The sequence below is a fragment of the Vibrio lamellibrachiae genome, from assembly GCF_050337265.1.
GTDB lineage: Bacteria > Pseudomonadota > Gammaproteobacteria > Enterobacterales > Vibrionaceae > Vibrio > Vibrio kyushuensis.
This window is the reverse complement of sequence record NZ_JAKJSU010000004.1, coordinates 980412-1095754: the sequence shown is the minus strand read 5'-3', so window position 1 is coordinate 1095754 and position 115343 is coordinate 980412. Positions and strand designations below refer to the sequence as shown.

General features: G+C 42.5%; 104 protein-coding genes and 3 tRNA genes (2 of these 107 cut by a window edge). 43 read left to right on the top strand and 64 right to left on the bottom strand.

What is annotated here, in order from left to right; translation table 11 throughout:
- Positions 1-511: the 3' end of a 23S rRNA (cytidine(2498)-2'-O)-methyltransferase RlmM gene (gene rlmM, locus L4C54_RS05145; RefSeq protein ID WP_428807316.1), read on the top strand. Its footprint begins 581 nt before the window's first position; 511 of the gene's 1092 nt are visible here — the last part of the coding sequence; its start codon lies beyond the left edge, outside the window; the stop codon is at positions 509-511.
- Between the two features lie 169 nt (positions 512-680).
- Here rlmM and xni read toward each other — a convergent pair whose 3' ends face one another.
- The 5 genes from xni to queF all read right to left on the bottom strand — a co-directional run bounded on the left by xni (position 681) and on the right by queF (position 7987).
- Complete coding sequence (gene xni / locus L4C54_RS05140) at positions 681-1451, bottom strand: flap endonuclease Xni (RefSeq protein WP_428807315.1); 771 nt, start codon at positions 1449-1451, stop codon at positions 681-683.
- 86 nt (positions 1452-1537) lie between these two features.
- A complete protein-coding gene (gene ppnN, locus L4C54_RS05135) occupies positions 1538-2914 on the bottom strand; it encodes a nucleotide 5'-monophosphate nucleosidase PpnN (protein WP_428807314.1) in 1377 nt (458 codons plus the stop codon).
- A gap of 264 nt (positions 2915-3178) precedes the next feature.
- On the bottom strand, positions 3179-4744 hold the full coding sequence (locus L4C54_RS05130) for a GGDEF domain-containing protein (protein WP_428803566.1): 1566 nt from the start codon (positions 4742-4744) through the stop codon (positions 3179-3181).
- A 116-nt stretch (positions 4745-4860) separates the two neighbouring features.
- A complete protein-coding gene (locus L4C54_RS05125; protein ID WP_428803565.1) occupies positions 4861-7119 on the bottom strand; it encodes a tetratricopeptide repeat protein in 2259 nt (752 codons plus the stop codon).
- 22 nt (positions 7120-7141) lie between these two features.
- A complete protein-coding gene (gene queF, locus L4C54_RS05120; RefSeq protein WP_428803564.1) occupies positions 7142-7987 on the bottom strand; it encodes an NADPH-dependent 7-cyano-7-deazaguanine reductase QueF in 846 nt (281 codons plus the stop codon).
- A 113-nt stretch (positions 7988-8100) separates the two neighbouring features.
- Here queF and syd point away from each other — a divergent pair, with 113 nt between their 5' ends.
- Entirely contained in the window at positions 8101-8646 is a 546-nt protein-coding gene (gene syd, locus L4C54_RS05115; protein ID WP_428807313.1) for a SecY-interacting protein, read from the top strand.
- 21 nt (positions 8647-8667) lie between these two features.
- Positions 8668-9456 carry a Zn-ribbon-containing protein gene (locus L4C54_RS05110; protein WP_428803562.1) on the top strand — a complete coding sequence of 263 codons (789 nt, stop codon included), beginning with the start codon at positions 8668-8670 and terminating at the stop codon, positions 9454-9456.
- Between the two features lie 160 nt (positions 9457-9616).
- Here the strand turns inward: L4C54_RS05110 and L4C54_RS05105 are convergent, their stop codons facing one another.
- The 3 genes from L4C54_RS05105 to metN all read right to left on the bottom strand — a co-directional run bounded on the left by L4C54_RS05105 (position 9617) and on the right by metN (position 12257).
- Complete coding sequence (locus tag L4C54_RS05105) at positions 9617-10426, bottom strand: MetQ/NlpA family lipoprotein (RefSeq protein WP_428803561.1); 810 nt, start codon at positions 10424-10426, stop codon at positions 9617-9619.
- A gap of 129 nt (positions 10427-10555) precedes the next feature.
- Complete coding sequence (locus tag L4C54_RS05100) at positions 10556-11233, bottom strand: methionine ABC transporter permease (protein ID WP_428803560.1); 678 nt, start codon at positions 11231-11233, stop codon at positions 10556-10558.
- Positions 11223-12257, bottom strand: a complete 1035-nt coding sequence (gene metN, locus L4C54_RS05095) for a methionine ABC transporter ATP-binding protein MetN (protein WP_428807312.1) — start codon at positions 12255-12257, stop codon at positions 11223-11225. Before metN ends, L4C54_RS05100 begins: the two co-directional genes overlap by 11 nt.
- A gap of 214 nt (positions 12258-12471) precedes the next feature.
- Between metN and gmhB the strand changes: the two genes are divergently transcribed.
- The 5 genes from gmhB to treC all read left to right on the top strand — a co-directional run bounded on the left by gmhB (position 12472) and on the right by treC (position 17926).
- Positions 12472-13023 carry a D-glycero-beta-D-manno-heptose 1,7-bisphosphate 7-phosphatase gene (gmhB, locus tag L4C54_RS05090; protein ID WP_428807311.1) on the top strand — a complete coding sequence of 184 codons (552 nt, stop codon included), beginning with the start codon at positions 12472-12474 and terminating at the stop codon, positions 13021-13023.
- An 84-nt stretch (positions 13024-13107) separates the two neighbouring features.
- Complete coding sequence (locus tag L4C54_RS05085) at positions 13108-13455, top strand: MliC family protein (protein WP_428803557.1); 348 nt, start codon at positions 13108-13110, stop codon at positions 13453-13455.
- A gap of 137 nt (positions 13456-13592) precedes the next feature.
- Positions 13593-14540, top strand: a complete 948-nt coding sequence (gene treR / locus L4C54_RS05080) for a trehalose operon repressor TreR (RefSeq protein ID WP_428807310.1) — start codon at positions 13593-13595, stop codon at positions 14538-14540.
- 178 nt (positions 14541-14718) lie between these two features.
- A complete protein-coding gene (gene treB, locus L4C54_RS05075) occupies positions 14719-16143 on the top strand; it encodes a PTS trehalose transporter subunit IIBC (RefSeq protein WP_428807309.1) in 1425 nt (474 codons plus the stop codon).
- A gap of 97 nt (positions 16144-16240) precedes the next feature.
- On the top strand, positions 16241-17926 hold the full coding sequence (gene treC, locus L4C54_RS05070) for an alpha,alpha-phosphotrehalase (RefSeq protein ID WP_428807308.1): 1686 nt from the start codon (positions 16241-16243) through the stop codon (positions 17924-17926).
- A gap of 205 nt (positions 17927-18131) precedes the next feature.
- Here the strand turns inward: treC and L4C54_RS05065 are convergent.
- A tRNA-Tyr gene (locus tag L4C54_RS05065) sits at positions 18132-18216 on the bottom strand.
- Between the two features lie 94 nt (positions 18217-18310).
- A tRNA-Tyr gene (locus tag L4C54_RS05060) sits at positions 18311-18395 on the bottom strand.
- A gap of 290 nt (positions 18396-18685) precedes the next feature.
- Here L4C54_RS05060 and L4C54_RS05055 point away from each other — a divergent pair.
- Both L4C54_RS05055 and L4C54_RS05050 read left to right on the top strand, forming a co-directional pair.
- Positions 18686-19744 carry an efflux RND transporter periplasmic adaptor subunit gene (locus tag L4C54_RS05055; protein ID WP_428807307.1) on the top strand — a complete coding sequence of 353 codons (1059 nt, stop codon included), beginning with the start codon at positions 18686-18688 and terminating at the stop codon, positions 19742-19744.
- A complete protein-coding gene (locus tag L4C54_RS05050) occupies positions 19744-22854 on the top strand; it encodes a multidrug efflux RND transporter permease subunit (RefSeq protein WP_428807306.1) in 3111 nt (1036 codons plus the stop codon). The genes L4C54_RS05055 and L4C54_RS05050 overlap by 1 nt, the downstream gene beginning before the upstream one ends.
- Before the next feature lie 95 nt (positions 22855-22949).
- Here L4C54_RS05050 and L4C54_RS05045 read toward each other — a convergent pair whose 3' ends face one another.
- The gene (locus L4C54_RS05045) at positions 22950-23549 is read right to left on the bottom strand and encodes a YitT family protein (protein WP_428807305.1); all 600 of its coding nucleotides are present in this window, start codon (positions 23547-23549) and stop codon (positions 22950-22952) included.
- 348 nt (positions 23550-23897) lie between these two features.
- Here L4C54_RS05045 and glyA point away from each other — a divergent pair, with 348 nt between their 5' ends.
- Positions 23898-25148 (top strand): serine hydroxymethyltransferase, encoded by a 1251-nt coding sequence (gene glyA / locus L4C54_RS05040; RefSeq protein WP_428807304.1) that lies wholly within the window; start codon positions 23898-23900, stop codon positions 25146-25148.
- Positions 25149-25366: 218 nt separating this feature from the next.
- Here glyA and L4C54_RS05035 read toward each other — a convergent pair whose 3' ends face one another.
- The 13 genes from L4C54_RS05035 to leuS all read right to left on the bottom strand — a co-directional run bounded on the left by L4C54_RS05035 (position 25367) and on the right by leuS (position 38641).
- Positions 25367-25693, bottom strand: coding sequence for a hypothetical protein (locus tag L4C54_RS05035; protein ID WP_428803743.1), 327 nt, complete (start codon positions 25691-25693; stop codon positions 25367-25369).
- A gap of 205 nt (positions 25694-25898) precedes the next feature.
- Positions 25899-26864: a lipoyl synthase gene (gene lipA, locus L4C54_RS05030; RefSeq protein WP_428803744.1), complete on the bottom strand. Its 966-nt coding sequence runs from the start codon at positions 26862-26864 to the stop codon at positions 25899-25901.
- A gap of 6 nt (positions 26865-26870) precedes the next feature.
- Complete coding sequence (gene lipB / locus L4C54_RS05025; protein ID WP_428803745.1) at positions 26871-27524, bottom strand: lipoyl(octanoyl) transferase LipB; 654 nt, start codon at positions 27522-27524, stop codon at positions 26871-26873.
- Positions 27525-27699: 175 nt separating this feature from the next.
- Positions 27700-27978, bottom strand: coding sequence for a DUF493 family protein YbeD (ybeD, locus tag L4C54_RS05020; protein WP_428803815.1), 279 nt, complete (start codon positions 27976-27978; stop codon positions 27700-27702).
- A gap of 151 nt (positions 27979-28129) precedes the next feature.
- Positions 28130-29308 carry a serine hydrolase gene (locus L4C54_RS05015; RefSeq protein ID WP_428807303.1) on the bottom strand — a complete coding sequence of 393 codons (1179 nt, stop codon included), beginning with the start codon at positions 29306-29308 and terminating at the stop codon, positions 28130-28132.
- 95 nt (positions 29309-29403) lie between these two features.
- The gene (locus L4C54_RS05010) at positions 29404-30189 is read right to left on the bottom strand and encodes a septal ring lytic transglycosylase RlpA family protein (RefSeq protein WP_428807404.1); all 786 of its coding nucleotides are present in this window, start codon (positions 30187-30189) and stop codon (positions 29404-29406) included.
- Between the two features lie 18 nt (positions 30190-30207).
- Positions 30208-31329, bottom strand: a complete 1122-nt coding sequence (rodA, locus tag L4C54_RS05005; protein ID WP_428807302.1) for a rod shape-determining protein RodA — start codon at positions 31327-31329, stop codon at positions 30208-30210.
- Positions 31329-33215 (bottom strand): penicillin-binding protein 2, encoded by a 1887-nt coding sequence (mrdA, locus tag L4C54_RS05000; RefSeq protein ID WP_428807301.1) that lies wholly within the window; start codon positions 33213-33215, stop codon positions 31329-31331. The genes rodA and mrdA overlap by 1 nt, the downstream gene beginning before the upstream one ends.
- 112 nt (positions 33216-33327) lie before the next feature.
- Positions 33328-33798, bottom strand: coding sequence for a 23S rRNA (pseudouridine(1915)-N(3))-methyltransferase RlmH (gene rlmH, locus L4C54_RS04995; RefSeq protein ID WP_428807300.1), 471 nt, complete (start codon positions 33796-33798; stop codon positions 33328-33330).
- 3 nt (positions 33799-33801) lie between these two features.
- Positions 33802-34119 carry a ribosome silencing factor gene (gene rsfS / locus L4C54_RS04990; RefSeq protein ID WP_428807299.1) on the bottom strand — a complete coding sequence of 106 codons (318 nt, stop codon included), beginning with the start codon at positions 34117-34119 and terminating at the stop codon, positions 33802-33804.
- Positions 34120-34177: 58 nt separating this feature from the next.
- Positions 34178-35203: a DNA polymerase III subunit delta gene (gene holA / locus L4C54_RS04985; RefSeq protein WP_428807298.1), complete on the bottom strand. Its 1026-nt coding sequence runs from the start codon at positions 35201-35203 to the stop codon at positions 34178-34180.
- A 9-nt stretch (positions 35204-35212) separates the two neighbouring features.
- Complete coding sequence (locus L4C54_RS04980) at positions 35213-35908, bottom strand: LPS-assembly lipoprotein LptE (RefSeq protein WP_428807297.1); 696 nt, start codon at positions 35906-35908, stop codon at positions 35213-35215.
- A gap of 156 nt (positions 35909-36064) precedes the next feature.
- On the bottom strand, positions 36065-38641 hold the full coding sequence (leuS, locus tag L4C54_RS04975) for a leucine--tRNA ligase (protein WP_428807296.1): 2577 nt from the start codon (positions 38639-38641) through the stop codon (positions 36065-36067).
- A gap of 120 nt (positions 38642-38761) precedes the next feature.
- On the opposite strand from leuS, the gene L4C54_RS04970 reads away from it, so the two are divergent.
- The gene (locus L4C54_RS04970) at positions 38762-39232 is read left to right on the top strand and encodes a zinc ribbon-containing protein (protein ID WP_428803753.1); all 471 of its coding nucleotides are present in this window, start codon (positions 38762-38764) and stop codon (positions 39230-39232) included.
- 127 nt (positions 39233-39359) lie between these two features.
- On the opposite strand, the gene lnt is transcribed toward L4C54_RS04970, so the two are convergent.
- The 5 genes from lnt to miaB all read right to left on the bottom strand — a co-directional run bounded on the left by lnt (position 39360) and on the right by miaB (position 45027).
- Complete coding sequence (gene lnt / locus L4C54_RS04965; protein ID WP_428807295.1) at positions 39360-40895, bottom strand: apolipoprotein N-acyltransferase; 1536 nt, start codon at positions 40893-40895, stop codon at positions 39360-39362.
- A gap of 44 nt (positions 40896-40939) precedes the next feature.
- Entirely contained in the window at positions 40940-41839 is a 900-nt protein-coding gene (gene corC, locus L4C54_RS04960) for a CNNM family magnesium/cobalt transport protein CorC (protein ID WP_428807294.1), read from the bottom strand.
- 122 nt (positions 41840-41961) lie between these two features.
- Positions 41962-42426 (bottom strand): rRNA maturation RNase YbeY, encoded by a 465-nt coding sequence (gene ybeY / locus L4C54_RS04955; protein ID WP_428807293.1) that lies wholly within the window; start codon positions 42424-42426, stop codon positions 41962-41964.
- Complete coding sequence (locus tag L4C54_RS04950) at positions 42423-43535, bottom strand: PhoH family protein (RefSeq protein ID WP_428807292.1); 1113 nt, start codon at positions 43533-43535, stop codon at positions 42423-42425. Before L4C54_RS04950 ends, ybeY begins: the two co-directional genes overlap by 4 nt.
- Positions 43536-43602: 67 nt before the next feature.
- Complete coding sequence (gene miaB / locus L4C54_RS04945) at positions 43603-45027, bottom strand: tRNA (N6-isopentenyl adenosine(37)-C2)-methylthiotransferase MiaB (RefSeq protein ID WP_428803758.1); 1425 nt, start codon at positions 45025-45027, stop codon at positions 43603-43605.
- 278 nt (positions 45028-45305) lie between these two features.
- Between miaB and L4C54_RS04940 the strand changes: the two genes are divergently transcribed.
- Positions 45306-46457: a 2-octaprenyl-3-methyl-6-methoxy-1,4-benzoquinol hydroxylase gene (locus tag L4C54_RS04940; RefSeq protein WP_428807291.1), complete on the top strand. Its 1152-nt coding sequence runs from the start codon at positions 45306-45308 to the stop codon at positions 46455-46457.
- An 88-nt stretch (positions 46458-46545) separates the two neighbouring features.
- Here L4C54_RS04940 and crr read toward each other — a convergent pair whose 3' ends face one another.
- The 5 genes from crr to cysZ form a co-directional block, all read right to left on the bottom strand.
- The gene (crr, locus tag L4C54_RS04935) at positions 46546-47055 is read right to left on the bottom strand and encodes a PTS glucose transporter subunit IIA (protein WP_017034689.1); all 510 of its coding nucleotides are present in this window, start codon (positions 47053-47055) and stop codon (positions 46546-46548) included.
- A 123-nt stretch (positions 47056-47178) separates the two neighbouring features.
- Positions 47179-48903, bottom strand: a complete 1725-nt coding sequence (gene ptsI, locus L4C54_RS04930) for a phosphoenolpyruvate-protein phosphotransferase PtsI (RefSeq protein ID WP_428803760.1) — start codon at positions 48901-48903, stop codon at positions 47179-47181.
- 138 nt (positions 48904-49041) lie between these two features.
- Positions 49042-49299 carry an HPr family phosphocarrier protein gene (locus L4C54_RS04925; RefSeq protein ID WP_428803761.1) on the bottom strand — a complete coding sequence of 86 codons (258 nt, stop codon included), beginning with the start codon at positions 49297-49299 and terminating at the stop codon, positions 49042-49044.
- A gap of 300 nt (positions 49300-49599) precedes the next feature.
- Positions 49600-50568 (bottom strand): cysteine synthase A, encoded by a 969-nt coding sequence (cysK, locus tag L4C54_RS04920; RefSeq protein WP_428807290.1) that lies wholly within the window; start codon positions 50566-50568, stop codon positions 49600-49602.
- Positions 50569-50725: 157 nt separating this feature from the next.
- A complete protein-coding gene (cysZ, locus tag L4C54_RS04915; protein ID WP_428807289.1) occupies positions 50726-51472 on the bottom strand; it encodes a sulfate transporter CysZ in 747 nt (248 codons plus the stop codon).
- Between the two features lie 225 nt (positions 51473-51697).
- Between cysZ and zipA the strand changes: the two genes are divergently transcribed.
- The 4 genes from zipA (at position 51698) to L4C54_RS04895 (ending at position 57243) form a co-directional block, all read left to right on the top strand.
- Positions 51698-52630: a cell division protein ZipA gene (gene zipA, locus L4C54_RS04910; RefSeq protein ID WP_428807288.1), complete on the top strand. Its 933-nt coding sequence runs from the start codon at positions 51698-51700 to the stop codon at positions 52628-52630.
- Between the two features lie 194 nt (positions 52631-52824).
- Positions 52825-54837 (top strand): NAD-dependent DNA ligase LigA, encoded by a 2013-nt coding sequence (gene ligA, locus L4C54_RS04905; protein ID WP_428807287.1) that lies wholly within the window; start codon positions 52825-52827, stop codon positions 54835-54837.
- Positions 54838-55356: 519 nt separating this feature from the next.
- On the top strand, positions 55357-56397 hold the full coding sequence (locus L4C54_RS04900; RefSeq protein ID WP_428807286.1) for a porin: 1041 nt from the start codon (positions 55357-55359) through the stop codon (positions 56395-56397).
- Between the two features lie 195 nt (positions 56398-56592).
- Positions 56593-57243: a YccT family protein gene (locus tag L4C54_RS04895; RefSeq protein ID WP_428807285.1), complete on the top strand. Its 651-nt coding sequence runs from the start codon at positions 56593-56595 to the stop codon at positions 57241-57243.
- 57 nt (positions 57244-57300) lie between these two features.
- On the opposite strand, the gene L4C54_RS04890 is transcribed toward L4C54_RS04895, so the two are convergent.
- From L4C54_RS04890 to L4C54_RS04870, 5 genes are all read right to left on the bottom strand, one after another.
- On the bottom strand, positions 57301-57753 hold the full coding sequence (locus L4C54_RS04890) for an NfeD family protein (protein ID WP_428807284.1): 453 nt from the start codon (positions 57751-57753) through the stop codon (positions 57301-57303).
- Positions 57754-57761: 8 nt separating this feature from the next.
- Entirely contained in the window at positions 57762-58685 is a 924-nt protein-coding gene (locus L4C54_RS04885) for an SPFH domain-containing protein (RefSeq protein WP_428803769.1), read from the bottom strand.
- A gap of 161 nt (positions 58686-58846) precedes the next feature.
- Positions 58847-59701, bottom strand: a complete 855-nt coding sequence (locus tag L4C54_RS04880; RefSeq protein ID WP_428807283.1) for a tetratricopeptide repeat protein — start codon at positions 59699-59701, stop codon at positions 58847-58849.
- Positions 59702-60030: 329 nt separating this feature from the next.
- Positions 60031-60858 carry an SDR family oxidoreductase gene (locus L4C54_RS04875; RefSeq protein ID WP_428807282.1) on the bottom strand — a complete coding sequence of 276 codons (828 nt, stop codon included), beginning with the start codon at positions 60856-60858 and terminating at the stop codon, positions 60031-60033.
- Positions 60859-60900: 42 nt separating this feature from the next.
- On the bottom strand, positions 60901-61815 hold the full coding sequence (locus L4C54_RS04870; protein ID WP_428807281.1) for a TIGR01777 family oxidoreductase: 915 nt from the start codon (positions 61813-61815) through the stop codon (positions 60901-60903).
- 187 nt (positions 61816-62002) lie between these two features.
- Between L4C54_RS04870 and L4C54_RS04865 the strand changes: the two genes are divergently transcribed.
- From L4C54_RS04865 to yfcE, 5 genes are read left to right on the top strand one after another with little or no spacing between them, the layout of a single operon-like run.
- A complete protein-coding gene (locus L4C54_RS04865; protein ID WP_428807280.1) occupies positions 62003-62737 on the top strand; it encodes a DUF1538 family protein in 735 nt (244 codons plus the stop codon).
- Positions 62734-63528: a DUF1538 domain-containing protein gene (locus tag L4C54_RS04860; protein ID WP_428807279.1), complete on the top strand. Its 795-nt coding sequence runs from the start codon at positions 62734-62736 to the stop codon at positions 63526-63528. The genes L4C54_RS04865 and L4C54_RS04860 overlap by 4 nt, the downstream gene beginning before the upstream one ends.
- Positions 63518-63868 (top strand): P-II family nitrogen regulator, encoded by a 351-nt coding sequence (locus L4C54_RS04855; RefSeq protein ID WP_428803775.1) that lies wholly within the window; start codon positions 63518-63520, stop codon positions 63866-63868. Before L4C54_RS04860 ends, L4C54_RS04855 begins: the two co-directional genes overlap by 11 nt.
- Complete coding sequence (locus L4C54_RS04850; RefSeq protein ID WP_428803776.1) at positions 63865-64287, top strand: CBS domain-containing protein; 423 nt, start codon at positions 63865-63867, stop codon at positions 64285-64287. Before L4C54_RS04855 ends, L4C54_RS04850 begins: the two co-directional genes overlap by 4 nt.
- 33 nt (positions 64288-64320) lie before the next feature.
- A complete protein-coding gene (yfcE, locus tag L4C54_RS04845) occupies positions 64321-64872 on the top strand; it encodes a phosphodiesterase (RefSeq protein ID WP_428807278.1) in 552 nt (183 codons plus the stop codon).
- Between the two features lie 79 nt (positions 64873-64951).
- On the opposite strand, the gene L4C54_RS04840 is transcribed toward yfcE, so the two are convergent.
- The 3 genes from L4C54_RS04840 to L4C54_RS04830 all read right to left on the bottom strand — a co-directional run bounded on the left by L4C54_RS04840 (position 64952) and on the right by L4C54_RS04830 (position 67167).
- The gene (locus L4C54_RS04840; RefSeq protein WP_428807277.1) at positions 64952-65707 is read right to left on the bottom strand and encodes a sulfite exporter TauE/SafE family protein; all 756 of its coding nucleotides are present in this window, start codon (positions 65705-65707) and stop codon (positions 64952-64954) included.
- 81 nt (positions 65708-65788) lie between these two features.
- Positions 65789-66301 (bottom strand): regulatory protein ToxS, encoded by a 513-nt coding sequence (locus L4C54_RS04835; protein WP_428803817.1) that lies wholly within the window; start codon positions 66299-66301, stop codon positions 65789-65791.
- Positions 66302-66312: 11 nt separating this feature from the next.
- Positions 66313-67167 carry a winged helix-turn-helix domain-containing protein gene (locus L4C54_RS04830; protein WP_428807276.1) on the bottom strand — a complete coding sequence of 285 codons (855 nt, stop codon included), beginning with the start codon at positions 67165-67167 and terminating at the stop codon, positions 66313-66315.
- A 252-nt stretch (positions 67168-67419) separates the two neighbouring features.
- Here L4C54_RS04830 and htpG point away from each other — a divergent pair, with 252 nt between their 5' ends.
- The 4 genes from htpG to rfaH all read left to right on the top strand — a co-directional run bounded on the left by htpG (position 67420) and on the right by rfaH (position 72045).
- Complete coding sequence (gene htpG / locus L4C54_RS04825; RefSeq protein ID WP_428807275.1) at positions 67420-69324, top strand: molecular chaperone HtpG; 1905 nt, start codon at positions 67420-67422, stop codon at positions 69322-69324.
- Positions 69325-69676: 352 nt separating this feature from the next.
- Positions 69677-70321: an adenylate kinase gene (gene adk, locus L4C54_RS04820; RefSeq protein ID WP_428807274.1), complete on the top strand. Its 645-nt coding sequence runs from the start codon at positions 69677-69679 to the stop codon at positions 70319-70321.
- Between the two features lie 98 nt (positions 70322-70419).
- The gene (gene hemH / locus L4C54_RS04815; RefSeq protein WP_428807273.1) at positions 70420-71382 is read left to right on the top strand and encodes a ferrochelatase; all 963 of its coding nucleotides are present in this window, start codon (positions 70420-70422) and stop codon (positions 71380-71382) included.
- Between the two features lie 165 nt (positions 71383-71547).
- Positions 71548-72045, top strand: a complete 498-nt coding sequence (gene rfaH, locus L4C54_RS04810) for a transcription/translation regulatory transformer protein RfaH (protein ID WP_428807403.1) — start codon at positions 71548-71550, stop codon at positions 72043-72045.
- Positions 72046-72137: 92 nt separating this feature from the next.
- Here rfaH and asnB read toward each other — a convergent pair whose 3' ends face one another.
- The 4 genes from asnB to nagA form a co-directional block, all read right to left on the bottom strand.
- A complete protein-coding gene (gene asnB / locus L4C54_RS04805; protein ID WP_428807272.1) occupies positions 72138-73802 on the bottom strand; it encodes an asparagine synthase B in 1665 nt (554 codons plus the stop codon).
- Positions 73803-74014: 212 nt separating this feature from the next.
- Positions 74015-75622, bottom strand: coding sequence for a cation:proton antiporter domain-containing protein (locus tag L4C54_RS04800; protein ID WP_428807271.1), 1608 nt, complete (start codon positions 75620-75622; stop codon positions 74015-74017).
- Between the two features lie 97 nt (positions 75623-75719).
- Complete coding sequence (nagC, locus tag L4C54_RS04795; RefSeq protein WP_428803785.1) at positions 75720-76934, bottom strand: DNA-binding transcriptional regulator NagC; 1215 nt, start codon at positions 76932-76934, stop codon at positions 75720-75722.
- A 2-nt stretch (positions 76935-76936) separates the two neighbouring features.
- Entirely contained in the window at positions 76937-78073 is a 1137-nt protein-coding gene (gene nagA / locus L4C54_RS04790; RefSeq protein WP_428807270.1) for an N-acetylglucosamine-6-phosphate deacetylase, read from the bottom strand.
- 480 nt (positions 78074-78553) lie between these two features.
- Between nagA and nagE the strand changes: the two genes are divergently transcribed.
- Complete coding sequence (gene nagE, locus L4C54_RS04785; RefSeq protein WP_428807269.1) at positions 78554-80098, top strand: N-acetylglucosamine-specific PTS transporter subunit IIBC; 1545 nt, start codon at positions 78554-78556, stop codon at positions 80096-80098.
- Positions 80099-80330: 232 nt separating this feature from the next.
- Positions 80331-81989, top strand: a complete 1659-nt coding sequence (glnS, locus tag L4C54_RS04780; RefSeq protein WP_428807268.1) for a glutamine--tRNA ligase — start codon at positions 80331-80333, stop codon at positions 81987-81989.
- A gap of 73 nt (positions 81990-82062) precedes the next feature.
- On the opposite strand, the gene fcrX is transcribed toward glnS, so the two are convergent.
- Positions 82063-82509: a ferric iron uptake transcriptional regulator FcrX gene (gene fcrX, locus L4C54_RS04775; RefSeq protein WP_428803789.1), complete on the bottom strand. Its 447-nt coding sequence runs from the start codon at positions 82507-82509 to the stop codon at positions 82063-82065.
- 202 nt (positions 82510-82711) lie between these two features.
- Here fcrX and L4C54_RS04770 point away from each other — a divergent pair, with 202 nt between their 5' ends.
- Positions 82712-83194, top strand: coding sequence for a DUF4442 domain-containing protein (locus tag L4C54_RS04770; protein ID WP_428807267.1), 483 nt, complete (start codon positions 82712-82714; stop codon positions 83192-83194).
- Positions 83195-83273: 79 nt separating this feature from the next.
- Here the strand turns inward: L4C54_RS04770 and fldA are convergent, their stop codons facing one another.
- The 3 genes from fldA to L4C54_RS04755 all read right to left on the bottom strand — a co-directional run bounded on the left by fldA (position 83274) and on the right by L4C54_RS04755 (position 84946).
- Complete coding sequence (gene fldA / locus L4C54_RS04765) at positions 83274-83807, bottom strand: flavodoxin FldA (RefSeq protein WP_428803790.1); 534 nt, start codon at positions 83805-83807, stop codon at positions 83274-83276.
- A 51-nt stretch (positions 83808-83858) separates the two neighbouring features.
- Complete coding sequence (locus tag L4C54_RS04760; RefSeq protein WP_248007286.1) at positions 83859-84080, bottom strand: DUF2788 domain-containing protein; 222 nt, start codon at positions 84078-84080, stop codon at positions 83859-83861.
- Positions 84081-84184: 104 nt separating this feature from the next.
- A complete protein-coding gene (locus L4C54_RS04755; protein ID WP_428807266.1) occupies positions 84185-84946 on the bottom strand; it encodes an alpha/beta fold hydrolase in 762 nt (253 codons plus the stop codon).
- A gap of 93 nt (positions 84947-85039) precedes the next feature.
- Here L4C54_RS04755 and seqA point away from each other — a divergent pair, with 93 nt between their 5' ends.
- Positions 85040-85582 (top strand): replication initiation negative regulator SeqA, encoded by a 543-nt coding sequence (seqA, locus tag L4C54_RS04750; protein WP_428803793.1) that lies wholly within the window; start codon positions 85040-85042, stop codon positions 85580-85582.
- Between the two features lie 94 nt (positions 85583-85676).
- Positions 85677-87323 carry a phosphoglucomutase (alpha-D-glucose-1,6-bisphosphate-dependent) gene (gene pgm / locus L4C54_RS04745; RefSeq protein ID WP_428807265.1) on the top strand — a complete coding sequence of 549 codons (1647 nt, stop codon included), beginning with the start codon at positions 85677-85679 and terminating at the stop codon, positions 87321-87323.
- A gap of 80 nt (positions 87324-87403) precedes the next feature.
- Here the strand turns inward: pgm and L4C54_RS04740 are convergent, their stop codons facing one another.
- Positions 87404-88174, bottom strand: coding sequence for a DUF1853 family protein (locus L4C54_RS04740; RefSeq protein WP_428807264.1), 771 nt, complete (start codon positions 88172-88174; stop codon positions 87404-87406).
- A gap of 92 nt (positions 88175-88266) precedes the next feature.
- Here L4C54_RS04740 and L4C54_RS04735 point away from each other — a divergent pair, with 92 nt between their 5' ends.
- Positions 88267-89025, top strand: a complete 759-nt coding sequence (locus L4C54_RS04735; RefSeq protein ID WP_428807263.1) for a Nif3-like dinuclear metal center hexameric protein — start codon at positions 88267-88269, stop codon at positions 89023-89025.
- Positions 89026-89126: 101 nt separating this feature from the next.
- On the opposite strand, the gene L4C54_RS04730 is transcribed toward L4C54_RS04735, so the two are convergent.
- Positions 89127-90416: a citrate synthase gene (locus tag L4C54_RS04730; protein ID WP_428803797.1), complete on the bottom strand. Its 1290-nt coding sequence runs from the start codon at positions 90414-90416 to the stop codon at positions 89127-89129.
- A gap of 392 nt (positions 90417-90808) precedes the next feature.
- Between L4C54_RS04730 and sdhC the strand changes: the two genes are divergently transcribed.
- The 8 genes from sdhC (at position 90809) to sucD (ending at position 100436) form a co-directional block, all read left to right on the top strand.
- Entirely contained in the window at positions 90809-91201 is a 393-nt protein-coding gene (gene sdhC, locus L4C54_RS04725; RefSeq protein ID WP_428803798.1) for a succinate dehydrogenase cytochrome b556 subunit, read from the top strand.
- A complete protein-coding gene (sdhD, locus tag L4C54_RS04720; protein WP_428807262.1) occupies positions 91195-91542 on the top strand; it encodes a succinate dehydrogenase, hydrophobic membrane anchor protein in 348 nt (115 codons plus the stop codon). Before sdhC ends, sdhD begins: the two co-directional genes overlap by 7 nt.
- Positions 91543-93309 carry a succinate dehydrogenase flavoprotein subunit gene (sdhA, locus tag L4C54_RS04715; protein ID WP_428807261.1) on the top strand — a complete coding sequence of 589 codons (1767 nt, stop codon included), beginning with the start codon at positions 91543-91545 and terminating at the stop codon, positions 93307-93309. It abuts the gene before it with no gap.
- Between the two features lie 15 nt (positions 93310-93324).
- Positions 93325-94038, top strand: a complete 714-nt coding sequence (locus tag L4C54_RS04710; RefSeq protein ID WP_428803801.1) for a succinate dehydrogenase iron-sulfur subunit — start codon at positions 93325-93327, stop codon at positions 94036-94038.
- An 88-nt stretch (positions 94039-94126) separates the two neighbouring features.
- Positions 94127-96952, top strand: coding sequence for a 2-oxoglutarate dehydrogenase E1 component (gene sucA / locus L4C54_RS04705; RefSeq protein WP_428807260.1), 2826 nt, complete (start codon positions 94127-94129; stop codon positions 96950-96952).
- Positions 96953-96980: 28 nt separating this feature from the next.
- A complete protein-coding gene (gene odhB / locus L4C54_RS04700; protein WP_428803803.1) occupies positions 96981-98189 on the top strand; it encodes a 2-oxoglutarate dehydrogenase complex dihydrolipoyllysine-residue succinyltransferase in 1209 nt (402 codons plus the stop codon).
- Positions 98190-98397: 208 nt separating this feature from the next.
- Positions 98398-99564, top strand: a complete 1167-nt coding sequence (gene sucC / locus L4C54_RS04695) for an ADP-forming succinate--CoA ligase subunit beta (RefSeq protein ID WP_428803804.1) — start codon at positions 98398-98400, stop codon at positions 99562-99564.
- On the top strand, positions 99564-100436 hold the full coding sequence (gene sucD, locus L4C54_RS04690) for a succinate--CoA ligase subunit alpha (RefSeq protein ID WP_428803805.1): 873 nt from the start codon (positions 99564-99566) through the stop codon (positions 100434-100436). Before sucC ends, sucD begins: the two co-directional genes overlap by 1 nt.
- Before the next feature lie 80 nt (positions 100437-100516).
- Here sucD and L4C54_RS04685 read toward each other — a convergent pair whose 3' ends face one another.
- Both L4C54_RS04685 and rnt read right to left on the bottom strand, forming a co-directional pair.
- The gene (locus tag L4C54_RS04685) at positions 100517-101842 is read right to left on the bottom strand and encodes a Na+/H+ antiporter family protein (RefSeq protein ID WP_428803806.1); all 1326 of its coding nucleotides are present in this window, start codon (positions 101840-101842) and stop codon (positions 100517-100519) included.
- 27 nt (positions 101843-101869) lie between these two features.
- Positions 101870-102517 carry a ribonuclease T gene (gene rnt / locus L4C54_RS04680; protein WP_428803807.1) on the bottom strand — a complete coding sequence of 216 codons (648 nt, stop codon included), beginning with the start codon at positions 102515-102517 and terminating at the stop codon, positions 101870-101872.
- A 184-nt stretch (positions 102518-102701) separates the two neighbouring features.
- On the opposite strand from rnt, the gene motY reads away from it, so the two are divergent.
- Positions 102702-103586: a flagellar protein MotY gene (gene motY / locus L4C54_RS04675; protein ID WP_428803808.1), complete on the top strand. Its 885-nt coding sequence runs from the start codon at positions 102702-102704 to the stop codon at positions 103584-103586.
- A gap of 16 nt (positions 103587-103602) precedes the next feature.
- On the opposite strand, the gene L4C54_RS04670 is transcribed toward motY, so the two are convergent.
- The 10 genes from L4C54_RS04670 to L4C54_RS04625 all read right to left on the bottom strand — a co-directional run bounded on the left by L4C54_RS04670 (position 103603) and on the right by L4C54_RS04625 (position 111703).
- A complete protein-coding gene (locus tag L4C54_RS04670; protein ID WP_428803809.1) occupies positions 103603-104040 on the bottom strand; it encodes a DUF2753 family protein in 438 nt (145 codons plus the stop codon).
- A gap of 101 nt (positions 104041-104141) precedes the next feature.
- Positions 104142-104558 carry a lactoylglutathione lyase gene (gloA, locus tag L4C54_RS04665; protein ID WP_428803810.1) on the bottom strand — a complete coding sequence of 139 codons (417 nt, stop codon included), beginning with the start codon at positions 104556-104558 and terminating at the stop codon, positions 104142-104144.
- 9 nt (positions 104559-104567) lie between these two features.
- Positions 104568-105209, bottom strand: a complete 642-nt coding sequence (gene nth / locus L4C54_RS04660; RefSeq protein WP_428803811.1) for an endonuclease III — start codon at positions 105207-105209, stop codon at positions 104568-104570.
- Positions 105210-105249: 40 nt separating this feature from the next.
- Positions 105250-105939 carry an electron transport complex subunit E gene (locus L4C54_RS04655; protein WP_428807259.1) on the bottom strand — a complete coding sequence of 230 codons (690 nt, stop codon included), beginning with the start codon at positions 105937-105939 and terminating at the stop codon, positions 105250-105252.
- A complete protein-coding gene (rsxG, locus tag L4C54_RS04650) occupies positions 105932-106567 on the bottom strand; it encodes an electron transport complex subunit RsxG (protein WP_428807258.1) in 636 nt (211 codons plus the stop codon). The genes L4C54_RS04655 and rsxG overlap by 8 nt, the downstream gene beginning before the upstream one ends.
- Before the next feature lie 8 nt (positions 106568-106575).
- Positions 106576-107622 carry an electron transport complex subunit RsxD gene (gene rsxD / locus L4C54_RS04645; protein ID WP_428807257.1) on the bottom strand — a complete coding sequence of 349 codons (1047 nt, stop codon included), beginning with the start codon at positions 107620-107622 and terminating at the stop codon, positions 106576-106578.
- Positions 107622-110192, bottom strand: a complete 2571-nt coding sequence (gene rsxC / locus L4C54_RS04640; protein ID WP_428807402.1) for an electron transport complex subunit RsxC — start codon at positions 110190-110192, stop codon at positions 107622-107624. Before rsxC ends, rsxD begins: the two co-directional genes overlap by 1 nt.
- 2 nt (positions 110193-110194) lie before the next feature.
- The gene (gene rsxB / locus L4C54_RS04635; protein ID WP_428807256.1) at positions 110195-110791 is read right to left on the bottom strand and encodes an electron transport complex subunit RsxB; all 597 of its coding nucleotides are present in this window, start codon (positions 110789-110791) and stop codon (positions 110195-110197) included.
- Positions 110791-111372, bottom strand: coding sequence for an electron transport complex subunit RsxA (gene rsxA, locus L4C54_RS04630; RefSeq protein WP_428801291.1), 582 nt, complete (start codon positions 111370-111372; stop codon positions 110791-110793). Before rsxA ends, rsxB begins: the two co-directional genes overlap by 1 nt.
- 255 nt (positions 111373-111627) lie before the next feature.
- Positions 111628-111703 (bottom strand) — tRNA-Asn (locus L4C54_RS04625).
- Positions 111704-112272: 569 nt separating this feature from the next.
- Between L4C54_RS04625 and uvrB the strand changes: the two genes are divergently transcribed.
- Together uvrB and luxO are read left to right on the top strand one after the other, a co-directional pair.
- Positions 112273-114303 (top strand): excinuclease ABC subunit UvrB, encoded by a 2031-nt coding sequence (gene uvrB, locus L4C54_RS04620; RefSeq protein WP_428807255.1) that lies wholly within the window; start codon positions 112273-112275, stop codon positions 114301-114303.
- Positions 114304-114604: 301 nt separating this feature from the next.
- Positions 114605-115343, top strand: partial view of a quorum-sensing sigma-54 dependent transcriptional regulator LuxO gene (gene luxO / locus L4C54_RS04615; protein WP_428801293.1) — the 5' portion only. 650 nt of this gene lie beyond the right edge of the window; 739 of the gene's 1389 nt are visible here — the first part of the coding sequence; the start codon lies at positions 114605-114607; its stop codon lies off the right edge, out of view.

Here is a 115343-nt window from a genome sequence, read left to right as displayed (position 1 = left end):
AGAAGAAGCGTTTCATGTTTTCATTCCTCGTGATGAGTGGGATGAGCGTTTAGCATCGGGTATGTGGGGCGTTGACTTAGGTGCTTGTCCGGGCGGTTGGACGTATCAGTTAGTGAAACGTTCGATGTTTGTTCATGCGGTTGATAACGGAATGATGGCAAACAGCCTAATGGAAACCGGTCAGGTTAAGCACCATCAAGAAGATGGGTTTAAGTTTGAACCGGATCGTAAGAACGTCACTTGGCTTATTTGCGATATGATTGAGAAGCCATCTCGCGTTGCTCAGTTGATGGGTGAGTGGATCATCAGTGGTTGGGCTAAAGAGGCAATCTTTAACCTTAAGCTGCCGATGAAAGGCCGATATGATGAGGTTCTTCAAGATATCGAAAACTTGAAGCAGTTCTTAGAAGAGAACAATGTGAAGTTTAAGCTGCAAGCGAAGCACTTGTATCATGACCGTGAAGAGATCACTGTTCATGTTCAGTGTTTATCGAATATCTCAGCGCACTAAGCACACCTGATATATTGAAATCCCACGTATGTTCGCTGATGGCGAGGATAGTGGGATTTTTTGTATCTATTGACCGGTCTGAATAGCGATTATCGAGCGTAGGTACCGACTAGTACTGTCATGACTTGCGAGTAAAGTTCCCAACGAGTAAGGCTACCGGCCAACAAAGTTACTGACCAGTAAAGCGTAAATCTTGTAAATTAAACCCCAGCTCTATATCTGTTTTAAGCGCACAAACAATCTTACACGTGCGCGCCGATTCAATGTGTTCATCAAACTTCTTACGATATTTAGGAACAAGATCATCGGCAGTGAAGGCACTTTCAATATCTGGATATAAATTAAGAATCTCCTTGGCAGCCTTAGGTCCAACCCCCGGAATTCCGGGTACTTGACTCGAGCTTATGCCAGTTAACCCCCAATAATCTGAAAGCTGACTTGGTTTCACACCAAACTCTTGTTCAATGAATGGTGCATCTAACCAACGGTGTTGGAAGTAATCTCTAATTTGTAGGGTAGGAGAAAGCAGTTGGCAGTAACCTTTATCTGTCGAGATGATCGTGACCTTTTCACCGTGTTTTGCGACTTTTACCGCTAATGTAGCCACTAAGTCATCGGCTTCGTCACCGTCAGAGAGCAGTGAATCAATCCCTAAATCCCACCAAGCTTGTTGAATTTTATCCAAACCATGCATTAGCGGTTCAGGCATGGGTTTGCGATTTTCTTTGTATTTAGGTAGGACTTCCGCTCGCCAACCTCGATCTTGCAGGTGATGATCAAAGACTGCAATAATGTGAGTGGGCTCAGACTCTTTAATGATGCGTTTTAGCGTTCGGCTGGTGGTTTCTATCGTTCTTGTGATATCCGCAGGATCAGGCTGAGCAGAGTGGACGCGACGAATGAGATTGAGCGCATCGATGATCACAAGGTGTATAGACATAACATTCCAATAAATAAGGGCTTATTCAGCCCTTATTGTAATGAATCAGTTATAGATTACTACCGTTGGAGAGGCAGTCGTTACGACTATCGGTCGTTGCTTTCCGTTGTGGCTATTTGATAGCACGGAACGTAATCACTACCACCGGGCAATTTCATGCGATTTTGATCGACGAAATCGTTCAGTAGTTTATCCATCTTTTCCATCAGAGCTGCATCACCGTTAATCGTAAAGGGGCCATGTTGTTCAATTTCATGGATTCCTTCTGCTTTAACATTACCCGCGACAATGCCAGAGAAGGCCTGTCTAAGCGAAGCTGCCAAGTTTTCAGCTGGTTGCTCAAGGTGTAGGTCCAAATCAGCCATACTCTCATGAGTTGGCTCAAATGGAAGCTGAAACTCAGGCCCAATTTTTAACGACCAATTGAAGCTATAAGCATCGCCCGTCTCTTTTCGATACTGTCTGACATCTGGCATAGCTTGGCTGATGATTTGAGCCGCTTTTTCTGGGTCATCGATAACAATTTGATAGTGCTTTTGTGCGTCTTCACCAAGGGTGTCACCGATAAATCTATCAATGGAGCGGAAGTAACTTTCACTCTCTTTTGAACCAGTAAGAACAATGGGTAGTGGCTGATCGGCATTTTCTGGGTGCATCATTATGCCAAGAATATATAGCAGCTCTTCTGCTGTTCCCGGTCCCCCAGGGAAAATAATGATACCGTGAGCCATACGAACGAATGCTTCGAGACGTTTTTCAATGTCTGGCATGATGATAAGTTCATTCACTATAGGGTTTGGCGGCTCAGCTGCAATAATTGATGGTTCCGTTAAACCTAAGTAACGACGTTCCTCATAGCGCTGTTTTGCGTGTCCAATAGCGGCTCCTTTCATTGGGCCTTCCATCGCACCGGGTCCACAGCCAGTACAGATATTGAGTTCACGAAGTCCAAGCTCGTGACCGACCTCTCTGGTGTATTGATATTCGGTCGGATTAATCGAGTGCCCACCCCAGCAAACAACAAGGTTTGGCTCAATGCCGGGAGTCAGCGCCCCTGCGTTACGTAATATCCCAAATACGAGGTTGGTAATATGTGCTGGGTTAGTGAGGTTGAGTCGTTGGTTATCAGCAAGGTGCATGTTGACGTAGACAATGTCACGCAAAACCGAAAATAGGTGCTCTTGAATGCCTTTAATAATGTTGCCATCCACAAAGGCGTGCTCAGGAGCATCGTTTAGTTCAAGCTTAATTCCTCGTTCACGACGGACCACGTTGACATCAAATGACTTGTATTTTTCTAATAATTCTTTGGAGTTATCAGTATGGCTGCCAGAGTTCAGAACGGCTAATGTACAATTTCGATACAGCTGATAAAGATCGCTCGATGCTGTTTTTTTAAGGCGCTCAACTTCAAGTTGAGAAAGCAGATCCATGCTGCCTGCAGGGCTAATATGAGTGATCATAGTCGCCTCCTATTATTGGGGAGATTAATAGCTAGAGAAACAAACACACCAGATGAAAAACGTAAGGTGTATTTATTATCTTAGCAAAGAAATTCTTTATGTAACTATTTGAAAACATTAAATCAATAAAATTCGTGCTACAAAGTTACAAATGGGGATTAAAAAGAGTGAGGAGTGTGAGCGAGTTAAAGCTTACTGAAAGTGCAAAATATAATTGTTTAGAGAAAAAGATAACCATTTGAAGATAGTGGATAAACTTGAGGCTTACTTCCAGACTATTTGATTAGTTCCTAAATTTTTGGCTTCGAGAAGGTTTCGGTTGATACGTTCTAATACTTCTTCTGGGGTGTCGGCTTCTTTAAACAGTGTGCTAGTGGCGGATAGCGTAATAGAGATGCTCTTATCTTTGAATTTAAACGGCAGCTTACTCACTTGCCTTTGAATTGTTTGGACGATTTTGTAGCACTCGTTATCTTCACGCTCCGGAAGCAGTAAAATAAACTCTTCACCAGCATACCTTGCGACGGTGTCAGTATCAGAGATTTCTTTCGAAATAGTACGAGCAATAATTTTTAGCGCTTTATCACCCGCGACATAGCCAAAACTATCGTTAATCGCTTTGAACTTATCAATATCGAGAAGAACGACTCGCAGATTGTGTTGCGCTCTAATCCAGCGGCGATACTCTAATTCCATTCGGTCATTAAAGGCCGTGCGGTTATACACTTTGGTTAGAGGGTCAAGCAACATGCGCTTAGCTTGATCTTCAAGGCGGCGGCGATGATCCTGAGTTAAATCAAACAAGGCTTCTAATTGCTGTTTTCCGTAACCCATCCGCTCGATAAGGGCTTGCTCTCTTTGCTCTGCATGATTCAATCTTTCAGAAAGAGAGGCGAGTTGAACTAACAGAGGATTCATCTCTTGTTTTAGTTCAGTAATATCAGTGGACGTTGTCATCGTTGACTTAGACTTAACGACCAATGCATCAAGCTCTTTGTTCATGCTTTGTCGCTGCTCAAAGTAGCTTTGGCTTTGATCCACGCTCTGACCTGAGCTTTTTAGTGTGGTAGCGAGTGAAGAGTTTACTTGCTCAAGAAATTGTTCCGAGGTTTTACGTTCAAAATTGGTCCCATCGATAACCAGTTTTAGAACCTGTAGGGTTAGCTCAAGCAAAGACTGTGTGGAAACGCCAAGTAATAACTTTGCTCTGATATCAATCAGTAGGTCACCAGATTCGCCTTCAAAATCCAATTCAGTAATTAAATGCTGAAGTTCGTCCGATAGGCGTGACAGTAATTCTTTATCTGCGGCGTTGTTTATCTCAGATAATGCAGTGTCGGGATTGGAGGTGATGATTTTAATCGAACGTTCATAGATAGCGAGAAGCTGTAGAGCGTGGGTAGAATCTTTAGTGTGTTGAGCGCCAGAGTAACTAAGGAGATCTCTTAAGTCACGCTTAAGCCTAGGCGGTAGCCCAGTTACACGCAGGAGTGTCTCACCGCTGTGCTTGACTTGTGAATCTAGCTGAACAGTCTTTTTTTCCATAGTCAACGTCTGTTGTTTCAGCATTCTTTCTAATACGGCGAGGCGAGGTATTAGAGTGCTGATATCTTTATGTTGCTCAAGCGCATGACGCAAATCAGCTAAGTTGGCGCTTAGTTTTGAATTTTCTTCACCACAAGCATAACTGAGAGATGCAACAATACGCTTAAGAACGTTTTGTTCTCGTTTAAATTTGAACGATGAATCTCGTTGTGTCAAACGAACTTGCTCGAGTTCGCTTTTTAGCTTTAAAAGCTCTAATTCTAAATCTTGTTCGAGAACGCCCATGCAACTTAACTATACGTCGATTATAAAAAGATCAAATATGATCTTATTAACTAATTCATCGATAATAACAAAATAAATCATTACGTCACTGAATCTAAGGTCTGAATGGACAGGATTTATCCATCTTTTAATAGTTTTTTGATGCTGTCCTCATTCTTGTAAGAAGAATGCACTTTTATTAAGCCTTGATTGATTGAATGTTTACATGCTTTTCTTATATTTCCAGTTGCAAGGCTCGCAGCTGGTGCATTTTCAATAGCCTTTAAATAGACCCATTGGCTTGAATGTTCTTTCATACTTAATGTTCGAGCAACACTGGTCGACATAAGTAATATATCAATCAACTCTTTGTCACTAATAGCAGTATAAGCACGTGGTAAAAATGGGTAATCAGCAATTCCGACTCTTACTATTCTCATCATCTCTTGCTCAGATTCAAATTCTTTCACCCATTCCTGTATTTTATTAAATATCTGTTCAGGATCTTTATTATCTTCTCCTTGTGGCTCGATGTAGAGAAGGTTGGCGTCAGAGAAGTGATAGATTCGAGCAGGAGCGACAACTTTTGATTTTAGGAACTCACCAAACGAAGCCTCTAACTTTAGGCCATCTTCATATCCATGCTGCAAGTACATGTTTCTTAAAAATGGAAGATCAATGAGCACGAACTTTAGACGATCATTTAAAGGTTCATTAATCAATTCACCCAGTTGCCACTGTTCAAATTGATGACGGCTATGCGCGAGAGACGTAGGTAACTTATCATTTAGCATGCGTAAGTTGGGTAGCGTTGAACGAGAATGGGTAAACAGTGCGTCATTAAGTGCGGTATTGTCTAAGTTCAGGCGCTGAATCACGTAGCCACGACGAAGCAGAACAATGAATACCAATACACCGAGAGCAAACAAAGCCCAAGAAATACGACGTGATTTGATAAATTTGTCGTGAGTCTCTTTGAGTTCCTCTTTCTGACCAGCAAGGTGCAAAGTTTGCTCTACAAACTCTTTTTGCTGACGAAAGGCTTCTTCGTTGATCAGGTTTAGAGACTGCTGCTGAATACGAGATAATGAATTGAACTGTTTTAGATTCTCTAGCGCTTTAGCTAAATTCCCTTTCTGTTCGAAACCTAAATAAAGTAGTTGGTAGGCTTGTGTTTGAATACTGAGATCTTTTAACTCAATACCTAACTCAAGTGCTTCATTGGCGTAAGCGTATACTAAGACGGGCTCTTTCTTGTGATGGGCCAGACCTGCATTTAATAACAATGCTTCTGCCTTTAGGCTTGGAATATTCGCGTATTCCAACAAGTTCTCTGCTCTGTTTAAATACTGTTCGGTGAGTGAAAAGTTATAAAGCTGAAGATATGTTGCCGCCAAAGACAAACGTATATCAATGACGTTTTCAATCTTGTTGATCTTACGTTCATGATCGATAACGTTGAAGTAATGGACAAGTGCTAAGTTATATTTTGACTGCTGGAAGTAAATATCGCCCATTTGTTTAAGGACATCAGCAAGTACGATTGAACTTTGATAATTATCGTAAAAATCAGCAGCCTGAGATAGGTGTCGAAGAGCGATATCAAAGACTTTTCTCTCATAGAAAAGCTGAGCTAGCAGTCGATTAACTGCCGCCAATTGACCACTTGAGTTATCTTCGATGGCTTGCCAGTACCCTATTAGCAACTGTGAGAGCGCGCGGTTATAGAGTTTATGATTTAGATAGTGCTGGCCAACAGCAATGTGATAATTGATATAGGTAGATTTGGATTTTAATGAGTCAACGTAAGGCTTTACTTTAGCAAAGTATTGATTGGCTAACTCTATATGTCCATCGTATGAGGCGACTTCCGCTTTTAGCATGAAGATTTTATAGTAGATAACACGGGCAAATTGGTCAGCGTGCTTAATTGCACTGTACTTCAGTTGTATATCTTCAATATCTTGATTTGTTTGTTGAGAGTTACGCGTTTGAAGCCACGATAGGCGGCTATTTAGGATCTTAATGCTTAACTTCAAATAGTGGAGACGATACTGAGTCGCTAGTTGCTCTGCTTCGGCTAAACGCACATTTGCAGCGGTGATATTACCGAGGTTGTATTCCGCCTGAGCAAGAATTGTTAATGCGTCAATGGTGCTTGTTGGGGTACGAACCGTACTGTCACTTTCATCACGATTCATTGCCGACGGACTTTCATTTTGATCTGTCATAAGCTTACGCTGAGTGAGGTAATTGAGCGTAAGCGCTTTTGACTGCGCTGGCACTATGCCTAATAAATTATTTGCTTCATTCAGTGTGGCAGAAGAGTAAACACTCGCATTGACGAAAGTTGAAAACAAACAAACCATTAAGCATAGAACTCGCTTCCAGCGCATTGATAGCATCCTAAGTAATTCCTTATTGACGAGCCATTCGTTTATTATGAGCAGGCTTCGCATTTTCCGATGAGCGATATGGATTAATATCTAAGCCGCCGCGGCGAGTATAACGAGCGTATACCGTCAGCTTGGTTGGCTGACAATATTTCATGATGTCAGTATAGATACGTTCAACGCACTGTTCGTGAAACTCATTATGCTCACGAAAAGAGACGATGTATCGTAACAGAGCTTCACGATTAATTTTTTGACCTTGATATTGAATCTCTACACTGCCCCAATCTGGTTGGTTGGTAATTAAGCAGTTAGACTTCAATAAATGGCTGTGTAGCGTTTCATCGACAACTTCTTCGCTGATTGAATTCTCTAGCAGTGTCTCATCAAAATCGTAACTATTGATTTCAATCTCTTGGTTATCAATACAATCACCTTGCATGGAGACAATCGGTTGGTCTGTGTAATCGGTAACAGGGTAAATATTCAATGCCACTGACTCACCCGCACAGGCCGAAAGGTCTGTACGTAATCGTTCAGAAACTTCTTCCCAGTTACTGAATTTAGTTTGATTGTAGCTATTGAGATAAAGCTTAAAAGACTTAGATTCGATAAGGTTAGCACTGGTTGCTGGGATTGCTATTTCACCCACCGCGACCTGTGGCAGACCATTACTATTTAGCCAAGACAATTCGTACATAGTCCAAATATCGCAGCCTAAAAAAGGAAGGCTATCACCAAGGTTCAAATCATCTCGATTCAAACTACGTGGCACTGGCTGAAGTAGGCTTGCATCATATTGATTGGTGTATTGCGTCTTTTGGCCTAATGTCAGCCCTGCAAGCTCTTTGGCATCAGAATATTTGCTCATACTTTGTCTTAAATTAGATTAGAATGGCGAGAATTTTACGCAATCCCTAGCGAACTGTCATTAAATGAAATAGCACTTCGCAGGCTTTCCTTACCGATATTTTGGAGATATTCATGACTTCTCGTACCTCTCAAGAGCTTTTCACATTTAGCCAAAGGTATTTAGATGCATATCAATTAGCACATAACTCGCTTCCTAAAAATGAAGACCTAGTTGAGTTAGTGTCGCCATGTGTAGAAGAAAAGCAGAAAGATAGCGTGCTATGGAAAGCGTATCCACGTGAAAAATATGCCGATTTCACTAATGTTGAGAATGGGATTGAGCTGACATTACATGATGATATTAAAGCATTCTATGGAGCTCAATATAGCGCAGATATGAATGCTAAATGGGAAGGTAATGAATTAACACTGCTGCAGGTTTGGAGTGATGATGATTTTGTGCTTCTACAAGAGAATATCCTCGGTCACTTGGTTACGCAGCGACGATTGAAATTGAAACCAACGGTATTTATTGCAGCAACTGACGCTGAGCTAGATGTTATTTCTATCTGTAATTTGTCTGGTAATGTACTTTTAGAGCGGCTTGGTACCGATAAGCGAGATGTATTGGCGCAAGATCTTCAAGAGTTTCTAACTAACTTAGAGCCTGCTGTTTAGCCAATATTCGAGAAGAAGAACATGTACGTAGTTGAACTGCAATTTGAGTGTTTTGATAACACAACCGTTAGTGCTGTTGATAAAGCCATTAATGGTTTAATGGATGCATTAAGGTATAACGGCCAAGCGCTTGGCCGTGAATTTCCAATAGTGATGGGCGAGGGCGAGTTTTTTGTCCGTGTTGTTTGCCCAGAGCAAGATAGCTTACACCCAAAGCATCACTCCGATTTTGTTAAAGTCTGTTTTGACCGCTTATCTGAAGCGAGTTTGCTAGCTCCTAAAATGCGATTACTTGGAAGAGACTTAAACTCTGAAGAGACTGCGGAAGAAGAGACGCCTAGTTGGCAGATCCTTTACACCACTTTTGTTCATACTTGCTCTCCGCTCCGTAGTGGCGAAACCTTATTGCCAATTCCGCTCTATCGTAATCCGCCTACGTTTAATGGCGATCATAAAGCGCTGATCAAGTGGCAAACTGAGTGGCAAGCGTGTGATGAAATTCAAATGGCGGGGAGCTGCAAAGCTGAATACGCGACACAGAAAGAGATTTGTGATGTGGATAGTTTGCTGTTTCGTCGTGGCTGGGATCTAAGAGGCCGAATTGAGTTTCTAACCAAAGTACCTACCTACTATTACCAATACCGTGTTGGTGGTAAAAGCTTGGCGGATGAAAAACAGCGTAAGTGTCCTAAGTGTGGTGGTGAGTGGTTACTCGAAGAACCTGCACACGACATGTTCCACTTTAAGTGCGATGACTGTCGTATTGTATCTAACATCTCGTGGGATCAGATTAAAACGTACCATTCGTAACTGTCTTTAATTATGGATAGCCTTTGTAAAATAAGGCTTCGTGTAGAAAGAAAAAAGCCGATATTTTCTCACTATAGCTAGTGGACAATATCGGCTTTTTTAATGGTTCAAGTTGTTATGACATTACGGCATAACTTTACTTCAAGAAGCTAAGGGCTGATTACCAACCTTTAACCACACCACCTTGGAAGATTTCAGAAGCAGCATTGTAAACTTCTTCAGTTTGGTACGCTTTAACGAAGTTCTGTACGTTTTCAGCATCAAGATTGTCTTCACGAGAAACGATTAGGTTTACGTATGGAGAGTCTTTGTCTTCAACGAAGATACCATCGTTTTGTGGTGTTAGGTTGATAGAGCTTGCGTAAGTCGTGTTGATGATAGACAGAGCAACGTCATCTAGAGAGCGAGGAAGTTGCGCAGCATCTAGTTCAACAATCGTGATGTTCTTAGGGTTTGTTACGATATCGCGAACCGTTGCTAGTAGACCAGCGCCTTCGCGTAGAGTAATTAGACCTTGTTGCTCAAGAAGAAGCAGTGAACGACCTAGGTTTGTTGGATCGTTTGGAACGGCAATGCGAGCGCCATCTTCGATTTGGTCAACAGAGTCGACTTCTTTTGAGTAACCCGCGATTGGGTATACGAATGTGTTGCCTGCGATTGTGATTTTGTAACCACGGTCAATCACTTGTTGATCAAGGTATGGCTTATGTTGGAATGCGTTAAGATCGATAGAACCATCGTCTAGTGCTGCATTTGGAGTAACATAATCTGTGAAAGTGACTAGCTCAACATCTAGGCCGTATTGCTCTTTAGCAATTTTTGCTGCAACTTCAGCAACTTGTGCTTCAGCGCCAGCCATAACACCAACTTTGATTTTGCTGCTGTCTTCAGCTTTGTCGCCGCAACCGGCTAGAACAAGTGCAGACGCTGCTGCTGCGATGGTTAGTAAACCTTTAAGGCTAAATTTCATGATTATCTCCTTTATCAAAAAATGAATATTGTGTAATTAGCTGCTTTTAAATAGCGAGCTTTTTTAACTTTTTATCTGTGGTAAATAACTTTAGTTCGTTATTAGCGGTTTTATCAGTAATTAGCCGCTTTAACGGTGATCGACACGACGAACAATAGCGTCACCAATCGATTGAATAATTTGTACCAGTACAATTAGCATAACGACCGTTACACCCATGATGACCACATCATAGCGGTGGAAACCGTATCGAATAGCAACATCACCTAAGCCGCCTCCGCCAACAGTGCCCGCCATTGCTGAGTAGCTCACTAATGTCACCAACGTAATCGTTACAGCGTTGATGATAGTAGGCAGAGCTTCAGGCAGTAGTACTTTAGTAATAATTTGTGTTGGTGTTGCGCCCATTGATTGCGCTGCTTCAACAAGACCTGTCGGTACTTCCAATAGAGCCCCTTCAATCAAGCGAGCAACAAATGGAATTGCGCCAATCGTTAGTGGAACAATTGCAGCAGTCGTTCCGATGAATGTACCCACTAACAGTTTAGTTACAGGAATAATCGCGACCATCAGAACTAAGAAAGGGACTGAGCGACCTATATTAACAATAGCGCCTAGTACTGCATTGAATTTGGTGTTCTCTAGTAAGCCGCCTTTTTTGGTTGTGTGTAGAATCACACCAAGCGGGATACCAACGCCAAAACCGACGATACCTGCAACGCCAACCATGTAGATTGTTTCCCATGTAGCACCTAGTAACAGGTCTCCATTTAGGCTAAGCCAATCCATCAAACTGTTAAAGGACATAACCAAGTACCTCTACTTTTACTTTGTGCTCACGCAAAAATTCAATTGCGGCATTATCGTCTTGTTCATTACCAAAAAGCTCTGCGACCATCATGCCGAACTTAACGCCGCCAGCGTAATCCAAATCTGAGCTGAGAATGCTCACATCGATATTAAACTTACGAGCTATTTGCGATACTAACGGAGCATCAACTGTTTCACCGGTAAACTCTAAACGTACTAATGGGTAGCTACCCTCAACACGTGTCTCTTGTAGGCGAACTTGGTAATCTTCCGGAATAGTCAGGTCTAGCGTCGAGCGAATGAATTCGTGTGCTAGCTCTGTCTTAGGGTGAGCGAAAATCTCACCAACAGTGCCTTTTTCAACCAACTCACCATCACCAATAATCGCTACTTCGTGACAGATGCCTTTCACCACATCCATCTCGTGCGTAATAAGCAAGATAGTAATGCTAAGTTTGCTGTTGATTTCACGCAGTAGCTCTAAAATAGATTGAGTCGTTGCAGGGTCGAGCGCACTTGTTGCCTCGTCACACAGTAGAACCTTCGGGTCAGATGCTAATGCTCGGGCAATAGCAACACGCTGCTTCTGACCACCGCTTAGGTTAGCCGGGTAGGTGTCACGCTTATCTGATAAGCCAACAAGCTTTAACAGTTCAGAAATCTTCCCCTCGATGTGCTCTTTGCTTTTACCTGCTAACTCTAAAGGTAAAGCGATGTTGTCGAATACGGTACGTGACGAGAGCAAGTTAAAGTGTTGGAAGATCATACCGATATTACGGCGAGCTTCACTTAGTTCTGATTTGCTTAGCTTGGTTAAGTCCACGCCATCGACAACGATAGAGCCAGTGGTTGGCGCTGACAGCATGTTCACACAGCGAATCAGGGTGCTTTTCCCTGCACCTGATGAGCCAATCACACCAAAAATGGTGCCTTGCTTGATGTGAAGGTTGATGTCTTTTACCGCCACAATTTCTTTTGTGCCTTGGTAAAAAATCTTGTTTACTTGATTTATCTCAATCATTTTCTTTCCTGTGCAGGGACAACAGAATAATATTTTGAACTGTATCTCATTTAGTAGAGGATGCTATGGTGTTCGCTTATTTGTGTCAATAGATATTTTTACGTCTAGACGTCTAAACGTTCGTTTGTGCTAGTATCAAAAGTAATTAGATAGTGATGAAAGAAATAAAGCGTGCGATAATTCCTGACAATATTAAGTAAATTGAGTATGAATTTTGGCCAAACCAGCAGTGTTTTTAGACCGAGATGGCGTGATTAACGTTGACCATGGTTATGTCCATGACGAACATTCCTTTGAATTTGTTGAAGGCGTGTTTGAAGCGACTAAGCAACTTCAGGATATGGGGTATATGCTTGTATTAGTCACCAACCAGTCAGGTATTGCACGTGGCATGTTTGATGAAGATCGTTTTTTGTCACTAACTCAGTGGATGGATTGGAACTTTGTTGATCATGGTGTTGATTTTGATGGTTTTTATTATTGCCCTCACCACCCTGAACATGGTGTTGGTAAGTATAAAGAAGAGTGTGAATGCCGAAAGCCAAAACCGGGCATGTTTATTTCAGCACGTGATTTTCTCAAAATCGACATGACTAAATCAGTCATGGTTGGCGATAAAGCTGAAGACATGATGGCCGCAGAGACGGCAGGTGTTGGTACTAAAATTTTGGTTCGTACGGGTAAACCAGTAACGGACAAAGGTGAATCGTTAGCGACCACTGTACTCGATAGCATAAGAGATGTTCCTGCCTATCTATCGAATTAAGAGGTCGCCTAGCGGCCTTTTTTATTTGTTGTACATATGAGGACGAATAAAAAAGTTAAGATGAGATAAAATTAGGAGGTCATTATGCAGAAACGATTGTTGATCCTAATAGCATGTGTTCTTAGTTTACTTGGCTGCTCTCAATCCTCTTCTGTTGATGGGATGAAAGTAAATGAGAGTTTATTCCACACCTATAACTGTGAGTCAGATAAAAGCTTCGACGTTGCGTATATTCCAGATAGTGAAATTGCGGTGTTGCGTGTTGCTGAGAAAGAGTATGCACTTATCCAGATTCGTTCAGGATCGGGTACTCGATATATTCTTAACGATGGGACAGCCGAGGTTGAAAACCCTGTAACGTTGCGCACAAAAGGCGAAGAAGCTCGCTTAGAGCTCAACCAGCACGTTTACAAAAACTGTAAAACACAATAAATTAATAGTAATTAGTCTGTTGAGTACATAACTGAAGCACAGCCTTTGATGTACGCAGTCGGTTAGGTTACTTCATAATGTTGGCAATCTTATGGTTTGCCGATAGTCACTCCTTTTGATGAAATTCCCCGAGAAGTATGAGCAAAAAACTCACGATTCATGACATCGCAAAGCTTTCTGGCGTTGGTAAATCTACCGTATCACGCGTGTTGACGAACGATCCAAAAGTAAAACCAGCCACACGCGCAAAGGTTGAACAAGTCATCCAAGAGTCTGGCTATATTCCGTCTAAATCTGCGCAATCAATGCGCGGAGGAAGTCAGAAAGTCGTTGGCGTGATTATCTCTCGTTTGGACTCTCCTTCAGAGAATAAAGCCGTGGGAAGCATGCTAAATACGCTGTATGCCGCAGGTTATGATGCCGTGATCATGGAGAGCCAGTTTGACAGGCTCAAAACGAATGAGCACCTTGATGTCTTGAAAAAACGTAATGTGGATGGTGTGATTGTTTTTGGTTTTACTGATTTGGACACTGAAAAGCTAGAGTTGTGGCAGGGGAAGTCAGTTGTCATTGCGATGGATACTGAAGTTACGTCATCTATTAATTATGATAATCATGGCGTTATACACCATGCATTGCAGTATTTATCGGATCTCAACTTACAAGAGATCGCCTTTATTGGTGTTGATCCTAGCGATAAAACTACAGGTAAGCTGCGTTTAGATTCTTATCTTTCTTGGTGTCACTCCCAGCAAGTTACTCCCGTCTATCAAACTGGGCAACTTCATCACGAAAGTGCTTATCAATTGGTGGAGAAGGTGCTGACCAACTCGACCCAAGCTATTGTGTGCGCTAGTGATACGCTCGCGCTTGGGGTGATTAAAAAGCTGCAAGAACTTGGTCGTGAAGATATTGCAGTAACTGGAGTCGGAGGCAATGAGCTACTCTCTTTTCTTTTCCCTAAGGTGCACAGTATTGATCCGGGTTATACTCTCGCAGGACAACAAGCCGCTAAGTTATTGATCTCCCATGTAAATGGCAATTCTGAGCTGGTTCATATTACCCAGAGCCCGATCATTTCTTAAGTCACTAATTTATATTTGAATTAAAATTATACTGTGATCATACTCAATTAATGGGACTGTTCCCATTTTGATTTGTGATGGAGTCTGTCAGTATGCTTACCAAGTAATGGGAATGTTCCCATTGTAGGGTGAAACATTGAAAAGACTCGAGTGAGACTCCAATAGGGTGGACAAGGATATGAGCAAGATAGCGAGACAAGACGTTGCGCGTCTTATAGAACTAGTTGGTGGCAGCGATAACATCGCCAGTGTTAGCCACTGCTTAACACGACTTCGTTTTGTGCTGAACGACACTGACAAAGCAGATGAGAAAGCACTAGAATCATTAAGTGTGGTTAAAGGCTGCTTTACCAACGCGGGTCAGTTTCAAGTGGTTATTGGTACTGAAGTCGATGAGGTTTATGCCATCCTGATTGAGCTTTCAGGTAAATCAGAATCAACTAAAGATGATTCAAAGCTTGCTGCTCGCCAGAACATGAACATCCTAGAGCGCGGGATCTCTCACCTAGCTGAAATCTTTGTTCCACTATTGCCAGCCATCATTACTGGTGGTCTTATTCTTGGTTTCCGAAATGTGATTGGCGACATTAAGATGTTTGACGGCCAGTCGCTGACAGAGATTAGTCAATTTTGGGCAACAGTGCACTCCTTCTTATGGCTAATTGGCGAAGCGATTTTCTTCTTCCTACCTGTTGGTGTTTGTTGGGCGACAGTAAAAAAACTTGGTGGTACGCCAATTCTAGGTATTACCTTAGGTGTGACCTTAGTTTCACCTCAATTGATGAATGCCTATTTAATCGGCAAAGAGGTGCCAGAAGTTTGGGACTTCGGCCTATTTGTGATTGAGAAAGTTGGATATCAGGCTCAGGTTATTCCAGCCATGCTAGCGGGTGTCGCTTTGGCGTTCATTGAAACAAATCTTAAACGTATTGTACCGTCGTATCTGTACCTCGTCGTTGTTCCGTTTGTTTCGATTATTGTTTCGGTTGTTCTTGCCCATGCATTGATCGGCCCATTTGGACGTGTTCTAGGTAATGGCGTTGCGTTTGCCGCCAAAGTAGCAATGACGGGTGACTTTGCTGTGATTGGCTCAATGATCTTTGCATTCCTCTACGCACCACTTGTCATTACAGGTATTCACCACACAACCAATGCGGTTGATTTGCAGTTAATGCAAGAGCTTGGTGGCACTCCTATTTGGCCATTGATTGCGTTATCAAATATCGCTCAGGCTTCTGCTGTAGTGGGTATCATCATTATCAGTAAAAAACATGGAGAGCGCGATATTTCAGTGCCTGCAGCTATTTCAGCCTATTTAGGTGTAACAGAGCCAGCGATGTACGGTATTAACTTGAAGTATAAGTTTCCAATGCTGAGCGCAATGGTGGGCAGTGCACTGGCTGCGGCGATTTGTGGTAGTGCAGGAGTTATGGCAAATGGTATCGGAGTAGGTGGTCTACCGGGGATCTTGTCGATTCAACCGCAGTACTGGGGTATCTACTCAATTGCGATGTTAGTTGCGATTCTTGTTCCTGCAGCTTTGACTCTGTTCTTTTACAAGCGAGCGCAGCTTAAAGGTGAACTTGAGCCAGTCAGTGCTTAATCGATAGTTCTTGGTAGCAATTTAGTTTGTAGTAATTCAATTTGGAGTGGCGTTTTGTCACTCCCTCTCAATTTTTCTTTGGTAAGTGAGCTTGTTGATGACAATGATAAACGTGGATAAAAACTGGTGGAAGAAGGCAACTATTTATCAAATCTACCCAAAAAGCTTTTGTGATAGTGGGAATAAAGGCACTGGAGATATCCAAGGGATTATCTCTAAATTAGATTACCTGAAACTACTTGGTATTGACGCTATCTGGCTTACGCCTATCTACGAATCACCCATGATTGATAATGGTTACGATATTGCTGATTATTACAGAGTAAATCCTGATTTCGGCACGATGGATGATTTTGATGAATTACTAAAGCAAACCAAACAACGCAATATTCGTATTATTATGGATATCGTTGTTAACCACACGTCTACTGCTCATCATTGGTTTCAGTCTGCGTTAGGCGATGCAAGCAGCCCATACCGTGATTACTATATTTGGAAGGACCCGATCAACGGTGATATTCCTAATAACTGGCAATCGAAATTCGGTGGTAATGCTTGGGAACTAGATACAAAAACCAATCAGTATTACCTACATTTGTTTGCTAAAGAACAGGCGGATCTCAATTGGGAAAACCCCAAGGTTCGTGAAGAAGTAAAACAGGTGATCAGTTTTTGGGCTGAGAAGGGCGTTGATGGTTTCCGTTTAGATGTAATCAATCTAATCTCAAAGCAGCAAGATTACGCGAGCGATGACATTGGTGACGGTCGCCGTTTCTATACTGATGGCCCGCGGGTACATGAGTATCTACAAGAGATCAGTGAAGCGGTATTTAACAAATATGGCAGTGTCACAGTGGGTGAGATGTCATCAACTACACTAGACCACTGTCAGCAGTACTCTTCAAGTGATGGTAAAGAGCTTTCAATGGTGTTTAATTTTCATCATCTAAAAGCGGATTACAAAAATGGTGAGAAGTGGACCAACGCGCCATTTGATTTCTTGCAGCTAAAACAAATATTTAATCATTGGCAGGTAGGGTTAAATGGTAAAGGGTGGGGAGCACTCTTTTGGTGTAATCACGATCAGCCTCGGGTTGTTAGCCGTCTAGGTAACGATACCCAATATCGCGTAGAATCCGCTAAAATGCTCGCAGCTTCCGTTCACATGATGCAGGGGACACCGTACATATATCAAGGTGAAGAGATCGGAATGACCAATCCTGGTTATACGGAGATATCTCAGTATCGAGATGTCGAAAGTACCAATATGTACGACATCATGGTTAACCAACAAGGTGTGAGTCACGAAGAGATGATGGCTATTTTGGCGAAAAAATCTCGTGATAACTCTCGAACACCTATGCAATGGGATAGTTCGGAGTTTTCTGGGTTTTCGAAAGGAACGCCGTGGCTTGACGTTGCTGAAAGTTATACTGAAATTAATGCTAATCAAGCAGTAGATGATCCCAACTCCGTGTTCTATTTCTATCAAAAACTGATTCAACTGCGTAAAGAGATCGACGTTATTACTACGGGCAACTATCTTGATCTGTTGCCAGAGCATGACGCTATATTTGCTTATCAAAGGAAAAGTGAGACTCAGACGCTGATCTGTTTGAATAACTACTATGGGGCTGAAGTTGAGTGCGTTCTGCCTGATGAAGTTGATGCTAAAAAGGCGCGTTACTTACTTGGTAATTACCAAAATATTGAAGGGCAGGTAGTGTCTCGCCATCAGGTGTTAAAGCCTTATGAAACCAAGATTATCTTAATTGAGTCATAGTACGTTGGTTAAAACCCCCTAACTAGGTGCTTTCAAGTGGTTCAATTTTTAGACCTCGCTCTGTCGAGGTCTTTTTTACATCTGATAACTTTTAACGGAATAAGTGCCTTTTGATGTCTTTTAAAACCAAAGGCACTGGGGTTAGGGTATTCCAAATGCAAAAAGCCAGCTCAATGAGCTGGCTTTCGATTCTTATTAAAGAATATGGTGGGGGGGGACGGATTCGAACCATCGAAGGCGGAGCCGGCAGATTTACAGTCTGCTCCCTTTGGCCACTCGGGAACCCCCCCAGGGGTTTTATGCTTTCACAAGCAAAACTYAGAATGTTTTCCCAACACGTTTTCTAAGTTGTTCTCACCGCTAATTAAAGCGTCGAGAGTTRTATGGTGGGGGGGGACGGATTCGAACCATCGAAGGCGGAGCCGGCAGATTTACAGTCTGCTCCCTTTGGCCACTCGGGAACCCCCCCAGGGGGCACTTTTATCACCTTCCTAAGAAGATAAACCTAAGTGATGTTTTCCCAACGCGTCACTCAAGTGCGGAGCGCATCATAGCAAAACCGTAAATGCTGTAAAGAGTTTTCTTGGTATTTTAAATCGAATGCTGACTTTTTGGGCAAAGGTGATAGTAAATAACCATTTTGGTAGAAAGGGAATGCTCTAAACGTTTGGTTTGTTTTCTATTATTTACACTACTTGACGTTATCTATAGTTAGGAAGAGGTACTATATTGATAGTTCATATTTTGAAGATTTAGAAAATGAAAAATAAAATAATCATAAAGATCTTAGCGTTGTCTATTCTCGTTTCAGCCTCATCGACGCAAGCAAAGAGACCTTCGGGTCCTCAGGCTGTGACGGTCATTACCGAAGAGGTTCAAATTCACCAGATTTCTCAATCATTAACGCTAGTTGGTAAGTTAGAGGCTAAGCAGGCGGTTGTTATCTCTCCTGAGGTTGCCGGTAAAGTGACACAAATACCGGTATCAGCGAATCAGAATGTCAAGCAGGGTCAATTGTTAATTCAGCTAAATGATGACAAAGCAAAGGCTGCTCTTAACGAAGCGCGTGCTTATTTAAACGATGAAAAACGTAAGTTGGCTGAATTTGAACGCTTAGCTAAGCGTAATGCCATTACTCAAACCTCAATCGATGGTCAAAAAGCGAGTGTTGAAATTGCTCAAGCCCGCTTAGATGCGGCTAAAGCGAATCTAAAAGATCTTAATATCTCCGCTCCATTCTCTGGCACTATCGGCTTTATTGATTTAAGTCGAGGCGAATTAGTTTCCGCGGGTAGCCAGCTAGTCACTCTCGATGACTTATCTGTGATGCAGTTAGACCTTCATGTACCAGAACGTTACCTTTCTCGCTTAAGTCAGGGTATGAAGGTGGAGATCACCACTTCAGCTTGGGGCAACCAAAGCTTTGAAGGTGAATTGGTTGGTATTGATTCACGTGTGAATATGGAAACACTTAATTTGCGCGTTAGAGTTCATTTTCAAAACCCTGAAACTCTTCTTAAACCTGGCATGCTAGCGTCTGCAAGTATGGCCTTCCCAGTAATAGAAGCGCCCATTATTCCTGCTCAAGCATTGGAATACTCGGGTACTAAGCGCTTTGTCTATGTGATTGGCGATGATAATAAAGCCAAACGAACGGAAGTGGTCCTTGCCGAACGTGTCGAGAATCAAGTGGTTATTGCAGAGGGCGTAGAGATTGGCGAGAAGATCGTTGTTCAAGGGATTGTTAACATGCGTGACGGTGTGTCGGTAAAAGAGCTGAATATTGAAGAGAGTGCATTGGAAAAGGAAACTAACTAATGTTGTTATCTGATATATCGGTTAAACGCCCCGTAGCAGCATTGGTGCTTAGTATGCTGCTGTGTGTCTTTGGCATCGTATCATTCTCTAAGTTGGCCGTAAGAGAGATGCCCGACATTGAGTATCCGGTCGTTTCAATTAATACGACTTATAAAGGGGCATCTGCAACCATTGTAGAGAGCCAAATCACCACAGTATTAGAGGACCAACTCTCAGGTATTAGCGGTATTGATGAGATTGTTTCCACAACGCGAAATGGTTTTTCTCGTATCACCATCACTTTTGATCTTGGTTATGACTTAAATTCAGGCATCAGTGATGTTCGAGATGCGGTAGCAAGGGCTCAGCGTTCACTGCCCGATGAAGCCGATGACCCATTGGTTTACAAAAATAATGGCTCTGGTGAACCGTCCATATATATTAATCTCAGCTCGTCTGAGATGGACCGAACACAGCTCACCGATTACGCAGAGCGTGTGCTAATTGACAGGTTCAGTCTTATCTCAGGCGTGAGTTCATCGAATTTATCGGGTGGCTTGTACAAGGTTATGTACGTCAAACTTAAACCCGAAGTAATGGCTGGCCGAGGTGTTAGTGCTGGGGATATTACCTCTGCACTACGTCGAGAGAATATCGAGAGCCCAGGCGGTGAAGTGAGAAATGACTCAATTACCATGTCTGTTCGCACGGTTCGCGCCTACAGTAAAGCAGAAGATTTCGAATATTTGGTGGTCAAAAGAGCCAGTGATAACTCCCCAATTTATCTCAAAGATGTTGCTGATGTGTACCTTGGCGCTCGAAATGAAAACGCCTCATTTAAAGCCAATGGTGTAGTTAACCTGAGCATTGGTATTGTTCCTCAATCGGATGCCAATCCACTTGATGTAGCAAAGCTAGTTCGTAAAGAGGTGGACGATATTCAACAGTTCTTGCCTAAAGCGACAAATTTGGTGATTGATTATGATGCGACGATTTTCATTGAACGCTCAATAACTGAGGTTTACACCACGCTGTTTATTACTGGCGGCCTGGTAGTGCTGATCCTGTATATATTCATTGGGCAAGCTAGAGCAACGCTTATCCCTGCGATTACCGTTCCCATTTCACTGATATCGTCATTTATTGCGGCGTATTATTTTGGTTTCTCAATCAACCTCATCACGTTGATGGCACTGATCCTTTCTATTGGTCTGGTGGTGGATGATGCTATCGTCGTGATTGAAAATATCTATCACCATATTGAACAGGGAGAGACACCACTGCTTGCCGCCTATAAAGGAGCAAGAGAGGTAGGCTTTGCTGTTGTCGCAACGACAATGGTTCTTGTGATGGTTTTCTTGCCGATTTCATTTATGGACGGCATGGTAGGGCTATTGTTTACTGAGTTCTCGGTACTGCTTGCGATGTCGGTGATCTTCTCATCACTGATCGCTTTAACCTTAACTCCAGTATTAGGCAGTAAGATTCTAAAAGCGAATGTGAAGCCAACGCGCTTTACTCTATTGGTTAATCGCGTATTCGCCTTTTTAGAGAGTCAATACCGCGGTTTATTGCAATATGTCATCCGATTTAGGTGGCTAGCTCCCATTGTTATTGTTGCTTGTTTGGGAGGCAGCTTTGCCTTGATGAAGCAAGTGCCCGCACAACTTGCTCCAACCGAAGATAGAGGGGTGATATTTGCCTTTGTTCGTGGTGCAGATGCAACCAGTTACAACCGAATGTCAGCCAACATGGACATCGTGGAAGAGCGTTTAATGCCGCTTCTAGAAGAGAACTACCTTAAATCATTTAGCGCAGAAACCCCGGCTTTTGGTGGCAATGCTGGTGACCAAACGGGCTTTGTTGTCATGGTATTAGAAGATTGGAATGAGCGTGATGTGACCGCGACAGAAGCGCTTGCCAAAGTGAGAAAGGCACTATCAGGCATTCCTGATGTGCGTATCTTCCCATTCATGCCGGGCTTTAGAGGCGGTTCAAGTGAGCCTGTTCAATTTGTTCTAGGTGGCGCTGATTACGAAGAGCTGCAACACTGGGCGAATAAGCTCAAAGATCTTGCTGAAGACTCACCAATGATGAACGGCACCAACATAAACTTCTCAGAGAAAACCCCTGAGCTGGTGGTGAATGTTGATAAACAGCGTGCGGCAGAGCTTGGCATTAGTGTTTCAGAAATATCTGAAACTCTCGAGATTATGCTTGGTGGGAAAACTGAAACGACCTTTGTTGAGCGTGGTGAAGAGTACGATGTCTACCTTCGTGGCGATGAAAATAACTTCAACAATGCAGCAGATCTTAGCCAGATCTATCTACGTACTAATCAAGGCGAGTTGATTACGCTTGATACCGTCACCAGTATTGAAGAAGTCGCCTCATCAATCCGTCTTTCCCACTACAACAAACAGAAGTCGATCACATTGACGGCCAACGTTGAGGATGGTTACACACTCGGCGATGCATTAAATTTTTTGGATGAAAAAGCGATCGAGTTACTACCGTCTGATGTTTCAGTGAGCTACTCGGGTGAGTCAAAAGACTATAAAGAGAATCAATCGAGCACATTGATTGTTTTTGGTCTGGCGATGTTGGTGGCGTATTTGGTTCTAGCCGCTCAGTTTGAGAGTTTCATAAATCCAATGGTGGTGATGTTTACCGTGCCTATGGGAATTTTTGGTGGATTCTTGGGGTTGGTTGTTATGTCTCAAGGGCTCAACATCTATAGTCAGATCGGTATGATAATGCTGATCGGTATGGTAACTAAAAATGGCATATTAATTGTTGAGTTTGCCAACCAACTGCGTGACCGAGGTGTTGAGTTTGAAAAGGCAATTGTTGATGCATCGGCACGTCGTTTACGTCCAATTATGATGACAGCATTTACCACGCTTGCAGGTGCGGTTCCACTCATCCTTTCCACAGGTGCAGGTTACGAAAGTCGTGTGGCTGTTGGTACGGTGATTTTCTTTGGTATGGGTTTTGCCACACTGGTGACACTGTTTGTGATTCCTGCGATGTATCGCCTGATTTCAATCACAACACATTCACCGGGCCATGTAGAAGCAGAGCTAAATAAAGCGCTGCAACATGATGTAAAAGCGAGAAGTGCGCATTAACTAAGTATGTCCGTTTAATAGGATTGTCGGTACAAAAATGGCTCGCAAATATGCGAGCCATTTTTTGTTGGGAATTTTGTTAAAACGATTTCGTTTTAACCGTAAGTCACAGTATAGCGGGTCGGCTTATGATTCATCGCCAATACGACATTCAATGCTACCGCACCTAATAAAGACAGACCAATCACCATTGGCGATACAAAGAAAATGGAGGTGAACAAAATAGCCATATCGATGACCATCTGAGTCTTACCTACAGAGATACCAAATCGGTCTTGGATCACCAAGCAAAGTACGTTGAAACCTCCAAGGCTTGAGCGATGTCTAAATAGAATTAGCATACCAAGCCCCATAAGAATCCCCCCTGCGACAGCGCAGTAAACTTCACTGATTGTATCTAGGGTAATAACCAGGTAGAGGTGGTCAGCAAAAACCGACACCAGAGCACCAGATATCGCACTATTAAACGCAAAGCGTTTACCGAATCGTTGCCATGCTAATAGATAGAAAGGGCAATTGATTAGGAAGTACAAAGTACCAAAAGAGATCGAAACAACTTGGCTAAGTAACAATGCAAGGCCTGTCGTCCCGCCAGTCAGTAAATGTGCGGATTGCAGAAAGAAAACGCCCTGAGCAACTAAAAATGTGCCGGTGAGAATAGCGATCCAATCTTCTTTACGTGAGTGTTTTTCCATCAACTTGATTTTCTTCAGGGGTATAATGGGGCGAATAGTAGAGAAAAGATGATCTTTTCGGTAGATAGAGAGGGAAAATTAGGGTAAACCTATGTAATTAACGTTTTACAGGGTGTAAAACCGAAAATTGACACCAACATGGCTGATATACGAGGTTAGTCGCGTAAGCATGATAAACCTTGTAGGCCATTATGAATAAACTGCATGATAAAAAATGATTTTACTCTTTATGATATAGATCAAATTATGTAGAATGCTTTTCATCAACTCGGCCTACGTAAACGTTTGCGTATGGTTGTTATGTGCTTTTTTTGAAACTTTCAGTACTATCTGAGTCAGGAGATACAGATGCTAACACGTGACATGAATATTGCAGATTATGATGCAGACCTATTTGAAGCGATCCAAGAGGAAACGGTTCGCCAAGAAGAACATATTGAGCTTATCGCTTCAGAAAACTACACAAGCCCACGTGTAATGGAAGCACAAGGTTCTCAACTTACCAATAAATACGCTGAAGGTTACCCAGGTAAGCGTTACTACGGCGGTTGTGAGTATGTTGATAAGGTAGAGACATTAGCAATTGATCGTGCATGTGAGCTATTTGGCGCAGAGTACGCGAACGTACAGCCTCACTCAGGTTCTCAAGCAAACAACGCTGTTTACATGGCACTGCTTAAGCCTGGTGATAAAGTTCTAGGTATGAGCCTTGCTCACGGTGGTCACCTAACTCACGGTTCACCAGTAAACTTCTCAGGTAAGCTTTACGATATCATCCCTTACGGTATCGACGAGAAAGGCCAAATCAATTACGAAGAGATGGAAGCTCTAGCGGTTGAACATAAGCCTAAGATGATCATAGGTGGTTTCTCTGCTTACTCTCAAATTTGTGATTGGGCGCGCATGCGTGAAATCGCTGACAAAGTTGGTGCATACTTCTTCGTTGATATGGCTCACGTTGCTGGTCTGATTGCTGCAGGTGTTTACCCAAACCCAGTACCGCACGCTCACGTTGTAACAACAACAACACACAAAACGCTAGCGGGTCCTCGTGGTGGTCTTATCCTTTCTTGTGAAGGTGAAGATCTGTACAAGAAGCTAAACTCTGCTGTATTCCCTGGTGGACAAGGTGGTCCTCTAATGCACGTTATCGCTGGTAAAGCAGTAGCGTTCAAAGAAGCACTTGAGCCTGAGTTCAAAGAGTACCAAGCACGCGTTGTTGCTAATGCAAAAGCAATGGTTGCAGGTTTCCTAGAGCGCGGCTATAACATCGTTTCAGGTTCAACTGAAAACCACCTGTTCCTTGTTGACCTAATCGACAAAGATATTACAGGTAAAGAAGCTGATGCAGCATTGGGTTCAGCTAACATTACTGTAAATAAAAACTCAGTACCGAACGATCCACGTAGCCCGTTTGTAACGTCAGGTATCCGCGTAGGTTCTCCTTCAATTACTCGTCGTGGTTTCACTGAAGCAGATGCTAAAGAACTAGCCGGCTGGATGTGTGACATTCTAGACAACATCGGTGATGAGTCTGTTGTTGAAGCTACGAAAGCAAAAGTACTCGAAATTTGTAAGCGTCTACCAGTTTACGCATAATTTCGTTCTAAACGATTCTATTTCTGTGTTAAAGGTGCTCATTTACTAACGTAAATTCCACGCCTTTTCCTTTAACTAGATTCATTTAGTTAGAAATCTTAAATGAAGAGCTTCCAATTAGGAGGCTCTTTTTGTATGTGATGGATATAGAAAGACCAGCTCTTAGTTGAGAGCTGGTCTTTATTTTTTGCGATAAAGAGGAGGCTAATCACTGCTCTTTATTTAGAGATGCTCAGTAATGTGCCTGATTTGCACTGGAACGAGTAATATTTTCGGCTTTCATTGAATTTGCCTAGGCCTTCACCATCACAGTAGTCGATATTGATATCGCGCATGACTTCGAGTGTTTTTTCTGAAGTAAGAGCAAATTTAGAACCGTCTGAACAGACGATACGAACACGGCCATCATCACTGACTGAATAGATATCAACCTCGGTATTACAAAGCTCGAAAGAGGCTTCTCTAAAGTTATCTTGCTTAGTGTTTGAAGCGCAACCGGCAGTAACGGCAGCGATCACAAGTGCTAATAATCCAAATCTATTCATGATTGTTCCTCGACTATCACAATGGATAGGTAAATGTTATTCCTTAAGTTTCTTAAGCCTATCTATTTAATTGAAGAGTTTCAATCTTGAAGCTGATTAATTTAACGATTAGGCAATAGTTAGCGAGGTAAAGCTGAGACAAAAAAGCCGATGAAATCATCGGCTAGTTTGGGTTTGTTTTGGACGGAAGCTTAACCTGAAATGGTTATTTAACTTCCTTTCCTTGTGCTTGCATATCGGCATGGTAAGACGATCTTACAAATGGCCCACAAGCCGCATGAGTAAAGCCTAGCTCCAAAGCGATTTCTTTAAGCTCATCAAATTCTGCAGGCGGAACATAACGTTCAACGGGTAAGTGGTGACGACTAGGTGCTAGATATTGGCCTAACGTCAGCATAGTAACGCCGTGTTCGCGCAAGTCTTTCAGTACTTGAACGATCTCTTCTTTGGTTTCTCCAAGCCCCATCATAACCCCAGATTTTGTTGGGATCTCTGGGTGTTGCTGTTTGAATTTCTGAAGAAGTTGTAGTGACCACTTATAGTTTGCACCCGGACGAGCCTTACGGTAAAGGCGTGGTGCAGTCTCTAAGTTGTGGTTGAATACATCGGGTGGATTGTCTTTTAGCAGCTCAAGAGCAATATCCATTCGGCCACGGAAGTCAGGAACTAACGTCTCAATATGGATGTCTGGGTTTTGCTCTCGAATGGCTTTATTACAATCAGCAAAGTGCTTAGCACCACCATCACGAAGGTCATCTCTATCCACTGACGTAACAACAACATATCGAAGCTTCATATCTTTGATTGTTTGAGCCAGTTTCTGTGGTTCATCATTTTCAACAGCGAGTGGACGACCATGGCCAACATCGCAAAATGGACAGCGACGAGTACAGATTGCACCCAAAATCATAAAAGTAGCAGTACCGTGGTTAAAGCATTCAGCAAGGTTAGGGCAAGAGGCTTCTTCACATACCGAGCTAAGATTGTTTTTACGCAAGGCAGATTTAATATCTTGAATACGCTTGCTATCAGAAGGGAGTTTGATCTTCATCCATTCTGGTTTACGTAGAATCTCTTTTTGCTCACTTGGCATGTTCTTAACTGGAATTAATGCCATTTTATCAGCGTCTCTGTACTTAACGCCTTTTTCCATTTGAATTGGTTTGCTCATGCTTTACTACTTCTCGTTAAGGGCTTTAGTGCAAAACTCGACATGCTCATAGTCTAGTAATGCTACGAGTTCTTCTATTAGTTGTTGTTCGACTACTTGTAACTGTTTCGGGCCGCCTAATTGGCTAACCTGAGCCATTTCCATCCCTTGATAACCGCAAGGGTTAATACGCAGAAACGGTGATAAATCCATATCAACGTTAAGCGCTAATCCATGAAAAGAGCAGCCCCTACGGATTCTTAATCCTAGTGAGCAGATCTTTTTATTATCTACGTAAACGCCGGGTGCATCGGGCCTAGCTGAAGCATCGATATTGTATGCTTTGAGTGTGTTTATTACGAGATTCTCAATGTGTGTAACGAGATCTCGCACACCTAATTTCTTACGTCTTAGGTTAATAAGAAAGTAAGCTACAAGTTGGCCGGGCCCGTGATAAGTGACTTGCCCACCACGATCACTTTGAACAACTGGGATATCACCGGCTGCTAGGATATGTTCGGCCTTGCCTGCTTGACCTTGGGTGAACACTGGGTTGTGTTCAACGAGCCAAATTTCATCGCTACTTTCATCGGTTCGATTGTCGGTAAACTCATGCATCGCTTGCCATACCGGTTGGTAATCTTGGCGACCAAGTTGTTTTACGACCAATTGATTTCGCATTCCGCTTTCCGTAGTGATTTATAAAGTTATCGCATTATAAACACATTCACTAGTTTGAACTACATATTGATAACGACAAATTAACTGAGTGAAGGCGATACTTTATTATCCGATTGATAAATAACAAAAAAGCAGCCTAGGCTGCTTTCAATATTTTTTTAAAGTTTAAACTTTATTATAGCACCATACGAACGATATCGATTTCACCTAACTCTTTGTATAGAATTTCAACCTGCTCGATAGAGGTTGCAGTGATGTTTATCGATACTGAATTATAAGTGCCTTTAGCGCTTGGTTTCACAGCAGGGCTGTAGTCACCTGGAGCATGGCGTTGAATGACTTCTAATACTAACTCTGGTAATTCAGGTTTAGCGTAACCCATCACTTTAAAAGTGAAAGAACATGGGAATTCAAGCAAGTCTTTTAGCTTTGCATCTGAATTAATGTTCATAATTATGGCGACTCCAAGTTTAAATAGCTTTTAGGGAACGCATATTACTGCCAATTGGTAGTGATCTCAAGGCCGGTAGCATTGCGCATAAAACGAAAAAAGCCGCTACAACACATAGGTGTAAGCGGCTTTTGATTGTAAGTTTAGGTTATATTTAGAATAAACCTTTAAATAGTAATACGAGGTAATCCCAAAGGCGGCTAAATAGACTGCCTTGATTAACATCTTCCAATGCTAAAAGTGGGTATTCAGCAACATCATCACCGTCTAGCTGGTAGAACAGCTTTCCAACTACGTCACCTTTGCTGATTGGAGCTTCAAGCTCACTTTCAAGAACAAAGCTTGCTGTCAGGTTTTTGGCTTGACCACGAGGTAGAGTAACAAACGTGTCGACATCAACACCCAGTGCTACTTTATCTTTGTCACCCATCCAGATCTTTTCTTCAACGAAGGTTTCACCTGCAGTGTGTGGTGCAACTGTTTCAAAGAATCTGAAACCATAACTGAGTAGTTTTTTGCTTTCTGTTTTACGAGCATTGGCATTTTTTGTGCCCATAACAACCGCAACCAAACGCATTTTCCCTTCGGTTGCTGAGCTTACTAAGCTGTAACCTGCGTTGCTCGTATGGCCAGTCTTAATGCCGTCAACGTTCATACTCTTATCCCATAACAAACCATTACGGTTATATTGGGTGATGCCGTTGTAGGTGTATTTCTTCTCTGAGTAAATACGGTATTCATCAGGAACGTCACGAATAAGTGCTGAACCTAAAAGCGCCATATCATACGGAGTTGAGTAGAGGCTAGAGTTATCTAAACCGTGCACGTTGCCAAAGTGTGTATTAGTCATTCCGATTGAGCTTGCCCAAGCGTTCATCAGATCAACAAAAGCATCTTCAGAACCTGCAATGTGCTCAGCCATTGCAACACAAGCATCGTTACCTGATTGAATAATAATGCCGCGATTTAGATCTTCAACAGTGACCGTTGTACCGACTTCGATAAACATCTTTGAAGAGTCAGGGAAGTTTTTCGCCCAAGCATTTTCACTAATCGTTACTTCATCTTTAAGCGATATATTACCGCTTTCAAGTTCTTGACCAATGACGTAACTGGTCATCATTTTAGTTAGGCTTGCAGGAGATAACTTAGTATTCATCTCTTTTTCAGCAAGGACTTTTCCCGAGTGATAATCAAGAAGTACGAAACCCTTTGCCGCAATTTGAGGCGCGTCAGGAACAACTATTGGGTTTGCAGTAGCAGAAGTCGCTACGACGGAAGAAAGAGCAATCGAGCATGTGAGAATGGTATTACGTAGTGATATTTTTTTCATGATGAATACAAAATTTCTATTTTAACTGTCCGTATCTTAACAGAAACCATCTTTCACACCAGTGTCGCGTGTAAGACAGTGATTATGAAGCCGGATTACTGAGCGGCTGCGTGTTTTTTTATGAACGCAGAGGTATATCCGAGCACCTTAACTTGCTCAAGAGTTTGCTGCGTCAGAGCATAGTCATTAAATGGACCTAAGAATACACGATGCATTGATTTGTTTGATTCAAGAAAGCTGTCGACAGACAATTTACTTGCAAGCTCATTGGACAAATCAACCGAGCGATCATGATGTTTTGAGGTGGCAACTTGGACGACATAATTAGGCAAAGCATTCTGTTTATGAGCTGACTCTGGTCGTTCAACCGTAATGACTTCAATTTTTACATTGGCAGTCCCGGTATTTACGACTTCGAGCTTATACGCTGCGGCATAGCTTAAATCGATAATTCGACCATCATGGAAAGGGCCACGGTCATTAACACGAACAACCGTTGTCTTACCATTATCAGTGTTGGTGACTTTAACGTAACTTGGGATTGGCAGCGTTTTATGGGCCGCCGTCATGGAGTACATGTCATAGATCTCGCCATTTGAGGTGAGGTGTCCATGAAACTTTTTGCCATACCATGACGCCTTCCCTTTCTCTGTAAAGCCCTTTGTGTCTCTGACTATCTCGTAGTGGTTTCCACGCAGTGTATAATTGCTATTGCCACCTAGGCTGTATGGCTCATATTGGGGGACAGCATCTTCAATGTGCTCGACAGAAATTGGTTTTTTGGGTGCTACATCATTATCGATACTATAACGACCTGATGAAGAGCAGCCAGCAAGAAGGATACTGACGGCTGCGAGTACGATTAACTGTTTCTGGTTCATTAGCTTCTTGATCATTAACTAGGTTGCCTTTGAAAATGCATTTCGGTGTGTATGGATAGACATCAACATGCCAAAGCCAGCCATTAGGGTCACCATGGAGGTACCACCATAACTGATTAAAGGCAGAGGAACGCCAACGACAGGTAAAATTCCACTCACCATACCGATATTTACAAAAACATAAACGAAGAAGCTAAGAGTGATACTTCCTGCCATCATGCGGCCAAAGGACGTTTGAGCTTGGCTTGCTAGGTATAAGCCGCGGCCCATGATAAACAGATATATGGTTAATAGTGCCAAAATACCTATCATTCCCCACTCTTCAGCAATTACAGCAAAAATAAAATCGGTATGGCGCTCTGGCAAAAACTCTAGTTGAGATTGAGTGCCTTGTAGCCAACCTTTTCCTGAAATACCTCCAGAACCGATCGCTATCTTGCTTTGTATGATGTGGTAGCCAGCACCTAAAGGATCGGACTCGGGGTTAAACAGGGTTCTTACGCGCACTTTTTGATATTCACGCATTAAGAAAAACCATAAAACTGGGGCAAAAGCACTAACACACACACCCGCAGCGAAGATTATCTTCCAACTGATACCAGCTAAGAAAATAACGAAAATCCCTGAAGCGGCGATTAGAATTGAAGTCCCAAGGTCGGGTTGTTTTGCAATTAATATCGTGGGTACAAACAACATAACCAAAGATATAACGATAGTTTTAAAGCTTGGTGGTAGTGATCGCTTACCTATATAGCTTGCTATCATTAAAGGAACGGCAAGCTTTAGAAGCTCTGAAGGTTGAAAGCGGACAAAACCGAGGTTTAGCCAGCGTTGAGCACCCTTTGAGGACTCACCGAAAAAGAGCACTCCAAACAGTAACACAAGCCCGCAAAAAAAGAGAAAGGGGGCAAGGGATTCATAGGTTCGCGGGGATATCTGAGCAAGTACCACCATGACGCCAAGCGCCAACGCCATGCGCATTGCTTGTCTATCCATCATGGCATAGCTTTGACCACTGGCGCTATACATTACGACGAGGCCAAAGGCCATTAATACCAAGATGCCAAGTAGTAATGGTAGATCGATGTGAAACCTTTGGAAAAAGGCTCGATTTTGCCCTGTGGCAGGATCAAAATTCATTATTCTGTTTCCTTTTGATCGCCATTGATGGCGTGGTCAAAAATACGTCTAACAACTGGGCCACCATTACTTGAACCACCACCTGCATTTTCAAGAACGACTGTAACCACAAACTCAGGGTTGTCGTATGGGGCAAAGCCTGTGTAAAGGGCGTGATCTCGAAGGTGCTCTTCTAATTCGTCAGCGTTATATTCTTGGTCTTCAGCAAGACCAAACACTTGCGCAGTACCGGATTTTCCGGCGGTGACATAGTCCATATTTCTAAAGGCTCGGCGCGCGGTGCCTCGTGTCCCGTGATTAACTAAGCGCATTCCATCTGTCGCAATGTTCCAATAGCGTTCTGGTACACCGGTAATTGGGGGGTAAGTTTCAAAATCTTCAAGTTGCTGAAGGTCGAACTGCTCACCATTATCGATTGTTGCACGAAGTAGGTGAGGGGCGGTCACTTCACCATGATTGATTAATACCGAAGTTGCCTTCGCTATTTGCATTGGTGTTGCTGTCCAATAACCTTGACCAATTCCGACGGGAATGGTGTCACCTTGATACCAAGGAGTGCGGTGGCGAGCCATCTTCCAATCACGAGTTGGCATATTCGCTTTGCTCTCTTCATGGATATCAATGCCGGTATATTCTCCAAATCCGAACATTGCCATCCAACTAGAAAGTCGGTCGATCCCCATGTCATAAGCAATTTGGTAGTAAAATGTATCAACAGATTCTTCAATAGACTTGGTTATATCGACGACACCGTGTCCCCATCGCAACCAGTCTCTAAATGGACGAGTTTTAGAGTTCGGGATTTTCCAGTACCCAGGATCATTCCGTGTTGTCTTAGTTGTGACAACGCCTTCTTGCAAAGCTGCTACAGCGATAAAAGGTTTAACAGTTGATGCTGGAGGATAGATCCCAAGTGTTGCTCTGTTGACCAGTGGCCGGTTATTGTTTGTTAGTAATGCGTTGTATGCCTTGCTCGAAATACCGTGAACGAAGGCATTAGGGTCGTAACTAGGGCTAGAAACCATGGCCAGTACGCCATTATCTTTCGGGTCTAAAACAATGGCCGATCCACGGCGACCATCAAGTAAATCATGAACATAGAGCTGTAAATTAATATCGAGATTTAAAACGATGTCTTTGCCCGGAACGGGCGGAACATACTTCAACGTACGGATGATTCGCCCACGACTGTTTACTTCGACTTCTTGGTAGCCTGCGAGCCCATGTAATTTATCTTCGTAGAAACGTTCGATACCTAATTTACCAATATCACGCGTCGCTTGATAATTTGAGGCTTTCTCTTCTCTGACTAATCTTTTTATATCGCGATCGTTGATGCGAGATACGTAACCGATCACGTGTGTGAGCGCTTTACCATAAGGGTAAAAACGTTTTAAGTTAGCGGTGACAGAGACGCCAGGGTATTTATGTTGATTGACTGAAAACTTGGCCACTTGCTCTTGAGAGAGCTGAGTTAATATAGGCACAGAGTTAAAACGGCGAGTTTGTCGTCTTTCTCGATTGAATGCTTCAATGCGCTCAGGTGTGATTTCCGGTAAAAGAAGCTGCAACTGAGCAATCGTGTCAGTGAGGTCTTCAACTTTCTCTAACGTGATCTCTAAATTAAAAACAGGTCGATTTTCTGCTAGTAAAATACCGCTGCGATCATAAATGAGCCCACGGTTTGGCGCGATAGGCACCACTTTGATTCGATTATCATTGGAGCGAGTTTTGTAGTCTTGAAATTGATTAACTTGAATGTTGTATAGATTAGCGAGCAAAACGCACATCAGCAGGACAATACCTACAAATGAGACAAGAGCACGGCTTTTAAATAGCTGTGCTTCTGCATGGTGATCTCTTATTTGGCTACGCTTACGCAACATTAGTCTTATTCTCGATAATAGCAGCACAGTCGATATTAGCTGTACATGCGATAAAAACAGTACATCTGTTAAAGACGGTACTGTCGATAATCATGGTGGTGTGGTTATGACGTTACTCTCGATGATAAGGATGGTTAGCGGTAATGCTCCACGCTCTATACAGACTTTCAGCCATTAATACACGGACTAAAGGGTGAGGGAGAGTTAAAGGGGAGAGAGACCAACTCTGCTCTGCTGCTGCTTTACATGCCGGTGCTAACCCTTCAGGTCCACCAATTAATATAGAGACATCACGCGCATCGAGCTTCCACGCTTCTAGCTGTTGAGAAAGCTGCTCGGTATCCCAGCGCTTTCCTGGAATATCTAGAGTAACAATCCGATTGCCCTTTGGTACAGCCGTAAGCATTGCTTCACCCTCTTTTTGTAGGATGCGTGCAATATCTGCATTTTTTCCACGTTTGCCGGCGGTTATTTCAATTAACTCAAGTGGCATATCGTGTGGGAAGCGTCGGCGATATTCTTGAAAGCCTTCTTCGACCCATTTCGGCATTTTTGTCCCAACGGCAATCAGCTGTATTTTCACAAATTAGCCCCAGAGTTTTTCTAGTTGGTATAGATCGCGGTGCTCTTCTTGCATCACATGCAACATGGTAGACCCCATATCAACAACGACCCATTCACCTTCTTTCTCGCCGTCCATTCCAAGCGTTTCTATGCCTGCAAGTTTAACTTGATTTGCGACATGCCCAGCAATAGAAGCTACATGGGTTTTTGATGTACCAGTACAGATGATCATGTAGTCGGTAATGCTTGATTTACCTTGTACATCGATAGTTTTAATGTTCAGTGCTTTCATGTCATCTGCTTTATCAGCAAGAAAATTATTTAGTTCTTCGCGTAACAAAAGATCATCCTCAAAGGTAGTAATAGGTATTTTTTCGACCGAGCAGTATAGCACGCTTTTAATGGTAGACCGCTAGATTGATAGAAGGCTGACACATCTCTAAGCTTAACTGATGCAATGTTGGCCAAGGTGAGGTCTCATATTGAGTCTTGGTCAAAATCTCACACTGTGCAAGAAGTCTCAACCTTTGTTGTAAACTTGAAATGGGCATTCTTGATAGTGCGCTATTATAAAGCGGACGCTTAGACTGCCAGATACGATGCTTGTCGAACACTTGACCTGCTGGTGCTGTTTTGAGTTCGAGTTGTAACTTTAATAACAGCATCAACTCTTTTTGAACGGAACGTATTAAAATAACGGGCTCGACTGTTTCTGCTTCGAGTTGTCGTAGAATTCGTTGTGCACGTTTTGCTTTGCCTGCAAGAAGGGCGTCTACCCAATGAAATGGTGTGAAATGGTTGTGGCGGCTTAACGACTCTTCCAAACGAATAAGAGTAAGTTGACCGTCTGGATAGATAAGCGCCAGTTTTTCTAAGCTTTGAGATAGGGCAAAAAGGTTACCTTCATGCCACTGTGCAAGCATTTGTCTCGCTTCAATGTCAGCGACTAAACCTAGAGCTTGGCATCGAGCCTGAACAAATTGTGGTAACCGTTGTATATCCGGCGTTAAGCAGCTTACCCAACAGCCTAGCGTATTATAAGTTTTGAACCATTTTGCGTTCTCTTGAGCTTTGGTTAGCTTGCTTCCAATAATAATCAAAAGAATATCAGAATGAAGGGATGATGCTAGCTCAACGAGCTCTTTAGAGTGTGAAGCGTTGACGCCTGCTTCAGGGACTTCAATCTCGATGACCTGTCGACGGGAAAATAGGCTGAGTGCGTGGCAACAGTCATGAACATCATTCCAGTTGAGGCTATTATCAAGCGTAAAGCGGTGATGTTCATCAAAGCCTTCAGACTGAGCCTTAGTTCTGATCGCCTTGTGAGACTCTTGAATCAGTAATGGTTCATTACCAAACAGCAAATAGATAGAATAAAGTTGTCTATTAAGTTGCTCGGCTAATTTGTCTGCATAGATCCGCATTGATAAAACCTACTGCTCGGTATTGGTGTCAGCATTTGTATCGATATCAATCTCTGAATCGAAGTCAAAAGTTGTTTCCTCTGTGACAACCTCTACATCATCTAGAGTTTGCAGCTGGCGGATAAATGCATCATTCATGCATTCCTCTTCATAGATTTTACTGTTTGGAACAAATTGTTCTTCAAGACAGCGTTCATGAAGTTCAATATCCGCTCTTAAACGGGCCATTTGGCGTATGATTTGAGTCGAAGCTAACTTTCTCATTTCATCTTCAATCATGTCACGTTCAACTGATTTTGCTAACGCTGTTAACGGGTTATCAAGGTAGCTACGAGTGACACTGGTTGAAAAGGTTTTCTCGCCGACTTCAGGAATGGTTACTCGGTAAGATGCATGAAATGTAAGTTCTTTTTCTGCAGCACGAGTATTTTGATATAAAGAAAGTGTACGTTCACCAACACTCTCACTTGCTAAGTGAATATTTGGTGTGTCTTTATTGGGAGAGATCAATTCTACATCGTTGAGACGTAATTGGTTTTTAACCACTCGTGTGAAGGTGCTGTATTGGTCATAACTGGTGACAGAAATGGTTGATAGCTCTTCGGGTACGGAGTAATCACCGCGTAGTTGAAATCCACAAGCAGAAAGAAGGCTAGCGGTTAATACAATACAAGCGAGTTTAAATGAGTTAGAAGTCAGGCGCATTTGTAAGAGGCTCTCATTAATTAAAATACTTATCTAATTGCTCGTGTTTCGCAAGACGAATAGAGCGATTAGATAAGTAAGCAGAGTGAGTGAACACCCTGCTTGTTATATCTAGTATTCGACAATTTAGCTTTTGACGATTGTACTTGTGATTATTTAGTTAGCAACGATATTTAGAAGCTTACCTGGTACATAAATAACTTTACGTATCGTTAAACCGTCTAAGAATTTAACTGCATTCTCATCGTTCAGACCAAGCTCTTTCACTGCTTCTTCTGTAATATCAGCGGCAACCTGAAGTTTCGCACGTAGCTTACCATTGATCATCACGACAATAGTTTTCTCGTCTTCGACTAATGCTTTCTCATCAAACGTTGGCCATGTTGCTGAATCTACATTTGATTCACCAAGAGCCATCCACATTTCGTAAGAGATATGCGGTGTCATCGGGTAAAGCATACGAACAACGGCTTTCAGTGCTTCATCAAGAATTGCACGGTCTTGTGCATTAGCTTGAGGCGCTTTCGCTAGTTTGTTCATTAGCTCCATGATGGCAGCAATTGCAGTGTTGAAGGTTTGGCGGCGGTCAATATCGTCCGTCACTTTCGCAATAGTTTTATGAACATCACGACGAAGTGCTTTTTGGTCGCCAGACAGTGCAGCAACATCGACAGATTCAGCCGCACCTTTTGAAGAGTGAATATGAACCAGTTTCCAAACACGTTTCAGGAAGCGGTTAGCACCTTCAACGCCAGACTCTTGCCACTCAAGTGTCATATCTGCAGGGGATGCAAACATCATAAATAAGCGAACGGTATCTGCTCCGTATTTATCAACCATCTGTTGCGGATCGATACCGTTGTTTTTCGACTTAGACATTTTAATCATGCCAGAGTGCGCAACGTTACGACCTTGGTTGTCTACTGCTTTTTCAATTCGACCTTTACTATCACGTTCGATTTCAACATCTGTTGGAGCAATCCACTCCTTAGTGCCTTTGTCGTTTTCGTGGTAGAACGCGTCTGCCAGTACCATGCCTTGACAAAGTAGCTTCTTGTATGGTTCGTCAGACGTTACGTAACCTGCGTCACGTAATAATTTGTGGAAGAATCGAGAGTAAAGCAAGTGCATACATGCGTGCTCGATACCGCCAATGTACTGATCAACCGGTAGCCAGTAGTTTGCTTTTTCTGGATCTAGAATGTCGTCCGCTTGTGGAGAACAGTAACGCGCGTAGTACCAAGACGATTCCATGAAGGTATCAAATGTGTCGGTTTCACGTAGTGCTGGCTCGCCGTTGAACGTTGTTTCTGCCCAAGATTTATCTGCTTTGATTGGGCTTGTAACGCCATCCATCACAACATCTTCAGGAAGGATCACTGGAAGTTGGTCTGCTGGTACTGGATGAACTTGACCGTCTTCCGTTGTGACCATTGGGATTGGAGCACCCCAATAGCGCTGACGAGATACGCCCCAGTCACGTAGACGGAAATTGACTGTTTTCTTGCCTTTGCCGTCTGCTTCTAATTTCGCTGAAATAGCATCGAATGCCGCTTGGAATTCAAGACCGTCGAACTCACCAGAATCAAACAGTACGCCTTTCTCAGTATAAGCCGCTTCAGAAACGTCTAGTTCAGAACCATCTTCAGGCTTGATGACTGGAATGATGTCGATACCGTATTTCGTTGCAAATTCGTAGTCACGTTGATCGTGAGCAGGAACCGCCATTACCGCACCTGTGCCGTAATCCATAAGAACGAAGTTAGCGACGTAAACAGGAACAACGCGACCGTTAAGAGGGTGGATAGCCGTTAGACCTGTATCCATTCCTTTCTTTTCCATCGTTGCTAATTCAGCTTCTGCAACTTTGGTGTTGCGACACTCTTCAACGAATGCTGCAAGCTCAGCGTTGTTCTTAGAGGCTTTCTCAGCAAGAGGGTGACCAGCAGCGATACCAACGTAAGATACGCCCATTAGCGTGTCAGGACGCGTGGTGTACACTTCTAGAGGCGCTTCTTCACCATTAACAGCGAAAGATAGTTCAACACCTTCAGAGCGACCAATCCAGTTGCGCTGCATGGTCTTCACCATTTCAGGCCAACCGTCAAGATTGTCTAGGTCATCAAGTAGTTCTTGTGCGTACTCGGTGATTTTAATAAACCACTGTGGAATTTTTTTCTGTTCCACTGGAGTATCACAACGCCAGCAGCAACCGTCTTCAACTTGCTCGTTTGCTAGAACAGTTTGGTCATTTGGACACCAGTTAACAGAAGAAGTCTTCTTGTAAACTAAGCCTTTTTCGTAAAGCTTAGTGAAGAACTCTTGTTCCCAACGGTAGTACTCAGGGGTACATGTCGCGAATTCACGGCTCCAATCGTAACCAAAGCCTAAAAGTTTAAGCTGGTTTTTCATGTATTCGATATTTTCGTATGTCCACGGCGCAGGGGCAGTATTGTTCTTCACTGCTGCGTTCTCTGCTGGTAGGCCAAATGCATCCCAACCGATTGGTTGCATTACATTTTTACCTTGTAGGCGCTGAAAACGAGAAACCACATCACCGATGGTGTAGTTGCGCACGTGACCCATGTGCAGTCGACCACTTGGGTAAGGGAACATGGAGAGACAGTAGAATTTTTCTTTATTTGGGTCTTCACTTACAACAAAGGTCTTGTTGTTGTCCCAGTGCTGCTGAACTTTTTGTTCAATATCTTGCGGGTTATATTGCTCTTGCATCGATGATATCCGGTTATCTTGGAATTTGTGAGTTCGGTTAGAACAGATACGAGTAGATCGACATAGAATACCTAAAGGAGCGAAGTACAACAATAGCCAATCTGCTTGAAGGGGTCTGTTATGCCAAAACATAAAGCTGGTTACGAAGAGATGTTCGAAGAAGTTGTCGATACATTGAAAAGTAGCCCTGAAGAAATTAACCATGTTTTTGAAACGTCGGCTAAGGTAGTCAGTGCTGCTAACGACATGACTAAAGATGAATTATCCTTGATCTCTGCTTATCTAAAGTACGATTTTAAGGAGTTTGCTGACAACTATGAAGAGAGCAAGGGCAGCCCATTTTCACTAATGATCTCAGATTCGATTTGGCAAGGGTTACTAGATATTACTGACCGAACGAAAGTTGAATGGGTGGAGTTATTTCAAGATCTTGATCACCAAGGGCTGTACCAAGCCGGGGATATGATAGGACTTGGGATACTAGTGTGTGATGAGTGTGGGCACAAGGTGCAGTACAACCACCCAACAACGGTTATTTCATGTACAAAGTGTGGTCATACAGGATTTAGTCGCCAAGCATTAAAACCGTAGCCTGCTATGAATTTTTGCTCTAACAGTATTAACGCTGCCTTTGGTAACGAAGAGGCGTATGACAAAAAATAAGGCACCTAAAGATACGTTTGTATGTATAGGTGCCGGCTTTTATTTCTTTCGGATATTATTGGCTCTTGTTAGTTGAGCTGATTTTTCGTGCGGTCATTCCTGCAACAAGCAAACTTGCAACGACCCAGATATACAGAGGCCACGTACCAAAATTTCGATACGGAGTTTGACCTGAGGTAGAGTGCATAGTGGCTTTTAGAACGACTGTTTCAAATTGTTCAACCTGTTCAATGATATTACCTTTGTAATCGGTTACTGCGGTGACACCATTATTGGTTGAACGTATTAGCGGCTTTCCGAGTTCGCGGGCTCGCATTCTCGCTATTTCCATGTGCTGTAAAGGTCCAATTGAATCGCCAAACCATGCATCGTTAGAAAGAGTCAGAATAAAGTCGGTGTCATCGGTGATGTTTTGTCTGACCTGCTCATTGAAAATAATCTCATAACAGAGCGCTGGAGCCATGTGGCGGCCATTTGCAACAATGTTTGGCTGAACAAAGTCTCCTCGACTGAATGAAGACATAGGCAGATTGAAAAACGGTGCTAATGGTCTGAGTATATTTTCAAAAGGAACGAACTCACCAAACGGCAGTAAATGATGCTTGTGGTATCTCTCGTTTGGGTCATAGCTGTACTCACCGTATGGTGTCGCACCAATGGCAAGTACACTGTTATAGAAATCGTTGTTATCACCCTTGTTGACAACACCAGTGATAATTGCGCTTTGATTTTGTTTTGCTGACTCGTCTAGATTTCGTAGAAACGAAGGGATTTCAAATTCAAAAGCAGGGATTGCCGCTTCAGGCCAAATAATGACGTCAGCATCCCAATTTTCACGACTATAATCGACGTACTTCATAATGGTTGGCCAACGTTGACTCGGCAGCCATTTACTCGCTTGATCTACATTTCCTTGGATCAGTGCGACTTTCGTTGTTTGATCTGGATTTGGAACAACCCAATCTACATTTCTAAGTCCAAAACCCGAGAATAAAACCACAGTCGGAATCAGTAATATTGACCATGAGCGCTTTAAAATAGCAAACGCAAATGCTGCCGAAGATAGAATAAGCAGTAAGGTGATAAGTTCAACGCCACCGATCGGTGCAAAGTTTGCCAGCGGGGAGTCTATTTGACTGTAGCCAAGCCATAGCCACGGAAACCCCGTCATTACCCAGCCTCTTAGCCAATCAGTAATTAGCCATAACGCGGGTGCAGCTAGAAAGAAGCGATGCAGACTAGCAATAGGGAAAAATCGATTCATTGCCCAAGAAAAAAGCCCGCTATAGAGTGCCAAATAGCCAATGAGCAGTGCCATTAATGCAATGCCCGCTATTTTAGGCATTCCTCCGAAGACATCTATGCTGATGTGAACCCAGCTAATTCCTGTGGCAAAAAGGCCGATTCCCCAAGCGTAACCAATGAAAAAGCCACGCTTTGGTGATTGCCCCTGAAGCAGCAATAAAAGTAGTAGAGGGCTAACAATGGCCAGTGGCCAAATTTGATAAGGGGCGAATGAAAGGGTTGTTAAAGCGCCAACAAAAACGGCCCCTAAAGGCCGTATTAGGCGATGAATAATCTGGTTAGTCATCTATTGTTTTCTCGGTAAAGCTTTTGCGAAAATATAAAGTAAGTTTACTCTTCCATCGGTTGAGGAAGTGGTTCTTCATCGGGAACGGTAACTTGTAATTGCAGTACGCGGCGATTATCAGCAGCTGCTACTTTAAAGGTGTAGTGATCAATTTCAACCACTTCTCCACGTGATGGCAAGTGACCTAAAGTGCTCATAACAAGTCCTCCAACGGTATCCACTTCATCATCACTGAAGCTTGTTTGGAAGGTATCGTTAAACTCTTCGATTGTTGTTAGCGCTTTGACAGCAAACGTGTGTTTACTCAGCTTACGAATTTCGACTTCTTCTTCATCATCAAACTCGTCTTCAATTTCACCAACGATCTCTTCTAAAATATCTTCGATCGTTACCAAGCCAGAGACGCCTCCAAACTCATCAACGACAATCGCCATATGATAACGTTCTTCACGGAACTCTTTAAGCAATCGATCAACACGTTTACTCTCAGGAACAACAACTGCTGGGCGAATAACTTGCTCGATAGTGAAAGGAGCGCTGCCGGAGCCTAAGTATTTTAATAAGTCTTTGGCGAGCAGAATACCTTCAACATGATCTTTATCTTCGCTGATCACTGGGTATCGAGAGTGTGCTGCATCCGTGATGAGGGCTATGAGCGCATCAAGATCATCGCTTTTATCTACGGTGACCATCTGCGAACGAGGTATCATGATGTCACGAACTCGCATTTCAGATATTTCCATAACACCTTCGAGCATATCGCGCGTGTCATGGTCAATTAAATCATTTTCTTCAGAGTCTCGAATTACATCAACCAGTTCTTGACGATCTTTGGGCTCTGCTTGAAAAAGTTGTCCAATACGTCCTAAAAAGGACTTTCTACTCGGACCTTCAGCCTTTTCTTTTTTACCTTCCGGTGAAGGGGGAGGATTCTCTTCGTTCATTGTTTCTCATATCTATAACGCTATCAAAAGTGTGATAGCACACATGATGCCTTCGAAATTTAGCGTACTCGAAGACATATATTAATAACTATGTTTAGTTTTTAGCAATCTTTACGACTACTTTAAAGCTTCTCATCTATATATGGGTCGTTGAAACCCATAGACATTAAAAATTCGGTCTCTAGAGACTCCATCTCTTCTGCTTCTTCATCATTAATATGATCATAACCTAGCAGATGCAAGCTACCATGTACAACCATATGCGCCCAGTGTGCCATCAAAGGCTTACTTTGCTCCTGAGCTTCTTGCTCGACGACTTGGCGACAAATAATTAAGTCACCAAGCAGGTCCAGCTCAATACCTGGTGGCGCTTCGAATGGAAAAGATAGCACATTTGTTGGTTTGTCTTTTCCTCGGTATTGATGGTTCAGTTCATGGCTCTCTTGCGTATCAACGATACGAATTGTGACTTCAGCTTGAGATTGAAAGTTTGTCACAGCTTTGCTTAACCACAGATGAATATCAGCCTCAGAAGGCAAACCTTTTTCATCTTCTACTGCGATCTGTAGATCTAGTTCAATGCTCATGACTTGTTTGGCTCTTGTACTTTTGACGATGTCTGTGAAGACGTTTGAGATGCTGTTGCTTCTGCTAGTGACGCTTCACGTTCTTCGCGACGGCGCTTTTCATACTCTTTACGTTCTTTCTGATCCTGTGTTTCCCATTTCTCGTAAGCATTTACGATACGAGCTACGACAGGGTGGCGAACAACATCATCGGCCAGGAAGAAGTTAAAGCTTATCTCATCGACATCATTTAATACTTCGATAGCGTGTCGTAATCCAGAACGAGCGCCGCGAGGTAAATCGATTTGCGTAACATCACCGGTAATGACGGCACGTGAATTAAAGCCGATACGGGTTAAGAACATTTTCATCTGTTCAACGGTCGTATTTTGGCTTTCATCAAGAATGATAAAGGCATCATTTAACGTACGTCCGCGCATATAAGCAAGAGGCGCTACTTCAATAACGTTACGCTCTATCAGTTTCTCTACTTTTTCAAAACCAAGCATCTCGAACAGAGCATCATAAAGGGGACGTAGGTACGGGTCGACTTTCTGGCTAAGATCACCAGGAAGAAAACCTAGCTTCTCACCGGCTTCAACAGCTGGCCGCGTTAATAAAATTCTGCGAATCTCCTGTCGCTCGAGTGCATCAACTGCCGCTGCAACAGCAAGGTATGTCTTACCCGTACCAGCAGGCCCTATGCCAAAGCTAATATCATGGGTGACCATGTTGACCAGATATTGGCCTTGATTTGGCGTACGAGGTTTAATGACACCTTTTTTGGTCTTGATAAAGACTTCTTTACCATGATCCAGAGTTGACTCTTCTGTTTGCTCAAGGATGCCTGACTGTTTCACATTTAGGTGAATATGTTCTGGTTCGATATCGGGGATATTGCCACGGACTGGTGTTGTATCGACATAAAGCGTTTTAAGGATATCAAGTGCAGCAGCGGCAGTATGAGGCTTACCAACGATAGTGAAGAAATTGTTTCGGTGGTTTATTTCAACGCCTAGTCGACGTTCTAAATGCTTAATATTGTCATCGAAAGGACCGCATAAACTGGCAAGTCGGCGGTTGTCTGAAGGTTCTAGATTAATTTCTAGTGTAACGATTTTATTGCTCAATGTTGCCTCACTGTCTGATCATGATAAAGAAGCCCAATCCACATTAGGCTTCTTTTGACATTTTAGCTTATGGTGTAAAAGTCGCTACACCTAGATCGTCTTCTCTGCGGGTCTTTTCTATCATTTCTGACGGAGAGGTCACATTGCGAAGATCCATTTCACTTTCAGATCTAATGAATTCACCACGTAATGAGTTGGTCATCACGTCGGTAATCTTCACATCAACAAACTGTCCAATAAGATCGGCAGAGCCTTCGAAGTTTACCACTCGGCTATTTTCGGTACGTCCGCGAAGCTCCATAAGATTTTTCTTCGATGGGCCTTCGACCAGAATACGTTGTTCAGTACCAAGCATTAGGCGAGAGAAACGCATTGCTTGGCTGTTAACTTGCTGCTGCAGTTCCCATAAACGATCTTTCTTCGTCTGTTCAGGAATGTCGCATGGGTAATCAGCTGCTGGTGTACCAGGGCGAGCTGAGAAGACGAAGCTAAAGCTCATATCGAAATCAACTTCTTTGATTAGCTTCATAGTGTCTTGGAAATCTTTATCGCTCTCACCTGGGAAAGCAACGATAAAGTCAGAGCTAATTTGAATGTCTGGTCGAGCTTTACGCAGTTTACGAATAATTGATTTATATTCGATAGCAGTGTGAGGGCGTTTCATCATCGTAAGAATACGATCACTACCACTTTGTACTGGTAAGTGTAAAAAGCTCACTAGTTCTGGCGTATCTTCATAAACAGCGACGATATCGTCAGTAAACTCAAGCGGGTGGCTTGTTGTAAAGCGAATACGGTCAATACCATCGATAGATGCAACAAGACGAAGCAGATCTGCAAAAGAGCAGATATCACCATCGTGCATCGGACCACGGAAAGCATTAACGTTTTGACCTAATAGGTTGACTTCGCGTACACCTTGCTCTGCAAGTTGTGCCACTTCAAATAGAACGTCATCCATTGGACGGCTAACTTCTTCGCCACGAGTGTACGGTACAACACAGTATGTGCAGTACTTAGAGCAACCTTCCATGATCGAGACAAATGCAGTTGCTCCATCGGCTCTTGGCTCTGGTAAGTTATCGAACTTTTCGATTTCTGGAAAAGAGATATCCATTACCGGCGCTTCGTTTGACAGCGATGATGCGATCATCTGTGGTAAGCGGTGCAGTGTTTGTGGGCCGAAAATAACGTCGACAAATGGTGCACGTTTACGAATGTGATCGCCTTCCTGGGTTGCTACACAACCGCCGACGCCAATAACGACGCCTTCTTTTTTATCTTTTAGTGTTTTCCAACGACCAAGCTGGTGGAATACTTTCTCTTGCGCTTTTTCACGAATAGAACAGGTATTGAGTAGAAGTACATCTGCCTCGTTTGGATCTTCGGTTAGTTCGTAGCCATTGGCAGCATTCAAGAGGTCAGCCATTTTTGATGAATCGTATTCGTTCATCTGACAACCCCAAGTTTTAATTAGTAGTTTCTTACTCATCTCTGTTCGCTCGATCGTTAGTTTAAATTAAGGGAGCAAATCGCCCAGTACTTTTCCACCCTTAACACACCTGAAAAACGGGTTTGGGCGGAAAGCCGCGTATTGTACTGCTTTCAATACAGGCTGACCAGTGGTTAGGCAAAATCAAACAATCCAGAATATGGGATATAAATAACCACTAATGAAGTTATCTAATGAGGCTTCCATTATGGTGATGAAAACGTACAATAAATTTTCAGCAAATAGTTTTGTTTTATGACGATGTTGGTTAATAGCATATGAAAAAGTACGAAATTGCAGTGGTGGGTGGTGGTATGGTCGGTGCCGCTGTTGCTTTAGGGTTTGCCAAACAAGGTCGTGAAGTGGTTGTTATCGAAAATAAGCAGCCAGAAAATTATGACGCTGAGCAGCCACATGATATTCGCGTCTCAGCAATTTCTCATGCGTCTGTTTCGTTACTGCAGCGTTTGGGCGCTTGGCAACACACATTAGCAATGCGTGTTTGTCCATACAAACGATTAGAGACATGGGAGCACCCTGAGTGCCGAACTCGGTTCCATTCAGACTCTCTTGGATTAACAGAGCTTGGTTATATTGTTGAAAATCGCCTGATTCAGCTCGGCCTGTGGAAAGAGTTCTCTAACCATTCTAATTTAACGGTGCTTTGTCCTGAGCAGCTGAAAGGTATTGAATTTGGTAGCACTAATTTAGTGACACTTGAGTCCGGTGAACAATTCGAAGCTGAATGGGTTATTGGCGCGGATGGTGCAAACTCTCAAGTTAGGCAGCTAGCTGGAATAGGTATTACTGCTTGGGATTATCGACAGCATTGCATGCTAATCAATGTGGAAACGGAAAAAGATCAACAAGACATTACTTGGCAGCAGTTTTTGCCATCTGGTCCTCGCTCGTTTCTCCCCTTACCGGGTAAGAATGGTTCACTAGTATGGTATGACTCACCTAAGCGTATCCGTCAGCTTAATGCGATGGACAACGACACACTTAAAGAACAAATCCTAAGTCACTTTCCTGCTGAACTTGGTGGTATTAAGGTGATAGATAGTGGGTCATTCCCATTAACTCGTCGCCATGCACAGCAGTACATTAAAAATCGATGTATTTTGGTTGGCGATGCCGCGCATACGATTAACCCTTTAGCAGGGCAGGGAGTCAATCTTGGTTTTAGGGATGTCGTCGTGTTGCTCGATGAATCGGAAGGGCAGGTGATTGCTTCCGAGCACTTAGCTAAATATGAGAAACAGCGTCGTCGTGACAACTTGCTAATGCAGACAGGAATGGATGTTTTCTACAAAGGATTTCGCTCTCAAAATCCAGTAACCAAATTAGTGAGAAATGGCTTGCTGAAATTGGCGGATAATTCTGGTGCACTTAAAAATGAAGTATTGAAATATGCGGTTGGTTTGAAGTAGAGCTACTTTGTAAATCTGCATGATCAACAGATATAAAAAAACGCTGCAAGAGGCAGCGTTTTTTGTACTCGTTGTAATTAAGTAATGATTACTTAGTTACACGTAGTACAGGATTTTCGCCAACAGTTACAGAACCAGAAAGCTTGTTTAGCTCTTTGATTTCGTCCATGTTAGAGATAACAACAGGTGTTAGTGTTGATTTCGCTTTCTCTTCTAGAAGCGCTAGGTCGAAAGTGATGATAGTGTCACCAGCTTTAACAGATTGACCTTCTTCAGCAACACGAGTGAAGCCTTCGCCTTTTAGTTCAACAGTATCGATACCGAAGTGAACAAATAGCTCAACGCCATCGTCAGACTCAATTGAGAATGCGTGGTTAGTTTCAAAGATCTTACCGATAGTACCGTTAACTGGAGCTACCATTTTGTCGCCAGCTGGCTTGATCGCGATACCGTCACCAACGATTTTCTCAGCGAAAACCACATCTGGCACATCTTCGATATTTACGATTTCACCTGAAAGAGGTGCGATGATTTCGATTGCACCAGCATCAGCGCTGTCATCAGATACAAGCTTCTTAAGTTTGTCAAACAGACCCATTGTGTCATGCTCCTAACGTTTAGTTTTATTCTGTCGAAATATAGTATACCAATCATAAACAATAGACGACTACTTTTAGTCGCCTATATCTATTTGTCGCTTATGATAATGGGTATTAGCAGATTATTGAGTTTTTTCCGCAATGAACTTGTCTACACACGCTTCAATTTCAGCAGCGGTTGGTAGAGAAAGTGCTTCTTCAGCCATTTTCTTCACTTCAGCGAAGTTAGAGTTACGGATAACTTTCTTCACTTTAGGGATAGAGATACCGCTCATTGAGAACTCATCTAGACCCATACCAAGAAGAAGCAGCGTTGCACGCTCATCACCCGCTAATTCACCACACATACCCGTCCACTTGCCTTCTTTATGAGAAGCCTCGATTACTTGTTTGATAACAAGAAGAACCGCTGGAGATAGTGGGTTGTAAAGGTGAGAAATCATCTCGTTACCACGGTCAACTGCTAGTGTGTACTGAGTTAAATCGTTAGTACCGATAGAGAAGAAAGCCACTTCTTTTGCAAGGTGGTGTGCGATTGCCGCTGCAGCTGGTGTTTCAACCATAACGCCAATTTCGATCTCTTCATCAAATGCATGACCTTCAGCACGAAGTTCAACTTTGTACTCTTCGATCGCTTTCTTAAGCTCACGAATTTCTTCGATAGAGATGATCATTGGGAACATGATGCGTAGTTTACCGTGTGCAGATGCACGTAGGATACCACGTAGCTGATCGCGTAGAATTTCACGACGGTCCAAGCTGATACGTACTGCACGCCAGCCTAGGAACGGGTTCATCTCTTGTGGAAGATCCATATAAGGAAGATCTTTATCGCCACCGATATCCATAGTACGGATAATCACTGACTCACCGTTCATTGCTTCAGCGACTTCTTTGTAAGCAACGTATTGCTCTTCTTCAGTAGGAAGTGCTGTACGGTCCATAAATAGGAATTCAGTACGGTACAGACCAACACCTTCGCCACCGTTACGTAAAATACCATCACAGTCTTTTACCGTACCGATGTTGCCACAAACTTCTACACGGTGTCCGTCTAGAGTTTCAGCGTGTAAGTCTTTAAGTTTTGCTAGCTCAGTCGCTTCTGCTTCAAAATCTGCTTTGATTTTTTTAGCTGCGTCTAGTTCAGCTTCAGAAGGGTTGATGATGATTTTATTATTCATCGCATCTAGCACAAGCATGTCGCCGTTCTTAACTTGCTTAGTGATATCGTTAGTACCAACGATAGCTGGAAGCTCAAGTGAACGTGCCATGATTGAAGTGTGTGATGTACGACCGCCGATGTCACATGCGAAACCAAGAACGTAGTCGAGGTTGATTTGTGCAGTTTCTGATGGCGTTAGGTCGTAAGCAACTAGGATAACTTGCTCATCAATGTCGCTTAGCGAAACAATGTTGATGCCTAGTGCATTTTTAACAAAACGTGTACCGATATCGCGGATATCCGTTGCACGTTCCTTTAGGTATTCGTCGTCTAGAGATTCTAGAGCACATGCTTGCTCTTCAATAACGGTATAAATCGCGTTATCAGCATGCATTTTGTCTTTCTTGATGAGTGCTAGGATTTCTTCCTCTAGCTCTTCATCTTCAAGAAGCATGATGTGACCTTCAAAGATCGCCTCTTTTTCTTCACCAAACGTTTCAAGTGCTTTTTGCTTGACCGTTTCTAACTGTGCTGAGGATTTGTTACGTGCGTCAAAGAAGCATTGAACTTGAGCTTCGACTTGGTCGTCTGAAATAGTGTGAGTATTTAGGACAATTTCATCTTCTTGAAGAAGTAGTGCTTTACCGAAAGCAATACCTGGAGATGCTAGGATGCCTGAAATCATAGCCTTACCTTAAATTGGTCAACTGTAAACGGGAGAGTGTAACTAAAGTGCTAACGATAAGTTGTAGCTCATATATTGCTCTATTTCCAATAAAGCCATTCTGCTTTCACAAAATGGCTTTAAAAATAGGAGGCTGGATTAGTGAAGCTGATCCATTAGTGCTACTAGGTGGTCAACAGCTTGTTGTGCTTGAGGGCCTTCAGCTGAAATAGTTACTTTCGTACCTTTAACTAGGCCAAGAGTTTGTAGCTTGAAAAGGCTCTTCGCGCTAGCACTTTTGCCGCTAGAAGTCACAGTGATGTCCGCATCAAAACTTTTAGCTTCTTTAACGAACTGTGCAGCCGGACGAGTGTGAAGGCCATTTTCTGCTGTGATTTCTACTTGCTTCTCGTACATGTTATTACCCCAATTGATTTATTTTTTGTTAGTTTATTAATCTAGATTTAGCTTAACTCGTTCAACGATTTTCTGCTACCTGAGTAACGTCGTTTGCGTGTCAGAACTGATACTTGATTAAAGTTATGCAATCACGAATTCAATCTATGCTGAAATTCGTCATTGTCTAAATATGTTTATTGCTTCTTTATTTTGAAGCGAAAAATAAAACAGGCTTGATAGTACCAAAGGTGCGGCAAGGATCAACAAAAAAGCCCCTAAAAGGGGCTTTTTTATCTCAAATATTGATTTGACCACATATTACTGTTGGTTCTCTTTCTCACCAAAGATACCTGAAAATAGTGCCGTACTTAGGTAACGTTCACCTGAACTTGGTAGTACAGTTACAATAGTTTTTCCTTCAAATTCAGGAAGTTCTGCTAGTCTGTTCGCTGCAACAACCGCTGCACCAGAAGAGATACCAGCAAGGATTCCTTCTTCTTCCATTAAACGTTGAGCCATTGCGATAGCTTCTTCAGAAGTTACGGCTTCTACTCTGTCTAAAAGCTCTAAATCTAGGTTTTCTGGAATGAAGCCTGCACCAATACCTTGAATTTTATGCGGAGCAGGTTTGACCTCTTCGCCAGCAAGTACTTGCGCGATGACTGGAGACTCAGCAGGTTCAACAGCAACAGAAGTGATTGCTTTGCCTTTTTCACCTTTAATATAGCGGCTTGTGCCTGTGATAGTACCACCAGTACCAACACCTGCTACGAACACATCAATCTGGCCGTCTGTTGCATCCCAGATTTCAGGCCCCGTTGTCTTCTCGTGAATTTGCGGGTTAGCAGGGTTGTTGAACTGTTGAAGTAGTAAAAATTTGTCAGGATTAGCAGCAACAATTTCTTCGGCTTTAGCGATCGCGCCTTTCATGCCTTTTGCCGCTTCTGTTAGCTCAAGTTTTGCACCCAGAGCTTTAAGCAGTTTGCGACGCTCAAGGCTCATTGATTCTGGCATAGTAAGAGTAAGCTTATACCCACGAGCTGCGGCTACGAATGCCAAGGCAATACCTGTATTACCACTGGTTGGTTCAACAAGTTCAACACCCTCTTTAAGTGTGCCTGCTTTTTCAGCTTCCCAAATCATGTTCGCGCCAATACGGCATTTAACACTGAAGCTAGGGTTACGTGATTCTACTTTAGCAAGTACTTTCCCGTTACTTACTTTGTTCAAGCGTACAAGTGGAGTGTTACCAATAGTTTGTGAATTGTCTTCGTAGATCTTGCTCATGTCGATGTTCCTTCATTACACGTTTTGTGAATACGTTTAGAAGAATATGCGCTAAGTAAAAAACGGAAAAGGATTAAAAAGTTATAACATATAGAAGCAAAGCAGGTTATTTAGCATATGCGCCAGTAAACAAAGGATTTACTAGCGCGTCAGAGACTTATTGATTTTGCTGTTTATATTCTGCTACCCACATAGCCGTTGCCCCGCACACTGCGACTGGCATAACAATGAGGTTTAGGACTGGAATGGTTGTAAATACGGCAACAAGGGAACCAAAGCTATAGGTTTTAGTTTGATTTTGTTTCAAATTGTTACGCATTTGTTTGAATTCAATTTTGTGATTATCAAAAGGGTAGTCACAATATTGGACTGATAGCATCCATGCGGTAAATATAAACCAAACAAATGGACCAATTGTCTGTCCGAGTGCGGGTATCAATAGAAGAATGAACAGGCCAAGAGCTTTTGGAATAATATAAAGCAGCTTTCGCCACTCTCTTGCAAAAATACGCGGCAAATCCTTAACCAAAGCAAGGAATCCATCCTCATTTATCGCATTACCTATCAAATGTTCTTCTACTTTCTCTGCAAGCAATCCATTAAAAGGCGCTGCAATAAAGTTAGCAAGCGTACTAAAGAAGTAGGAGAAAGTAGCTAAGATGGTAATCACAATCAATGGCCAAAGTATGTAGCTTAGCCATGAAAGAAACTCAGGGAGTTGTCCCATCCACTGTGTTACCCAAGCGTCCATATTAGAGAAGAGGTAAAACAGTGCACCGCCAACAAGAAAAATATTAGCTAATAGGGGAAAAAGAACAAAACGGCGAATGCCGGGTGTTAAGGCTAGCTCTATACCGTAGAAAAAGTAACCGAATCCGGAGCGTTGTGAAGATTTAGAGTCCATTCAAAAATATACCCACTTTATGTTGTAGCCTCTATTCTACTTAACTCTATCAATAAGAAAAGAGGCCTAAATTCTAATGTAGGTTGAACTTATTGCATTAAGTTGTTCTAAATTAGTCGAGAGTTTTGGTAGAGTAGCGTTAGTATTCATGTTTTTTCCCTTGATGCGAACGCTATAAACGCTGTTCGGTCACTATTTTTATCATCAAGTTATTGAGAGTTAAGTATGCAGGAATTGCGATTCGTACTTATTATTGTCGGCGCACTGGCGATAGCCGCGTTACTATTTCATGGTCTTTGGACAAGTAAAAAGGAAGGGAAAGCCAAGTTTGGTGATAAACCTCTAGGGAAAGTGAATACCAAGAGTGAAGAGCCTAAAGCCACACCAGAGCGTGGTTTCGCACCCGAAGATGATTTTGAAGTGGTTCGTAAAGAGCGTAAGACACCTAGTTTTGAAGCACAACATGATACGGGCATCGACCCACTGTTTGAAGCTGACCCACTTGTCGATAACTACGAATCGGATGGCGAGTTATCAGTTGATGCTGAAGTTGAGGATGATATTCCTTCTTTCAATGCCATTGGCGATGCTGAAGAAACGGTATCTAATAAGTTCTCTTCTCCGCTTGAACCTAAAAAATCAGTAGCGAGCCTTGTTGATGAAGCGCCTATGACAGTGAATCAAGACGTCGCTAAACCAGATGAGTCAAATACTGCAGAGGTAGTGTCTGAGCCAGAAATGGAAGTGATTGTTTTAAATGTCCATGCTGCAGGCGACATCCCGTTTGTCGGCACTAAGCTATTTAATAGCATGGAAAAAAATGATTTACGTTACGGTGAAATGGACATATTCCATTATCACGTAGATACATCAACGAATAGTAAGGTTTTATTTAGCGTGGCGAATATGATGCAACCCGGCACATTAAAGCATGACGACCCTGCTCAATATTCGACAATGGGCATTTCATTCTTTATGACACTGCCATGTTGTGGTGATCCTGAGCAGAACTTTAATTTAATGCTTAGAACGGCGCAGCAAATTGCTGATGACTTAGGTGGAAACGTACTAGATGATGGCCGTAATTTGATGACGCCCGACCGTTTGTCGGCATATCGTCGTCAGATTCAAGAATTTAAAACAGCCTTGCCTGCTTAATGCTAAAATAATTGAATAAGATTTAAAGAGAAGAGGCTCCTAACCGGGGGCCTTTTTTATTGTTGTTATATCCTTCGTACTTGAAGCTACAGCTTTGTTAACGGCGCTCATTCGCCCCAATCACTCGTTGCCTAGCTATAACGTCAATTACTTTGGGTATATTCCCAATATAGCTTTCTAGTTTAGAGAATATTATGTCTGATTTAGTCCACGACAAACTAACCCAACTCAAGAACACGCTCCATTACCATGCCGTTAAATACTATGTTGAGGATGCACCAGAGCTACCCGATGCAGAGTACGACCGTTTAATGAGAGAGTTGCTAGAAATAGAAGAGAAGCATCCGGGTCTCGTAACAGTCGACTCTCCAAGTCAACGTGTAGGCGGTAAACCTTTAGATGGTTTTGAGCAAGTGACTCATGAAATGGCGATGCTGTCTTTGGACAACGCCTTTGATGACGCAGATCTTGAAGCATTCCAGAAGCGTGCAAATGATAGATTGAACGCTGAGCGTGTAGAACAATATTGCTGTGAGCCAAAGCTTGATGGGCTAGCAATCAGTCTATTGTATGAAAACGGAATACTCGTTCAAGCGGCGACACGTGGAGATGGCGCTATGGGTGAAAACGTCACCGAAAATGCGCGTACTATCAAAGCGATTCCACTCAAGTTGCAGGGTGAAGGTTGGCCCGAGCGTATAGAAGTACGTGGTGAAGTCTTTTTACCAAAAGCAGGGTTTGAAAAACTCAATCAAGAAGCACTTCGTAAAGGTGACAAAGCTTTTGTTAACCCACGAAATGCAGCGGCAGGTAGCCTTCGCCAGCTAGATTCAAAAATTGCAGCAATGAGGCCATTAAGCTTTTACGCATACAGCGTTGGTATTGTTGAAGGTGGGGAGTTATCAAACAGCCATTATCACCGTTTTATACAGCTGAAAGGTTGGGGCTTGCCGATGTGTAGCGAGACAAAGCAAGTAACGTCCTTAGATGAAGTGAAAGCTTATTATAAAGACATATTGGAACGCCGTGACGATCTGGAATACGAAATTGATGGCGTTGTTATAAAAGTTGATGATATTGCACAGCAAGAAGCTCTTGGATTTGTTGCAAGAGCGCCAAGGTGGGCTATTGCCTATAAATTTCCTGCACAGGAAGAGTTAACTGTATTAAATGATGTCGAGTTTCAAGTAGGTCGAACAGGCGCCATAACGCCAGTCGCTAAACTTGAGCCAGTATTTGTGGGTGGTGTGACGGTCAGTAATGCCACACTGCACAATGCTGATGAGATTGAGCGCTTAGGAGTGAAAATAGGTGACACAGTCATCATTCGCAGAGCGGGCGACGTTATTCCTCAAATCGCTTCGGTGCTACTTGAACGTAGAAGTGGCACATGTAAAGAGATAATCTTCCCGAAACATTGCCCTGTTTGTCAGTCTGATATAGAGCGTGTTGAAGGAGAAGCGGTTGCACGTTGCAGTGGTGGCTTAATTTGCCAAGCGCAAAGAAAAGAGGCGTTTAAGCATTTTGTCTCTCGCAAGGCACTGGATGTTGACGGTTTAGGGGTTAAGGTCATTGAGCAGCTGGTGGATAAAGAGATGGTATCGACACCGGCTGATCTGTTTAAGCTTTCGGCGGGTGTATTAACTGTACTCGATAGAATGGGGCCAAAATCGGCGCAAAATATCGTTGCTGCGCTGAATAAAGCCAAAGAGACCACGCTTTCTCGATTCATCTATTCGTTAGGTATTCGCGAAGTTGGTGAAGCAACAGCAAATAATTTAGCGCAGCACTTTCTTACACTAGAGGCTATTCAAGTCGCGTCTCACGAGCAATTACTCAAAGTGGACGATATTGGTGAGATTGTTGCGGCGCATATAACAACATTTTTTGCTCAAGATAAAAATGTACAAATTACCGCCGATCTTGTAGATCAGGGTGTTCATTGGCCCGATCTCTCTTTAACTGATGATAGCTCACCAAAACCTTTGGAAGGTAAAGTGGTGGTATTAACGGGTTCACTATCTCAATTAACAAGAACTGAAGCGAAAGAAGCGCTGCAACAGTTAGGTGCAAAGGTGACAGGCAGCGTGTCTAAGAAAACAGATATGTTATTCGCTGGCGCAGCAGCAGGTTCTAAACTTGCCAAGGCACAAGAGCTTGGTGTCGAAGTTAAATCAGAACAAGATTTGGTCGATTTAATGGGTTAATCTCAATGTAAAAATAGATAAAGATAAAAAAAGACATCAAACCTAGCGGTTTGGTGTCTTTTTTTATGTCTGAAATATAGTGGTGAGAGATCGAGTTATTCATGCATTTTAAAATAGAGTGACATTGTTCAAACTATTAATTACTGGGTGTTAACTCAGACAATCTATGCGATCGACTTCAAAGTAATTGCTCTCATTAATCGGTTAAATTATTGTTTTAATTGAACTTATTGTTGGTTTATTTAAGTTCATTTTATTTATTAGATCTTGATCACTAACTTGAGGAAAGTTTGGCCTGGCTCATATTTTTTTAGATAAAAATTAAGTTCTCGTTGATATTTTTTGATGCAAAGTTAGTCTGTAACTCATGGATACACGATGTGTATGCAGGAAATAAGAAAATCAAAAGTTAATGACTAATTTAGATTTTCGACATAGGAATTGTTTTCTCCCTTCGGCGGCCAACTTAAGGTGAGAAATATAAAACAGCTATATATCCATATTTTTAGGAGTTTTTCCATGGACAACAAAATGTTTACACGCACTCTTATAGGTGCAGCAGTTGCATCTATTGCTTTTTCAGGTTCTGCACTGGCTAAGCCGGCAACAGAAACAGTCGATCTTTACGGACAGATTGCTATCTCAATCGCACAAAATGCACAAGGTTATGAAGCTTCAGTTGATGACACAGCAGATAAAGTTATTGGGATGGACAACGAATCACGTATCGGTGTACGTGGTGTTGCTCAGTTTGAACGTGGTCCAAAACTAATTTGGCAATTAGAAGGTGGTAACGTTGGTGACGATGGTTCTGGTAGTGGTCTAGGTGTTCGTGATACATACGGCGGTTTCGATTTCGATGAAGGTGGTAAGCTTTACTTTGGTCGTGTATTAACACCTCTATTTGAAGTGCTAGATGGTTATACTGGTCAATCTTCTGGTGGTGGCTTCTCAACGGGTAACACTGGTAATGTCAACTATGATCGTCAATCGAATATGATTCGTTATGACTCAAGTGACTTAGGTGGTTTTAGCTTTGATTTAGCGGCTGGTCGTGGTGAGGAGAGCATTAAAGGGTCAAACATCTATGGCGCTTCAGGCCAGTTCAACAAGGGCGTAGTAACAGCTAAGTTAGCGTATGAACACAATACTGAGCGCCCTGCTGGTGGTGCACTAGCACTTGATGCCGAAATGAATTCATATATTGCAGGTTTGAACTTAGACTTTGATGTGTTTGGTGTTCATTTAGCTTACTTAAACTCAGAAGCAAAAGCGATCAATGGTGAAACTGGGGAAGCTTCTTCAGATGCAGTTAAAGTTGGTGCTTATTACGTAGGTGTTGAAAATTGGACGTTTAACCTAAACTACGCTTCAAACAGCGATCCAGAAGTTAATGGTGCTAAAGTTGTAAACAACACTTCTGTTGTAACAGGCCAAGCAATGTATTCGCTCGACCCTGCAGCTGTTGTATATGTGCGTGCGGTTAGTCAGAAGAATGAAGTTACTGAAGGTAGTAAGAGTGATTTCGGTTGGCGTGTAGGTATGGAATACTACTTCTAATTTAGATTATTGTTTATCACTGCTTTTATGGCTAACTCTTCCGAGTTAGCCTTTTTTATTTATTGATTCATGCGTTTAATCATGGTTTCTTAAGTGTTGTGATAAGTTTGAAGAGTAAAGCATATAACTATATCGCGTTGTGAGTATCTATATTAATAGGAATGGCCTAAAGCCTAATTTGATGAGGGAAGTACCATGAAATTGAAACAAGTATTATTGGGTTCAGCAGTTTTTATCTCAATGTCTGCTTTTGCGGATGTAACCCTCAATTTGCCGAAAGATGTGCAATTATTAGTTATTAATGGAGAAGACGCTGGTTACTCTAGTTTTGGTTTTGATTATAAAGAAAATATCACAATTCCTAACGGGGTAAATCAGGTCGTTTTTCGTTTGTCTAAAGTTGTCAACGATGGAGGGAATAAAATGACCAAGTTTAAGTCTAAGCCCTTAGTAGCAACATTTGACAGTCGTGACAGCTCTTTAAGTCTAGATGTACCTAATGTTAAAACGCTGAGTGCGGGCTATCGTTTTAATGGAACCCCTACATTTGATATAGTGGCTAGGGAAGGAACCGTTGAGTTCTTAGAAAAAAATCGATTGAATTTGCTATCCAGTTTTGGCTCTGATTTTATTCAAGCGACAGAGAACTTCAATAAGAGTAGTGAAGTTGCGAGCTTAGCTCATTATAAAGTTTCTCCACAGCAGTCTAATGATATGAAATCAATCAAGCAGGTTGAGACTTATAAAGAGTTGGAAAAGGGTATTGGTTCAACAGTCAATGAATTTTCTAAGCTATCAAAAGAACAAAAGCAAGAGTTTCTTTCGTGGGCCATAAATAATATTTAATTGCAATGGAAAGCTGTGAGTAAATAATTACCACAGCTTTCTTAAATATTCATTTAACTAATCATTTAGCTTGATACTTAAAATTATCCCGTCAACTTTAGTTACAATGATTTTATTTCCTTTCTCTATATTTGTCTCAGAGCGTGCTGACCAAGTAGTGTCGCCAAGTTTCAAACGATTAGTTCCAACAACAATATCTTCTTCTAACACAAGAGTCTGTCCAACCAGCTGCTTTTGCTTTTGGTTTAAGTCTCGGCTTTGGTCATCTTTAGTGTCTGCTTTTAACTGTCTGCGCCACCAAAGCCAAGTGGTAATGAGTGAGAATACGCCAAAGGAGACCCATTGAAGTTGCCAGCTCATTGGTAGGCTAGTGAAAATCACCCCAACGATGAGTGCTGAAATTCCTAGCCATAGGAAGTAACCAGCCGTTCCCAGTAGTTCCATAGCAAGAAGCGCTAAGCCAAAGGCTAGCCAGTGCCAATGATTGATTGAATCTAAGAATTCCAACACGTTATCACCTATTTATCTTTAGAAGAGTCAGCTTTAAACATTTCCGCAATTCCAGCAACAGAGCCCATCAAACCTGTGGCTTCAAGTGGAAGCATTATGATTTTGTTATTTTCAGCTTGGCCAATTGATTTTAGAGCATCAGTATAGCCTTGCGCTATAAAGTAATTAACAGCTTGCATGTCGCCCTGAGCTATTGCTGTTGAGACCATTTCGGTCGCTCTTGCTTCGGCTTCAGCGGCACGTTCACGAGCCTCTGCTTGTAAAATTGCGGCTTGTTTGTCACCTTCGGCTTTCAATATTTCAGATTGTTTATGGCCTTCGGCTTTTAATATTTCTGCTTGTCTTACGCCTTCTGCTGACAAAATATCCGCACGCTTATTACGCTCGGCTTTCATTTGTGCATTCATCGCAGCGGTAAGATCTGCAGGTGGTTGAACGTCTTTAATTTCTATACGAGTGACTTTTACGCCCCATGGGTTTGTGGCTTCATCAACTATCGACAAAAGTTTGGTGTTGATCATATCTCGTTGGCTGAGCATTTCATCAAGCTCCATCGAACCAAGAACAGTACGAATGTTGGTTAATGTCAGGTTGCGAATAGCATGGGCTAGGTCGGTGACTTCATAGGCTGCTTTTGCTGCATCAACAGCTTGAATGAAACAGACCGCATCAATGACGACATTAGCGTTATCTTTAGAGATGACTTCTTGTGCTGGGATATCTAGTACACGTTCCATCATGTTGATCTTTTGTCCAACTCGGTCGATGAATGGGACGATGATATTTAAACCGGGCTGAAGTGTTTGAGTGTAGCGGCCAAAGCGTTCAACTGTCCAATTGCTGCCTTGAGGCACGGTTTTAACAGCCGAGGCAATGATGGCAATCGCGACAAATATGAAAAAGCCAATGGTGATAAGAGAGTCAATAGGCATAACAATTCCTTATGGGTTCTGTTGTATAGTTTGTCACCTATACTAGCGCAGTTTCAATATGGAGTTGTGAAGAGAATCGTGATTTTTTAATGACTTAAGGCCAAAGTCACGACCTTAAGACATTATTTGATGAGTATTGAATCGTTATGTTGAATTGGTTGCTAGTAGAGCAATGAGTAAAGCTGACGTCGATATTTCCCTGCGATTGCACTGGTTTGGCCCAGTGCACTTAAAATGTCCATAATTGTTTTCTTCAACTCACCATCGTGAACATTCAAATTTGATTTTAAATGTCCCCATAAAAGTTCTAGTCCTTCCTCTGATCTGCTCACTTGGTGGTATTGGAGTGCAAGTTCACACACAGTCGCGTAATCATTTGGGTCTTTGGCTAGTGCAGACTCAAGTGCTTGAATTTCAGGGCTATCAGCAGCTTGCTTATGAAGCTCAAGCTTTGCTATTAGGGTTTTATAATAGTTGTCTTGATATTCTAGTGGGATAATAGCTAACTGCTCCTCAGCTAAATCGAACTGCTGTGTTTCAAGCAAGCCTTCAGCGATCGCTAGTTTTACTTCTGGCTTTGATTTTATCTCATCACTTAGCTCATTAAACAGTGCTAATGCTTGTTCATATTCGTTTGTTTGCATTAGCTCAATAGCTTTATTGAGGTTCAGTTCATCTTGGCTAGGAAGATGTTTTGCAAGCATCTGTTCAATGGCGGCAATTTCCTGAGGACCACCCATTCCATCCACTGCTTGGCCATTGATAAATAGTGCAATCGTTGGCAACGCTTGCACACCAAATTGAGAAGCGATCGCTTGTTCTTGTTCACAGTTAAGAAGTGCTAACGTATATGCGCCGTTGTATTGCTGAGTGAGCGCTTGAAGCTGCGGAATGATCTGCGCACTCTCTTGGCTCATTGGTGCCCAGAAGTGAATAAGAACTGGGGTTGTTGTCGAGCCTTCAAGAATCTCTCTGAAGTTTTGCTCATTCATTTCAACAATATAAGGTGATTGCATTTGTCGCTATCCTAGGTGATCCGATCTATTGCTAATAGAAATAGGGTCTAAAAGGTGATTTATCAAGGGGAAATCAAAAATGCCGCTTAAACAAGCGGCATATAGGGAGTAACTATTTTCGGATCAGCAATTGTTGGGCTGTAATTGATTGGGCCTTGGGGGCAAGCTAAAACAAAATAAACAAAGTTAGTGTAACGCATACACCAAGCAAATTGAGTTGAGTTAATGTCATTGAATTTTTCACCTGATCTAATGTTTTATGTAACATTCTTGTATGTTTCATAAACAATATGACAGAGATCTATGACGGTTTCATTACAGGTCAAATTTTAAGCCGCTTTTTGTAGTAGTTTATCAAGCCAACGATTTGGAAGTAGCCTCTTTAATACCGCGAATACTTTGGTTGGTGTTGTTACCCGATAACGAAGCTTTGGCCTAGGAGATTCCAGTGCGTGAATTAAAGGGGGTATACATGCCTCGGGAGGAAGTACGAAGGCATTGCTAGATGTATCGTTATTTAGCCTAGACTTTTGCAGGGCATAAGCTTCATGATGGACGCTATTTATCGGATCTATCCACTTTTCAAATGCTTTAAGTGCATTGGCTCGAAACTGAGTCTCTATCGGTCCGGGCTCAATCAATGAAATATGAATATTTGTTCCTGAAAGTTCAAGCCGCAATGTATCACTCCAACCCTCAATGGCGAACTTAGATGCGTTATAGGCACCTCGATACTTCATTGCGGCAAAGCCAAGTATTGAACTGTTTTGAATGATTCGGCCTTCTCCATTATTACGCATAGCTGGGAGAAGTAGAGTTGTTAGTTGGTGCCAGCCGAAGAAGTTGGCTTCAAATTGCGCTCGAAGTGATTGTGTTGGAAGATCTTCAATGGCACCGGGTTGTCCGTAGGCACCATTGTTAAACAAAGCGTAAAGTTGATTGTTTGATATTTGTAAAACGGATTCAACAGCGGTGTTGATGGATTCTTCATCACTAAGATCAAGCTGAATGCAAGTGATGCCTTGCTGAATTAGACGCTCTACATCTTGCTTTTGGCGACATGACGCAATCACCTTATATCCGCGTTCTTTAAGAGTTTTTGCTGCTGTTAGCCCAATGCCAGAAGAACAGCCTGTTATTAATACCCATCGACTCATTTGAAATACACAGTAGTAGAAAACAACGGATAGAATAGTCGATTAATTATAAGGTTGTAATAGGTTTTTAAAAGCGGGCTCTATACGTGAGTAATTAAAATGAAAGCCAAGGTCAGTTAATTTTTTAGGCTTGCATCGAGTGCTATCTAAAAGAAGTGTTGAGCTTTCGCCAAGCAATAAACGAATGAGCCACTTGGGTGTAAACAAAAAATGTGGACGGCCTAAAGTTTTAGCAAGCATTTGACTGAAGTGAGCATTGGTTACCGGGTGAGGGGCAGTAAGGTTAAATGGACCGTCGGCATGTGGAGTATCAAGCAAGTGGATGATAGCGCGAACCATATCAGTCATATGGATCCATGGCATGTATTGCTTTCCTGAGCCGATTGAACCGCCAATGCCACATTTATAGACTGGTAGCATTTTTAATAGTGCTCCGCCTGTAGGGTGAAGTACTAAACCCGTTCGAATAATGCATACTCGAGTGTGTTCAGAGCGTGCCCGTTTAGCGATACTCTCCCACTTTTCACAGACTTGGTGCGGAAAGCCTGATTGATTGACATGTAAAGACTCATCAAAAGGATGAAATTGTTGATCGCCGTAATAGCCAACAGCTGAACCACTAATAAAGATAGAGGGAGGGGTTGTACTTGCGTGGATAAGTTCGACTAATCTTTCAGTTATGCTCCAACGGCTATGAGTAATATGTTTCTTCTGAGTTTTTGACCAACGCTTACTCGCGATAGGTTCGCCAGCAAGATTAATAATGGCATCAAAGCCATTGAGGTCATGAAGATCATCAAGAGAAGTGAGAAATGAAAGAGTGGTATCGTTTATATGAGAAAGTCGTTTTTTTGCGTGCTCTACATCGCGTGTTAGAGCCACTATTTCATAAGAGGCTAAATGCTTTAGCAACTCTTGACCGATAAAACCTGTGCCACCTGTAATTAATAGCTTCATTAGGCCTCCTGCTTACATAAGTATAGTAACGTTATGTTATATGCCACAGTTTCGTGCCATTCATGGGGTTAATAACAGTTAACGTTGCAATAAATATCAGTTTTATTTCCACCTCGTTACGTTAATCACATCATACATCAATTCTATTTGCCATGATGATAAAGCTCATTTATTTCATGGAGATTGAATGAACGGCCTAGTCGCACTATTTAAGTCAATGCTCACAAGCTTCAGAGACCTTTTACCCATCATTGCTGTTATCAGCTTTTTCCAGCTAGTGGTATTGCAAGAACCTTTACCTAACCTTATTTCGATTGTCTTTGGATTGGTACTTGTCGTCCTGGGTTTAACGTTTTTTATTTTTGGATTAGAGATGGGGCTATTTCCCATTGGTGAATCAATGGCACAAGCCTTCGCGCGTAAGGGGAGTGTATTCTGGCTATTGGTTTTTGCTTTTTGTCTGGGGTTTGGTACTACGGTAGCTGAACCTGCGTTGACGGCTGTAGCAAACGAAGCGGCCGAAGTCGCGGCAGAAGGGGGGGTCATTACTAATTCTGCCGAGGAGAGGGATTCCTATGCGAGTGGGCTGCGTTACACCGTTGCTCTATCTGTTGGTTTTGCAATTTTGATTGGTGTATTAAGAATCCTTAAAGGGTGGCCAATACACTATATGATCATTGGTGGTTATATTGGTGTCGTAATACTCACAGGCTTTGCTCCTGAGCATATTATTGGCATTGCTTACGACTCAGGCGGCGTGACAACGTCAACCATTACTGTCCCTTTAGTCACGGCTTTAGGCGTCGGCTTAGCCTCTGCAATTAAAGGCCGAAACCCAATGCTTGATGGGTTCGGCTTAATCGCTTTTGCCTCTTTATTACCAATGATGTTTGTTATGGTTTATGGAATGGTGCTGGGATGATCACAGTTGACCATTTTATAAATACGTTTTTAGATACCATCATCAATGTCATTCCTATTGTCACCATATTATTTGGTTTTCAAGCTGCGGTGCTGCGTCGCCCTGTCAATAACTTACCTCATGTATTATTAGGCTTTGTTTATGTTCTTTTAGGTCTGTCTTTATTTCTTATTGGTTTAGAGCTCGCTTTGTTCCCTTTGGGGGAAACAATGGCACAGCAACTTACCGCTCCTAAATTTCTCAATGAAGTTCGAATTTCCCTCGGAGAAAAACTCTCTTGGATTGATTACTACTGGGTCTACTTGTTTGCATTTCTTATTGGCTTTAGCACGACGGTCGCTGAGCCATCTTTGATTGCCGTTGCAATAAAGGCCAATCAAGTTTCCGGTGGCAGTATTAGTGTGAACGGCTTAAGAATTGCAGTAGCTCTAGGCGTGGCATTTGGTATTGCACTTGGAAGCTATCGAATTGTTGTTGGGGATCCAATTCATTATTACATCATTGGTGGTTACGCCATTGTTGTTATTCAGACCTTTTACGCGCCTAAGTTAATTATTCCACTCGCGTACGACTCTGGCGGAGTGACAACGTCTACAGTAACGGTTCCATTAGTAGCAGCGTTAGGGCTAGGTCTAGCATCAACGGTCCCGGGACGAAATCCTGTTATTGATGGGTTCGGGTTAATTGCATTTGCAAGCCTATTTCCAATCATTTCGGTTATGGCGTACGCGCAAATTACACAAGCATTAAATAAAACGAAAGTATCAAAGGAGAAATCAGATGCGCTTTAAACTCATACTAGCGTTTGTTGAAGATAGTAGAACCGATATCGTCCTTGATGCGGCTAGGAACGCAGGAGCGACAGGAGCGACGGTTATAAATAATGCCAGAGGGGAGGGGCTCAATAAAAAACGTACTTTCTTTGGCTTAACCTTAGAGGTTCAAAAAGATGTACTGCTGTTTGTTGTTGAAGAACACTTGTCTAGGCACATTTTAGAAACGATCAGTGAGGTCGGTGAATTTGATGCAGAATCAGGTCAAGGTATTGCAGTTCAAATTGATGTGGAAGATGCGGTCGGTGTCGCTCATCAAATGGAAACATTAACCAAAGTTGTCGAGGATGAATTATGAATAAGCATGAAAAAATTCGAGTGCGGGACGTTATGGCGAATACCTACGTCATGGTGGATGGCTTAACGACGGTGAATGAAGCAATTACGTTAGCTAGACAAGGTTTAGTTAAAGCTTTGATTGTTAATAAGCGCCATGACGACGATGAGTTTGGTATCGTGTTGATGAATGATATTGCTAAAAAAGTTCTGGCTAGAAACCGCTCTCCCTTAAGAACCAATGTATACGAAATTATGACCAAACCAGCGTTGTCTGTTGATCCAGATATGAATGTTAAATATTGTGCTCGTCTGTTTGAGCGATTTGGTATTAGCCGTGCACCAGTGATTGAAAATGGCGAGGTGATTGGTATGGTTAGCTACAATAATATTGTGGTTAATGGCATGGCAAGAGATGACGAACGGTTAAATAGAATTTAGAATACGCCTCATATTATTTGAGGAGAGATATCAGTGGAATTATTTTTTGCATCCGATTTACATGGAAGCTTGCCTGCGACTCAACGAGTACTAGAAAAATTTGAACAGTCAGGTGCAGATACTTTAGTTTTACTAGGGGATGTTCTTAATCATGGACCAAGAAACCCTATACCTGAGGGCTATGCTCCTGCTGATGTAGCGACGCTGCTCAATCAGTATGCCGATTCGATCATTGCAGTGAGAGGAAACTGTGATAGCGAAGTGGATCAAATGTTGCTGAGCTTTCCAATGATGACAGACTATACATGGCTGTTATTAGAGTCAGGGCAACGAATGTTTATCACACATGGGCATTTATACAATTCAACAAAGCGTCCACCATTAAAGATTAATGATCTTATGGCATTTGGACATACCCATATCCCAGTCGCTGAAAAAGATGATGGCATTATCTTGTTTAACCCGGGCTCGGTTACATTTCCAAGAGATGGTCACCCGGCAAGTTATGGTTTGTATTCTGATGGTGAGTTACAAGTGATTAGTTTTTCAGGTGATGTAATATCAGCGTGTAAATGCTCATATTAACATCATTTATGATTATTTAGATTAAACAACCAACCCTAAGCTCGTTGAATTGGATAGTCACGCTTGGTGGCTGCATTATTTAGATAACGAGCTTGATACCAACCGCAAGCGTTAGGATCTCAAAGCAAACCTTGATGGTTTTATTACTCCTTTTTAGAGCGATGTGAGCGCCAATACTGCCCCCTAAAAAAGAGCTGAGCAGTAGAATTGGGATCCATTGCCAATAGATAGGCGCCCCTGCCGCTGCAACGCTCATTCCACCAATACCATTCCAGACGATTCCCACGCACAACATTGTATAAGCGACGGCTTGTTTATAGCTTAAACCAAACCAGCGAACTAAAAATAGAGTAACGAGTAAACCAGATCCCGCCGTCAATGAACCGTTAATAATGCCTATTGTGAAGAGTCCTTGCGCACCAATAAAAAAACCGATGGGTGTTCGGTTGGTGGGTTCTTCAATGTGACCTAACGATTTTTTTAGGCGGGAATATATACCTAAGCACAAAATCATTACACCAAGCGTTTTTGTTGCAATGGCTTCAGGAATTAGTAACACAACATTGGCACCAAGAATGACGCCGAAACAACCAGTAATCGTAATGAAGAGTGCAAGTCGAAGGTTGCATGTTTTATTTTTTATATGGGTGTAAGCCGCACCAAGCCCTAACGCAACACTGGCGATTTTGTGGGTGCCAAGAGCGATAGAAAAGGGCAGGCCCAAAAAAATAAGCAGAGGGAATTGGAGTAATCCTGCGCCACCTCCAGAAAGAGAGGCTAGGGTATTGGCAATGAGTGAACCAATAAAAAGAATGGAAGCATCGAAAGTGTTCATTGAGATCCTTCTCAGGCTTGCTTAGTCTAAAAACAAAAGGGAGACAATCGTCTCCCTCTAACTGCTAATAGTTATAATTGTTTAATTGGTAAACAATACCGTTGAACCGTGACTCAGGCTAGTCAGTAGCAGTGTTTTATCGTTGACGATGTCAATTCGGCGACTCTGTTGAGCATCCATTTTGAATAGTTGGGTGATGAGCTTTAATTGATCTTCAGTAAAGTCTTTGGTCTGTGCAGACGAAACATCTTTAAACTCTTTTGGTGAAACTAATAAATAGTTATCACTGATATCCCATTCACCCGTTTCTGATATGTTAATCATCGTTTCAGCATCGCTATTTTCGACCATCAGTCGGACAAGAGACACGCGAATGTATGTGCCGTTTGGCAGATACTTAACGTTTGAGTTTACTTCAGCACGTCGCAATGGTCCGACAGAATCCTCAACAGTGTGAGAGATCTCTGTGATCATTCGTGATTGCCACTCATGAGAAGTAAGAACCTGTTCCACTTTAAGGTCACTTCCCCAGTATAACCAGCTACTAAATATAACCGATGCTGCAAGAATTATGGCAGCGACTTTTTGAGTCATCATTTTATCCATTACTTACACACCTTCTTGATATTAGGGTTATTCCAAATGATACGAACGCTCTTGTTGTTGGCTGAGCTTTCTATGTTATGAATGTAGTTCAAAACGATCTGATCATTTTGACCGCCGGTGGCAATAATCTGACTTGGTACTAGCTCACCGTTATGTACTTCTAAATAATTATTAACGCACGCTTCAAGAGAAGGTAACCATTGCCCCATTTCTGGGTGGTTCATTGGTGTCATAACAGGAACATCCTGAAACGTAGCGAGTTCTCTAAACTTAGTCTCACTAGGCGTTGTAAATAATGTGACAGCCAAAGGTAGGAAAACAGCAATAGCTAATAAAAGGTTGGTAATGAATCTTGTTGGCTTAGCGACGTTGAAGTTAGGCTCAATACGGGGTAACGCCTTATCGTCAGGGGATTCGTTAGCGACGCTGTCTGAAATAGGTGTTGTAATTTCAGCTACGGGGGTATCGTCAACAGCAGTCGAAAAGGTATCTTTAGTGCCAGCTAGAGCGGTGGTGAGTTCAACCGAACAGATCAGTTGGTAACCACGCTTTGGTACTGTTTTTACAAACAGAGGTGATTTTGTTGAGTCCTTCAACATTTTTCTCAGCGTTGAAATCGCTTGAGTTAGGCTCGAGTCATCCACTTCAAAACCTTGATCTCGCCAAACAAATTCATGTAACTCGTTACGAGTAATCACTTCGTTTGGTCGCTCACATAGTAACAAAAGAATACGGCTTTCATTGCTACCTAATCGAACTAGATCAGTATCACTTTCTTGATCTACTAATGAGTTGTTATTCGGGTCAAAAGTAAACCGGTCTGCGAGGATAAACTTTGTGCCTATATTGCTCATTGGACTCTTCTTATTTATACAAATTGTTGGGGGTAAACGCTCAGTTTGAATGTCAATGAATGAAACATCAAATGAATAGCTTTAGTTTCTTTGATAAGTTTCGCGCCTAGGATAAACAAAAATCATAAAAAAAACAGTGTTTTTATGATTTTTGACCTTGAATTTACAATTGTCATCCTCATGTTAACTATCAATGCGCCCTCTATAGGGATGTAAATCAATCAATGAAATATACAGAATCACGGAGCTAATATGAGCGATACGGCAACAAGCAATAAAGAAACGCGTGGCTTTCAATCTGAAGTAAAACAGCTACTTCACCTAATGATTCACTCTCTGTATTCGAACAAAGAAATTTTCCTACGAGAGCTTATTTCTAATGCTTCTGACGCATCAGACAAACTTCGTTTCCAAGCGCTATCAGATTCAAGCTTATACGCTGGTGATGCTGACCTAGGCGTTAAGTTATCGTTTGATGAAAAAGCAAATACATTAACGGTGTCTGATAACGGCATTGGTATGACTCGTGATGATGTTATTGAACACCTAGGTACGATAGCTAAATCGGGTACTGCTGATTTCTTCTCAAAGCTTTCTGAAGATCAAGGTAAAGATTCACAGCTTATCGGTCAATTCGGCGTGGGCTTCTATTCTGCATTTATTGTAGCTGATGCCGTTACTGTTCGTACTCGTTGTGCAGGCCTAGCATCTGATCAGGCTGTTCAATGGCACTCTGCTGGCGAAGGTGATTACACGATTGAAGACATCACCAAAGAAACACGCGGTACCGATATTATTTTACATATGCGCGATGAAGGAAAAGAGTTCCTTTCTGAATGGCGTGTACGTGAGGTCATTAGCAAGTACTCAGATCATATTGGCATTCCAGTTTCTATCTTAACGACAGTGAAAGACGAAGAAGGCAATGAGACAGAAGAGACAAAGTGGGAGCAGATAAACAAAGCTCAAGCACTATGGACTCGTAATAAGTCTGACATCTCGGAAGAAGAGTACCAAGAGTTCTATAAGCATGTTTCTCACGACTTTGCGGATCCTCTACTGTGGAGCCACAACAAAGTTGAAGGTAAGAACGATTATACAAGCTTGCTTTACATCCCAGCAAAAGCACCTTGGGACATGATGAACCGTGACCATAAATCTGGTCTAAAGCTATATGTTCAACGTGTATTTATTATGGATGACGCTGAGCAGTTTATGCCGTCATACCTGCGTTTCACTCGTGGTCTAATCGACTCTAACGATCTGCCGCTAAACGTATCTCGTGAAATTCTACAAGATAACAAAGTAACGCAGTCGCTACGTAACGCTTGTACAAAGCGTGTACTGACAATGTTAGAGCGTTTAGCTAAGAACGAAGAAGAAAAATACCAAAGCTTCTGGAAAGAGTTTGGTCTAGTACTAAAAGAAGGGCCAGCTGAAGACAATGCAAACAAAGAGAAAGTAGCGGGTCTACTACGCTTTGCATCGACAGAAGTTGAATCGGCGGATCAAACTATTGGCCTTGCTTCTTATGTTGAACGCATGAAAGAAGAGCAAGATAAAATCTATTACCTAACGGCTGATAGCTATGTCGCTGCGAAAAACAGTCCTCACCTAGAGCAATTTAAAGCGAAGGGTATTGAAGTTATCTTAATGTCTGACCGCATCGATGAATGGTTAATGAACTACCTGACTGAATTTGATGGTAAGCAGTTCCAATCAATCACCAAAGCAGGTCTTGATCTGACTAAGTTTGACGATGAAGCAGAGAAAGAACAACAAAAAGAGACAGAAGAAGAGTTCAAGTCTGTTGTAGAGCGTACTCAAGCTTACCTTGGTGACCGTGTAAAAGAAGTTCGCACAACGTTCAAGTTGGCAAATACACCAGCGGTTGTCGTGACTGATGACTTTGAGATGGGCACTCAAATGGCGAAGCTTTTAGAAGCGGCAGGCCAAGAAGCGCCTCAAGTAAAGTACATCTTTGAGCTTAACCCTCAACATGATCTTGTTAAGCGCATGGCTGATGAGGCTGATGAACAAGCGTTCGGTGGTTGGGTTGAAGTTCTTCTTGGTCAAGCAATGCTTGCAGAGAAGGGCTCAATGGAAGATCCGTCTCAGTTTGTAGGCGCGATCAACAAGCTTTTGACTAAAGCGTAATAGCATAATCAGTATGAAAGCTCGCCTAGGCGGGCTTTTTTATTTTTATTGGTTAAAATCGCTGAAATAGAAGTTATTCCACTCCTTTTGTAGGGTAACGGTTGCGTCTAGAGCCATTCTTTAGTCGTAAATCGGATCGAACGTCAAAAATTATGTTAATATGCCCGGCAGAATAACAGGCTATAAGCATTGGTATTCATGACAAAGGGATATTGTTTTAATACGTTATACCGAAACTTATCGTTGCTTAAGGCAATAAAGTTATAGGCTTGGGCTTAATCACGTTGAGTTTATTATTTAGTGCCACAGTGAGCTTCGGTATAAATCAATTTTTATCTAAAGAGGAACAAACATGCGCATCATCCTTCTAGGTGCTCCAGGTGCAGGTAAAGGCACACAAGCTCAATTCATCATGGAAAAGTATGGCATTCCACAAATCTCAACGGGTGACATGCTAAGAGCTGCTATCAAAGCGGGCACTGAAATGGGCAAGCAAGCGAAAGCCGTAATTGATGCAGGCCAACTTGTTTCTGATGAAATCATTCTAGGTCTTATTAAAGAGCGTATTGCTCAAGCTGATTGTGAGAAAGGCTTTTTGCTAGATGGCTTCCCACGCACTATCCCTCAAGCTGATGGCTTGAAAGAGATGGGTGTAGAAGTTGACTACGTGATCGAATTTGATGTTGCTGACGCTGTAATCGTTGAGCGTATGGCGGGTCGTCGTGCTCACCTAGCTTCTGGTCGCACTTACCACACAACATTCAACCCACCTAAAGTGGAAGGTAAGGATGATGTAACAGGTGAAGATCTAGTTGTTCGTGATGACGACAAAGAAGAGACTGTTCGTGCACGTCTTGGTGTATATCATGAGCAAACAGCGCCACTTATCGAGTACTACGGTAAAGAAGCTGAAGCTGGTAACACTAAGTACCTTAAGTTCGACGGCACTAAGCAAGTTGGCGAAGTAAGTGCTGACATTGAGAAAGCTTTAGCATAAATCGTTAACTGCATTCTTAAGAATTTGTTATATTTAAAGCGACCTTTTTCGGTCGCTTTTTTAATAACTTAGCTATAAAAACTATCAGATAGGACATCATGACTCAGAGACATCAACAAGGTGTATTACTCGTTAATCTTGGCACACCGACAGAAGCGACAACCGTCGAAGTTAAACGATTTTTAAGTCAATTTTTACTCGACAGTCGAGTTGTCGATATGTCTCGTCTTATTTGGTATCCGCTATTAAAAGGGGTCATTATTCCCTTCCGAGCCCCTAAGGTCGCAAAACTGTATCAAGCGGTATGGCAAGAGGATGGCTCGCCTTTAATGGTCTATTCACAGCGTCAAGCCGTCAAGCTAGAGAAGGTGTTAGACATGCCTGTTGAATTAGGAATGACCTACGGCAGTCCTAGCATTCAATCTGGTATAGAGGCTTTGCAAGCAAGAGGAGTGGATAGCATTACGGTACTGCCGCTTTATCCTCAGTATTCAGGAACTACGACTGCGGCTGTATCTGATGCATTTGGTACTGCGTTATCTAAGTTGACTGTCGTGCCTAGCTACCAGTTTATCTCTAGCTACCAGCAACACCCACTTTATATCGAAGCGCTCGCTCAATCGGTCAGGAGATCTTGGGAAGAAAAGGGCAGAAGTGACTACTTACTTTGCTCATATCATGGGATCCCTAAACGTTTTGCTGACAATGGCGATGTTTACCCACTCCACTGTGAGCAGACAACACAGCTTCTTGCGAAGGCGTTAGACTTACCAGAAGATAAGATAGGCATGACCTATCAATCTCGGTTTGGTCGAGAGGAGTGGCTGAAGCCTTATGTAAAGGATACGTTGGAAGAGTTACCCAAGAGTGGATATACATCTCTCGATATAATTTCACCGGCTTTTTCGGTTGATTGTCTAGAGACGCTTGAAGAGATCGCTCAAGAGTGCCAAGAGATTTATAAGGATGCAGGTGGCAAACAATTTAATTACATCCCTTGCCTGAACGACGATGATGCACACATTGACATGATGAAAGATCTTGTAAAAAGCACAGCCTAAGATAGTGGAAGGGCGGTTAGCTTGAATTTTACGGAATAAAGCGCTAGATGTTACTTAATTAGCCCTTTTTCACCTAAGGCGGTAAATTTGTTGGTGGAAGAAAATAGGCCTGTAACATATAGTATCGATGGATTTGATTTGGTAACAAGAAGTTGGTTTAAAGAAATGAAACGTTGGTATCTTTTATATTGTAAACGAGGTGATCAGAAGCGTGCGAAGGTACATCTCGAAAATCAAGCTGTTGAGGTTTTTTATCCTGAGGTAGAGTTGGAAATAATAACTCGTGGTAAGAAAACAATTAAAAAAGAGCCACTTTTTCCATCGTATATGTTCGTACGTTTTGATTTTGAAGCAGGACCATCCTTTACAACAGTTCGTTCTACCCGTGGTGTGGTTGATTTCGTTCGCTTAGGGAGTCAGCCTCAAGAAGTTCAAGGGGATTTGATATACACCCTCAAAAAGCTTGAGCAAGAGAACGATGAGATCGAAGCTGTTAATTTACCTCTAAAAGGGGAAGCGGTAAGTGTTGTTGGTGGCCAATTCTCAGGTATTGACGCTATTTATCAAGAGTCAGATGGTGAGTTAAGATCCATATTATTGGTCAAAATGATCAGTAAAGTAGTCCCTATTAGTATTGATAATAAAGATTTAGATTTGAATTGATTACATTTGAGTTCGACTTAACCCATTGATAAAAATAAAAAAGGCACCCTTAGGTGCCTTTTTTTAGTTAATGATGGCTCTATCTACATTAATTAGTACGAATCGTTATGAATAGCTTGAACCGCACGACCTGATGGGTCAACACAGTTTTGGAATGACTCATCCCATTCAATTGCTTTCGCAGATGAACATGCTACAGATGGCCCACCAGGTACACACTCAGCTGCTGACTCTAGCGGGAATAGCTCTTCAAAGATTTCACGGTAAGCGTACCCCTCTTTTGTTTGAGGCGTGTTGTATGGAAAACGGAATGCGGCTGTTTCCATCTGCTTATCGGTTACCTTCTCATCGGCAGTGGCTTTTAGTGTATCGATCCATTCATAACCAACACCATCAGAGAACTGCTCTTTTTGACGCCAAGCGATAGCTTCAGGTAAGTAGTGTTCAAAACATTCACGAAGAATGTGTTTTTCCATTTTACCGTTGCCACACATTTTATCTTCAGGGTTTAAACGCATTGCTACGTCGATAAACTCTTTATCTAAGAATGGTACACGGCCTTCAACACCCCATGCTGCAAGTGATTTGTTTGCACGAGCGCAATCGAACATGTTCAGTGCTAACAGCTTACGAACGGTTTCTTCATGGAACTCTTTAGCGTTTGGCGCTTTGTGGAAGTATAAGTAACCACCAAAGATTTCATCAGCGCCTTCGCCAGAAAGAACCATCTTAATACCCATAGCTTTGATCTTTCTTGCGAGCAAGTACATAGGTGTCGAGGCACGAATCGTCGTTACATCGTAGGTTTCTATGTGATAAATAACATCACGGATTGCATCAAGACCTTCTTGAATTGTGTAGGTCATTTCATGGTGAACCGTACCAATTTGATCTGCCACTTCACGTGCTGCAATCAGATCGGGAGCACCTTCTAAGCCGACAGCAAATGAGTGCAATTGTGGCCACCAAGCTTCTGATTGACCGTCATCTTCGATACGCATTGCAGCAAAACGTTTAGCGACAGCAGAAGTAATCGATGAGTCTAGACCACCAGATAGCAATACACCGTAAGGTACATCAGTCATTAATTGACGCTTAACGGCGGCTTCAAGCGCTTCCGTAAGGTCTTCTTTACTGGTTGAGTTGCCTTGTACTGCTGCGTATTCGTTCCAGTCTCTTGTGTAGTAACGCTGTGGCTCTGAGTCACCAGAGGTGTAGTAGCTGCCAGGAGGGAACTCACTGACCGTTTTACAAACAGAAACAAGCGCTTTCATTTCCGACGCAACGTAATAGTTACCGTGCTCATCATAGCCTTGGTAAAGAGGAATGATACCAATATGGTCACGACCTACTAAGTATTGGTCTTTCTCTTCATCGTATAAAACAAATGCGAAAATACCATTAAGTTCTTCTAAAAGCTCAGAACCATACTCTTGGTATAGCGCCAAGATAACTTCACAATCTGAATCTGTTTGGAAGTCGTATTTATCTTCGTAACGAGCACGGATCTCCTTGTGGTTATAGATCTCGCCGTTTACTGCAAGTATGTGTTTTTTGTCGTGGCTATAGAGTGGTTGAGCACCGCTGTTTAGCCCTACGATGGCTAGACGCTCGTGTGCCAAAATAGCGTTATCTGAAGCATAAATCCCTGACCAATCGGGCCCACGGTGGCGTAATTTTTTAGACATCTCTAACGCAACTGGACGAAGCGCACTTGCATCGCTTTTAATATCTAATATGCCGAATATTGAACACATACAACTTCCTTTTAAATTATGTTTAACCTGTTAATAGCAATTTGCCATTTTGGTTAAGAAAAGCAACAGTTAAAGAGAAAGAAAATGAGAAATAGCGCGTAGGAGTGGAAATTATTCACTTAAATGGCTGTTGTGGTGAATTTTTTCTAATGGGGAAGGGTGTGGTAGACAATAAACGCGAGATACAGAGTACCTCGCGTTGAATAATGAGACTAATGCTGAGTAGAGGCCTCGTCTACTGTAACAAAGTTAGGCTCTAATTTTTCACAAACGTGACGAGCAAAACCGCTGCCTGCTTCATTATAAATATTAAATGCAGCATCAACACCTTGCTCTACCAATAGATCCATTTGGTCAGAATATTCAGCAATAGCGGCAATTTGTCCTTGGAAATTACGGGATTGAAGCTGTTCCAATGCAATTTGATTACCTTGGTGGTGTGGCATAGCAAGCAACACGAGCTTTACATTGGCTGTATCTAGAATTCGCTCCCAGAAATCAGGGTCTGTAGCATCACCGGAAATTACATTTCTTCCTTCTGAGCGATGCTCTAAAGCTGCTTCTTCTTTTACTTCCACGCCAAGGCTTATTTTCCCATAACGAGTAATGAGTTCATCATAAGCGCCTGAACCGATTCGTCCCATTCCAAGAATTAATATTTGAGCGTTCCCTGGGTTGATTAGTTGGTCACGGTTATGAAGCTTCTCTGCTGCATGCTCTTTTAGCCAGCGACCAGAGCGTTGATATAGCTCATGTCCTTTTCTATTGATTGGTGCAGCGATTATGAAAGATAGCGACACGGTTAGTGCAAGGGCCACTAAAATATCGCTAGATATCCAACCCCGACTAAACGCTAGTCCACCTACAATTAGGCCGAATTCACTAAAGTTTAGTAGAGACAAAGAGGTTAAAAAAGAAGTTCTAACTCTGAATTTGTAGGAATTAAGAATTAAGAAATATAGAGCACCGTTAATTGGCAGAATGAGCATAAATAGCAGAGAGAGCCCAATAGCTGATATGGTCGGTTGACCTGATAGCCCAATATTTAAGAAGAAGCAGACGAGTAATAGCTCTTTAATGTTAAAGAGCGATTTAGAGAGCTCAGATGCTTTTTTGTGCCCGGCTAGCAACATGCCAATAAGTAGAGCGCCCAAGTCTGCTTTAACGCCAACTAAGTCGAACAACCCTGCGCCAAGAACTAAGCAGATGAAAATGCCGCAAAGGACTAGCATTTCACCATGCCCAACTTTATCAAGTAAGCGGTAAAACAGCGGTCTTAATAGAGGAAGGGCGAACAGTCCAATGGCATACCATTCAGGAATTTTTCCAGTTGATACGGTTAGGAACACAACCGCGAAGATATCTTGCATAACAAGAATACCAATCGCGAGTGTTCCATAAGTTGAGTTCATCTCACCTTTTTCTTGCAGTGTCTTAACCGCAAAAACCGTTGAGGAAAACGAGAGTGCGAAAGCGAGAAGGACAATTTGTTCAAGCGCAATATTAGCAAGGCTAGAGACACCAAGAAATTTAAAAACGAGCAATGCGGCACTAAAAGATAGTGTTGAAAGAAGGTTGTGAACCGTTGCTCCTGCCCATATTTCTTTGGACAGTAAAATCTTAACATCTAGCTTTAACCCAATCGTGAAAAGAAGCAGGGTTACACCGAGATCGGCCAATGTAATGATTGTTTCATTGGTTTGGTAGCCAAAAGCATGAAGAGCAAATCCTGCTAATAAGAAACCAACAAGTGGGGGTAGGTTGCATTTAAGTGCTAAAAAGCCTGCGATGAACGCAGTGGTAATAAATATAATTTCCATATGATTGGTAACTATCCTAGATGGCAAAAAGGCTGTGAGAAATCACAGCCTTGAAGTGTACATCAATTAGTTGCACTTTGAGTAGTGACTAATGAGGTTAATCTTCTAATAGTTTTTGTAACAACACTCCGTTTAGCATCGAGCGTTTAATCATTGCAAAGGCACCAATAGTCGGTTGATTGTCGACTAAAGAAGCGACGATTGGCAACGAGCGATGGAATGTCGTCAAAGATTGGTTTTCAACATTACGACGGATCGCAGGGAAAAGAATATCTTCACAAGCGGTAATGTCACCTGCAATGATCACTTTTTGTGGGTTAAACAAGTTGATGGTGATTGCTATTGCTTTACCTAGCTGATTGCCAACCCGAACAAGACTTTGAGTTGCGAGTTCATCACCTAAGTTAGCATGCTTACAAACATCTTGGATAGTGACTCTATCTAGTTTAGTCAGGCTAGATTCATAACCTTGTGCGATTAGCTTAGTCACGCGATCTGTGATTGCAGGGTTTGAAGCGACGGTTTCTAAACAACCAAAGTTGCCACATTGACACTGTTCACCGAGTGGATCGATTTGAATGTGCCCGATCTCACCAACATTTCGATTAAAACCAAGAAAAACTTGGCCGTTCACAATAATACCAGCACCAGTACCGCGATGAACACTGACTAGAATGGAATCTTGGCAGTCTTTTGAAGCACCAAAATAATGTTCAGCCAATGCGATACCACGTACATCATTGCCGACAAAACACTCAACATTAAATTTGTCTTTGATAATGCTACCAAGCGGTAAGTTATCAATGTCGGTATTTGGCATGTACTCAACGATCCCTTTTTCAGGATCGACTAACCCGGGTAGGGCAATGCCAATTGCGATAAGTTGGTTTGTGATCGAACGGTGGCTGTCTATGAATTGGCTTAAATGCTTAACCAAGCCATCAGTAAGTTCGTTTTGATTGGTATAAAGAAGCTCATGATGTTCAGTCACGAGCTCGTTACCACCTAAGTTATATAGGCTAAATTGTACGTAATCACGGCCTAACCTTACCGCAACGGAATGGAAAGGTTCCACTTCGGTGGTTAAAGATATTGCTCGGCGTCCACCGGTTGATGCTTGTTGCGCGACCTCTTTAATTAAGCCGCGCTCAAGAAGTTGACGGGTGATTTTGGTAACACTTGCGGGTGCTAGTTGACTAACATCAGCAACCTGTATCCTAGATATAGGGCCTTTCTGATCGATAAGTCGATATACTGCTGCGCTATTTAGTTGTTTAACTAAATCTACGTTACCTATTTGTCCGCCATTCATTATTAATTTTGCTCGTATTGTCCGTTAACAACAGTCGCTTGAACATTAAAGTCTCTATCAAAAACAGCTAGGTTAGCGACCATGCCTTTTTTAATTCGGCCAAGTTGGTCATCAACACCTATTGCTGCAGCTGGGTATAGCGTAGCCATACGAAGAGCTTCATCCAAAGCGATACCGACATGCTCTACTGTATTTTGAACTGCTTCAATCATAGTCAGTGCAGAGCCGCCAAGTGTGCCGTTTTCATCAACACACTTGCCATCACGGTAATATACTTTCTTGCCGACAAAAATAAAGTAATCCATCTCAGCACCTGCTGGAGCTGTGGCATCGGTCACTAATACGAGCTTTTCACCCTTAATTTTGTGAGCAATTCGGATGTTGGCATAGTCAACGTGAAAACCATCAGCAATGATTCCAGCGTAGACTTCAGGCGTATCGTAAATAGCACCCACAACACCTGGTTCACGACCAACCATTGGCGTCATGGCATTGAATAAGTGAGTTGCAAAGGTAATACCAGAGTCGAAGCCTTGACGTGCTTCAGCGTAAGTTGCATTAGTATGACCAATGGCGACCACAACTCCTGCTTTTTTAAGGCGCTCAATATGCTCCGGCTTATTTTGTTCAGGAGCCAATGTAACCTTAGTGACCAAATCAGCATTGTCACAGATGAGGTCAATCATGCTGTCATCTGATGGGCGAATGTGATCAACGCTATGAATGCCTTTTTTTAGAACATTTAGGTATGGACCTTCAAGGTGAAGACCTAGAGATTGGTTTTGATACTTCTCGTGGTATTCACGTGCCGCGATAATCGAGTTTTTCATGTCTTCGTCAGAAGAGGTGATTAACGTTGGTAAGAAGCTGGTACAGCCAGATTTAAGGTTAGCTAGATGCATCGTTTGCATTGTATCAGCCGTGATTTCATCGTTCAGCATTACGCCGCCACAACCATTTAGTTGCAAATCGATAAAGCCAGGACTTAGGTTTGCGCCTTGCAAATCTTTAGTATCGATCCCCGACGGTAACTCTGCTAGTGGGCATATCGTGTCGATCAGGCCTTCGTTAATAATAACGGCATGATTAACAAGCACATCGCTGCCGGTAAAGATTTTACAATTCGTTAGCGCATACATGATTAGCTAATCCTTATAGTTTGAAATTATGTAAATTTTATTGAACTTAATTGAAAACAAATTGGTTAAGGTAAACTTCTTTTTTGTCGTTCAATTAGGTTGGAAATTTAGTTAGCAAACGGTGTGAAATAACGGAGCGTATCTATTGTAGGTGCTTTATATTCAATGCGTTAATTTGCATTAAATCGCATCTTAAAAAGCGATTAAAACCCTTTATTCTATTGCCCTGAGCTATATACATAGAATGTTAAGAACACAGAAATATTAACGTTATTTTTCCATTTTTTTGAATTGTAAAATAAGTTTTATGATCTAGCTAGCAAAAACCTTGGTATTTGGTGATTTCTGGTGATTAGGATCACAAATGATAAGGTTTTAATTTGCGGAGCAAAATTAATGTCATAAACTGAAAGCGACTAAATTGAGTGACCGAAATAAGTCGCTCGCATAAAATATTAAATCCTATAGGGGGAACTTAAGGTGAATATTCTTGGATACGCGCAAAAGTTAGGTAAAGCTCTAATGCTGCCTATCGCAACGCTGCCAATCGCGGCATTGCTATTACGTCTGGGTCAACCAGATCTACTAGATATCGCATTCATGGCATCAGCTGGTAACGCAATCTTCAGCCAACTACCATTGTTGTTTGGTCTGGGTATAGCTATCGGTCTTTCTAAAGACGGTAACGGTGCAGCAGGTCTTGCTGGCGCAGTTGCTTACTTTGTATTGACTGCAACAGCAACAAACATCGACGCAAGTGTAAATATGTCATTCTTCGGCGGTATCTTCGCAGGTATCATCGCTGGACACTCTTACAATGCATTCCACGTAACACGTCTTCCTGAGTGGCTAGCATTCTTCTCTGGTAAGCGTCTAGTTCCAATTATGGCTGGTCTGTTTGCTTTAGTTGCTGGTGCAATCTTTGGTGTTGTATGGCCTGCGGTTCAATCTGGTTTAGATACTCTTGCTCACGCAGTTTCTACTTCAGGTGCAATTGGCCAATTCGTTTACGGTACTCTTAACCGTGCACTTATTCCTGTTGGTCTTCACCACGTATTGAACTCTTACTTCTGGTTCGGCATGGGCTCTTGTCAAGAGATCATCGTTGCAGCTGAAGGTTTCACTCAACTTTGTGTTGACCCTGCACTTGCTAAAACGCTAGTTGTTGGTCAAGAGTACACATTTGAATTTGCTAACTCAGTAAATCCAGAAATCGTTGCAACTGTTAAAGAAGTAACTGAAACAGTGAAAACTGGCGACCTACACCGTTTCTTCGGTGGTGATAAAGGCGCTGGCGTATTCATGAACGGCTTCTTCCCTGTAATGATGTTTGGTCTACCTGGTGCAGCACTTGCTATGTACCTTGCAGCTCCTGCTGAAAAACGCAGCCAAGTTGGTGGTGCACTATTCTCTGTTGCATTCTGTTCTTTCCTAACGGGTATTACAGAGCCTCTAGAGTTCATGTTCGTATTCCTAGCACCTGCTCTATACGCAATGCACGCTGTGTTTACTGGTCTATCTCTAGTTGTTGCTAACATGTTTGGTACGCTACATGGTTTCGGTTTCTCTGCTGGTCTTATCGACTTCGTATTGAACTGGGGTCTAGCAACTAAACCATTCGTACTACTACTGATTGGTCTAGCATTCGGTGCTCTATACTTCTTCACATTCAGCTTTGCTATCCGCGCATTTAACCTTAAATCGCCTGGCCGTGAAGATGATGACGAAGCAGCTGCTCCTGCTGGTGACGCTCCAAAAGGTGACGTTGCACGTCAATACCTAAAAGCTCTAGGTGGTCACGATAACCTAACGTCTATCGACGCATGTATCACACGTCTACGTCTAACTCTTAAAGACCGCTCTATCGCTGATGAAGCAGTACTTAAGAAGCTAGGTGCTAAAGGTGTTGTGAAACTTGGTGAAAACAACCTTCAAGTTATCCTAGGCCCACTAGCTGAAATCGTTGCTGGCGAAATGAAAGCAATCGGTGCTGGTGAAGACCTATCTGAAGTTAAACTTCCTTAGTCGATAATTACGACAAGTAAGTAAAATTGAAAGCCTCCCTATATGGGAGGCTTTTTTGTGCCTGCACGAATATTTAGATTCGCTAGATTTGAATGAAGATCGCTCTAATGTTCATCGAATCGATGACTAATTGATAATTTAGTGCGAGTTCTTATTGTGTAAAGGCGCAGAATTGTGGATCATGAGCGACTATATATTCTGAACAATACTAAACAATATTGAGGTGCTATAGATGACTGAAGCTGAGGCTCGTCCATCGAATTTCATTCGCCAGATCATTGATAAAGATTTAGCGGATGGCAAACACACTAGCGTGCATACTCGTTTCCCACCGGAACCGAATGGCTATTTGCATATTGGACACGCTAAATCCATCTGTTTGAACTTCGGTATTGCTCAGGACTATCAGGGACAGTGTAATCTACGCTTTGATGATACAAACCCTGAAAAAGAAGATGTTGAATACGTTGAGTCTATTAAAAATGACGTAAGCTGGTTAGGCTTTGATTGGTCTGGTGATATCTGCTATTCATCAAACTACTTCGATACTCTTTACGATTACGCTGTAGAACTGATCAATAAAGGTTTAGCCTATGTTGATGAATTAAGCCCTGAGCAGATCCGTGAATATCGCGGCACATTGACAGCGCCAGGTAAAGCGAGCCCGTATCGTGATCGTAGTCCTGAAGAGAACCTAGCGCTATTCGAAAAAATGCGTAACGGTGACTTCAAAGAGGGAACTGCGTGTCTACGCGCTAAGATCGACATGAGCTCATCGTTCATGGTCATGCGTGATCCAGTTATCTACCGTGTACGTTTTGCTCATCATCATCAAACAGGTGATAAGTGGTGCATTTACCCAATGTATGACTTTACACACTGTATCTCGGATGCAATTGAAGGTATTAGCCACTCTCTTTGTACGCTTGAGTTCCAAGACAACCGCCGTTTATACGATTGGGTTTTGGACAATATTTCTATTGAGTGTCAGCCTCGTCAATATGAGTTCAGTCGCCTTAATCTAGAATATACGGTGATGTCTAAACGTAAGCTTAATCAACTTGTTGTAGACAATCTTGTTGAAGGTTGGGACGACCCGCGTATGCCTACGATTTCTGGCCTACGTCGTCGTGGCTTTACTCCTGGTTCAATTCGTGAATTCTGTAAGCGTATCGGTGTTACCAAGCAAGAGAATATGATTGAGTTTGGTTCACTAGAGTCTTGTATTCGTGATGATCTTAATGAAAATGCCCCTCGTGCAATGGCTGTTCTTGAGCCCATCAAAATTGTTATTGAAAACTTTGATGATGCTAGTGTTGAAACGTTAACCGTTGCTAATCACCCAAATAAGCCAGAGATGGGTACTCGCGAAGTTCCATTTACGCGTGAAATCTGGATTGAGCAAGACGATTTCCGTGAAGAAGCAAACAAGAAATACAAGCGTTTGGTTTTAGGTAAAGAAGTTCGTCTACGTGGTGCTTATGTGATCAAAGCAGAACGTATTGAGAAAGATGCTGAAGGTAATATCACGACGATTTTCTGTTCTTACGATAATGAAACATTAGGTAAGAATCCATCTGATGGCCGTAAGGTGAAAGGCGTTATTCACTGGGTTTCTGCTGATAAAGCATTGCCTGCAGAGATTCGTCTATACGATCGTTTATTTACGGTTGCTAACCCAGCAGCAGAAGATAACTTCTCTGAGACGATTAACCCTGAGTCATTAGTGAAGATGAATGGTTTTGTAGAAGCTAGTTTAGCATCGGCTAAAGTGGAGCAAGGCTATCAATTTGAGCGTACTGGCTATTTCTGCGTAGACTCTAAAGATTCGAGTGCAGATGCTTTAGTGTTTAACCGCACGGTTGGTTTACGTGATACTTGGGCTGGCTAAGCTCGTACTCTAAATACCCAAAAATAAAAATGCCAGCATATATATGCTGGCATTTTTCATTCTGCTTAAAACTCTATTTAGCTTTATGAGCGTCAGCTCTGTCTTTACAGTCGCCACTCGCACATTTACCGTAGAGATAAAGGCTGTGGTTAGTGAGTACGACATTAAATTTCTTTGCAATTTCCTTTTGGCGTTCTTCAATAAGGTCATCGGCAAACTCGATTACAGTTCCGCAATCTAGGCAAACTAAATGGTCATGGTGTTCTTGAGTCGATAGTTCAAAAACTGATTTTCCACCTTCAAAGTGATGGCGGGTTACGATACCAGCGTCATCAAATTGGTTAAGAACACGGTAAACCGTTGCTAAACCAATTTCCTCACCAAGATCGATCAGCTTTTTATATAAATCTTCAGCACTGATGTGCTGACAAGCTGGTTGTTGCAGTATCTCTAAAATCTTTAGCCTTGGTAGGGTTATTTTAAGACCCGCATTTTTTAGCGCTTGGTTATTGTCTGACATATACTTTCCTGTTGATGCTCTGCGGTCGTAACAGAATCCAATATTCCTATTATTATAAGGCACTGTCCCTCAACAATAAACCGTCAAGTTCAAAGGGTTATTACGAATGCATGATAAACGTTGCAAAAATAGCCATTAAACATATCCGACCAGTAACCTTTGTGTAACAATTCAAGTCACTTATAGCGAAGTTGGCATTGGAATGGACGCATTTTTATCAAAAGTATATAAGCCAGGAATAGTTAAGTTTGCCCTTAATATTTGGCCACCATTTTGGGGCCCAGGCATTAAGATTTTGTCAATCAGTGATGACTTCAGAGAAGTTAGCATGAAACTTAAGCTAAGATGGTGGAATAAAAATGCTAATAGAACTCAGTATGGAGGCAGTATTTTTTCGCTAACTGATCCCGTTTACTCGTTAATGCTCATGGGTATATTAGGTGAACAGTATTTTGTTTGGGACAAAGAGGCGAGCATTAACTTTATCAAGCCTGGTGGTAGCGACCTATACGCTGACTTCATGATTTCACAGCCTCAACTAGATTCAATCTTCGAGGCGACGATGAATGGAGATAAATGCTTCCCAGAATTTGTTATTCACGTTAAGGATAAAAATGGTGAGATTGTTTCTGAGGTGCAGCGAAAGCTTTACGTAAGAAAAAAACCAAAGTTTCGGAGTGAGTAGGTTGTGGGTAACCATCAACGAAAAAAGAACAATAAAAAACCTCCAAGAGTGGAGGTTTTTTGATAATCAACAGAAGTGATTAACCTTCGAGTTCAGCTAAACACATCTCTTCGTGGATTTGAGAAACCCATGCGCTTACTCGTGAATCAGTCAGTTCAGGTTGACGGTCTTCATCGATGCATAGACCAACAAATTGACTTTCATCGCCTTCAACTAGAGCTTTTGATGCTTCGAACTCATAACCTTCAGTCGGTGTATAGCCAAGGATTGTTCCGCCTTTAGCTTCTACGATATCGCGAATGGTACCCATAGCATCGCAGAAGTACTCAGCGTAATCTTCTTGATCGCCACAGCCAAATAGCGCAACGAGTTTAGTTGAAAAATCAATGCCTTCTAATTCAGGGAAGAAATCATCCCAGTCACATTGAGCTTCACCGTAATACCAAGTAGGAATACCAAGAAGAAGCAGATCAAAGTTATCGATATCTTCTTTACTGCTTTTTGCAATGTCTTGAACGTGAACTAGTTGTTTACCTAGTTGCTTTTGAATCATCTTTGCAACAGCTTCAGTGTTGCCGGTGTCGCTACCAAAGAAGATACCTACACTTGCCATAGAATCATTACCTTAAATATTAATCTTAATCGGGTGACAATGAGATGGTGTTTACCCTAATCCCGTACCTTCCCAGCTAATTTGGATCAACCCTTTAGTGATGAATCCAGCACAGCCAAGGAACAGAACTAGCCATACAATACGACGCCCAAATGGTGGAACATTACCCTGTTTGAGAACATCTTTTATCGCCATACCAATAAGGAAGAAGATAGATGCAAAAAGTAAGTCTAAGCCAATAGACTCGAGTATGTTCATATAGTCGTAGAGCATGATTTCCCTTTATGCCAATTTACTTGCGCGCACTATACCATTGTTAAACGTTAATGTTAATGGATGCTATTTACCAAGATCTCAGTTCAAATAGATAAAACAACCTATATAAAGTTTCGAATCACGCGAAGCACTTCTTTGGGCTTTTCTGCATGAAGCCAGTGACCTGTATTCGAAATAATATGAGCCTTGGCGTTTGGAAATTGCTGTTGTATTTGGGGTTGGTGCTCTGCGAGCAAGTAATCAGACTGAGCGCCTTTTACAAATAGAGTCGGTGTTTCGATTGGTGGGATAGGGTGCCAGCCAAGAATTTCCCAGTAATTGGTAAGAATAGACTCAACATTGAAACGCCAAAGCATCGTGCTTTCTTGGCGATAGAGAGATTTACTTAAAAACTGTTTTACACCATCAATCTCTATATGTTCGGAAAGAAGTCCCATAGCCTCACTTCTACTAGCCGGCTTTGCATCAATTACGGCTTGTAAGCCATTGAGTACGTTCTCGTGACGATGGACTTTATAGGAGACAGGGGCCATGTCTAAGACGATTAATTTTTTAATTTTCTGACGACCTATGTCGGCGACTTTCATCGCGACTTTTCCACCCATTGAATGGCCAATAAGAGTAACGTCTGAGAGATTTAGGTGGTTAAGGAGCTTTAAGACATCGTTGGCCATGCTCTGATAATTATGTTCTTCAGAGTGAAAGGAGAGTCCATGGTTTCGTAAATCGATGCTTAAAACTTGATGATCATCGACGAGATCACGAGAAAGAAGCCCCAAATTATCTAAGTTACCGAACAAGCCATGGAGTAAAACGAGAGTTTGGCCGGAGCCTTCGAGTTTATAGTTGAGTAGTTGAGACATTTTTATCTTATTCATGATTGGTTTGACGTAGAGTATCAGCAAAGATCTCGCTATAATCCCCAAGAGTTTAAACATAGAGATTGTGAAAAGCGAATGAAAACAATTGAGGTTGATGAAGAACTATACCGTTATATTGCTAGCCAGACTCAGCATATAGGTGAGAGCGCGTCGGATATATTACGTCGTCTTCTAATTGAAAATGATGCTGCGACTCCGGTTGTTCAACATAAAACACCCGTTGAGCCTAAAGGTATTGTCGTTAGTAAAGATGTGGAAAAAGCACCAGTCGTTGATAGCATTAAAGAGATGCGTTCGCTGCTGATATCAGATGAATTTGCAGGCTTAAAAAAAGCAATCGATCGCTTTATGTTGGTACTATCAACATTGCATCGCATTAACCCAGCGAGCTTCTCGGAAGCGACACAGGTCAAAGGTCGCAAGCGTGTTTATTTTGCTGATAATGAACAAACACTGCTGGCAAATGGCAATACAACCAAACCTAAAGCGATTCCAAGTACTCCGTTTTGGGTTATCACTAATAATAATACAAGTCGAAAACGACAAATGACTGAGCAGCTGATGACGAGAATGAACTTTCCAGCTGACTTAATCGAAAAGGTAACGAATACCATTTAGAATTTTTATAAGAGCCTCACAGTAATGCGCTTAGTTAGTAAAATATTGTGAGGCTTTTTTATTGTTTTAAAATTACTAAGAAAGGACGTCACTAATGGCTATGCACCCAAGAGCAGGAACAAAAGCAATACAACAAGATTTGCATAACATTCCAGCTTTAGTTTCAAATTATTTTTTACTTCAGCCTAGCGCCGGAAACGATGATCAAAAAGTACTGTTTGGTACGTCAGGTCACCGTGGCTCGGCTGATAAATCAACATTTAACGAAAATCATATCTTAGCGATCGCTCAGGCGGTTGCGGAAGTAAGAGCACAATCGGGTACAACAGGCCCACTCTTTCTAGGTAAAGATACTCACGCACTTTCTGAGCCTGCATTTCTGACGGCAATCGAAGTCCTTGTAGCTAATGGTGTTAAAGTCATTGCTCAGGAAAATAACGGTTATACGCCGACTCCAGGTGTATCACACGCTATCTTGACTCATAATCTGAAGCATGATGCTAAAGCTGACGGTATCGTGATTACGCCATCTCATAATCCTCCGCAAGATGGTGGTATTAAATACAACCCAACTCACGGTGGCCCGGCTGAGGCTGAGCTAACACAAGCAATTGAAGATCGTGCTAATCAGTTGATCAGCCTTAATCTTGAAGGTGTTAAACGCCTGCCAATTGCACAAGCAAAGGCATCTGACTTATTCGTAGAGCTTGATTTGGTTAAACCATATATTGACGATCTAGTGAACGTAGTCGATATGGAAGCGATTCAAAAGTCTGGGCTTAAAATTGGCGTCGATCCACTAGGTGGTTCAGGTATTGATTACTGGCGTCAGATTGGTCAAGCGTATGATCTTGATTTAACGCTTGTTAGCGAAGCTATTGACCCTTCGTTCCAGTTTATGTCGCTTGATAAAGATGGTGTTGTTCGCATGGACTGCTCATCTCCATACGCGATGGCTGGATTGCTAGAATTAAAAGATGATTACGATTTAGCGTTTGGTAATGATCCTGATTACGATCGCCATGGCATCGTAACGCCAAAAGGGCTAATGAATCCAAATCATTTCTTAGCTGTTTGTATTGATTATCTATATCGTAATCGTGAAGGCTGGGGTAAAGATGTCGCTGTTGGTAAAACGCTAGTTTCTAGTGCGTTGATTGACCGTGTCGTTGCCGATTTAGGCCGCGAGCTGTGCGAAGTACCTGTTGGCTTTAAATGGTTCGTAGATGGCTTATACAGCGGCCAGTTTGGCTTTGGTGGCGAAGAGAGTGCAGGTGCTTCTTTCTTGCGTAAAGATGGTACCCCGTGGTCAACGGATAAAGACGGTATCTTGCTTTGCCTTCTCGCGGCTGAAATTACAGCGGTTACGGGTAAGAACCCACAGGATTATTACGAAGAGTTAGCGGCTAAGCATGGCGCATCTAAGTATAACCGTATCCAAGCTGTAGCAAATGGTCCGCAAAAAGACATATTGAAGAAACTGTCAGCGGAAATGGTATCTGCAGAGATGCTAGCAGGTGAGCCAATCACTGCTCGTTTAACACACGCCCCAGGTAATGGTGCCGCGATTGGTGGTCTAAAAGTGACGACTGAAAATGGCTGGTTCGCTGCGCGTCCTTCTGGCACTGAAGATATTTATAAAATCTACTGTGAAAGTTTTCAAGGTGCAGAGCACTTAGCCCAAATAGAAGCAGAAGCACAACAGATTGTTAATCAAGTATTTGCAGATGCAGGCTTGTAAAACTATCTACTAACAAGAGGCGACCCAGTGGTCGCCTTTTTTGTATCTGACAAACTAGGCAATGTTTAGCATAGAGAATGCTAGTTAGGCCAAGTATCGGGAACGACAAACCAAAACTGACCATTTACTGTTTGAGCATGAATGAAGCGGTCTATCGGCATTTTCATAACGTGATCAGACTCATTGATATCTGTGTGGTCGGTGATACCTGTTGCCCAATATGGTTTTTTTAATTCGTATAACGGTTCCTGGATTTGCTCCCACTGATGTTGATAACACCAGTATCCGGATATTTGAGACGAGTTAAGCTCAAATCCCAAGCACTCTTTAGGAATTGTTTCTGGTGAAAAAGGGTTTATGTACAAACGCCCTTGCATAAGAAGATGCTCTGATAATGCGCCTAAATGTGGGTAATGTTGCGTAAATTCATCAACTTTACTCATTTTAAGTTGGTGCGATAACATTCTATCAAGCTTCTTATCTAACTGATCCTGCGCATTTGGCCCATACCAAATACCTTGATGAAGAAGATAGAACTTTATTGCAACTTCCCAATGCTCAAACTGATTCATTTCTTGGTTACGAAGAATTAAATCGATAGCACCTAGAGTTTGACCTGACGATGCGTTTATCTGAACTTCATCAATCTCGATGCTATATCGCTGTGTATTTTCTATCAACGTTGTACATAAGTGCTGATAAAGAAACCCTAGTCTAGGGTTTCCCACATATCGTTCCAATGGTGGGACTGATATTGGTTCTAGATGACGAAAATCGACAAAGGGAGGGCGCAGTTCAAATAGTGAAGGCGTTGATGCAATCCATTGGTAAAAGTATTGAAGTTGATTCATCCCTAATCCTGATTATCACTCTAAGCTTCCATTGTACCCATAACAGAGTTAAGTATACACTTTGGCCAAACTAGAATTATTCGGAATGAACAATGAACAATCTTCAGCTGGAAACAATCCTCAATAGCAAGCTATCGCCTCATCTTATTAAAGATTACTGCCCTAACGGTCTTCAAGTTGAAGGTAATGCGCAGATAAAACGCGTGGTTACAGGTGTTACAGCCTCACAAGCTCTTGTCGATAAAGCGGTTGACCTAAACGCTGATGCATTAATCGTACATCATGGCTACTTCTGGAAAGGTGAGCCTGAATCAATTCGTGGTATGAAAGGTAAGCGCATTCGTAGCCTAATTAAAAATGACATCAATTTATATGGCTACCACTTACCTTTAGATATCCACCCAGAGCTTGGTAATAACGCGGAATTGGCGAGATTACTTAATATTGATGTCGAAGGCGGCCTGGAAGGTCATGCCCAGTCTGTTGCTATGTATGGCCGTTTAAAGAAGCCTATAAGTGGTTCAGAACTTTCACAAAAAATCACTCAAGTTCTAAATCGCACTCCGTTACACATTGCCCCTGATAACGCTGACAAGTTGATTGAGACGGTTGGTTGGTGTACTGGTGGAGGGCAAGATTACATTGAGTTAGCAGCGCAAAGTGGATTAGATGCCTTTATATCAGGGGAGATTTCAGAGCGAACGACTTATACCGCACGTGAGCAAGATATCCATTACTTTTCGGCGGGCCATCATGCGACAGAACGCTACGGTATTAAAGCATTAGGAGAGTGGTTGGAAAAAGAACACCAGATTGAAGTGATCTTTGTTGATATTGATAACCCCGTCTAAGAGCTATATTTGAAAGAAAGTAAAAAAGCTTGCCGAATAGGCAAGCTTTTTCTTTATATTTAACTGAAGTTGGTCGTTATATAAATACAACGAAACAGTAATTAGTCACGCTCATGTAGAGGTTGGAAATCACGTTTCTCTTGACCAGTATACAGTTGGCGAGGACGCCCGATTCGGTTTGTTGGATCACTGTGCATTTCGCTCCAGTGAGCTATCCAACCAACAGTACGAGACATTGCGAAGATAACGGTAAACATTGAAATAGGAATACCAATCGCTTTCAGGATGATGCCTGAGTAGAAGTCTACGTTCGGATACAGTTTCTTCTCAACGAAATATTCGTCAGAAAGAGCAATGCGTTCCAGCTCCATTGCAACATCAAGCAGTGGATCGTCAATGTTAAGCTCTTTAAGCACATCGTGACATGCTTCACGCATAACCGTTGCGCGAGGATCGTAGTTCTTATAAACACGGTGACCAAAGCCCATTAGGCGGAATGGATCGTCTTTATCTTTCGCTTTTGCAACATACTCTTCAATATTATCTAGGCTGCCAATCTCTTCTAGCATACGTAGACACGCTTCGTTAGCACCGCCGTGAGCTGGTCCCCACAGAGATGCGATACCCGCAGCGATACAAGCAAATGGGTTAGCACCTGATGAACCGGCTAGACGTACCGTTGACGTTGAAGCATTTTGTTCGTGATCCGCGTGTAGCGTGAAGATCTTGTCCATTGCGCGAGCAACAACAGGGTTTACTTCGTACTCTTCACATGGGTTTGCAAACATCATGTGCAGGAAGTTCTCAGCGTAGCTCAGTTCATTTCTTGGGTAGATGAACGGTTGGCCAATTGAGTACTTGTAACACATTGCCGCTAGTGTAGGCATTTTTGACAATAGACGATAAGCCGCGATTTCTCGGTGCGTATCGTTATTTACATCAAGTGAATCATGGTAGAACGCCGCAAGTGCGCCAACAACACCACACATAACAGCCATTGGGTGAGCATCACGTCTAAAGCCGTGGTAGAAACTAGCAATTTGCTCATGAACCATAGTATGGCGTGTTACTGTGCGTTTAAAGTCTTCGTATTGCTCACGATCTGGGGCTTCACCATAAAGAAGTATGTAACATACTTCTAAGTAGTCTGCATTATTCGCTAATTGATCAATTGGGAAACCGCGGTGTAATAGAACACCTTTGTCACCATCGATATAAGTGATTTGAGACTCACAAGATGCAGTGGCAAGAAAACCAGGGTCGAATGTGAAATATCCATTTGAACCAAGTTTACGAACATCGATTACTTCAGGGCCGACAGTCCCGTCCATAATTGGTAGCTCGATTGGCGCTAAACCTTCAATGTGAAGGGTCGCTTTCTTATCCGCCATAACATTCTCCTTTGTTTATTATTAATCCATCCAGGATGTTTATGTGCATTTTTTTACGTGTCTTCGCCTTCAAAGTCAATTTTTCTCCTTCGATGTGTGCGCTTTACGCAATTTTTTATAGCAAATAAGTTAAAAGTCTGTTCTATGTAGCAAAAATTGTTACATCAATTGTATTAGAATGTTGCCGGTCGTATAGTTAAGCTGAAATTTTCGGTGAAATCCTTATAAATTCAAGGCTGGAAACAATTAAGAGGTAGGTTTTCTAGTGTTGCTGTTAACATTTTATTTACAATTAACTGGTGCGATTATCACCTTTTTTGTTGTTTTGATGTTAACTTTTGTCGGTTTTCGCACGAGATTCGTTAATAACAATAAATGCTCAATGGAGCTGAGTGAGCAAGCCCGTGAATGAAAGAAAGTCAAGACCTGTTAATTTAGATTTGCAGACAGTTAGCTTTCCAATAACTGCAATCGCATCCATCCTGCACCGTGTTGCTGGGGTGATTACGTTTGTTGCTATCGGAATATTACTATGGCTATTGTCTCTATCCCTCGAATCCCCGCTTGGATTCAAAGAAGCCAGTGACCTCGTCAGTGGCTTTTTTGTGAAGTTTATTTTGTGGGGAATCGCTACTGCCTTGGCCTACCATATTGTTGGTGGCATCCGTCATTTGATGATGGATTTTGGCTATTTTGAAGAACTCGATACTGGAGCTTTAAGTGCTAAAGTCGCTTTCGCTGCCACTGCCGTTCTATCACTTCTTGCAGGAGTATTAGTATGGTAAAGCATGTTTCGTCATTCGGACGTAATGGGGTGCACGATTTTCTACTGATTCGTGCCACTGCCATTATTATGACCCTTTATACCGTCTACCTAATTAGTTTCTTTGCGTTCTCTGGTGATATCTCTTATATCTCTTGGACCCAATTTTTCGGTAGTTCATTTACCAAAATATTCACCATGCTAGCGTTAACATCAGTGTTGATTCATGCGTGGATTGGTTTATGGCAGGTTCTAACTGACTATATTAAGTGCTCAAAATTACGTGGAGGGTTACTGTTCGTAGTTGTAATCACTCTATTGAGTTACTTCTTTTCTGGTTTTTCAATTTTGTGGGGTGCGTAAGTGACTATTCCAGTTCGTGAATTCGATGCCGTAGTGATTGGCGCTGGTGGTGCAGGTATGCGCGCTGCACTGCAAATTTCTGAGCAAGGCCTATCTTGTGCCTTGCTGTCTAAAGTGTTTCCAACTCGCTCTCATACTGTTTCTGCACAAGGCGGCATTACAGTAGCACTGGGCAATGCCCATGAAGATCATTGGGAACAACACATGTACGACACGGTCAAAGGCTCTGATTATATCGGAGACCAAGATGCGATTGAGTACATGTGTAAAAATGGCCCTGAATCTGTCATTGAATTAGAAAAAATGGGGTTACCATTTTCTCGTTTTGATGATGGTACTATTTATCAGCGTCCTTTTGGCGGCCAATCAAAGAATTTTGGTGGAGAGCAAGCTGCTCGTACCGCAGCAGCAGCTGACCGTACTGGTCACGCCTTGCTTCATACATTATACCAACAGAATATTAAGCATAAGACGACGATTTACTCGGAGTGGTATGCGCTAGATTTAGTGAAAAACGAAGACGGCGCCGTATTAGGTACAACCGCTCTATGTATGGAAACCGGTGAAGTTTGCTACTTCAAAGCGAAAGCAACGATTTTAGCAACCGGTGGTGCAGGTCGAATCTACGCTTCAACGACTAATGCGCATATCAATACTGGTGACGGTGTTGGTATGGCGATTCGCGCTGGCGTTCCAATGCAAGATATCGAGATGTGGCAATTCCACCCGACAGGTATCGCAGGCGCTGGTGTATTAGTGACTGAAGGTTGTCGTGGTGAAGGTGGTTATCTTCTTAATAAAGACGGCGAACGTTTTATGGAGCGTTATGCACCAAATGCTAAAGATTTAGCAGGTCGTGACGTTGTTGCCCGTTCAATGATGATTGAGATTCGAGAAGGTCGCGGTTGCGATGGCCCTTGGGGACCACACATTAAGCTTAAACTAGACCACCTAGGTAAAGAAACTCTCGAGTCTCGCTTACCTGGTGTATGTGAATTATCTCGTACATTTGCACACGTTGACCCTGTTAAAGAACCTATTCCAGTTATCCCTACTTGTCACTACATGATGGGTGGTGTTCCAACTCAAGTTTCTGGTCAGGCGATTAAGCAAGACGAATCTGGTGCTGATGTTGAAGTTCAAGGCTTGTTTGCTTGTGGTGAGATTGCCTCTGTTTCCGTTCACGGTGCAAACCGTTTAGGTGGTAACTCGCTACTTGATTTGGTTGTATTCGGTCGAGCAACAGGACTTCACCTAGGTGAAACGCTGAAGAAACAAGAAGAAGCGAAGCCGGCAACAGATGAAGATATTGCACGCTCATTAGCGCGTTACAATCGTTGGGAAAATAGTACCGATGGTGAAGATCCAGCGGTTATTCGTAAAGACCTGCAGCAATGTATGCAAAACAACTTCTCAGTTTTCCGTGAAGGCGATGCTATGGCTAAAGGGCTTGCTGAGCTTAAGGTTATCAGAGAACGTTTGAGTAATGCTCACTTATCGGATAAGTCGACGGAATTCAACACTCAACGTATTGAGTGTCTAGAGTTAGAGAACTTAATGGAAACGGCATTTGCTACCGCTGTTGCGGCAAACTTCCGTACAGAAAGTCGTGGTGCTCATGCTCGATTCGATTTCCCTGATCGTGATGATGAACAATGGCTATGCCACTCTATTTATAACCCAGAGACAGAAAGTATGTCTAAACGTGGTGTAAATATGGAGCCTATCCATCGTGAAGCATTCCCACCTAAAGCTCGTACGTACTAAGGAGCGGACCAGATTATGAAATTGAATTTCTCTTTGTACCGTTATAATCCTGATACGGATCAAAAGCCGTACATGAAGGACTATGAGCTAGAGGTTGATGACGGCTCAGACATGATGTTGCTAGATGCTTTGATTTTGCTAAAAGAGCAAGATAACAGCATCTCATTTAGACGTTCATGTCGTGAAGGTGTTTGTGGTTCTGATGGACTTAACATGAACGGTAAGAATGGTTTGGCATGTATCACGCCTTTATCCGCTCTGATGGATCAAAGCACAATCGTGATTAGACCACTACCGGGTTTACCTGTTGTTAGAGATTTAATCGTAGATATGACGCAGTTTTACGATAACTACTCTAAAGTTAAACCATTCTTGGTGTCGGACGATGCTTTACCACCATCACGCGAGAACTTACAAAGCCCAGATGAACGCGCACATTTAGATGGTTTGTATGAGTGCATTATGTGTGCATGTTGTACAACATCTTGTCCGTCATTTTGGTGGAATCCAGATAAGTTTATTGGACCTGCTGGGCTACTAGCTGCATATCGTTGGTTAATTGATAGCCGTGATACAGCGACAGATGAACGTTTATCTAATCTTGATGATGCATTTAGCGTTTTTCGTTGCCATGGCATCATGAATTGTGTAAGTGTTTGTCCTAAGGGATTAAATCCGACGAAAGCTATTGGTCATATTAAGACCATGTTAGTGAATCGCTCGGTTTAAATGATGAGATTGTCGCCCTGTAATAGGGCGACGAATACTGGCTCGGCTCGACCGACGCAAACGTGAAAACTACTGGTTAAGGGAAAATATGCAGAACGGCGTGATGAAGGCATGGCTCGAGTCTTCACACTTGGCTGGCGCCAATGCAACTTATGTAGAGGAACTCTACGAAACGTATCTAAGTGATCCCGATCTGGTCAGTGAGGAATGGAAACGTGTATTTGAAGATCTGCCAACGCAATCTTCAGAAGTGGTTGAACAACCGCATTCACGTGTTCGTGACTACTTCAGACGACTCGCTCAAGAGACTAAGCATTACAATGTCCAAGTTAGTGATCCTGATGTCGATGTTAAACAAGTAAAAGTACTACAGCTTATCAATGCTTTCCGTTTTCGAGGGCATCAAGCTGCAAACCTAGACCCTCTTGGTTTATGGATTAGGCCTGCTGTTGCAGACCTAGACCCTTCGTTCCACAATCTTACCGAAGAAGATTTTGATGAAACCTTTAACGTTGGTTCTTTTGCTATCGGGCAAGAGACAATGGTTCTTCGAGATCTCTATAAAGCACTGAAGCAAACCTATTGCGGATCTATCGGTGCAGAATACATGCACATGACGAATACAGAGCAAAAACGTTGGATACAACAACGTTTAGAGTCTGTTTCTGGTCAGCCTTCCTTTAATCGAGATGAGAAACAAGCTTTTCTAGAAGAGCTAACTGCTGCTGAAGGTTTAGAGCGCTACTTAGGTGCTAAATTCCCGGGCGCGAAGCGATTCTCTCTTGAAGGTGGTGATGCGCTAATCCCAATGACTAAAGAGCTGATACGCCATGCTGGTGGTCAGGGAATGCGTGAAGTCGTCGTTGGTATGGCTCACCGTGGCCGACTTAACATGTTGGTCAATGTATTAGGTAAAAAGCCACAAGATCTTTTTGATGAATTCGCTGGTAAACACGATGATACTTGGGGTACTGGTGATGTTAAATATCACCAAGGTTTCTCGGCTGATTTCGCAACACCGGGTGGCGATGTTCACTTAGTGTTGGCATTTAACCCATCGCATCTAGAGATTGTGAACCCAGTAGTTATCGGGTCAGTAAGAGCACGTCAAGATCGTCTAAATGATAAAGACGGTAGTGTTGTTCTTCCTATTACCGTGCATGGCGATTCAGCAATTGCAGGGCAAGGTGTTGTACAAGAGACATTCAACATGTCTCAGACACGCGGTTTCCGTGTTGGCGGTACAATCCGAATCGTTGTGAATAACCAAGTTGGTTTCACAACTTCAAACCCTCGTGACACTCGTTCAACGATGTACTGTACTGATATCGCTAAGATGGTTCAGGCACCGATTTTCCACGTTAATGCAGATGATCCAGAGGCCGTTGCTTTTGTTGCTCGTTTAGCTTTGGATTATCGAAATGAATTTAAACGTGATGTGGTAATCGAACTCGTTTGTTATCGCCGTCACGGCCATAACGAAGCTGATGAGCCGAACGCAACTCAGCCTCTTATGTACCAAAAAATTAAGAAACACCCGACACCACGTAAGCTTTACGCTGATGTGTTAATCGATCGTGGTGAGTTTGATATTGAAACAGCGACCGAGTTGGTTAATGGTTATCGTGATGCTCTAGACCATGGCGAAGTTGTTGTGAAAGAGTGGCGTCCGATGGCTCTTCACTCTGTGGATTGGTCACCGTATCTTGGTCATGATTGGGATATGGAATGGGACAGCAAGATCGATGTTGAGCGCTTAAAAGAGCTTGGAAATCGCATTTGTCAGTACCCAGAAAGCCATAAACTTCAAAGCCGTGTTAACAAGCTTGTAAATGATCGCGTTGCGATGGTTAGTGGTGAGAAACGTGTTGATTGGGGTATGGCTGAAACAATGGCCTACGCTACCTTAGTGGATGATGGAAAACGTATTCGTATATCAGGGCAAGATTCTGGTCGTGGTACATTCTTCCACCGTCATGCTGTATTGCACAACCAAATTGATGCAAGCACTTACGTTCCGTTAAGTAATATTCATGACAAACAAGGTCCGTTCCAAGTCTATGACTCGGTGCTTTCAGAAGCTGCGGTACTTGCCTTTGAATATGGTTACGCAACCGCTGAACCTGGCGGATTAACGTTATGGGAAGCGCAATTTGGTGACTTTGCCAATGGTGCTCAAGTTGTAATTGACCAATTCATCTCTTCGGGTGAGCAGAAGTGGGCACGTTTGTGTGGCCTAACAATGCTTCTTCCTCATGGTTATGAAGGTCAAGGCCCTGAACACTCATCTGCACGTTTGGAGCGTTATTTACAGATGTGTGCAGAGCAAAACATGCAGATAGTTGTGCCATCTACACCTGCGCAGGTTTATCACATGCTTCGCCGTCAGGTAGTACGCCCTATGCGTCGTCCTCTGATCGTAATGTCACCAAAATCGTTGTTGCGTCATCCTCTGTGTACCTCTTCGTTTGAAGATTTGGCTGAAGGAACATTCCAAGCCGCGATTGGTGAGGTTGATGACTTAGAAGCGAGCAACGTTAAGCAGGTTGTTTTCTGTTCAGGTAAAGTTTATTACGACTTGCTAGAGCAACGTAGAAACAATGAGCAAGACGATGTTGCTATCGTACGTATTGAACAGCTATATCCTTTCCCATTAGAAGAAGTTCAGGCTGCAATTGCGGCTTACTCGAATGCGAAAGAGTTTGTTTGGTGTCAGGAAGAGCCGCAAAACCAAGGTGCTTGGTATAGCAGTCAACATAACTTCCTTGCCGCAATTCCTGCTGGCGGCAAGTTACGATACACAGGTAGACCAGCATCAGCTTCGCCAGCAGTTGGCTATATGTCGGTGCACTTGAAACAGCAAAAAGCATTGGTTGAAGATGCTTTGACTATTAATCCCGAAGTTTCGAAATAAGAACTAGAAGTAAAAGGAAGACACTAATATGACTATTGAAATTCTGGTTCCAGACTTACCTGAATCAGTAGCAGATGCGACAGTCGCCACATGGCACAAAAAGCCAGGCGAAGCTGTGGCTCGCGATGAAGTTATCGTTGATATTGAAACAGACAAAGTTGTTCTAGAAGTTCCAGCTCCTGAAGCTGGTGTTTTAGAAGCAATTATCGAAGAAGAAGGTGCTACGGTACTGTCAAAACAGTTGATTGCTAAGTTAAAGCCGGGTGCTGTAGCTGGTGAACCAACTGCTGATACGACTGATGAAACTGAATCTTCACCAGATAAACGCCACAAAGCATCATTAACAGAAGAAAGTAATGATGCTCTTAGCCCTGCGGTACGTCGCCTATTAGGGGAGCACAATTTAGAAGCTTCTCAGGTGAAAGGTTCTGGTGTTGGTGGTCGAATCACACGTGAAGATATTGAAGCGCACCTTGCTGCTGCAAAATCAGCACCTGCAACAGCAGAAGCCCCTGTACAAGAAGCACCTGCTGCGGCACGTAGTCAAAAACGTGTACCAATGACTCGCTTACGTAAAACGGTAGCTAACCGTCTGTTGGAAGCGAAAAACAGTACGGCTATGTTAACGACGTTCAACGAAGTTAATATGAAGCCTATTATGGAATTGCGTAAGCAATACCAAGAGCAGTTTGAAAAACGTCACGGTACTCGTCTAGGCTTTATGTCTTTCTACGTGAAAGCTGTAACGGAAGCGCTAAAACGCTACCCAGAAGTTAATGCTTCTATCGATGGTACGGATATTGTTTATCATAACTATTTCGATATTAGCATGGCAGTATCAACGCCACGTGGACTGGTTACGCCAGTACTAAAAGACTGCGATACTTTGGGCTTTGCAGATATCGAGAAAGGTATCAAAGAGTTAGCGATTAAAGGTCGCGACGGTAAGCTAAAAGTTGAAGAGCTAATTGGTGGTAATTTTACTATCACTAATGGTGGCGTATTCGGTTCACTTATGTCGACACCAATCATTAACCCACCTCAATCGGCTATCTTGGGTATGCATAAAATCCAAGACCGTCCAATGGCGGTTGATGGCAAGGTAGAGATTCTACCTATGATGTACCTAGCGCTATCTTACGATCACCGTTTGGTTGATGGTCGTGAATCAGTTGGCTTCTTAGTGACCATTAAAGAGCTACTAGAAGATCCAGCACGTCTGCTATTAGACGTTTAGTATCGCTAAAAAGTCGAGTTAGCCTTGTTAACTCGACTGATAAAATTTAAACGGCTAGGCTAGCTCAACGGTCTGGCCTTCATTTAAGTCTCTATTTATGCCCAAGTAAATAGCGTTTTAATGAGAAGACCCTACAGACGTTCCGCATCACACAGCGGCGTTATGGAAATAATAAATCCCTTAAGGGATAAACAAATGGAAATACACAATGAATTTGCATGAATATCAAGCCAAACAGCTGTTTGCAGAATTCGGTTTGCCTGTACCAGAAGGCTTCGCCTGTGATACAGCCCAAGAAGCTTTTGAAGCGGCTGGCCGTATCAGCACAGAAAAGAAAGTCGTTAAGTGTCAGGTACACGCGGGTGGCCGTGGTAAAGCAGGTGGTGTTGAACTGCATGACACAAAAGAAGGTGTTAAAGAGTTTGCTCAAAAATGGCTTGGTAAAAACCTAGTAACGTTTCAAACAGATGCAAAGGGTCAGCCTGTAACTAAGATCCTTGTTGAAGAAGCATCTAACATTGACAATGAATTGTACCTAGGTGCAGTTGTTGATCGTGCGACTCGTCGTATCGTTTTCATGGCATCGACTGAAGGTGGTGTGGATATTGAAAAGATTGCTGAAGAGACACCTGAGCTTATTCATCAAGCTGCGATTGATCCACTAGTTGGCCCTCAGTCGTATCAAGGTCGCGAACTAGCGTTCAAATTAGGTCTTAAAGGCGATCAAATCAAACAGTTCGTTAAGATCTTCTTAGGTCTTGGTAACATGTTTGCTCAGTACGACCTTGCTTTGTTAGAGATTAATCCACTTGTCGTAACGAAAGAAGGTGACCTTCTTTGTCTTGACGGGAAGATTAACATTGACTCAAATGCAATGTACCGTCAGCCAAAACTACGTGAAATGCACGATCCTTCTCAAGAAGATGAGCGCGAAGCACATGCTGCTCAGTGGGAGCTAAACTACGTAGCTCTAGACGGAAACGTTGGTTGTATGGTTAATGGTGCCGGTCTAGCGATGGGTACAATGGATATTGTAAACCTGCACGGTGGTAAGCCTGCTAACTTCCTTGATGTAGGGGGCGGTGCAACAAAAGAGCGTGTAGCTGAAGCATTTAAAATCATCCTATCGGATGACAATGTAAAAGCGGTACTGGTAAACATCTTTGGTGGTATCGTTCGTTGTGACATGATCGCAGAAGGTATTATCGGCGCGGTTAAAGAAGTCGGTGTTGAAGTACCGGTTGTTGTTCGTTTAGAAGGTACTAACGCTGACCTTGGTCGTGAAGTTCTTGCTAATTCTGATGTTGATATCATTGCTGCTGTGTCTCTTACAGATGCTGCTCAAAAAGTTGTTGCTGCTGCGGAGGCTAAATAATGTCTGTACTAATTAATAAAGACACTAAAGTAATCTGTCAGGGGTTCACTGGTGGACAAGGTACTTTCCACTCTGAGCAAGCAATTGCTTATGGTACTCAAATGGTTGGTGGTGTTTCTCCTGGTAAAGGTGGTCAAGTTCACCTAGGCCTACCAGTATTCAACACTGTTCGCGATGCAGTTGAAGCAACAGGCGCAACAGCGACTGTTATCTACGTACCTGCACCTTTCTGTAAAGATGCAATCTTAGAAGCAATTGATGCTGGCATCGAGCTGATTGTTACGATTACAGAAGGCATCCCTACAACAGATATGGTTGATGTCAAAGTGAAGCTAGATGAAACTGGCGTTCGCATGATTGGCCCTAACTGTCCGGGCGTTATTACTCCTGATGAGTGTAAAATTGGTATTATGCCTGGCCACATTCATAAGAAGGGTAAAGTTGGTATCGTATCTCGTTCAGGTACACTAACTTATGAAGCGGTTAAGCAAACTACTGATGAAGGTTTCGGCCAATCGACTTGTGTCGGTATTGGTGGTGACCCAATTCCTGGTTCAAACTTTATTGATATCTTGAAGTTGTTCCAAGAAGACCCTGAAACTGAAGCAATCGTAATGATTGGTGAAATCGGTGGTACAGCAGAAGAAGAAGCGGCAGATTACATTAAAGCGAATGTTACTAAGCCTGTTGTTTCTTACATCGCAGGTGTAACTGCTCCTCCAGGTAAACGTATGGGCCACGCTGGCGCAATCATCTCTGGTGGTAAAGGTACTGCTGAAGATAAGTTTGCAGCTCTTGAAGCCGCGGGCGTTAAGACTGTTAAATCTCTAGCTGAGATTGGTAAAGGTCTACGTGAAGTAACCGGTTGGTAAACTAACCAAACCCTAATAAAAAACCGAGCGATTAAGCTCGGTTTTTTTGTGCCTGATACTTTTAGTGATAGTTTTTATCCTTAAAGAACCATCGCGGCGATCCAGCCAAAAATAATCAGTGGGATGTTGTAGTGAATAAATGTAGGTACTACCGTTTCCCAGATATGCTCATGCTGACCGTCAGCATTTAGGCCCGATGTTGGACCTAATGTTGAATCAGAAGCTGGCGAGCCGGCGTCACCAAGCGCAGCTGCTGTACCGACTAATGCAATGGTTGCCATTGGTGAGAAACCAAACGCAGCAGCTAATGGCACGTAAATCGTCGCTAGAATTGGAATAGTAGAGAACGATGAGCCGATTCCCATTGTTACTAATAGGCCAACAACAAGCATTAATAATGCTGCGAGTGGTTTATTGTCACCGATAGTTGTAGACAGAGCTTCAACCAACGATTCAACGCCACCTGTCTGCTTCATTACTGCTGCAAATCCAGCCGCAGCAATCATTATGAATCCGATCATAGCCATCATATGAACGCCTTTAGTAAAGACGTCTTGAGTCTCTTTCCAAGCGATAACGCCGCCAAAAGTGAATACCATAAAGCCAGCTAAAGCGCCGATGATCATAGAGCCAGTCGAAAGCTGTACAGCTAGGGCAACAACGATACCAACACAAGCGACCAAAATACTCTTCATATGAATGCTTTTAGGCTCTTCATTAACGTGAGTTAGTGCTGTCTCTTTATATTCGCGTGGCTTTCTATAACTAACTAAAATAGCCGTCAATAGACCAAACACCATGCCAAGCGCAGGTAGAATCATTGCAGTAGGAACTTGAGAAGCAACAACACCTTCTAGACCGTTATCATGTAAGTTCTTAAGCAAAATGTTGTTTAGGAAAATACCACCGAAGCCGATTGGAAGAATCATATAAGGTGTGACAAGACCAAAAGTAAGAACACACGCAACCATACGGCGGTCCATCTTTAGTTTTGCAAATACGCCCAGTAGAGGTGGAATTAAAATTGGAATAAAGGCGATATGAACGGGGATGACATTTTGTGATGACATCGTTACCAAAATAAGCGAAGCAAGTACCGCGTATTTTAGTCCAGTGCTAGCCGTACCGTTCTCTTTGCCATTAATTCGCTTAATCACGTTTTGTGCAAGTAGGTCAGTAATACCAGATTTAGAAATAGCAACAGCGAAAGTACCTAGCATAGCGTAACTCAATGCAATAGTTGCACCGCCACCCAAGCCACTTTCGAAAGCAGAAACTGCGTCATTTAAACTCATGCCAGATACAAGACCGCCAACAATGGCACTGAATGTCAAAGCAACAACGACATTCACGCGCATCAAAGCGAGTATCAACATGATACAGACAGAAATTACAACAGGATTCATAGTTTTCTCGGTTAGTTGTGTTTGTTTTTAATTATTATTGTCAACAAGTGGCCAGCCGCCTAGGGCTTTCCATTTATTAACGATGCCACAAAAAAGCTCGGCGGTTTTTTCGGTATCGTATAGCGCTGAGTGGGCTTCTTTGTTGTCGAAATCCATCCCTGCAGTTTTACAAGCTTTGGCTAGAACGGTCTGGCCATAAGCAAGGCCACTTAATGCGGCGGTATCAAAAGTTGCAAAAGGGTGGAATGGGACTCTTTTTAACTTGCTACGTTCGCTCGCAGCCATAACAAAATTATGATCAAAAGTAGCGTTATGAGCGACGATAATTGCGCGGCTGCAATTTGCATCTTTTTGCTCTTTGCGGACTAGCTTGTAGATTTCTTTTAATGCATGCTCTTCAGACACTGCGCCTCTTAACGGGCTGAAAGGGTCTATAATTCCATTAAACTCAAGTGCAGCTTTCTCAAGGTTTGCACCTTCAAATGGTTCAATATGGAAGTGAATAGTTGAAGCAGGTTGAAGATCACCGTGTTCATCCATTTTCAATGTTATTGCACAGATTTCTAATAGCGCATCTGTTTCAGAATTAAAGCCTGCAGTTTCGACATCAATGACCACGGGGAAATATCCGCGAAAGCGTTTATTGAGAGTTAATGTTTCATTTTCTACAGTCATAATTATTTTAGTTGGATGAACAAGCCGTGCATTATTGCAGATTCTTGCATTGAGCAAAACCGAAGAATCTAAGAATGAAACGGAATTTACTGTGATAACTGGCTAGAATTTTGCATTCTTTGGAGAAGGAAATTACAACGGCAATCAATCGCCGTTGCTCAGTAGTATGAAGAGAACAGTAAATATGAAGAAATGGGCCGCGATTAGCGCTGTATTAATGACAAATGTAATGGTTTCTCCAACGGCTTTTGCCTTGGATAAACGTTATGTTGCTACGCCCATACAGTCTACATGGCAGATGATTGCGAATACGCCTTTAGAGTGTCGTTTAGTTCATCCAATCCCAAACTATGGGGATGCGGAGTTCTCATCAAGAGCAAGTAAAAAAATCATTCTAGATTTTGAGTTGAAAATGCGTCGTCCAATGGGGGAGACAAGGAATGTTAGTCTTGTTTCTTTGCCACCATCATGGCGTCCGGGAGAGAGTGCAGAACGCATCACCAACATTAAGTTCTTTAAACAGTTTGACGGCTACATTGGAGGTCAAACAGCTTGGGGGATATTAGGCGAACTAGAAAAGGGGCGTTACCCGACGTTCAGTTATCAAGATTGGCAAAGCCGTGATCAGCGTATTGAAGTTGCGTTATCATCAGTGCTATTCCAACAAAAATACAATGTATTTAGTGACTGTATCGCCAACTTATTGCCTTACAGCTTCGAAGATATCGCGTTTACTATTTTGCATTATGATCGTAGTAGTGTTCAGTTAAATAAGGCGTCTCGAAAACGTTTAGCTCAAATAGCAGAGTACATTCGACACAACCAAGATATCGATTTAGTTCTGGTTTCAACATACACGGACTCCGTTGATAGCCGAAGTGTCAGTCAAAACCTATCCGAGCAAAGAGCCGAGGTTTTACGTGATTACTTTGAATCTCTTGGCTTGCCTGAAGACAGAATTGAAGTGCAAGGCTACGGTAAGCGTCGCCCAGTTGCCGATAACTCGTCTCCTATCGGAAAAGATAAGAACCGCCGTGTGGTTATCTCGCTAGGACGAACACAGGTATAGCGGTAAGTCTAACTAGTTAGTTCAGCTTAAACATTGAAATGAGATTACAGTTAGTTGCCGAGTCTAGGTGACTAACTTGTTTTGCGATGTAAGGGTTTGGGTGACGCTTGAGAAATTCAATCAACGCTTTTTTGCAGCAACCTAATGAGTCGATATACGATTCACACTGACTATTCGCACACTGAGGAACAAGGGAAAGTACTTTCTCCGAAGCGAGTTGCAAATACTTTAGCTCATATTTTTCATCACCTATTGTTCGCCAAAATTTTGCCATGTTATGGCAGGAGATGACAGACACAATGAGTCGCTCTTCAATTTCTATGTCTTCGACATGTGTCAGCTGGTCACTTATAGTTAAGGCTTGTTGGTAGTGAAGAATACTTCTTAGGTGATCACTTTGCTGCATGGCTACGTCAGCAAGCAGTGTATGTTCTTCCCACTCTCTCACACTCATGATTGTTTCTCTTTTGATTAAATGCAAATGAGAACCATTTCTATCACTTAATTAATAAAAAGGCAACGCTAGGTCACCTAATTGGGTATGAGTCTCAAAGATTAGCTGCCTAATCCTTCAGATGCACTTTTACTTTGAATAAGCTCAATCATGTAGCCATCTGGGTCTTTAACAAAAGCAATCTCAGTGGTTCCACCTTTGACTGGACCTGGTTCACGAGTAATAACACCACCTGCTGCTCTTATTGCTTCACAAGTCGTATATATATCATCAGCACCAATTGCGATATGGCCAAAGGCATTACCTAGCTCATAGTCACTGGTTCCCCAATTGTAGGTAAGTTCGATAACTGAGCCTTGCGATTCGTCACCATAGCCGACGAATGCCAGTGTGTATTCATACTCTTTGTTTTCATTGGTTCTAAGCAGGGTCATCCCCATAACTTTTGTGTAGAACTCAATGGATTTATCTAAGTCTCCAACACGTAGCATCGTGTGAAGAATTCTTCCGTTTGACATAGTGGGCTCCTAGCTTTCTGGGTATATTTTTTCTTTAAATTCACAGAGATCTTCGATCATACAGCTACCACAACGTGGTTTTCTGGCTATACAGGTGTAGCGACCATGTAAGATAAGCCAGTGGTGTACATCAACTTTAAATTCTTTTGGAACAACTTTAAGGAGTTTTTTCTCGACATCATCGACGGTTTTTCCCATCGCAAACTTGGTTCGGTTAGATACACGATAGATATGAGTATCAACAGCGATTGTTGGCCAACCAAAAGCGGTGTTGAGAACAACGTTGGCCGTTTTACGCCCAACACCAGGAAGGGCCTCAAGCGCTTCACGATTCTCAGGGATTTCACTATTGTGCAGCTCAACCAGCATTCGGCAGGTCTTGATGACGTTTTCTGCTTTAGAGTTAAACAGCCCGATGGTTTTGATGTACTTTTTCACACCGTCTACACCCAAGTCGAGGATCGCTTGTGGCGTATTCGCAATAGGGTAGAGCTTATCTGTTGCTTTGTTTACGCTGACATCAGTCGCTTGAGCGGATAATAATACGGCAATCAAAAGCTCAAAAGGGGTATCCCAGTTAAGCTCGGTTTGAGGATTAGGGTTATCGTCCCTAAGGCGAGTTAAAATTTCTGCGCGCTTTTCGTTATTCATTTTAGTTTCGCTTACATCTTAATTAATAGCATCACAGGCATTAGTTTGTAACTCGTGCTCGCTCGATGGCCGCTTTTTTTGCTTTAGGTTTGCGAGCTGCCATTTGTGAATCGATGACGTTTTTTATCGCAATGATGAAACCCACACCAATAAAAGCACCAGGAGGAAGAAGAGCCAATAAAAAGCTATTATCGAACTGGAATATTTCAATTCGAAGTGATTGAGCCCAAGAACCTAATAAAATATCCGCACCATCAAATAGTGTACCGTTACCAAGCACTTCACGTATTGCGCCTAGTAAAACTAGAACGGCTGTCATCCCAAGCCCCATCCACAAACCATCTAAAGCCGAGGGAAGAACACTGTTTTTAGATGCAAAAGCTTCAGCTCGGCCAATGATCACGCAGTTAGTCACAATCAGTGGAATAAAAATGCCCAGAGACAAATATAAACCGTAGGTATAGGCGTTCATGAGTAACTGAACACAAGTAACTAGAGAGGCTATGATCATAACGAAGACCGGAATACGAATCTCTTTATGGACGTATTCTCTTAGTAAAGAGACCGCTACGTTTGAGCCTACAAGCACCAATAGTGTTGCAATACCCAGCCCTAATGCATTTGTGACGGTCGAAGAGACTGCCAATAATGGACAAAGCCCAAGCAATTGAACGAGGGCAGGGTTGTTATCCCATAGGCCATTTTTCATTAGCTCTTTATGATCACTCATTAGAACCTCCACAGTTGAATGCTTGGCTGGTGAGTTGTTGGTGGTTCTCATTGACAAAAGAAACTGCATTTTTAACTGCGCCCACGACCGCTCTAGGCGTTATCGTTGCACCAGTAAACTGATCAAATTGACCACCATCTTTACGGACTTTCCAAGTATCTTGATTCGTATCAGTCACTGTTTTTCCGACAAAGCCTAAGATCCAATCGCTAATACGTAGGTCAATTTTATCGCCAAGTCCCGGTGTCTCTTGATGAGATAAAACACGTGTACCTGTAATGTTCCCTTGCTGGTTAATACCAACAATCACTTTTATAGCACCGTTATAACCATCAGGAGCAATGGCTTCAATGGCAATAGCACTAGGTTGCCCATTTAATGTAGCAAAATAGGCTGGCATTGGATCATTCGTACCAAGGGCTGAATGAGTGACCAAGCTACACGATTGATATAGATCGTTGTCATGGAGTGATTCCGGGATCACTTGATTCAAAATAGTGAGTAGCTGAATTTTTTCTTGTTGACGGATGGTATCTTTCGTCAGGTGGTGAGTCACTGCAACGAGCCCTGTTGTTGCGCAGGCAAAAATTGCCAGTGTCAGTCCGTTTTTACGAATCGCCGCTAACATAATTTTCCTTAATGCCCATAGGTACGTGGTTTGGTGTAGTAGTCGATCATAGGTACGCACATATTAGCCAGTAATATTGCAAATGCGATACCGTCTGGGAAGCCGCCCCAGCTACGGATGACGAAGACTAAGAACCCAATGAAGGCACCGAAAACGATACGCCCCTTTACTGTTGTAGAAGCTGATACAGGGTCGGTGGCAATGAAAAATGCCCCAAGCATGGTTGCTCCCGACAGTATATGAAGAATTGGGCTTGCCGTTTCTCCTGGAGTTATCATGAAAAAGAAGCTACTCACGATAATCAAACTGGCTAAGAATGAGACAGGAATATGCCAGTCAATAACTTTGAGTTTTATTAGCAGTAAACCGCCAGCGAGATAGGCAAGATTTACCCACTCCCAACCAATTCCAGCAAAGCCATGAAATTGAGGCTGCTTCATTGCTTCTGATGCAGTGCTACCTGAATGAAGCGCTGTCTTAAAAGCGTCTAAAGGTGTTGCCATAGTCACGCCATCGATACCCGTACGAATCTGGGCGAGAGACAATCCTTCATGGTTAAAACCGCTAAATATAAGCGAAAATGCATCAATAAAGTAAACAGGATCTTGGTTTAACTCTACAGGTGTAATCCACGAGGTCATTTGTACTGGAAAGGAAATGAGTAGTACAACATAGGCCACCATGGCAGGGTTGAAGATGTTTTGCCCGATACCGCCATAGAGATGCTTGGCAATAATAATCGCGAAGATGAGACCGATAACGATGATCCACCATGGTGAATAGGGTGGGATAGCAACAGCAAGCAACCAAGCTGTGACTAACGCACTGTAATCACGTAAAGCAGACAAAGGGTGGCGCTTTCTAATCAGCAAGACCGCTGTTTCAAGTAGGACGGCAATAAAGAGAGCAAGCAATAGTTGGATAATAGTGCCCCAACCAAAGAAGTAAGTTTGTGCCACAAGGCCGGGTAGCGCCGCGAGCATTACCCACTTCATTAAATCTGGGGTGCTTTTTTTGCTATGCGTATGTGGGGAGCTGGCGATAAAAAAGGCCACTACTGTTTCTCCTCAGAATTATTTTGTTCATTCGGTATCTGCTCTTTTTGTGCCTTGCGAGCTTTGGCTCTGGCAATGGCAGCGGCGACAGCGGCTTTTTTAGGGTCGTCTTCACTAGAGTTAGCCGGTTCAGGTTTAACGGATTCTTCAGTTTTACTCTGCTCGGCCTTACGAGCTTTGGCTCTGGCAATGGCAGCGGCAACAGCGTCTTTTTTAGGGTCGTCTTCGCTAGAGTTAGCCGGTTCAGAGTTAACGGATTCTTCAGCTTTGCTCTGCTCAGCCTTGCGAGCTTTGGCCCTGGCAATGACTGCAGCGACAGCGGCTTTTTTAGGATCGTCTTCGCTAGAGTTAGCCGGTTCAGGTTTAACGGACTCTTCAGCTTTGCTCTGCTCTGCCTTACGAGCTTTGGCCCTGGCAATGGCAGCGGCAACAGCGGCTTTTTTAGGGTCGTCTTCGCTAGAGTTAGTTGGTTCAGGTTTAACGGATTCTTCGGCGGTACTCTGTTCCGCCTTGCGAGCTTTGGCTCTGGCAATGGCAGCGGCAGCAGCGGCTTTTTTAGGGTCGTCTTCGCTAGAGTTAGTTGGTTCAGGTGTAACCGATTCTTCAGCGGTACTCTGTTCCGCTTTACGAGCTTTGGCTCTGGCAATGGCGGCAGTAACAGCGGCTTTTTTAGGGTCGTCTTCGCTAGAGTTAGTTGGTTCAGGTGTAACGGATTCTTCAGCGGTACTCTGTTCCGCTTTACGAGCTTTGGCTCTGGCAATGGCTGCAGCAATAGCAGCTTTCTTAGGATCGCCTTGGCTAGAGTCGTTGTCGTTAGAAGAAGCTTGCTCTGTAGTCGGCATTTCAGCTCCTGATGACTCCATCAGTGCTTTTTTCTGTTTCGCTTGCTGTTTTCGCTCGGCTCGCAGTCGACTCATATCTGAGTTATCAGGTTCACCCGATTCCGTTGCTTGTTGAGCTTGCTTAGCTTTAGCTCTGGCAATCGCCGCCGCAACGGCAGGTTTAGCGGTGGGCGTGTTGTTCTCGCTAGCATTGGATTCTTGTTGAGCTTTAACTCGAGCAATTGCCGCAGCGACAGCATCGTCACCATCGGATTTTTTCATTTCGCTTCGACGTTTATCCGCCGCTTTTTTAAATCGATTCTCTCTTTCTTCTTTTGCTCTTTCTAGTCGAGTATTTCGTTCTTCAAAGCGTTGGCGTGCACGTTCTGCAGCTTGAGCTTCTTCTTTACGTGAGCGAATTTCTGCTTTGGCTTGGCGGTAATATTGCACTAAAGGTATTTCGCTAGGGCAAACATAGGCACAAGCACCACATTCGATACAATCCTGAAGATTAAGCTCCGTGCATTTCTCATACTCTTCTGATTTAGCATACCACTGTAGCTGTTGTGGCAATAAAGACGATGGACAGACTTCGGCACATTGCCCGCAGCGAATACACTCCATCTCATATTTGTTTGACGGCAGCTCTTTCGCGCTAGGCGCAAGAATACAGTTACTTGTTTTCGTAATAGGTACAAGGGTGTGCGGAAGAGTAAAGCCCATCATAGGCCCACCCATTATAATCCTAGGGTTCTTTCTTAGAGCCTTGTATTTGAATTGTTCCAATAACGTATCAATAGGGGTACCAATAAGGGTCCATACGTTTCGTGGCTGAGGAAAGCAATCGCCAGTTAAAGTCACTATGCGCTCAATTAACGGCTCACCATCGAAAACGGCTCGCTTGATAGCGTACATTGAAGCTACATTTTGAACCAACATACCTATATCAGCAGGAATACCATCATTGGGTACTTCTTGATTGGTGAGCAACTTAATTAGTTGCTTTTCACCACCTGATGGGAATTTAGTGGGTACAACTCGAATCACAATGTCTTTATCTTTTGCGGCTAACTCTAGTGCTTGTATAGCTTCAGGTTTGTTGTCTTCTATGGCGATAATGGTAAGTTTCGGCGTGAGAATATGCTCAACAACCTCGATACCGAGTAAGATTTCATCCGCGTAATGCTGCATCAATACATCATCAGCCGTAATAAAAGGTTCACACTCAGCAGCGTTGATAATCAACAAATCCGTTTTTGATAGTCCGGATTGGATTTTTTTTGCAGTAGGGAAGCCCGCACCGCCCATACCTGAAATACCAGATAAACGAATATGTTCAATGAGCGTGTCGGCAGACTCATTACGAAAATTGTCGATGATATTTTTCTCGCACCAACGCTCTTGGCCGTCGGGTGAGATGACGATGCATAATTCACTAAAACCTGATGGGTGACTGGTTGTTCTTGGTTCAATCGAAGTGATCACGCCGGAGGTTGGTGCGTGAACAGGAAGCATCATTGTGGTTGTGTACTTTGTAAGAGGCTGTCCTTTTAGAACCGTTTCACCCGCTTTAACAATCAAGTTGCCCGGCTTTCCGATGTGTTGCTTTACCGGCAAAATAACTTCTGAAGGTAACTCCGTATTAATAGGAGGCAACTTATTGGATTGAGTTTTATTTTCTTGTGGATGAACACCACCATGGAAATCCCACAGAGTCCCTGTTTGTATTTGTTCAATCAGTGAAGGCATACTCATTTCGAAGTACCTTCCACTTGGCTTTTCGGAAGGACAGAGTCGCTAATGTTGACGACAGGAATTGAATTCATTTGCCATTTCCAGTTGTCAGTCGTTGGGGCTATAGGGATCATTTCAATACAATCTGTAGGGCAAGGGGCAACGCACAGGTCACAGCCTGTACACTCATCTTTGATTACGGTATGTAGCGCTTTGGTTCCGCCAACAATGGCATCAACAGGGCAAGCTTGAATACACTTAGTACAACCGATACACATATCTTCGTGAATATAGGCGACCGTTTTTATTGCATCTTCAAGGTCATGGGCAGACTCTTCTGCTTCAACACCCATAAGGTCTGCAAGCTTTTCAATTGTCGCTTGGCCACCTGGTGGACATTTATTTATTTTGTCTCCGTTGGCGATAGCTTCAGCATAAGGACGGCAGCCGGGGTAACCACATTGACCACATTGAGTCTGTGGCAGAATGCTGTCTATTTGCTCAACAATAGGGTCAGCTTTAACTTTGAATTTTATCGAGGCAAATCCTAGTAAAGCACCGAACAGAGCAGCAAGAGAGACAAGCGCAATAACAGCAATGACAATAGTGATCATTATAACTTCACCAAACCAGTAAAGCCCATAAATGCTAGAGCCATTAATCCTGCGGTGATCATGGCAATCGAAGCACCTTTAAATGGCGCAGGTACATCTGCGGCAGCTATTCGTTCTCGCATTGAAGCAAAAAGGATCAGAACCAGTGAGAAGCCAGCGGCTGCGCCGAATCCGTAGATAATAGATTCGATGAATGTGTGATTCTCGATGATATTAAGCAAAGCAACACCAAGTACAGCGCAGTTGGTGGTAATTAAAGGCAGGAAAATACCAAGTAATCGATACAGCGTTGGGCTTGTTTTATGAACGACCATTTCAGTAAATTGCACAACAACGGCAATAACTAAGATAAAACTCATCGTTCTAAGGTATTCAATACCTAGAGGTGCTAGCAGGTAGTTTTCAACTAGATAGGCACAGACAGACGCAAGCGTGAGCACAAATGTGGTCGCAAGCCCCATACCAATCGCCGTTTCGAGTTTTTTCGATACGCCCATAAACGGGCATAGGCCCAAAAACTTTACCAGTACAAAGTTGTTCACTAGCACAGTGCCAATCAACAACAAAAAATATTCGGTCATAATTATATGTATTTGAAATTCCGATCCTAATATTATCGTGCTTTGCTTGGCTAATAACAACTGACGATCAGTAAGGTTTTACTGTTTTTGAGTGAAAAATTAGTAGTTCTAAGGTTTTAGCCAGCGTAGCTCTGATAAAAGTGACAATTATCTAGTATGAAATCTTAGATTTCAGCCTGAACGCGATTGGTTATATTAAGAGTTTCTGTGTCGAAAAACGAGAAAGGCCCAGTCAAAAGACTGGGCCTTAAAATTTGGCTCCCCTTGCAAGACTTGAACTTGCGACATACGGATTAACAGTCCGCCGTTCTACCAACTGAACTAAAGGGGAATTGCTGTAAAGCGGGGCGAATATTAACGACAGCTTTTGATAGTGTCAACTCTTTGGGATAAGAAAATAGTTAATTTTTTTAAGTGAATTTTCTTTACTTTCTCTAATGCCTTGTCGTTGTTGGGCTACGTTTACTTATCCACTAAAATTGTGGATAAGTGTGTTAATTAAGTGGTAAAACAGCCTTTGACCCGCTTTAGTGGTGCTATTACTCTAATGCTGGCGACAGAGAAGGATTGATCTAATGGCTTGTTATTTAAGAATAAATTTTAGAAAAGGTAAGAGGAAGCGGTAATGTAATAGAACAACTAAAACAAAGAATATTTGATCATCTACGCAAAAATGGGGAAATCATGTGAATAAAACAGAGGTTAGTTTCATGGTGTTCTTGGTGCAGGGCGAAAGATAATATCAGACTGAGGTTGGGATATCCAGTCTAATGATCTCACAAATTGGCATTTCTATAGATTCAAATGTGTTTTTTAGAAGATATCAAAATATAATTATTGCAGGTGTATATACATACAGCGACAATGATGAAAATGAGATGTCATTGAAGTGGGGAAAAGATGAGTAAAGTGTTTAATTTAAAGTCTGATTATCAACCAGCAGGCGATCAACCAACCGCGATTGAGAAGCTACTTGATGGTTTAGATTCTGGCCTGGCTCATCAGACCTTGCTTGGGGTTACGGGATCAGGAAAAACATTTACCTTAGCGAATGTTATTGCTGAGGCTCAACGCCCTGCTATCTTACTTGCACCGAATAAAACGCTTGCTGCTCAATTATATGGCGAAATGAAGTCGTTTTTCCCCAATAACTCTGTTGAGTATTTCGTTTCTTACTACGATTACTATCAGCCAGAAGCTTACGTTCCAACGACGGATACGTTTATTGAAAAAGACTCATCTGTTAATAAACACATTGAACAGATGCGTTTATCCGCAACGAAAGCACTTTTAGAAAGAAAAGATGCCATTATCGTTGCTTCAGTTTCTGCCATTTATGGTTTGGGTGACCCTCAATCTTATCTAAAAATGATGCTTCACGTTACTCGTGGCGATGTCATGAATCAGCGTGATATTTTACACCGCTTGGCAGAGCTTCAATACTCACGAAACGATGTCGCTTTTGAACGGGGGCAATTTAGAGTGCGTGGAGAGGTCATTGATATCTTCCCCGCAGAGTCAGAACAAGATGCAGTTAGACTTGAAATGTTTGATGATGAAATCGACTGCATTAGTGTATTTGATCCCCTAACCGGTGCAATTAAACAACGTGATTTAGCTCGCTATACGATATATCCCAAAACTCACTATGTAACGCCTCGAGATCGAATACTAGATGCCATTGAGCATATAAAGGTCGATTTAAAAGAACGACAAACCTACCTGTTGGATAACAACAAGCTGCTTGAAGAGCAAAGAATTAGCCAGAGAACGCAATTTGATTTAGAGATGATGAATGAACTTGGTTTCTGTTCTGGTATTGAAAACTACTCTCGTTATTTAAGTGGACGAAAAGAGGGCGAGCCGCCTCCAACATTGTTCGATTACTTACCAGATAATGGTGTCCTTATTATTGATGAGTCGCACGTAACCGTCCCTCAAATAGGGGCAATGTTTAAAGGTGACCGATCACGTAAAGAAACCTTAGTTGAATTTGGCTTCCGACTGCCTTCTGCTCTTGATAACCGTCCGTTAAAGTTTGAAGAGTTTGAATCGTTAGCGCCGCAAACTATTTTCGTTTCCGCGACACCAGGAAACTATGAGTTAGAAAAATCAGCCGATGACATCGCAGATCAAGTTGTACGTCCTACAGGGCTATTAGACCCACAGCTTGAAGTGCGCCCGGTTGCGACTCAGGTGGATGATCTATTATCTGAAATTCGCATTCGTTCTAAGAAAGATGAAAGGGTACTCGTTACCACGCTCACGAAAAGAATGGCAGAGGATTTAACCGAGTATTTGACCGAGCATGATGTCAAAGTTCGATATCTTCACTCTGATATCGATACCGTTGAACGAGTAGAGATCATACGCGACTTACGTCTGGGTGAATTTGATGTGTTAGTGGGTATTAACTTACTTCGAGAAGGCTTGGATATGCCTGAGGTTTCCCTTGTTGCTATTTTAGATGCAGATAAAGAAGGCTTCTTACGTTCTGAGCGTTCATTAATACAGACCATTGGTCGTGCAGCACGTAACCTTGAAGGTAAAGCGATTCTATACGGTGACCGGATTACTAAGTCGATGAAAAAAGCGATGGATGAAACGAATCGTCGTCGCGAAAAGCAACAAGCACATAATGAAGCGCAAGGTATTGTCCCGCAAGCGTTAAAGCGTAGTGTGAAAGACATTATGGAAATTGGTGATATTGCTAAGACAAGAAACCAGAAGGCGAATAAGCAGGTGCCGCTGTCTAAAGTGGCCGAGCCTTCAATGGCATACAATGTACTCACTCCACAAGAACTGGATAAAGAGATCGCTAAATTGGAAGCTCAGATGTATCAACATGCTCAAGATTTAGAGTTTGAACTTGCTGCTGATAAACGGGATCAAATCGGTAAATTACGAGAGCAGTTTATAACTAATAGTTAAAACAGTTTATAACCACTAGCTAGAGGTTCTACTAGTGGTAGAAAGGGCTGAGCAGGTAAAAAAAAGCCAATAGATAAATACGTCTATTGGCTGTAATTTGTGGATATTGTATCCACTAACAACGTCAGTTGGCTAGGTAACCTGTTAAGGTCATAATGATAGAAGCATCTTTTAGACCAGTAAAAATTCATGATATTCGCCACAAACCTAACCCTTTAGTGTTATATTTGTGGTCGCTATTTGCAAAATGCAATTCGTAATGCAATTATTTAGGAAAATGCAAATAACTATTGGCTAGGTTATGCAGCAATTATCAGATGTTCACAAATCAAAATATTTATTGATGGTGGAAGATACGGCGTCCGTCGCCGCTCTTTATCGATCCTACCTGACTCCTCTTGGTCTCGACATTAACATTGTCGGTACAGGGCGTGATGCTATTGATAGCTTAAAAAATCGCACACCTGACCTTATACTTCTCGATTTACGACTGCCGGATATGACGGGCATGGATGTACTTGAGAGCGTAAAACACATCCACCCTGATGTACCTGTTATATTTATGACTGCTCATGGCTCTATTGATACGGCCGTTGAAGCAATGCGTTTGGGCGCACAGGATTTCCTAATTAAACCGTGCGAAGCGGATCGGTTGCGTGTCACGGTGAATAACGCCATTCGCAAAGCGAGTAAGCTCAAGAATAAAGAAGATTACCCCGGCAATCAGAATTACCAAGGCTTTATTGGCAGTAGTCAAACGATGCAAGCCGTCTACCGGACGATCGATTCCGCAGCCATGAGTAAAGCGAGTATCTTTATTACAGGCGAGAGTGGTACTGGTAAAGAAGTGTGTGCAGAAGCGATTCACGCGGCGAGCAAACGGGGTGACAAGCCCTTTATTGCGATCAACTGTGCCGCCATTCCTAAAGACCTTATTGAAAGTGAGTTATTTGGTCATGTAAAAGGCGCATTTACTGGCGCGGCTACCGATAGGCAAGGCGCAGCAGAGGCAGCCGATGGCGGTACACTATTTCTTGATG

Excerpts from the sequence above, each read along its gene's own strand:
- L4C54_RS04760 (WP_248007286.1), bottom strand. The coding sequence starts at position 84,080 with ATGCTCTACGACTATATGAACATACTCGAGTCTATTGGCTTAGACTTA.
- ybeY (WP_428807293.1), bottom strand. The coding sequence starts at position 42,426 with ATGAGCATTGAACTAGATCTACAGATCGCAGTAGAAGATGAAAAAGGT.
- sucD (WP_428803805.1), top strand. The coding sequence starts at position 99,564 with ATGTCTGTACTAATTAATAAAGACACTAAAGTAATCTGTCAGGGGTTC.
- L4C54_RS04865 (WP_428807280.1), top strand. The coding sequence starts at position 62,003 with ATGAACGGCCTAGTCGCACTATTTAAGTCAATGCTCACAAGCTTCAGA.
- L4C54_RS04875 (WP_428807282.1), bottom strand. The coding sequence starts at position 60,858 with ATGAGTCGATGGGTATTAATAACAGGCTGTTCTTCTGGCATTGGGCTA.
- sucC (WP_428803804.1), top strand. The coding sequence starts at position 98,398 with ATGAATTTGCATGAATATCAAGCCAAACAGCTGTTTGCAGAATTCGGT.
- L4C54_RS05105 (WP_428803561.1), bottom strand. The coding sequence starts at position 10,426 with ATGAAATTTAGCCTTAAAGGTTTACTAACCATCGCAGCAGCAGCGTCT.
- leuS (WP_428807296.1), bottom strand. The coding sequence starts at position 38,641 with ATGCAAGAGCAATATAACCCGCAAGATATTGAACAAAAAGTTCAGCAG.
- asnB (WP_428807272.1), bottom strand. The coding sequence starts at position 73,802 with ATGTGTTCAATATTCGGCATATTAGATATTAAAAGCGATGCAAGTGCG.
- L4C54_RS04885 (WP_428803769.1), bottom strand. The coding sequence starts at position 58,685 with ATGCCTATTGACTCTCTTATCACCATTGGCTTTTTCATATTTGTCGCG.
- L4C54_RS04895 (WP_428807285.1), top strand. The coding sequence starts at position 56,593 with ATGAAATTGAAACAAGTATTATTGGGTTCAGCAGTTTTTATCTCAATG.
- L4C54_RS04655 (WP_428807259.1), bottom strand. The coding sequence starts at position 105,939 with ATGAGTGATCATAAAGAGCTAATGAAAAATGGCCTATGGGATAACAAC.
- L4C54_RS04880 (WP_428807283.1), bottom strand. The coding sequence starts at position 59,701 with ATGCAATCACCTTATATTGTTGAAATGAATGAGCAAAACTTCAGAGAG.
- L4C54_RS05130 (WP_428803566.1), bottom strand. The coding sequence starts at position 4,744 with ATGGGCGTTCTCGAACAAGATTTAGAATTAGAGCTTTTAAAGCTAAAA.
- fldA (WP_428803790.1), bottom strand. The coding sequence starts at position 83,807 with ATGGCAAGTGTAGGTATCTTCTTTGGTAGCGACACCGGCAACACTGAA.
- nagC (WP_428803785.1), bottom strand. The coding sequence starts at position 76,934 with ATGAATGGCGGACAAATAGGTAACGTAGATTTAGTTAAACAACTAAAT.
- crr (WP_017034689.1), bottom strand. The coding sequence starts at position 47,055 with ATGGGTCTGTTTGACAAACTTAAGAAGCTTGTATCTGATGACAGCGCT.
- queF (WP_428803564.1), bottom strand. The coding sequence starts at position 7,987 with ATGAGCAAATATTCTGATGCCAAAGAGCTTGCAGGGCTGACATTAGGC.
- L4C54_RS04940 (WP_428807291.1), top strand. The coding sequence starts at position 45,306 with ATGAAAAAGTACGAAATTGCAGTGGTGGGTGGTGGTATGGTCGGTGCC.
- L4C54_RS04800 (WP_428807271.1), bottom strand. The coding sequence starts at position 75,622 with ATGGAAATTATATTTATTACCACTGCGTTCATCGCAGGCTTTTTAGCA.
- L4C54_RS04735 (WP_428807263.1), top strand. The coding sequence starts at position 88,267 with ATGAACAATCTTCAGCTGGAAACAATCCTCAATAGCAAGCTATCGCCT.
- adk (WP_428807274.1), top strand. The coding sequence starts at position 69,677 with ATGCGCATCATCCTTCTAGGTGCTCCAGGTGCAGGTAAAGGCACACAA.
- L4C54_RS04970 (WP_428803753.1), top strand. The coding sequence starts at position 38,762 with ATGCCAAAACATAAAGCTGGTTACGAAGAGATGTTCGAAGAAGTTGTC.
- L4C54_RS04830 (WP_428807276.1), bottom strand. The coding sequence starts at position 67,167 with ATGAGCAATATAGGCACAAAGTTTATCCTCGCAGACCGGTTTACTTTT.
- holA (WP_428807298.1), bottom strand. The coding sequence starts at position 35,203 with ATGCGGATCTATGCAGACAAATTAGCCGAGCAACTTAATAGACAACTT.
- L4C54_RS04755 (WP_428807266.1), bottom strand. The coding sequence starts at position 84,946 with ATGTCTCAACTACTCAACTATAAACTCGAAGGCTCCGGCCAAACTCTC.
- odhB (WP_428803803.1), top strand. The coding sequence starts at position 96,981 with ATGACTATTGAAATTCTGGTTCCAGACTTACCTGAATCAGTAGCAGAT.
- L4C54_RS05015 (WP_428807303.1), bottom strand. The coding sequence starts at position 29,308 with ATGAAAAAAATATCACTACGTAATACCATTCTCACATGCTCGATTGCT.
- mrdA (WP_428807301.1), bottom strand. The coding sequence starts at position 33,215 with ATGTTGCGTAAGCGTAGCCAAATAAGAGATCACCATGCAGAAGCACAG.
- rnt (WP_428803807.1), bottom strand. The coding sequence starts at position 102,517 with ATGACTGTAGAAAATGAAACATTAACTCTCAATAAACGCTTTCGCGGA.
- L4C54_RS04860 (WP_428807279.1), top strand. The coding sequence starts at position 62,734 with ATGATCACAGTTGACCATTTTATAAATACGTTTTTAGATACCATCATC.
- cysK (WP_428807290.1), bottom strand. The coding sequence starts at position 50,568 with ATGAGCAAGATCTACGAAGACAATTCACAAACTATTGGTAACACTCCA.
- L4C54_RS04925 (WP_428803761.1), bottom strand. The coding sequence starts at position 49,299 with ATGTACGAGAAGCAAGTAGAAATCACAGCAGAAAATGGCCTTCACACT.
- lnt (WP_428807295.1), bottom strand. The coding sequence starts at position 40,895 with ATGACTAACCAGATTATTCATCGCCTAATACGGCCTTTAGGGGCCGTT.
- L4C54_RS04900 (WP_428807286.1), top strand. The coding sequence starts at position 55,357 with ATGGACAACAAAATGTTTACACGCACTCTTATAGGTGCAGCAGTTGCA.
- L4C54_RS04855 (WP_428803775.1), top strand. The coding sequence starts at position 63,518 with ATGCGCTTTAAACTCATACTAGCGTTTGTTGAAGATAGTAGAACCGAT.
- rodA (WP_428807302.1), bottom strand. The coding sequence starts at position 31,329 with ATGAATTTTGATCCTGCCACAGGGCAAAATCGAGCCTTTTTCCAAAGG.
- fcrX (WP_428803789.1), bottom strand. The coding sequence starts at position 82,509 with ATGTCAGACAATAACCAAGCGCTAAAAAATGCGGGTCTTAAAATAACC.
- L4C54_RS05100 (WP_428803560.1), bottom strand. The coding sequence starts at position 11,233 with ATGTCCTTTAACAGTTTGATGGATTGGCTTAGCCTAAATGGAGACCTG.
- L4C54_RS04740 (WP_428807264.1), bottom strand. The coding sequence starts at position 88,174 with ATGAATCAACTTCAATACTTTTACCAATGGATTGCATCAACGCCTTCA.
- syd (WP_428807313.1), top strand. The coding sequence starts at position 8,101 with ATGACTTCTCGTACCTCTCAAGAGCTTTTCACATTTAGCCAAAGGTAT.
- L4C54_RS04730 (WP_428803797.1), bottom strand. The coding sequence starts at position 90,416 with ATGGCGGATAAGAAAGCGACCCTTCACATTGAAGGTTTAGCGCCAATC.
- rsxB (WP_428807256.1), bottom strand. The coding sequence starts at position 110,791 with ATGATCACTATTGTCATTGCTGTTATTGCGCTTGTCTCTCTTGCTGCT.
- lipB (WP_428803745.1), bottom strand. The coding sequence starts at position 27,524 with ATGCGAAATCAATTGGTCGTAAAACAACTTGGTCGCCAAGATTACCAA.
- pgm (WP_428807265.1), top strand. The coding sequence starts at position 85,677 with ATGGCTATGCACCCAAGAGCAGGAACAAAAGCAATACAACAAGATTTG.
- ptsI (WP_428803760.1), bottom strand. The coding sequence starts at position 48,903 with ATGATTTCAGGCATCCTAGCATCTCCAGGTATTGCTTTCGGTAAAGCA.
- ligA (WP_428807287.1), top strand. The coding sequence starts at position 52,825 with ATGTCTGATTTAGTCCACGACAAACTAACCCAACTCAAGAACACGCTC.
- L4C54_RS04840 (WP_428807277.1), bottom strand. The coding sequence starts at position 65,707 with ATGAACACTTTCGATGCTTCCATTCTTTTTATTGGTTCACTCATTGCC.
- uvrB (WP_428807255.1), top strand. The coding sequence starts at position 112,273 with ATGAGTAAAGTGTTTAATTTAAAGTCTGATTATCAACCAGCAGGCGAT.
- L4C54_RS05050 (WP_428807306.1), top strand. The coding sequence starts at position 19,744 with ATGTTGTTATCTGATATATCGGTTAAACGCCCCGTAGCAGCATTGGTG.
- miaB (WP_428803758.1), bottom strand. The coding sequence starts at position 45,027 with ATGAGTAAGAAACTACTAATTAAAACTTGGGGTTGTCAGATGAACGAA.
- glyA (WP_428807304.1), top strand. The coding sequence starts at position 23,898 with ATGCTAACACGTGACATGAATATTGCAGATTATGATGCAGACCTATTT.
- xni (WP_428807315.1), bottom strand. The coding sequence starts at position 1,451 with ATGTCTATACACCTTGTGATCATCGATGCGCTCAATCTCATTCGTCGC.
- L4C54_RS05055 (WP_428807307.1), top strand. The coding sequence starts at position 18,686 with ATGAAAAATAAAATAATCATAAAGATCTTAGCGTTGTCTATTCTCGTT.
- sucA (WP_428807260.1), top strand. The coding sequence starts at position 94,127 with ATGCAGAACGGCGTGATGAAGGCATGGCTCGAGTCTTCACACTTGGCT.
- L4C54_RS04670 (WP_428803809.1), bottom strand. The coding sequence starts at position 104,040 with ATGAGTGTGAGAGAGTGGGAAGAACATACACTGCTTGCTGACGTAGCC.
- rfaH (WP_428807403.1), top strand. The coding sequence starts at position 71,548 with ATGAAACGTTGGTATCTTTTATATTGTAAACGAGGTGATCAGAAGCGT.
- glnS (WP_428807268.1), top strand. The coding sequence starts at position 80,331 with ATGACTGAAGCTGAGGCTCGTCCATCGAATTTCATTCGCCAGATCATT.
- rsxA (WP_428801291.1), bottom strand. The coding sequence starts at position 111,372 with ATGACCGAATATTTTTTGTTGTTGATTGGCACTGTGCTAGTGAACAAC.
- L4C54_RS05085 (WP_428803557.1), top strand. The coding sequence starts at position 13,108 with ATGCAGAAACGATTGTTGATCCTAATAGCATGTGTTCTTAGTTTACTT.
- seqA (WP_428803793.1), top strand. The coding sequence starts at position 85,040 with ATGAAAACAATTGAGGTTGATGAAGAACTATACCGTTATATTGCTAGC.
- nagA (WP_428807270.1), bottom strand. The coding sequence starts at position 78,073 with ATGTATGCGCTAACGAATTGTAAAATCTTTACCGGCAGCGATGTGCTT.
- gloA (WP_428803810.1), bottom strand. The coding sequence starts at position 104,558 with ATGTCAAACGGAAGAATTCTTCACACGATGCTACGTGTTGGAGACTTA.
- L4C54_RS04835 (WP_428803817.1), bottom strand. The coding sequence starts at position 66,301 with ATGACTCAAAAAGTCGCTGCCATAATTCTTGCAGCATCGGTTATATTT.
- L4C54_RS04770 (WP_428807267.1), top strand. The coding sequence starts at position 82,712 with ATGGACGCATTTTTATCAAAAGTATATAAGCCAGGAATAGTTAAGTTT.
- lipA (WP_428803744.1), bottom strand. The coding sequence starts at position 26,864 with ATGAGCAAACCAATTCAAATGGAAAAAGGCGTTAAGTACAGAGACGCT.
- ppnN (WP_428807314.1), bottom strand. The coding sequence starts at position 2,914 with ATGATCACTCATATTAGCCCTGCAGGCAGCATGGATCTGCTTTCTCAA.
- treB (WP_428807309.1), top strand. The coding sequence starts at position 14,719 with ATGAGCAAGATAGCGAGACAAGACGTTGCGCGTCTTATAGAACTAGTT.
- L4C54_RS04870 (WP_428807281.1), bottom strand. The coding sequence starts at position 61,815 with ATGAAGCTATTAATTACAGGTGGCACAGGTTTTATCGGTCAAGAGTTG.
- cysZ (WP_428807289.1), bottom strand. The coding sequence starts at position 51,472 with ATGGACTCTAAATCTTCACAACGCTCCGGATTCGGTTACTTTTTCTAC.
- sdhD (WP_428807262.1), top strand. The coding sequence starts at position 91,195 with ATGGTAAAGCATGTTTCGTCATTCGGACGTAATGGGGTGCACGATTTT.
- nth (WP_428803811.1), bottom strand. The coding sequence starts at position 105,209 with ATGAATAACGAAAAGCGCGCAGAAATTTTAACTCGCCTTAGGGACGAT.
- rsxG (WP_428807258.1), bottom strand. The coding sequence starts at position 106,567 with ATGTTAGCGGCGATTCGTAAAAACGGACTGACACTGGCAATTTTTGCC.
- metN (WP_428807312.1), bottom strand. The coding sequence starts at position 12,257 with ATGATTGAGATAAATCAAGTAAACAAGATTTTTTACCAAGGCACAAAA.
- rsxC (WP_428807402.1), bottom strand. The coding sequence starts at position 110,192 with ATGCCTTCACTGATTGAACAAATACAAACAGGGACTCTGTGGGATTTC.
- corC (WP_428807294.1), bottom strand. The coding sequence starts at position 41,839 with ATGAACGAAGAGAATCCTCCCCCTTCACCGGAAGGTAAAAAAGAAAAG.
- L4C54_RS05125 (WP_428803565.1), bottom strand. The coding sequence starts at position 7,119 with ATGCGCTGGAAGCGAGTTCTATGCTTAATGGTTTGTTTGTTTTCAACT.
- L4C54_RS04710 (WP_428803801.1), top strand. The coding sequence starts at position 93,325 with ATGAAATTGAATTTCTCTTTGTACCGTTATAATCCTGATACGGATCAA.
- hemH (WP_428807273.1), top strand. The coding sequence starts at position 70,420 with ATGACTCAGAGACATCAACAAGGTGTATTACTCGTTAATCTTGGCACA.
- L4C54_RS04850 (WP_428803776.1), top strand. The coding sequence starts at position 63,865 with ATGAATAAGCATGAAAAAATTCGAGTGCGGGACGTTATGGCGAATACC.
- L4C54_RS04685 (WP_428803806.1), bottom strand. The coding sequence starts at position 101,842 with ATGAATCCTGTTGTAATTTCTGTCTGTATCATGTTGATACTCGCTTTG.
- L4C54_RS05045 (WP_428807305.1), bottom strand. The coding sequence starts at position 23,549 with ATGGAAAAACACTCACGTAAAGAAGATTGGATCGCTATTCTCACCGGC.
- motY (WP_428803808.1), top strand. The coding sequence starts at position 102,702 with ATGAAGAAATGGGCCGCGATTAGCGCTGTATTAATGACAAATGTAATG.
- treR (WP_428807310.1), top strand. The coding sequence starts at position 13,593 with ATGAGCAAAAAACTCACGATTCATGACATCGCAAAGCTTTCTGGCGTT.
- L4C54_RS04980 (WP_428807297.1), bottom strand. The coding sequence starts at position 35,908 with ATGCGCCTGACTTCTAACTCATTTAAACTCGCTTGTATTGTATTAACC.
- L4C54_RS05010 (WP_428807404.1), bottom strand. The coding sequence starts at position 30,189 with ATGAACCAGAAACAGTTAATCGTACTCGCAGCCGTCAGTATCCTTCTT.
- treC (WP_428807308.1), top strand. The coding sequence starts at position 16,241 with ATGACAATGATAAACGTGGATAAAAACTGGTGGAAGAAGGCAACTATT.
- htpG (WP_428807275.1), top strand. The coding sequence starts at position 67,420 with ATGAGCGATACGGCAACAAGCAATAAAGAAACGCGTGGCTTTCAATCT.
- L4C54_RS05035 (WP_428803743.1), bottom strand. The coding sequence starts at position 25,693 with ATGAATAGATTTGGATTATTAGCACTTGTGATCGCTGCCGTTACTGCC.
- zipA (WP_428807288.1), top strand. The coding sequence starts at position 51,698 with ATGCAGGAATTGCGATTCGTACTTATTATTGTCGGCGCACTGGCGATA.
- L4C54_RS05110 (WP_428803562.1), top strand. The coding sequence starts at position 8,668 with ATGTACGTAGTTGAACTGCAATTTGAGTGTTTTGATAACACAACCGTT.